This window comes from Parafrankia sp. BMG5.11, from assembly GCF_004337455.1.
The window spans coordinates 1-115,343 of the sequence record NZ_SJXI01000017.1 but is presented as its reverse complement, the minus strand read 5'-3'; the positions used below and the strand labels follow the sequence as shown (position 1 = coordinate 115,343).

Here is a 115,343-nt window from a genome sequence, read left to right as displayed (position 1 = left end):
ACGTGGCTCATGTCCGAACTCCTCGTCCCGGCGGGTCGGTCGCCGCCGTCGGGAGGAGATTTCGCCGATAACCTGTGCGCAGCCTGTGACGACGCTGAGCGCTGGTTATGTGCCCACCGCAGCGGGCCGGCCACCGCGTCGCCCGCGCGGGCGCACAGCCAACCCACAGGAGATGTTCAGGAAGCCCACAGGAATGCATTCCATGCTGACGGAATGCAGCCGTCGAGCCCCCGCATTCTGGTCGTCGACGACGAGAACACGCTGTCGGAGCTGCTGTCCATGGCCCTGCGTTACGAGGGCTGGGAAGTGCGCACCGCGCAGGACGGGCGCGGCGCGCTGCGCGTAGCCCGCGACTTCCGGCCGGACGCGGTGGTCCTCGACATCATGCTGCCCGACATGGACGGCCTCGAGGTGCTGCGCAAGCTGCGCGCGGACAGCCCCGAGGTACCGGTGCTGTTCCTCACCGCCCGCGACGCCGTCGAGGACCGGGTGGCCGGCCTCACCGCCGGCGGCGACGACTACGTCACCAAGCCGTTCAGCCTGGAGGAGCTCGTCGCGCGCCTGCGCGGGCTGCTGCGCCGGCTGCACCGCTCGACGATCTGGGACGGCGCCGTGCTGGTCGTCGGCGACCTCATCATGAACGAGGAGAGCCGCGAGGTCACCCGGGCCGGCCGCGAGATCCGCCTGACGGCGACCGAGTTCGAGCTGTTGCGCTTCTTCATGCGCAACCCGCGCCGGGTGCTGAGCAAGGCGCAGATCCTGGACCGGGTGTGGAACTACGACTTCGGCGGCCAGGCGAACGTCGTCGAACTGTACGTCTCCTACCTGCGCAAGAAGATCGACGCCGGCCGCCCCGCCATGATCCACACAATGCGCGGCGCGGGCTACGTACTCCGGCCGGCGACCTGACCGGGCCCGTGACGATGACCGGCCCCACGGGCCCCACGGGCACCGCCGGCCCCACGGGCCCCACGGGCACCACCGGCACCCACCGGCGGCGCGGCCCGGCCGGCTGGTCGCTGCGTACCAGGCTGCTCGCGCTGCTCCTCGCGCTGCTCGCCGTGATGTCCACGGTGATCGTCTTCGTGACGGCGGTCGCGTTGCGCGGGGTGCTCGTCCAGCAGCTCGACGACCGGTTGGAGGACGCGAGCCGCCGCTGGGGGCTGACCAGCCAGGCCGGACCGATCATGCTGCCCGGCTATGGAAACGCCGGCCCCGGGGGTGCCGGAACTCCCAGCCTGGCCCAGCCGCCCACGCCGGACCTGACCGCCGACGAGCGGGTGGACTGGTTCCTGGGCTTCCGCGGTCAGCCGTCGGGGACCCTCGGCGCGGTCTTCAAGCTGCGGGATCCCGACACCACCACCCAGAGCTCGGCGCGCGAGGCGCTGCGGGGCGCGCCACCGCCGGGATCGGCGGCCCCGGACCTGACCTCCCTGATCGAGAGCGCCGCCGTCGCCGTCATCGACGACAACGGCGACGTGCAGCCGCTCACCGGCGTGGACGCCGCCGTGGTGGCCCAGATCCCGCTCGACGGCCAGGAACACACCCGCGCGATCGCCGACCAGGGCGACTACCGCCTCATCGCCCACTTCGACCCCAACGGGCAGACGGTGCTCGTCACCGGCGTGCCGATGAACGAGGTCAGCACGACCCTGACCGAGGTCGGGATCGCCGGCGCGATCGTGGCGGCGCTGGGGGTGCTGGCCGCGGGCATCGCGGGCGCGGCGATCATCCGGGTCACGCTGCGGCCACTGAACCGGGTCGCGGCGACCGCGAGCCGGGTGGCCGAGCTCCCGCTCGACCGGGGAGCCGTCGACCTCATGGCGGTGGCGCCGGACGTCGACACCGACCCCCGGACCGAGGTCGGGCAGGTCGGCGCGGCGCTGAACCGGATGCTCGGCCACATCGGCGCGGCCTTCTCCGCCCGGCACGCGAGCGAGACGCGGATGCGCCAGTTCCTCGCCGACGCCAGCCACGAGCTGCGCACACCGCTGGCGGCGATCAGCGGCTACGCCGAGCTCACCAGGCGCACCCGCGACACCGTCCCGCCGGACGTCGCCTACGCGATGGGCCGGGTCGAGTCCGAGAGCGCACGGATGACCGCGCTCGTCTCCGACCTGCTGCTGCTGGCCCGCCTCGACTCCGGACGCCCGCTCGTGCAGGAGACCGTCGACCTCTCCCGGCTCGTGGTGGACGCGGTCAGCGACGCCCACGTGGCCGCGCCCGAGCACCGCTTCGAGCTGGACCTGCCCAGCAGGCCCGTCGCCGTGGCGGGCGACCCGGCCCGGCTGCACCAGGTCCTCGCCAACCTGCTCGCCAACGCCCGCACGCACACCCCGCCGGGCAGCCGCGTGACGGCCCGACTGACCGTCGAGCCGGAACCCTCCGCTCCGGGGCCTTCCGGTCCCGCGGCGAACGGGCCGGGCGCGGACCGGCCGTCCGCGGTGCTCTCGGTGATCGACGACGGGCCGGGCATCCCGGACGCGCTGCTCCCGAAGGTGTTCGAGCGCTTCGCGCGGGGGGACAGTTCGCGTTCCCGCGCGGCCGGCAGCACCGGGCTCGGACTGTCCATCGTGGCGGCGGTGGTCGAGGCACACCATGGACGGGTCGCGGCCGCGAGCCGCCCCGGCCGCACCGCCTTCACCGTGGTCCTACCCCTGGACACCCCCGACCCGGGCACCCCGGACCCGGGCGCCCTCGACCCACCGGGCACCATCGACGGCTGCGCGCCCGACGCCGCCGATCCCGCCGTGACGGCCGCGGGGACCCGTCCTCACAGGTGATGCACCGGTGGGGCACTGTCCCACCCGGAGGTCGGGCAGTCGCCCTCGTTCGGTGAGCAGTTCCTCGGCCTGACGGCGCTAGGCTGATGTGGCGGGTTCAGGCCTGCCGGGTCTCCTGAGGGGACGTGCGCCATCGCTGCGGAGATGATCGCTCCTGCCTGGATGCATCAGCAGATCACGGCGGAGCAGTACGACTCCTGGTCCGAGGAGCAGTGCGCGGGCATCGAGATCGTGGACGGAATGGTCGTCGTAAGTCCCAGCGCGGCCAAGCGTCACAACCGGCTGATCAAGATCCTCGCGGTCGCCCTGGAGTCGGCGGCCGGGCCGGACTGGAACGCGGACTTCGACTTCGACGAAGTGATCGCCAGCGAGGCGGGCGCGGCCTAGGTGCCGGTACCCACAGGTGATGCACAGGTAGGGCACAAGGTCGGGAAAGGTCGACGTCCGACCCTGATCCTTATGCCGACCTCACCGACGCCGTCACCGCCGACCGACCAGTTCGACCATGCGGCCTACGCGAGGGCTGACCGTGCGGCCTACCCGAGGGCTGACCACGCGACCTACGCGGGGGCTGACCACGCGACCGTTCCGGGCACGCACTGGCCCGCCGGTGCTCCCGGGCGGGCGGGCGGGGCGTCCGGGCGGCGACGGCTGGCCGGCGACGGACGGATCGGCCGGTTCGCGCGCGGACGTCCCGACGATCCGCGGTGGGTGCGGCCCGCGCTGCTCGGGCTGCTCGCGGCGACGGCCGTGCTCTACCTGTGGGGCCTGGGCGCCTCCGGCTGGGCGAACGCCTTCTACTCGGCGTCGGTCCAGGCCGGCTCGGTGAGCTGGAAGGCGATGTTCTACGCCTCCTCGGACGCCGGGAACTCCATCACCGTCGACAAGCCCCCGGCCTCGATCTGGGTGATGGCGCTCTCCGCGCGCGTCTTCGGGGTGAACGCCTGGAGCATCCTCGTCCCGCAGGCGCTGATGGGCGTCGCCACGGTCGGCCTGCTCTACGCCGCGGTGCGCCGGGCCTTCCCGGCCGGCGCGGCGCTGCTCGCCGGGGCCGTCCTCGCGATCACCCCGGTCGCGACGCTGATGTTCCGGTTCAACAACCCGGACGCCCTGCTCGTCCTGCTGCTGGTCGCCGCGGCGTACGCGACGCTGCGCGCCGTCGAGACCGCGGGCACCCGCTGGCTGGTCTGGGCCGGGGTGTTCGTCAGCTTCGGCTTTCTGACGAAGATGCTGCAGGCGCTGCTGATCGTCCCGGTGCTGGCCCTCGTCTACCTCGTCACCGCACCGACGCGGTTCACCCGGCGGCTGTGGCAGGTCGGAGCGGGCACGCTCGGACTGATCGTCCCGTCCGGGATCTTCATCGCGATCGTCGAGCTCGTCCCCGACTCGGCCCGCCCGTACATCGGCGGGTCGCAGCACAACAGCATCCTGGAGCTGACTCTCGGCTACAACGGCCTGGGCCGGCTGACCGGCAACGAGTCCGGCAGCGTCGGCGGCGGCGGCGGTGGCGGCGCCCGCACCATGTGGGGCACGACCGGCTGGGGCCGGATGTTCGGCTCCGAGGTCGGCGCGCAGATCTCCTGGCTGTTGCCGACCGCGCTCGCCCTGCTGGTGGCGGGCCTGTGGATCACCCGGCGCGCACCCCGCACCGATCCCGGACGGGCCGCGCTCGCGGTCTGGGGCGGCTGGCTGCTGGTCACCGGCATCGTGTTCAGCCAGATGCAGGGCATCTTCCACGCCTACTACACGGTCGCGCTCGCCCCCGCGGTCGGCGCCGTGGTCGGTATGGGAGCCGCGACCCTGTGGCGCCGCCGTGAGCACCCGATCGCCGCGGCCACCATGGCCGGGATCCTGGTGCTGACCGCGCTGTGGTCCTACGTCCTGCTCGACCGCACACCCGACTGGAACCCGTGGATGCGCTGGGTCGTGCTGATCGTCGGTTTCGCGGCGGCACTGCTGCTCATCGTGCTCTCGCGGCTGCCGCGGGCGGCCCGGCTGGTGGTCGTCGCGGCCGCGCTGGTCTCGGCGCTGCTCGGGCCGCTCGGCTACTCGATCGCGACCGCGGCCACCCCGCACACCGGTTCCATCCCGTCCGCGGGCCCGGCAGGCTCGGGCTTCGGCGGACCGGGCGGTGGCGGACGGCAGTTGTTCGGCGGACCGGGCGGCGGCAACGGCGGGGCCCAGCAGGGGACGACGCAGGTCCCCGGCGGCGGCACTGCTCCGGGAGGTACAGCTCCGGGCGGCACGGCCCCCGGAGGGACGGCCCCCGGAGGCACTACTCAGGGCGGCACTGCTCCCGGCGGCACGCAGGGCGGCCCCGGCGGTGGCATGGGCGGCCTGCTCAGCGCCGGTAACCCCAGCGAGGAGGTCCTCGCGCTGCTGGAGGCGGACGCCTCGTCCTACACCTGGGTGGCGGCGTCCGTCGGGTCGAACAACGCCGCCGGCTACCAGCTCGCCAGTGGCGATCCGGTGATGGCGATCGGTGGCTTCAACGGCAGCGACCCCTCCCCCACCCTCGAGCAGTTCAAGCAGTACGTGGCGGACGGCCGCATCCACTACTTCATCGGCGGCGGCGGCTTCGGCGGGCAGAACGGCGGAAGCCAGGCGTCCAGTGACATCGCGGCCTGGGTCGCGGCGAACTTCACCGCCACCACCGTCGACGGCACAACCCTCTACAACCTGACCACCCCAACCACCACCACAACCACCACCCCAAGCGGCACCACCACAGCCTGACCCCGACTCGACACAACCGTGGCGGGTGGGTGAGTCCATGGACTCACCCACCCGCCACACATCGTTGCGCCCGGTCCAGGGAGACGGGGGGCGGGGAGCGGGGCCCACTCCAGCCAGCGTGTCGGGGCGGTCCCGCCCTCACGAACAGCAAGCCAGGTGTCGGGGCGGTCCCGCGCTCACGAGCAGCGGAGCCACAGCCCGCACCACCACGACGAGGTCAGACCGTCACCTATCGGACAAAAACCCCGCACATCGGGGTGGCCTGCTCGCCGTTTCGCATCTCGCTCGCCCTTTCAGAGCGAATTTCGCCGGGAATGCCCCCTGAAACGGCGAGTAGCCGAGCACCAAAACGGACCCGGGGCCTCCACCGCCAAACCGAGGCCCGCCGACGGCCGGCGCACCGAGACGCCCAGCCCAACCCGGCCCGGCCCAACCCGGCCCAGCCCGGGGGGCTGGTCTCACAGCGGGGGCACAGGGATGGCACACGCCGGGCACAGGCCCTGGGCGGACCGTGAACAACATGACGACGGATGCCAGGACCAGCGGCGGCAGGGTGACCAGCTCCCACGCGGTGACGGCGGAACGGACCGACCTGGTGCCCAGGCCGCGGGCCGGACTGCTCCCGGCCGGCCAGCCCGTGCTCGACGTGGTCGTCCCGGTCTACAACGAGGAGAACGACCTGGCTCCCTGCGTGCGCCGGCTGCACGCCCACCTGCGGGGGGCCTTTCCGTATCCGTTCCGGATCACGGTCGCCGACAACGCCAGCACCGACACGACACTGGTGATCGCCCGCACGCTGGCGGGCGAGCTGCCCGAGGTCTCGGTGATCCACCTCGAGGCGAAGGGACGCGGCCGGGCGCTGCGTACCGCCTGGGGCGCCTCCGCCGCACCCGTCCTGGCCTACATGGACGTCGATCTATCGACGGACCTGGCCGCGCTGCTCCCCCTGGTCGCCCCGCTGATCTCGGGGCATTCCGACCTCGCGATCGGGACCCGGCTCTCACGGTCGTCCCGGGTCGTGCGCGGCCCGAAGCGGGAGGTGATCTCGCGCTGCTACAACCTGCTGCTGCGCGGCACCCTCGCCGCCCGGTTCACCGACGCCCAGTGCGGTTTCAAGGCCATCCGCGCAGACGTCGCCACGAGCCTGCTGCCGCTGGTCCAGGACACCGGATGGTTCTTCGACACGGAGATGCTGGTCATCGCCGAGCGGTGCGGCCTGCGCATCCACGAGGTCCCGGTGGACTGGGTCGACGATCCCGACAGCCGGGTGGACGTCCTCGCGACCGCGATGGCGGATCTGAAGGGCGTCGCCCGGCTCGCCCGGGCCCTCGGGACGGGTGCGCTGCCCGTCGCGCAGCTGCGGCACGAGTTCGGGCGCGCTCCCTTGACCTGGACGCCCAGCACGGGCACGGACACGGACACGGACACGGACCAGCCGGCCCGGTTCGAAACGACCGGGCCCGGAACGACCACGAGCGGAGGCGGAGTGGCCGCAGGCGGAGCCCCCGAAGCAGCTCCCGGAGCCGGAGCTCCCGGAACAGCGGCTCCCGGAACAGCGGCGACCGGAGCGGCAGCGTCCGGAGCGGCCGGCAACCGGGCGACGGTGATCGGAGTGCCCGCCGGGCTGACCGGGCAGCTGCTGCGGTTCGCCGGGGTGGGGATCGCCAGCACACTGGCCTACCTGGTGCTGTTCGTGCTGCTGCGCACCGCGACCGGGGCCCAGGCCGCGAACCTGATCGCGCTGCTGGTGACGGCGGTCGCGAACACGGCCGCCAACCGCCGGCTCACCTTCGGGGTCACCGGCCGCGGCGACGCCGGCCGCCATCACCTGCAGGGGCTGTTCGTCTTCGCCATCGGGCTGCTCCTGACCAGCGGCTCGCTGGCCGCGCTGCACGCGGCGAGCGACTCCCCGGGGCGGTTCCCGGAGGTCAGCGTGCTCGTGCTGGCGAACCTGGCGTCGACGGTGGTCCGGTTCCTGCTGATGCGCGCCTGGGTGTTCCACCCGTCCCGGCTGCGCCGCCCGGCCGGTGGGGCGACCCGGTCAGCGGACGACGGCCCGAGCCGCTCGGGCCGCTCCGGGCACGGCGCGCACCAGCTCTGAGGCGCGGGTGTCCCACCGGATGCTGGCCAACCCCCGCTCGGCGGTGATCAGGAGCTCGAAATCAGCGGGTCGGGGTGGTAGGCGTGGAAGGTTCCGGTGCGACGCCCGTCTCGGGCCGGCGCACCGAGGTTCGGCGGCCAGGGCCTGGCCTCGGTGCGCGTCGCAGGAAAACTCCTAAGCTTTCAAGATCACAGCCTCGGCCTGAGGATAAGCCCCTAGCCTATGAAGATCGACTAGCTACGGGGTAGTGCGGCGGGCAACGTGCCGTCAGGGGCGCAGGATCAGGAGAAGGTCGCCGACCTCGACCGATTCGCCGCTGGAGCGGACGAGTTCGGCGATCTTCCCGGCGGCCGGGCTGGTGACCGCGGCCTCCATCTTCATGGCCTCGACCACGGCGAGTTTCTGGCCCTTCTCGATCTCGTCGCCGGCCGCGACGGCGAAGGTGACGATCCCGGGCAGGCCGGCGCCGACGTGGGTCGGGTCGGACGGGTCGGCGCGCCGGGCCGCGGTGGCCGTCGCCTTGATCGAGTTGTCGCGGACCCGAACCGGGCGGGGCTGGCCGTTGACCCGCAGGTAGAGGGTGCGCATGCCGGCGCTGTCCGGCTCGCCCACCGTCTCCAGCGTCACGATGATCTCGACTCCGGGTTCGAGCATGACGCTCGCCGGGCGGCCGGGGACCAGGCCGAACAGGAACGCCTCGGTGGGGATCACCGAGGAGTCGCCGTAGGTGGCGACGGCCTTGCGGTAGTCCTTCCACGGGCCGGGGAACAGCAGCCGGGACAGCGCCGCCCGCCGGCCGGCGCCGGGCTCGGCCAGCGCGGCGGCGTCCTCGGCGGCGAGGGTGGCCGCGGGCGGCTCGGGACGGCGGCCGGCCAGCGCCCGCTCCCGGAACGGCTCGGCGAAGCCGGCCGGGGGTGTGCCGAGTTCGCCGGCCAGGTAGCCCAGGACGCTGGCGGGCAGGTCGTACTCCTCGGGATGCTCACGCAGCCGGTCGACGTCCACCGAGCCGCCGGCGATGAACAGCGCCAGGTCACCGACGACCTTGCTGGTCGGGGTGACCTTGATCGGCTTGCCGAGCAGGTCGTTCGCGATCGCGTAGCACTCGGTGACCTGGGCCCAGCGGTCGCCGAGGCCGAGGCTGATGGCCTGCTGGCGCAGGTTGGTGAGCTGCCCGCCGGGGATCTCGTGCCGGTACACCGCCCCGGTCGGCGCGCGCAGCCCGGCCTCGAACGGCGAGTAGAGATCGCGCACGGCCTCCCAGTACGACTCCATCGCCGACAGCGCGCCGAGCCGGATGCCGGTGGCCCGCGGGGTGTGGTCGGTGGCGGCGACCAGGGCGGAGAGGTTCGGCTGGCTGGTGCCGCCGGACATCGGCGCGGCCGCCGCGTCGACGGCGTCCACCCCGGCCTCGTTGGCCGCGATCAGGGTGGCGAGCTGACCACCGGCGGTGTCGTGGGTGTGCAGGTGGACGGGTACGTCGAAGCGCTCCCGCAGCGCGGCGACCAGCGCGTGGGCGGCGGCCGGGCGCAGCAGCCCGGCCATGTCCTTGATCGCCAACACGTGCACGCCGGCCTGGACGAGCTGGTCGGCCAGGCGCAGGTAGTAGTCGAGGGTGTAGATCCGCTCGCCGGGGTCGGTCAGGTCGCCGGTGTAGCACAGGGTGCCCTCGGCGACGGCGTTCGTCTCCAGCACGGCGGCGATCGCCGGGCGCATCTGCTCGATGTCGTTGAGCGCGTCGAAGATCCGGAAGATGTCGAGCCCGGCGGCCGCCGCCTCGGCGACGAACGCGCGCACGACGTCGTCCGGGTAGGGGGTGTAGCCGACGGCGTTGCGCCCGCGCAGCAGCATCTGCAGGCAGATGTTCGGCACCGCCGCCCGCACCGCCGTCAGGCGCTCCCACGGGTCCTCGGCGAGGAAGCGCAACGCGACGTCGTAGGTGGCCCCACCCCAGCACTCCAGGCTCAGCAGGTTCGGGGTGAGCTCGGCGAGCGCGGGCGCGGCGGCCAGGATGTCGAAGCTGCGCAGCCGGGTCGCCAGCAGCGACTGGTGCGCGTCACGCAGCGTGGTGTCGGTGACCGCCAGCGCGGTCCGCCCCCGCAGGTCCGCCGCCCACCCGGCCGGCCCCAGCTCGGTCAGGAGCTGACGCGACCCGGCCGCCGGGGTGTCGGTCGGGTGCAGCGGCGGGAGCAGCGTGCGCGGCTCCGTCAGGGCGACCCCCGCCGGACGGGCGTGCCCGTTCACCGTGCTCTCCGCCAGCCGGGCCAGCATGCGGCTCGTCGCGTCCCCGTCGTCGAGGGCGTTCACCAGGCCGGGGCGCTCGTCGATGAACGAGGTCGTGACCCCGCCGGCCAGGAAGTCGGGGTCTTCGAGCAGCCGGCCGAGGAACTCGATGTTGGTGCGCACGCCGCGGACCCGGAACTCGCCCAGCGCCCGCCGGGCGCGCCGGGACGCCTTCTCCAGCGTCGAACCACGCGCGGTCAGCTTCACCAGCAGCGAGTCGAAGTACGGGCTGACCTCCGCCCCCGGGTAGGTGGCGCCGTCGAGGCGGACCCCGGGCCCGCCCGGCGACTGGTAGAAGGTGATCGTCCCGGTGTCGGGGCGGAAGCCGTCCGAGGGATCCTCGGTCGTCACCCGGCACTGGATCGCGGTGCCCCGCAGCGCGATCGCGTCCTGGGTGAGGTTCAGGTCGGTCAGGCTCTCCCCGGCGGCGACCCGCAGCTGCGCGGCGACGATGTCGACACCGGTGACCTCCTCGGTCACCGTGTGCTCGACCTGGATGCGCGGGTTCATCTCCATGAACGTGAACGCGCCGTCGGCCCCGACGAGGAACTCCACCGTCCCGGCGTTCACATAGCCGACGTGACGGGCGAAGCGCACCGCGGCATCACACAGTGCGTCCCGGGTCGACTCGTCCAGCGCCGGCGCCGGGGCGATCTCGACGACCTTCTGGTGCCGGCGCTGCACCGAGCAGTCCCGCTCGAACAGGTGGATCACGTTCCCGTAGTTGTCGGCGAAGACCTGCACCTCGACATGACGCGGCCGCTCCACCGCCTGCTCCAGGAAGACCGTGCCGTCCCCGAACGCGGCCGCCGCCTCGCGCGACGCACTCGCCACCGCCTCCGCGAGGTCCTCCGGACGCAGCACCCGGCGCAGCCCGCGCCCGCCACCACCCGCCGACGCCTTCACGAACAGCGGGAACCCGACCTCGGCCGCGGCCTCCTGCGCACCGACGCCGTCCGGCAGCGGCTCCGAGGCCCGCAGCACCGGCAGCCCCGCGGCGATCGCCGCGTTACGGGCCGCCACCTTGTCACCCGTCAGCCGCAGCACAGCCGGCGGCGGGCCGACGAACGTCACGCCAGCCGCCGCGCATGCCTCCGCCAGCACCGCCGACTCCGACAGGAACCCGTAACCCGGGTGCAGCGTGTCGGCGTCCGCCTGCTTGGCGACCCGCAACAGCGCGTCGATGTCGAGGTAGCCACGCACCGGATGACCCGGCTCGCACAGCTCGTAGGCCTCGGACGCCTTCGTGCGGTGCAGCGCGGAGACATCCTCGGGGGTGTAGACGGCCACCGTCCGCAACCCGAGCTCGTGCGCGGCCCGGAACACCCGAACCGCGATCTCACTGCGGTTTGCCACCAGTACCTTGCGCACGCGCGGCTCCTCACGAACGTCGGCGGTACGTCTCACACAGACCGAGGTCCGCCAATTCTGGGCGGATTCCCCGCCGGGCGCCAAAGGTCGTGACATGTGACGCCACCCGAGGGCATGGGTTTGCCTACCTGTGACTCGGTGGTACCCAACCACGCCGTCAGGCACGGAACCGTCCACACGCGCTGCGTCACCGGCCGGGCGCGGTCGCCGCGCCCGGCCCGACGCCGACCGATCGGCCCGGAAACACCGGAGGGTCGGCTCAGTAACGCCAGCGGAGCCGGTCGGCGATCTCGGCCGGATCCGCTCCGGCGAACAGCTCGATCTCGCCGCGGCGGACCGCGACGAGCGTCGCGTGCAGCTCGGTGCCCAGGGCGTCGCGCAGCACCTCGTCCGCCTCGAAGGCGGCGACCGCCTCGCCGAGCCCGGTCGGCAGCCGGCGGATCCCGCGTCGGGCGAGCTCCGAGCCGTCCAGGCTGGCCGGATCGCACCCGACCGGCTCCGGCAGGACAGCGGCGCCCGCCCGGCGCGGATCATCGAGGCACTCCAGGCCGGCGAGCCCGGCGGCCAGCACTCCACCGACGGCCAGGTACGGGTTCGCGGCCAGGTCGAAGCACTTGACCTCGACGTTCGCCGTCCCCGGCTCCCCCTCGGCCCCGACGATCAGCCGGATCGCGGCCTCCCGGTTCTCCAGGCCCCAGCACGCGAACGCCCCGGCCCAGTGCGACGGCACGAGGCGCAGGTAGGAGGCCACACTCGGGGCACCGAGAGCCATCAGGGCGGGCAGCCGTCCGAGGATGCCCGCGACGAACGCCTCGCCCGGCGCGGTGAGGCCGTACGGTCCCGTCCCGCCGGACATCAGACTCGTCCCGCCGGTGCCGGAGCGACGGACCTCACCGGCGCGGCCGCCGTCCCCGTCGCGGTCGCGGTCGCGGTCGCGGTCGCGGTGCAGGCTGAGGTGGAGGTGACCGCCGTTACCCACGCTGCCGGCGAGGACCTTGGGCGAGAACGAGACCCGCAGCCCGTGCCGCAGGGACACCGCCCGCACCGTCTCCCGGGTCAGCACGGCGGTGTCGGCGGCCCCGAGCGGGTCCTCCGCCGCGACCGACACCTCGAACTGCCCGGCGGCGTACTCCGGATGGATCTGCAGGACGGCGATCTCCTGGCTGGTCAGGGCGACGACCAGATCCCGCAGGTAGTCGGAGAGCTCGACCACCCGGGTCATCCCGTACGCGGGCCCGGAGCAGGCGGGGGCGAAGTCGTCCCGGCCGGCCGGGGAGACCGTCCACTCGATCTCGAACCCGGCGCGGCAGCGCAGCCCGCGCCGGGCCAGCCGCGCGGTCTGCGCACGGACGAAGGCCCGGCAGTCCTGCGCGTGCGGCCGGCCGGCGAGGTCGAAGCGGTCGGCCGGCGCCCAGGCCCAGCCGGGCTGTGCGTGCAGGCGGGTGAGCCGGCCGAGGTCCGGGCGCAGGCGCAGGTCACCGACCGGTCCGCCGGCGTACCGGGTGACGAGCGTGGAGTCGTCGACAAGGAACGCGTCGAAGGTCGGTGACGCGCCCACGCCGTGCGTCACCGCGTGGGCCAGGCGGCTCACCGGCACGCCCTTCATCCGGGCGATGCCGGCGTTGTCCACCCACGTGAGCGCGACCGCCACGACGTCCCGGGATGCCAGTTCGGCCGCCACCGACTCAGCCGCGTGGTGGTTCATGACCAGCATGATCCTCGAGAACAGGCCCGGTCGCACACCGGCACCGTCCACAGGCGGGTACACCCGAAATCCCCGGTAGACAGCGGACATGCTGGCTTTGCGGTTCGGTTGTCCCCAGACCGAGGGCATTAATCCACAAGTTATCCACAGGCTGTGACTGACGGTGGACGCCGGTGGCCGACTAACCTCCGTCAGCAGGCATGCGCGGGCAGTGAAACGGGCACGATCATGTGGTGCTGCCGTGCGTGGAGAGCCTCTCCCTGGTCGATCATCACTGTCACGGGCTGCTTCTGCGCGACCTCGACCGCCCCGACTTCGAGCGGATGCTCACCGAGGCCGACGAGCCGGGCCCGGCCGGGACGACCCTCTTCGACAGCCACATCGGGTTCGCCGTACGCCGCTGGTGCGCCCCCGTCCTCGACCTGCCCCGGCACGCCGCGCCGGACGTCTACCTCGCGCGGCGCCGGGAGCTCGGCGTCGAGGAGGTCAACCGGCGCTTCCTGCGCGCCGCCGGCATCGGCGCGTTCTGCGTCGACGCCGGCTACCTGCCCGAGCCGCTGACGTCGGCGACCGAGCTCGCCACCGCCGGCGGCGGGACGGGCCACGACATCCTGCGGCTGGAGCGCCTCGCCGAGGCGCTGGCGGTCGACATCCTCACCGGCCAGCTCGGGGTGACCCACTTCGCCGACACCGTCCGCGAGCGGGTGACCGGCGCGAGCCCGACGACCGTGGGCCTCAAGTCGGTCGCCGCCTACCGGGTCGGCCTCGACCTGCCGGCGACCCGCCCCACCGACCGGGAGGTCGCGGCCGCCGTCCGCGACTGGCTCGGCCTGATCCGCCGCGGCGTCCCCATCCGGCTCGCCGACCCGGTGCTGCACGCGTTCCTGATCTGGACGGGCGTGGACGCCGGCCTGCCGGTGCAGATCCACGTCGGGTACGGCGACGCCGAGCTCGACCTGCACCGGTGCAACCCGCTGCTGCTCACCGGCCTGCTGCGGGCCCTCGCGCCGACCGGGGTGCCGGTGATGCTGCTGCACTGCTACCCCTACCACCGGGAGGCGGGGTACCTGGCCCAGGTCTTCCCGACCGTCCACCTGGACGTCGGGCTCGCCGTGCACAACGTCGGGCGCCGCGCCCCGGCGCTGCTGGCCGAGGCGCTCGAGCTCGCCCCGTTCAGCAGGTTCCTGTTCTCCACCGACGCGTTCGGGCTCGCCGAGCTCTACCTGCTCGGCGCGCGGCTGTTCCGGCAGGCCCTGTCCACCGTGCTCGGCGACGGCATCGCGGACGGCGACTGGACCGACGACGACGCCCGGCGCGTCGCCGAGCTCATCGGAGCGGGCAACGCCCGGCGCATCTACCGCCTCTCGGAGCCGGGGCGCGAGACGACCGCCGTCACGTCGTCGCGTTCCTCCGGCCGGTCGAGCGGTCCCCGGGTCACCGCGCCGGCTCCCGCTACGCTTGAGGATTGTTGACGTCCTCCCCCGCTGAACGCGGGGGATTCCAACTCCTACACACCCACCAGAGGAGGTGTGGAGTGTTGAGGTTCGCGGTTAGCGGGCGCGGCCGACGTCGCCCCTCCCCGCGCGGTCACGGCCCGTCCAGCCGCGATGTTGCATGCCGCGTTCACGTCCGCGTTGGCCGTATGCCCGCAGGCGACGCACCGGAACACCGCTTGGCTCTCGCGGTTCCCGGGCGCCACATGCCCGCAGGACGAGCAACACAGGCTGGTGTAAGCGGCCGGGATCTTCTCCACCCGGCCGGGTGCTTTCTGTTCCAACCGCCGGGCAAGCAGACCCCAGCCGTTGGCGAGGATGCCCCGGTTCAGTCCGGCTTTCTGGCGAACATTGCGGCCCGGCTGGTCGACAGTGCCTCGGGCCGACCGGGTCATGTTCGTGATGCGGAGATCTTCCACCCGGATGACGTCGAACCGGCGGGCAAGATCGGTGGAGGTTCTCTCCACCCAGTCTTTCCGCCGGTCGACCTCCCGGGCCTTCACCCGGGCGATCCGGGTCTTCAGCCGGCCGCGCCGGTTCGACCCGCGTGTGGCTTTCGCCAGCCGGCGCTGGAGCCGGCGGAGCCGTTCGGCTTCCTTTGGCCTCAGCGTCGGGCAGGACAGCAGCTCCCCGGTGGACAGCGCCGCGGACACGGCGACACCCCGGTCCACACCGACGACCTCGCCGACCTGGCCGGTTCCCGGCGCGGGGATCGGGTCGGGTGCTACGGCGAACGCCACATGCCAGCGGCCCGCCCGATCCTGTGTCACCCGGTACGACCTGAAGTCCGGGATCGTCCGCGACACGCGGAACCTCACCCAGCCGACCTTCGGGATCCAGCATCGGGACCACTTCCGGTTCAGCGTCTCGACCCGCGCGTTCTTCCCCACGATCTGGAAACCCTCGGACCGGCCACGTTTCCGGAAGGTCGGGCGGCGGTGCGAGCCGTTGAAGAAGTTCCGCATAGCCTGGTCGAAGTCTCGAAGCGCCTGCTGCTGAACGGTCTGCGAACCGACCCGCAGCCACTCGAACTCCGCCCGCGCGTCGGTCAACTGCCGGCAACGCTCCGCATGGTTCGGCGCCTTTCCCCGGGAAGGCGTCCACCACGACTGCTGTTCGACCGCGAGATTCCAGACAAAACGCGCGTGCCCGCAGTGCTCTTCCATTCCGGCGACCTGTTCGGCTGCCGGGTCGAGCCGGTAGCGGGACATGCCCTCATTCTACCGAAAGGATTCGATCATGCGGCCCAGCAAGGGACGCCGTTTCCTCGCCGGGCCTGAAGGCCGGGGTATCCACGGCGAGATCCCGATGACCAGCACCCGGACCGACCAGCCTGACTGGCACCTCGGATGATCGTGGCGATCGAGGGGGTCGACGGCGCGGGCAAGAACACGCTGACGTCCCGGCTGGTCGAGGCGGTGACCGCGACCGGGCGCACCGCCGGCACCTTCGCCTTCCCGCGCTATGCCGCGGGCCCGCTGGGCACGGCGGTGCGGGCGATGCTCGACGGCGACGAACGGCTTGCCGGCCTGGCCGGTTCGGCCCGCGCGACCGCGCTGCTGTTCGCGCTCGACCGGGCGAACGCCCTGCCCGAGCTGGCGAGGTGCGTGGCCGCGTACGACGTGCTGATCGTGGACCGCTACCTCGGCTCGAACGCGGCCTACGGAGCAGCCCGGCTGCCCGCCCCCGAGCGCGCCGAGTTCCTCGACTGGATCGCCGAACTCGAGCTGACGCGGCTGGGCCTGCCCCGGCCCGACCTGCAGGTGCTGCTGGACGTCCCGGTGGAGACGGCGCGGGCCGGGGCGCGGGCCCGCGCGGCGGAGGACACCGCCCGGGCGTTGGACACCTTCGAGAGCGACGCGGGCCTGCAGGCGCGCTGCGCCGAGATCTACCTGTCGCTGGCCGCCGACGGCTGGGTCGCGCCCTGGCTGGTCGTCGACCGCGAGTCGGGCGCTCCGAAGATCCTCAGCGCACTGTTCGACTGACGCCGGACCCGACTGACGCCGGGCGCACCGTTCCGCGTTCCGCGGGACCCCGTTTCGTCCCCGAGTTGTCCCGGGATGGCGAGATGGTCCCTGACCGGTCGGACGGTAGCCAGCCGGAACTGTTTCCAGGGAACAGATCCGTCCCTGGATTCCACACCCTGCGGCCATGGCGGCGAATCAAGGCGCGATGGAAGAGTTCACCTATGGGATCACCTACGGACATCGATTTGTTGCGTGAGCTGGAACCGGTCGCCGAGACCAACGTCAACCGGCATCTCGGGCTCGCCGCCGAGTGGATGCCGCACGAGTACGTGCCGTGGAGCCTGGGCCGCGACTTCGACACGACCCCGTGGGAGCCCGGCCAGTCCTCGCTGTCCGAGGCCGCCCAGATGGCCTTCGAGGTCAACCTGCTCACCGAGGACAACCTGCCCAGCTATCACCGCGAGATAGCCGTCGCGTTCGGCCGCGACGGCGCGTGGGGGACGTGGGTGGGGCGGTGGACCGCCGAGGAGGGCCGGCACGCGATGGCCATGCGTGACTACCTCCTGGTGACCCGGGCGGTCGATCCTGTGACGCTCGAGCGTGACCGGATGCTGCAGATGCAGCGCGGCTACGACTCCGGCGGCAAGACCCCGCTGGAGGCCATGGCCTACGTGTCGTTCCAGGAGCTGGCCACCCGGGTCAGCCACCGCAACACCGGACGAGTCACCGGCGAGCCGATCGCCGAGAAGCTGCTCACCCGGGTGGCGGCGGACGAGAACCTGCACATGATCTTCTACCGGAACCTGGTGGCCGCGGCGCTGGGCCTGGCGCCCGACCGCATGGTCCCGGTCATCCGCGACGAGATCGTGAACTTCCAGATGCCCGGCACCGGCATCCGCGACTTCGGCCGCAAGGCCCGCTACATCGCCCAGGCGGGCATCTACGACCTGCGGATCCATCACGACGACGTCGTCTCGCCCATCCTTCGGCACTGGAAGCTCCTCGAGCTGGAGGGGCTGTCCGGCGAGGCCACGAAGGCCCGCGACGAGATCGGCGCGTTCATGGCCGGCCTCGACGCACTGGCCACCCGGCAGGAGGAGAAGAAGGCCGCCGCCCAGGCCCGCCGCGCGGCGCGCGAGGGCCGCGAGCAGCAGACCGCGGCGGTACCGGTCGGCTGAGCCGCTGCCGACCATCGGGTGAGCATCGGCTGAGCCGGGGGAACAGCCGATCCGGGGGAACAAGGGGGCGCTGTTCGTAACTGCTGCCCGACATCCGTAGTGTCCGTGGCGTGTCGGCCGGATCATCCGGTCGCATCAGCCCGACAACGGACGGAACGGACGGAGCGCAGTGAGCGAGCATCGCGGATCCGCGCGCCGGATCTCCCCGATCCAGGCGGCGTTCGGAGTGCTGGCGGGAATCGTCCTGCTGGTCGCAATTCTGCTCAGCCAGAAGGGCGGCAGCCCGGAATCCACCGCCGCGGCGCGGTCCTGCCAGGCCGGTGACGGCGGTTCCGGCACGCCGTGCCCCTCCCCGGCCCCGACAACGACACCCACCGGCGGCACCGCCTCCGGCACTCCGAGCCCGCCCGGCTCGGGCTCCGGGATCAAGCAGCAGGGGACCGCGCCGCCCGGCTCGGGTGCCGGCGACGAGACCGTCGCGGCGGGCGGCTCGGGCACCCGGCCGGCCGGCTCGACGTCCACGGCGGGCACCCGCCCGGCCGGGGCGTCGGGATCCGCGCGCTCCCCGCGGCCGCGCCCGGGCGGCGGCCACCGCCAGGAGCCGGTCCTCGACCTCCGGCTCCCCCCGGTCCCCGTGCCCACCTGCGTCGTCGACTGCCGCTGACACCGCGGCGCCCGTCCACCGCCGCTGACGCCCCGGCACCGCACCGCAGCCGCGCCGCACCGCAGCTGCGCCGCACCGGCGTCGGCGTCGGCGTCGGCGTCGGCGTCGGCGTCGGCGCGGTCTCACACGTTCCTCTCACGTCGTGCGGGTTTCCTCGGTGCACGCCGTGCCCCCGCCGGCCCGCCACACCGGGGCGCGTGCCCGGACGCCGGTTGTTCGAGGATGGGTGAGATGAGGGACGCATCGCGGCCGCCGCGGTTCGGCGAGGACGCCGCCAACCCGCCACGGCCTCCTCGGGTCCTGGTCGTCGACGACGAGCCCAACATCGTCGACCTCGTCCGGATGGCGTTGCGCTTCCACGGCTTCGACGTCGTCACGGCGGCCACCGGCCAGGAGGCGCTCACCCGAGCCGCCGCCGACCAGCCCGACCTGCTGATCCTGGACGTCATGCTGCCCGACGCCGACGGGTTCGAGGTGTGCCGGCGGCTACGCGCGGACGGGGCGGAGGTCGCCGTCGTCTACCTCACGGCCCGCGACGCGCACCGGGACAAGATCACCGGCCTCACCTACGGCGGTGACGACTACATCACCAAGCCGTTCGCCGTCGAGGAGCTGATCGCGCGGGTGCGGGCGGTGCTGCGCCGGACCCGCCGTCCCGCACCGGAGCCGTCGCCCGCGTCGGGCCTGCTCACCTACGCCGACGTCGAGCTCGACCCGGACGCCCACCTGGTACGCCGGGCGGACCAGCCGGTCGAGCTCTCCCCCACCGAGTTCTCCCTGCTGCGCTACTTCCTGCACAACCCGAACCGGGTGCTCTCCCGCGCCCAGATCCTGGCCGCGGTGTGGGACCGCGACTTTGACGGCGAACCGACCGTCGTCGACCAGTACGTCAGCTACCTGCGGCGCAAGCTCGGCCAGCACGGGCCGCCGCTCATCCACACCCAGCGCGGCTTCGGCTACGCCCTGCGCGCCCCCGCGCCCGCCGCCGGCCCCGGCGCCGCGCCCGAGCACTCCCGATGACGCTTCGCCTGAAGCTCATGCTCGGCCTGGTGGCGCTGACCGCCACCGGCCTCATCCTGACAATCGTCGCGACGGTCGTCGCCCTGCGCGGCTACCTCGTCGACCGCGTCGACGTCCGGCTGCGGGCCGTCGAGCAGGTCGCCCGGCTGCCGCTGGCCGCGGTGCTGGCCGGGGCGCCCACGGGCAGCCGGCCCGTGCTGGAGCGGGCGATCGCGCCCACCGACTACGTGGTGGAGGCCCGCCGGACCGACGGCGAGATCCTACGGGTGGCGGGTCCGGCGGACCGTTCCCCACCACTGCTCGCCGAGATCGCCACGGGGAAGGCCACCGGGGAGATCACTGGAGAGACCACTGGGACGACCGCGCCGCCGGCCGACGGCACCCCGTTCACCGTGACCCACAGTGGCGAACGGTACCGCGCGGTGCTCGACCACGTCCCCGGCGGCGAGGTGCTGATCGCCCAGCCGCTGGCGACCGTCCGGGACACCCTGCGCCGGCTGGTCGTCGCGGCGGCGGTCGCGGCGCTGGTCGTGCTCGCCGCCATCGCCACACTGGCCTGGCTGCTGCTCACCCGCGGTCTGCGCCCGCTGCGCGTCGTCGCGAGCACCGCGTCCGCGATCGCCGCCGGCGACCTGTCCCGCCGGGTGCCGGAGGGCCCGCCGCGTTCGGAGACCGGGCAGCTCAGCCGGGCGCTGAACATCATGCTCGGCCAGATCCAGGCCGCCTTCACCGCCCGGGTCGCCTCCCAGAACAACCTGCGCCGCTTCGCCGCCGACGCCTCGCACGAGCTGCGCACGCCGCTGACCTCGATCCGCGGCTACGTCGACCTGCTGCGCGCCGGGATGGTCCCGCCGGCCGAGACCGACGACACCCTGCGGCGGGTGGCCGAGGAGACCGCCCGCATGCAGACCCTCGTCGACGACCTCCTCTACCTCGCGCACCTCGACGAGCTGCGCCCCCGCGACCGGGTGGACGTCGACCTGGTCACGATCGCCGAGGACGCGGCGGCGAACCTGCGGGCCGTCGACCCCGCCCGCCCGGTCACCGTCGAGGTCGAGGCCGGTCCCGAGGCCGGCCGGCACGTCCTCGGCGATCCGGACGCGCTGCGCCAGCTGCTGGGCAACCTGCTGACGAACGCCCGCGTGCACACCCCCGCGGGCACCACGGTGACCGTTCGGGTCACCGGATGGGACGCGGCCACCCCGGCCCAGGACCGCGCGGCCGTCCTGGCGGTCGAGGACGGCGGGCCCGGCATGCCGCCGGAGGTCGCGCGGCACGTCTTCGACCGGTTCTACCGGGCGGCCGGCAGCAGGGCCCGGGGCCGCTCCGGCAGCGGCCTCGGGCTGTCGATCGTCGCGGCCACGGCGGCCGCGCACGGCGGCCGCGCCGAGGTGAGCAGCACCCCCGAGGGGGGCACGACCTTCCGGGTGTACCTGCCCGGGGGCGTTTCCGACCAGACCCCCGCTGACCAGGCCTGACCTGCCGCGGACGGCCCGTCCCGGCCCGTCCGAAAGGGGCGGAAAGGGCGGTCCGGACGAAGTCGCCTGCTGGCCCTGGGCGGCGCACCCGGGCCGACGTGAGGTCTGACACGGCATCCTGACGTACCAGTGGGTGCACAGGTAATTCTGTTTCTTCTCGCATCCGGCTCACAGGCGGACGGTGTGCGCTCGGCTCAGGACCCAGCCGAGCCCGGCCGACGTGAGCGTGATCAGACGAACACGAGCACCTGGCCTCCAGCACGGATCTTCGAGGAGCCGCCATGCCGCCCGCCACGCCGCCCGCCACCAGCCCGCGCCCATCCACGACCGCCCGGGGCCCGGTCGACCGGCGTCCAGCCGTCGGGGGCCGGGCCGCGCGGCGCGGTGTCCGCCGCTCCCGCACCGAGGCGGCCGTGCTGGCGGTGATCTGCGGCGCGGTGGTGGGCACCCTCGCCGACCGGCTGGCGGCACGGATCGCCGTGTCGCGGGCGAGCCGCCGCCTCGGCGGACGTCTCGGCGAGTTCGGCGCGACGGTCCGCGTGCGCCCGCCGAGCTTCCCGTACCTGCTCAACGCCGCCACCGGACGGCCGTCCACCCTGGAGCTCTCCGCGACCGCCACCTACGGTGAGCTGCGCCGCCTGCGCAGCGGCTGCGACGCCCACGGCAACACCTGGGACGACCCGTCCTTCGCGCTGATGTCGCTGTTCGGCGGCTACGCCGGGGTGTTCGGCGACTCCTGCGGCCCGATCGTCCGACCTGACCGGGCCGGGGGCGGTGCCGGTGGCCGGGCGCGGGGCGGAGTCAGAGGCGGCGACGGGGGCGCGCTCCCGACCGGCCGCACCGACGCGCTCGACGGCCTCGGCGACTCTGAGGGCCTCGGTGACCTCGGTGACCTCGGCGGCTTCGGCGGTCCGGACGGCTTCGGCGGCCTGGACGGCTTCAGCGGCATCGAGGGCCTCGGTGAGCTCGGGGGCCGTGGCGGCGTCGGGGACAGTTGCCGCGCGCGGCGGCCATCCCCCACCCGGTGGACCGAGATCACCTACGGCGGAGACGAACGACTGTCCATCGGCACCGAGATCGAGCTGCCGGACCGCTCACTGCCGGTACGGATCATCGGCACCCCCCTCGTCCGGGACGGCCGGCTCGCTCTGCTTCCCGAGGAGATCGTCCTGGGAAACCAGCGACTGCCCGGCGAGCTGATGACACCGGCGCACACCGCGGTCTTCGCCGAGCCGGTCGTGCTCCTGCCCTCCTTCCCCCGGGGCACCCGCCTCGCCGAGGTCGTCGCGACCCCCGAAGGCCTCCGTCTGCGCCTGGAGCAACGCGACCCCGCCCGCCGCTGACCACGGCGGCCGGGTGAGTCCCGGCTGTCACTCAACCGCCGCAGTGACTCGGCACCGTGCGTAAGGACCTGGCCGCCACGAACCGCGGTCGATCATGCTGTTCCGTGGAACACCAGAACGCCTGCGCCAACCGGCGCCGTACGTCGGCTCGGGTACGAGCGGATACGTCCGCGGACGGATGACCGCCCTGTCTGAGGTCGCTACCGTCGGAGCGGTGGAGGGAACCCGGCGAGCCGAGGGAGCCCCGCGGGCGGAGCGCCCGTCTCGGACCGGAGTCCGTGACCGGGCGACCCGGCTGATCGCGGCACGCGGCCTGTGGAACCGCCTGGAGGCCATCGCGGGACTCGAGGGCTTCCCCCGTTACCCGGGCAGCACGCTGATCGCGCGGATTCCCGCCGGACGGGCCCGCCGAGCCGGGACCGCGGTGGCCGGTGACGTCCTGCCCACCGCCGTCATCGGCCTGATCCTGCTGGTCGGGTCGACGAACGCGTCGAAGGACCGGATCCCGCCCGGGCACGCCCTGGACGGGGTCGCCTACCTGCTCCTGGCGCTGGCGGTGGCAGTCTTCCCGTTGCGCAGGTACGCCCCGCGGGTCCTGCTCGCCGCCGAGACCCTGATCATCGGCAGCTACACCGCCATCGGCTATCCGCACGGGCCGGCGACGCTCGCGGTCGCCGCGGCCGCCTTCACCGTGGGCGTGCGGGCGCCCGCGCGGGTGACCGGCCGCGCGGCGAAGACGTGCGCGGCGGTGCTGCTGCTCGCCGGCCTGGCGTCGTTCTCCCGCGGCTACCTCGACAGCGGGTGGGACCTCGCCTACACCTGCCTCGCTGTCCTCTGCGTGGCCTTCGTTCCGGCTTTGCTGGGCGCGCTGCTGCGGCTGAGCCGGCTGTCCTCGGCGCGGGCGGAGGAGGAGGCCACCCGGCGGCGGATCGAGCAGGAGCGGCTGCGGATGGCCCGCGAGGTCCACGACGTCGTCGGCCACGGACTCTCGATCATCTCGCTCCAGGCCGCGGTGGCTCTGCACGTGCTCGACCGGCGGCCGGAGCAGGCGCAGGTCGCGCTGGAGGCGATCCGCCGCACCAGCGTCGACGCGCTGGACGAGCTGCGGGCGACCCTCGCCCTCACCCGCGCCCGCGACGCCCGGTCCGGCGCCGGGAACGCCCGGGAAGCGGAGAGCACCGTGCTCGCCGGGAACACCGTGCTCTGCGGGAACACCGCGCTCGCCGGGAACACCGCGCGTCCAGCGCACCCCGGAGGCGACAGAAGCGCCGAGCGCTTCGGAAGCCGGGCCGGAGGCACGGAGCACGCCGGGCGCGGCGAGGGCGCCGGGCGCGGCGAGGGCGCGGCGGGCGCCGGTCCCGGCGAGGCGCTCCGGACCCCGTTGACCGGGCTGAGCCGGCTGCCGGGGCTGGTCTCCGAGGTCCGGCTGTGCGGCATCGCCGTGGAGCTGGTGACCGATGGTGATCTTGCCGGCCTGCCCGCCGAGGTCGATCTCGCCGCCTACCGGATCGTCCAGGAGTCGCTGACGAACGTGCTGCGGCACGCCGGACCGGCCCGGGCCCGGGTCACCCTCCGCTCCACCGCGGACCACCTGGAGGTCGAGATCGTCGACGAGCCCACCGAGCGCAGCGCCGACCTGCCCGCCGACGGTGACCCGCTCGTCCGCTCGACCGGGCACGGGCTGCGCGGCCTGCGTGAACGCGTGGACGAGCTCGGCGGTTCCCTGACGGCGGGCCCACGTCCGCAGGGAGGATGGAGCGTGCGCACCGACCTGCCCACGCCGGCCGCGCCCGCCGACCCGGCCTCGAACTCGGCCTCAGCCCCGGCCTCGAACTCGAACCCGAACCCGGCCGTGTCCCGCCGCTCCGGAGGGGCCCGGTGATCCGGGTCGTGGTCGCCGACGATCAGCCTCTCGTCCGTCTCGGGCTGAAGGTCCTGATCGAGACCGAGGACGACCTCGAGCTCACCGGCGAGGCCGAGGACGGCCAGGCCGCGCTGGCCCTGGTCCGCCGCACCCGCCCGGACGTCGTCCTCCTCGACATCAGGATGCCCGTCCTGGACGGCCTCGCCGCCCTGCGCGCGATCACCGCCGACCCCGCGCTGACCGACACCCGCGTCGTCATGGTCACCACGTTCGAGCTGGACGAGTACGTCTTCGAGGCTCTGCGCAACGGCGCGTCCGGGTTCGTCCTGAAGGACACCGAGCCCGCGGACCTGCTCCGCGCGATCCGGGTCGTCGCCGCCGGCGAGTCGCTGCTCTCCCCCACGATCACCCGCCGCGTGATCGAGACGTTCGCCCGGCGCCCGGCGGCGCCCGCCGCCGTGGACCTGACCAGTCTCACCGTCCGGGAACGCGAGGTGATGGGCCTGGTGGGGCTGGGCCTGTCCAACGACGAGATCGCCGCCCGGCTCGTCATCAGCCCGGCGACGGCACGAACCCACGTGAGCCGGGTGATGGTCAAGCTCTCCGCCCGGGACCGCGCCCAGCTCGCCGTCCTCGCCAACCAGGCAGGTCTGGCCGGCTGATCGCCAGGGACGACACTCGCACCCGCGGCGTACCGTCCCGGCGGTGCGTCAGTTCGGCGGCGCGCCGTCCTCGAGGTAGATCGTCGCGCCGCCGGCGCGCGCTGTCAGGCAGGCGGCCACCCGCCGCGCCAGCAGCGGTGTCATGAGGCCGGGCAGCTCGTCCGCCGTCACGAACGACCAGGCGGCGAGCTCGTCGGCCGGCAGTCGGATGCCGGCCGCCTCGTCCGGTGTCAGCACGCCGCCGTCGAACACCACGATCAGACCCTCGGTGCGCTCCGGCCCGGGCGGTACCCAGTCGACGGCCAGTAACCGCCCGAGGGCGCGGTCCAGCCCCAGCTCCTCGGCGAGCTCGCGGCGGGCCGCCGCCAGGGGTGCCTCGTCCGCCTCGACCACACCGCCCGGCAGATCCCATCCGGGCCGGTATGTCGGGCACACCAGCAGGACGCGGCCGGCGCCGTCGACGAACAGCACCCCGGCCGCCATCCGCTTACGGGGCAGGCTGTTCCGCCAGGCCCGGGCAGATGAGGCGCCGGGAGTCTCCACGCCCGCCACCGTAACGCCGGCCGAGACCGGCGACGACCGGCGACGACCGGCGAGCAGCGAGCAGCGTCGAGGACAGACGACGACCAGGCGCGGCCTCGGCACCGCGAAGTGCGTACGGCCGCGTACGCGGGAATGCGTCCGGTTGCGCAGACAGATGACGATCGTCGCCGGACGACGCGAGATCGCGCTACGGCCACTCTGATCGGCATGACGACAACGACGAGCACCCCCGGCCTGGACGCCCGGACACGGGCCCCGGTGGCCGACCCCCCGCTCACCGAGATCCCGGACGGCCTCCGGGGCACCGGGCTCCCGGGTGGCCCCCCGGCCGCGATCGACGTCCGCGGGCTGACCAAGCGTTACGGGCGGCGGACGGTCGTCCGGAATCTCGACGTCACCGTGCCGACCGGCGTGGTCGCCGGGTTCGTCGGCCCGAACGGGGCGGGCAAGACCACGACGCTGCGGATGCTGCTCGGCCTCGTCCGGCCGAGCGAGGGCAGCGGGACGATCCTCGGCGAGCCGCTGGGCGAGCCGGCCCGGTACCTGCCCCGGGTGGGCGCGCTGATCGAGAGTCCGGCGCTGTACCCGACGCTGTCCGGACGCCGCAACCTCGCGTCGCTGGCGGTGCTCGCCGGGCAGGACCCGGCCGGCGTCGACGCGATCCTGGACGAGGTCGGGCTGGCCGGCCGCGGCGACGACGCCTTCCGCACCTATTCGCTCGGGATGAAGCAGCGGCTCGCCATCGGCGCGGCGCTGCTCTCCGACCCGGACCTGCTCATCCTGGACGAGCCGACGAACGGCCTCGACCCCAGCGGCATCCGGCAGATGCGGGCGCTGGTCCGCTCGCTGGCCGACGGCGAGCGGGAGGCGGGCGCGAACGGCCGGCCGCGCACCGTCCTGGTCTCCTCCCACCTCCTCTCGGAGGTCGAGCAGATCTGCGACTGGATCATCGTGGTGGAACAGGGCCGGCTCGCCTACCAGGGCCCGACGGACGGCCTGATGGCCTCCACGACCAGCCGGGTCGAGCTGCGCCCCGAGCACGCCGACTCCCTCGGGATGCTGGCGGACCTGGTGGCCGGCTTCGGGCTGCCCGTGGACCGGGCGGGCGACCGGCTGCTCGTCGAGCTCGACCACACCGCGCCGGCCGCCGTCCCCGGGCCGGACGGGCCGGACGCCGTCCTGGCCGGGCTCAACCGGGCCGCGCTCGCCCGCGGCATCACCCTCGTCGAGATCACCCGGCAGCGGACCAGCCTCGAGGACCGCTACCAGGGCCTGGTCGAAAGCACCCGAGAGACCGCCCGGAGCACCGGCACCAGCGGCATGAGCACCAGCACCAGCACCAGAGGGGAAGCCCGATGACCGGCGTCTACACCGTGGCGCGCAGCTACCGCGCCGAGCTGATCAAACTGCGCCGGCCGAGCACGGCGCTGGCCATGGCCGTCCTCGGGTTCCTCACCGTCCTGTCGACGGTGCTGGTCATGGCCCTCGCCGACGAGAAGCCGACCCCACCGGACCCCGGCGCCGGGCCGGGCTTCGATCTCTCCCTCACCCAGCTCGCCTCGTCCCAGGGCCTGATTCTGGGCTTCCGCGGCGGCACGACCTTCATCGGACTGCTCATCTTCGTGGTCTTCGCGATCAGCATGACCACCGAGTACGGCCAGGGGACGCTGCGCACCCTGTTCCTGAAGGAGCCCCGCCGGCTGGGCTGGCTGGCCGGACGGCTCGGCGTCATGCTCTCCGCCGTCGCGGTGTCGCTGGTCGCCGCCCTCGGCCTGAGCGTCGCCGCCGCGACGGTCATGGCCGCCGTCCGGGACGTCGACACAAGCGCGTGGTGGACGTCGGCCGCCCTCGGTGAGGTGGCGGGCGCCTACGCGAACGCGCTGCTCGCGGCCGTCTTCTTCGCCCTCGTCGGCACGATGCTGGGAATCCTGCTGCGCTCGACGAGCGCCGCGCTGCTCATCGGCATCGCGTGGATGTTCCCGATCGAGCACATCGTCCAGGAGTCGTGGAGCGGTGCCACCAGGGTCCTGCCCGGGCTCGTCTTCGACGCGGTCGGCCGGGGCGGCCTGCCCGACGCCTCCTACGGGCCGGCGCTACTCACCGCCGTCGCGTACGCGCTGGTGGCGGCCGCGATCGGCGCGGTGAGCCTGCGCCGCCGGGACGTCACGGCCTGACGGGACCCGCCGTGCGCTCCCGTCCGACAGGGGGATTCGTCCATCTCGCCCAGGCGGGTGGCCGGATCTCCCCGTCGCGGCGTTGACTGTGTGCATGGCCGAAGGGACACCGGTGGGACGACGGGTCGTCTTCGTCATGCTCGGCCTCGGGGCGCTGGGCGTCGCCGTCGGCGCGGACGTGCAGCGCGGCACCGACCGGTTCGTCGCCCCACTGCGCGAGAACGACCCGACGGGGCTCACCGACCTGCTCCCCTCCGGCGGGTTCCGCTACTACTCCGTCGTCGCCTCCGTGCCGGAGCGGACATCCGCGGACTACGAACTGCGGGTCCACGGCCTGGTCGACCGGCCCCTCACCCTCACCCTGGACGATCTCTCCCGGATGCCACAGACCGAGCTCGTGCGCGACTTCCAGTGTGTGACGGGCTGGCGGGTCACCAGCGTCCGCTGGACGGGCGTGCGCCTCGCGGACCTGCTGGACGCGGCCGGCACCCGCCCCGGGGCGACCGCGCTGACCTTCCGTTCTTTCGACGGCGCCTACACCGAGAGCCTGACGATCGACCAGGCCCGCAGGCCCGACGTCCTGGTCGCCCTCACCATGCTGGACGGCCCGATCACCCACGATCATGGTGGCCCCGTCCGGCTGTACGTGGCGCCGATGTACGGCTACAAGTCCATCAAGTGGCTCGCCGAGATCGAGGTGGTCGACACCGTCACTCCCGGGTTCTGGGAGCAGCGGGGCTACGACGTCGACGGCTGGATCGGAAAGTCGAACGGCCGCGACGATGAGCCCGTCTGAGGATCCGGCCGGGAACCCTGAGGACCCGGCCGAGGCGACGGCCGCAGACTCCGATGGCCCGGTCGGGGACGGGGCGGCGGCGTTCGTCCGCCGGTTCGGCCCGGCGACCCGCTGGGCGCACTGGAGCACCGCGGCGCTGACGGCGGTGTGCCTGGCGACGGCGGCCGTCCTGTACCTCGGACCGCTGGCGACGCTGGTGGGCCGGCGCCAGCTGGTCTCGGCGGTGCATCTCTACGCCGGGCTCGCCCTGCCGGCACCGATGCTGGCCGCGGCCCTCTCCGCCGCATACCGGCGTGACCTCGCAGAGCTCGACCGCTTCACCCCCGCCGACTGGAAGTGGCTACGGACGAGACCACGCCGCCGGCACACCGACGCGGTCGGCAAGTTCAACGCGGGCCAGAAGCTGTACGCCGCGTTCGTCGCAGGTGCCGTGCTCGTCATGCTCGGCACCGGTGTGATCATGGAGTTCGGCGGCGCCTTCGCCGTCACCCACCGCACCGGTGCCACCTTCGTGCACGATCTGCTGGCCCTCGGCCTGTTCGCCGGGATCTGCGGCCACCTGTGGATGGCCTCCCGCGACCCGGCCGCCCGGCTCGGGATGCGCACCGGCGTGGTCCCCCGCCCCTGGGCCCTGCGCGAACACCCCGCCTGGCACACCGAACCCGACGCACCGCCGACCGAGTGACCCGACTTGGCGGTCCGCGGCCAGGTCTCAGACCGACCAGGCCACGGACCGGCACAGCGCGGGCCGGGAGAGTCCTAGCCCAAGTAGGTACCCGAGGCGTTGGAGTCGAGTGCGCCGGAGGCGCCCAGGACGAAGCCCAGGACGACGACGGCCAGGCCGACCCCGAACGAGACGATGCACCAGGTCTTGGCCTTGGCGGACGCCTCCAGGGCCCCGGCGTAGTCACCGATCTGCTGACGACTCTGGACCTTCGTCGCGAAGACGATCGCGGCGATCCCCGCGGGCAGGCAGCACAGCAGGGTGCAGGCGATCGACTGCCACAGGTAGGTCGGGATCGGCTGGCCGTAGGGGGGCGGCGGGCCGAAACCGCCGGGCCCCTTCACCGGCGGCGGATAGCCACCTGGCTGGGGATACCCGCCGAAGTCCTGTGGGGCCCCGTAGCCGCCGGGGGGCGGCCCGTACCCGCCGGGCGGGGGAGGCTGCGCCCCCCAGCCGCCCTGGGGTGGGTTCTGTCCGCCCGCGTTGGGGTCGTACCCGCCGGGCGGGGGAGGCTGCGCCCCCCAGCCGCCCTGGGGTGGGTTCTGTCCGCCGGCGTTGGGGTCGTAGCCGCCGGGGCCGTAGCCGCCGGGCGGCGGGTACTCGGGTGGCTGGGACACGTCGTCTCCAGAGGGTGGTTCCGACCCCGACGGGCCCGGCCATGACCGGATCCCGCACCGGCGGCCCCGCCGGCACCCACCGGATCCGGAACTGGTGCCGGCGGACGTGCCTGGCAGCACCGTTGCCGATGCGCCTCACAGGCACCGTTACACACGAGGACGCGGACGCTCCGCGCGGCGGACATTGTGCCACACGCGACACCCGCGCCCCCGAAAGAGACACCATCCTCAACACGAACTACATAAGAGCGACAGCATCACTTTTGTTTGTCGCCTAGGCGACAGGAGCGGCCCGAAACAACCATCCGCTACGCAGGGCGACAGTCCGTGCAGGATCCCTCCCCCCGTCTACCTGGCCATGTGAACCCGTGTACTCTGCCGTCATAACTGTCTAGTCACGTCACAGTGACCGGAGGAATTCGCCAGCCAAGGCATGTGGAGGTCGTCCGCTTCGTCACGAAGCAGCGGGTGGGGATCGGGGGGTCCACAACGACACCGCCCGGCACGCCAGATGCCAGGCACGGAGGGATATCCGCGGTGAGACATCGTGCGGAGGGTGAGCCCAACCCCCCGAACACACGGACCGGCGCGCACAAGCGGCGCCGTCCCACCCGCAACCCCGCGTGGATCGCGTCGCTCGGCGTCATGGCCCTCGTCGCCATGGCCGTCGGCTGGACGCTCGCCCCAGACCACGACGGCACCGGCTCGGCCGTGGTCGAGGCCTCGGCCATCGACACCAAGGGCCTGCGCGGTACCCGGACGGGCGCCCCGCCCGGCCACAGACCGACCAGCACGGCAACGCCCTCGGCGGCGGCGAGCCTGAGCCCGTCGCCGGTTCCGGCCGCCACCACCCAGGCACCGCCGACGTCACCGCCCGCACGCGCGCCGCAGGCCGCCGCCGTCCCGCCGGCCGCGCCGGCGGCCCCGGCCGGCGGTGGCGGCGGCCGGGTCCCCGGCGGGATGAGCGGCGTCTACGCGAACTCGATGACCACGGTCCGCAACTGGGAGGGCCTGCGCGGCTCACCGGTGAACGTCGTCCTGACCTTCACCGACCGCGGCAGCTGGGAGACGATCACGCATCCGTGGGTCGGCGGCAGCCCGGAGAAGTTCTCGACCTTCCCCGGCACCTGGGTCATCTCGCAGCCGTTCTTCCCGACCGGCCAGGGCAGCATCGCGGCCTGTGGTTCCGGCGCCTACAACAGCCAGTGGGCCGAGTTCGGCCGGTGGCTGGTCGCCAAGGGCCGGCCGGCGTCCATCGTCCGGCTCGCCTGGGAGTTCAACGGCAACTGGTTCGAGTGGTCGGTGCGCGGCAATCCCACCGCCTACGTGAACTGCTTCCGCCAGGTCGTCAGTGCGATCCGGTCGACCGACCCGCAGGCCCGCATCGACTGGGCGATGAACGCCCACAGCACCAGCCCGTGGGCCGCCTACCCGGGTGACGAGTACGTCGACATCATCGGGATCGACTCCTACGACCAGTGGCCCGCCAGCACCACCCCGGCGAAGTTCGACGAGCAGTGCAACCAGGCGGTGGGCCTGTGCTCGGCGATCCGCTTCGCCCGCCAGCACGGCAAGCAGTTCTCCGTGCCCGAGTGGGGCCTCGTCGCGAAGTCCGACACCGAGGCGGGCCGGGCCGGGCAGGCCGGCGGTGACAACCCCGTGTACATCCAGAAGATGTACGACACCTTCCGGGCCAACGCCGACATCCTGGCCTACGAGACGTACTTCAACGACTCGAGGGCCGGGAACGTCCACTCCTCGCTGGTCTCCCCCAACGAGAACCCGAACAGCGCGGGCACCTACGCGTCCCTCTGGTAGCCATCCCGCAGGTGTGGCGGTTCAGGAAGTCCATGGACTTCCTGAACCGCCACACCTGTTTCGGCCGGCGCTCAGGTGAGGGAGTAGGGGGTCTCGGGAGGGCCGGCGGTGAGCCAGGAGGTGAGGAAGGGGGCCAGGGCGGGCGGGTAGACCGTGTCGGGGGTGGATCCCAGCTCCGGGAGGGTCCACCAACGCCAGCCGAGAGTGGCCCGGCGCTCCACGTCGCTCCACGCCGCGTCGTCCACGTCGACCCGGTTCGGCAGGCGCGCCACGAAGAAGGACTCCTCCTGCCGGTAGTCCACGCCGAGGAAGGTGAAATAGGCCGTCCGGGTGGCGACGCAGGGCCCGAGGTCGGCGACGGTCACCCCGACCTCCTCCCGGATCTCCCGCACCCCGGCCTGCGCCGGCTCCTCCCCCGGATCGAGGCCACCGCCTGGCACATGCCACCAGGTGGGCCCGTCGGGAAGATCCGGATCGTGCGACCGGATGAGCAGGAAGGCGTCGGCGGGATCGAACAGGATGACCCGGGCGGCACGGCGGAGTACGGGCATTCTCTTAGCCTGCCAGTCCGGCCGGCACCCGAGGTGCGAATGTGGACGTCGTCGCCAGGCCTCGGCCCGTCGCCAGACCGGCCGACCCCGGCGATCACCGCCACCCGGGGAACGGGACCGGCGTCAGAGGCCGGCGGGCGCCCCGGCCAGCGCCGTGATCGCCTCCGGGTCGCCGCGCAGCTCGACCCGGGCCGCGGCGCGCCGCCCGAAAGCGAACAGTAGGAGCTCCTCGGGGGGTCCGACGATCTCGACCACCGGTTCGCGGCGCCGCAGGGTCAGCCGCCCGGGGGTGTCGGTGCGCTCGGCCACCACCCCGACCTCGCTGTGCCGGAACCCGGCGAGGCCGACCAGCCGGAGCGCGCCCCAGAGCGCCTCCCGGTCGGCGATCACGTCGTCACCCGGCTTCAGCCCGAGCCCGACGCCACCCACCGCACCACCGGAACCGCCCACAGCACCGGCGAGACCACCGGAATCGCCTACGGCGGCGAACCCGGGCGCGGCCCGGAGCAGATCCTCGGTGTGGACGTAGAACTCGATCGCGTTGGCGGCGTCGTCGACGACGGCGAACCGGGTCGGATGCCACCACGGCGGGCCCGCCCGGAACATCTCCACCAGCTCGGGGAAGGTGTGCGAGCGCATCGTCGCGCGCTCGGCGCGTTCGGTGACACCGTGCAGCGCGCCGACGACCAGGCCGGGTGCCGCCCACGGCACGCGCTCCCGGGTGACCAGGTGCGCGGCGAGGTCGTGCGCCGTCCAGCCCTCGCACAGTGTGGGGCTCGCCGGCCCGAGTTCGCGGAGGAGATCGGCAAGTTTCTCCCGTCGGGCCCTTGCCCGCCCAGCAGCCATGGCGTGACTCTAGGCCATGGATACGGGGGTAACGGCGCTTCAGAGCCGCCGCCGCGTGGACGAGCCGCCCACCCGGCTAACCCGGCTACTGCGCGGGCAGCCGGGCGACGGTGATGAAGAAGTCGTCGATCTGGCGCACAACCGCCACGAACCGCTCGAAGTCCACGGGCTTGGTGATGTAGGCGTTGGCGTGCAGGTCGTAGCTGCGCAGCACGTCCTCCTCCGCCTCCGAGGTGGTCAGCACGACGATGGGGATGCGCCGCAGCCGCTCGTCCGCCTTGACCTCGGCCAGCACCTGCCGCCCGTCCCGGCGGGGCAGGTTCAGGTCGAGCAGGATCAGGTCGGGCCGCGGCGCGCCGGCGTACGGGCCCTCCCCACGCAGGTAGGCCAATGCCTCGACACCGTCGCTGACCACGTTGAGGTTGTTCTTGAGCTTGTGGTCCTCGAACGCCTCGCGGGTCATCAGGACGTCGCCGGGGTCGTCCTCGACCAGCAGGACCTCGACCGGGACAACGGGCTCGGTCACGAACGATCTCCTGACTTCGGCGGGACGGCGGCCACGACGGGACCAGTAACCGGACCGGGACCGGAGGACGGGACAGGACCGGTGACCGAGGCCGGCGGCGCCCCGTCCGCCTCAAGGTCGGCGGGCAGGACCACAGCCGGGCGTTTCGGGAGCGTCCAGCGGAAGGTGGTCCCGGACTCCACCGTACCGTCGAGCCAGATCCGGCCGCCGTGGAACTCGACGATCTTGCGGCACAGTGCCAGACCGATGCCGGTGCCTTCGTAGACGTCCCGCGCGTGCAGACGCTGGAAGATCACGAAGATCTTCTCGGCGTACTCCGGCTCGATGCCGATGCCGTTGTCCGCGCAGAACAGCTCCCACTCGACGTCGCGGTCGATCGCCCCGATCCGCACCCGCGGGGCCTCGTCGCCGCGGAACTTCAGCGCGTTGCCGATCAGGTTCTGCAGGAGCTGGGCCAGCAGAACGGGGTCGCCGGGCACCGTCGGGAGATCACTGGCGGTCACCTCGCCACCGGAGCTCTCCAGGGCGAGCGACAGCGTCCCGCGCACCCCCTCGAAGACCTCGTTCAGGCGGACGTTGACGAAGCTGTCGGTGGTGCGGCCGACCCTGGAGAAGGCGAGCAGGTCGTTGATGAGCTGCTGCATGCGCTTCGCGCCGTCGACGGCGAAGTGGATGTACTGGGTCCCGCGCTCGTCGAGCTGGTCGCCGTAGCGCCGGGACAGAAGCTGGCAGAAGCTCGCCACCTTGCGCAACGGCTCCTGCAGGTCGTGGGAGGCGACGTAGGCGAACTGCTCCAGGTCGCGGTTGGACCGGCGCAGGATCTCCGCCTGCGCCTCGGTGGACAGCCGCGCCCTGCGCGCGGCCTCGAGCTCACCGATGAGCTGCAGACGCATCGATTCGACGTCCCGCGCCAGGGTGACGATGTCGGGCGGCCCCACCGACTCCACCTCGTGCTCCAGGTGCCCGGCGGCGACCTCGCGGACGTCCGTGCCGACGGCCTCCAGCGGCCGCGTCACCCACACCCGCAGCGCTCGGAAGATGAGTGCCAGCAGCACGATGAGCGCCAGCGCGGCCACGACGAGCGAGATGACGAGCGTCCGCAGTGCGCTGGTGACGTCGTCCTGGGCCGCCAGCGCGGCGATCCGGACGGCGTCGTCGAAGTCCGCGGCCGCGGCGCGCACCGCGTCGAACCGGGTCTTGCCGAGAACGGGATCGAGGATTCCCGGCGAGTCGGTGCCCCCCCGGCGGACCGCCGCGATGGACGGGTCGGCGTAGTCGCGGTGCCAGTCCGTGATCCGCGCCTGGAGGACCCCGAGCAGCCGCTCGAGCTCCGGGCGGCCGGCCACCCGGCCGACGAGGACGGAGCTCAGCCTCACCTCGGACTGCCGCCCGGTCTCGTACGGGGTCAGGAACGCGGGGTCGCCCTGCAGGAGATACCCGCGCATGCCGGTCTCCTGGTCGACCAGGCTGGACGTCAACCGAACCGTGACTGTCTGCGCGGGCGCCAGGACGTCGCTGCGCACATGGATGGCGTCGTCGAGCCGGACCAGCGACCAGGCGACGATCCCGGCGGCCAGCAGCAGCACCATGGACAACGCGATGTACACCGCGGCGAGCCGTCGGCGCAGCCGCCAGCCGCGCATCCTGCGCAGCACCGCCGGTGCGGGCTGGTCACTCACGGGACCTGCCCACGGATGAGCAGCAGCAGCGCCACGTCGTCGGTCAGCGGGCCGCCGTTACGTTCCTCCACGCGGTCGATCAGGTCGTCGAGCAGGCCGTCCGGCCCGCGCTCGGGCCACAGTCGGGCCACCTCGGGCAGCACGCCCTCCCAGCCCAGCGGCTCCCCGCCCACGCTGTCGCGGCCCTCCAGCAGGCCGTCCGTCGCGAGCAGCAGCGCCCAGCGCTCACCGAGCTCGATGGTCACCTCGTCACTCACCGCCTCGTCGAGGATGCCCAGTGCCGGCACGACCACGTCACCGCGCAGCGCGGCGATCCGCGGGAACAGCAGCGCGGGCGGCGGATGCCCCGCGAGGGTCATCCGCAGGCTGCGCCGGTCCGGCGCGATCGCCAGCGCGCAGACCGTCGCGAAGATCTCGTCCCGTTCCCGCTCGCTGACCAGGACCTGTTGCAGGAAGCCCAGGCGGTCGGCGTCCGGAACACCGGCCAGTACCAGGGTGCGCCAGGCGATGCGCAGGCTCACCCCGAGCGCGGCCTCGTCCGGCCCGTGGCCGCAGACGTCGCCGAGCAGGACGTGCACCGTGCCGTCCGACGTCGACACCATGTCGTAGAAGTCGCCGCCGAGCAGGGCCTGCCGATGGCCGGGGCGGTACCGGGCCCGGTGGTCCAGCGTCGGGTCGTCCACCAGCGGCCTGGGGAGCAGGCCCCGCTCCAGGCGCGCCTTCTCCTCAGCCTGCAGCTCCGACTCGCGCAGCGCGAGCGCCGCGGTGTCCGCCCGCTCCCGCTCGATGGCGTACCGCACCGCGCGCAGCAGATCGCGCCCGTCCACCTGGCCCTTGACCAGATAGTCCTGCGCGCCCGCGGCGACGGCCTCGGCTCCGCGGTACTCGTCCACCAGGCCGGTGAGGACGACGACCGGCGCGCCCCGCTCGACGGCGAGCAGCCGGCGCAGGGCCGACAGGCCCTCGCTGTCCGGCAGCCCCAGGTCCAGCAGGACGCACGCGGCCTTCTGGGTGTGGAGGATCGCCTCGGCGACCGTCCGCACCCGGGTGAGCCTGAGCGGGGCGGCCACCTCGTCAAGGAGCTCGGACACCAGGAACGCATCGGTGTCGTCGTCCTCGACCAGCAGGACCGCCCAGCTCACACCTTCGGCGCTCTCCGTGCCGGCTACCGGCGGCCGCACGACAAGGCTCTCGCTTCCGGACACATCTCCTCGGCAGGGACGACAGGTCAACGACAGGTCACGTGCAGATGTCGGATCAGGCAGAACCGACCCATGTCGGGCCGCGCCCGGACTTCGCAGCATGGCATGACGAAAGGGCCGTGCGAACGATGGAACGCCGAATCACACAACGCGAGCGCGCTCGAACGCTCGCGGGTCAGGTAGTTCTCACCATCTGGTGACACCGGGACGGCCCGATCCGGGCGGGCGGCGCGGATCGGTCAGGGAACGCGCCCGGCCAGAAGGCGCCCGGTCGGGACGCACCCGGCCAGAACGCGAACAGAGCCGGGAGGCGAACAGTCAGGGGGCGAACAGTCAGGGGGCGGTCGTGCGGGCGTGGCGGCTCGGCTCCCGCTGCGGCTGGTCCGCGGTCGGGCGGCCCAGCAGGTACCAGCCCCACAGCCCGGCGGGTGCCGGCGCGCGGATCGGCCGGCCCGCCACCGCCCGGGCGTCCATGGTGTCGAGCAGGTGATCCCAGCGCCCGGCGACGCGGGCCGCGAGCCGGCTCGAGCGGCTCGGCCCGTGCCCGAGGTGCGGATGGGGCCGGGTGGGCGCCCGCCGCATGGCCCGCTCGAAGTCGATGCGCAGCCGGCGCCGCCGGGTGTCGGAGAGGACCGACTCCAGCTCGTCGAGCAGCTGGTCCTCGGCACGGGCATGGGCCGCGGCGAGGTCGGTCAGGTCGTCGCGGAGCTCGGCGAGGCCGCGGCCCGGGCGGTTCAGATCCCCCTGGACGTACTGCTCCATCCCACGCATCACCGACGCCGCCTCGCGCGCCAGCACGCGCAGGGCCGCCGTCCGTGCCCGCCCGTGCGGAACCAGCCGGGCCGCCCGCGGGTACACGACACTTTCCATCACGCTCAGGTGGGCACTGAAGGCCGCGACCGCCACGTCACTGGCGTGCAGGGTCTGTCGAGGGTCCGCGGGGAGCACCTGGGCCCGGCCGGCGAGTTCGAGCAGGTCGCTGGCATCCTGGTGTGCCGCGTGGACCAGACCGGCCAGGGAGCGAGCCTGACTGTCGTGATCCTGGTTGTTGTGGTCCTGGCTGTCGTGATCGCTGTGGTCGCTGTGGTCCGTCTTGTTGGTGTCGGCCATGGCAGACCTCCTGTACCACCAAGCTACGCCGACGCGTATCCGACCGCATCACTCCGCTTACACATCCAGCGGCTGTCGTCCACCCGAATCACACATTTTTCCCAGTCCTTACAGGACCATGCCTACGGTACGGAGGGTTTCGGCTACTGTTCAGCACATGCTCGGCAGCGTCGCCCCCACCCCACTGAGCGAGGCGATCATCGCCGCCCGTTCGCGGCTCGGCCACGCTCGCAGTCTTCTGATCCGCCAGGAGCTACCACCCCTGGGCCACCTGATCATGCGTCATCAGATGCCCGTCCCCGGCGGCGCGGAGGCGCTGTGGGCCATCGTGTCGTCCTGGCCGGATCTCCACTCGATCCGCGGCCGGAGCCTCAACGACGGCGCCCACCCCGCGCTGCTCCACGTCCGGATGGGCAGCCCCGTCGTCATCCCGGCCGCCGCGGTGATCGACTGGGCCGTGATCGGCGACAACGGCCAGATCAAGGAGGGCGGCTGGACGCGCGGGCTCGACGCCTCCACCACCGCTCTCCCCCGGTGACCGCCCGTCGCGCGTGGTGGCCTCGTCCCTGGTGACAGCTCCCCTGGTCACAGCTCCCTGGTGACCGCTCCCCTGGTGACCGCCCGCGGGCGGCGCCGGGTCAGTCGCCCCAGCCGGTGATCTCCACGCCGCGAGGGTGCTCGAGCCGGTAGGACAGCGTGATCTCGCGGCTCGAGCCCGGCTCGAGCTCCAGCTCCCAGGTAAGCAGCCCCAGATCGGTGTGCTCGGTGGCGGCGGGAGCGGTCACGACCTCCCTGACCTGGATGTTCTCGTGCCGGGAGACCGGCACCTGGTCCCGTACGGTCACCCGGGCCCGCATCGGCGCGTGGTTGGTGACGGTGGTGCGGTGGACGACGTCCGTCCGCCGGGTGTTGCCGACCACCCGCCGGCCGGTGACCCGGCTGACCAGCTCGCGTTCCACCCTGATGCGGTCGTCCACCCCGAGCCGAAGCTCCATCTCCCCGCCGGGCGGGACGAGCTCGAGGCGCGTGGTGCCGACGAACTCCGGGCCGTGGAAGACCGACGCCTTACCTGGCGGCAACGTGTGCGACGAGGTGTTCACGACCGCGGCGCGCAACAGCGCCTCGGCGGCGAGCTTGGGCACGGTGACGTGGTCGAGAACGGCGTCGAGCTCGATCACTGCCACGGTGGTGCGGTGCGGGTCCCCGTCCGCGGGTACCGCCACCGGCCGCGGCGGGCGGTAGGTCGACGCGGGGCCGGCCGACTCCAGCGTGGCCTCGGCGGCAGCCATCGGCGGCGGGGCCGATGCCGGTGCCGCCATCGCCGCCGGCATGAAGGTCGTCACGCCGTCGCCGCCACCGCCCCTGCCTTCGCCGGGCGCCTTGGCCCGCCCGCGGGGAAGGACCCGCGGGCGGGCGATGTCCACATACTGCGGGCTCAGCTCGGGCAGGTCGACGCCGCTGGACGGGCGGGCCGTGGACAGCCGCAGGTCCGTCACGGGCCAGTCCTCGCCGGTGCGCTGGCTGATCATCGCGAACCAGGTCAGGGTGACCCGCTCGCCGTCCAGCCGGGCGTCGTAGCCGGATCTCCAGGAGGCGGAACGGACCAGGTAGGAGACCTCCAGGTCCACCAGCGAGGCTGTCCCGTCGACCAGCGCGCCCTCCGCCGGGCCGCCGGCCGGCGCCTCAGCCGAGCTCCCCGCCGGGCCTTCGGTGGCCGTCGGCGGCTCGAGGTCGACGACGATCGCGCGGGTGTCCGGCTCGGGCCGCGCGTGGCGGGCCTCGATGACCCGGCCGAGCACGGTCAGCTCCCGCTCCGTCTCCTCCCGCCGTTCGGCGAGCGCCCGCCGGCGCGCGTGGACGGCCGACATCTGCGCCGCGAACGCGTCGCCGACAGTGACCAGCCGGGCTGCCGCGTCCCCGGGCCCGTCGCCCTCGCGGTCGGTGCCTTCGCGCGCCCAGCCGCGCGCGAGGGCGCCGGCTCCCACCCGGGCGGCCACGTCGAGGAAGGAGCGGCGGGCCCGCTCGGTCTCGTCCTCGTCGCCGATCTCGGCCAGGTGCGCGCGCAGCTCGGCCTGGCGGGCGCGCAGGTCGGCGAGGGCACCGGCGTCGGGGGTAGCCCGGGCCTGGGAGACGACCCGCACCCCGAGCACCCGCGCGGAGCCGGTGCCGCTGACCCGCACCGAGTCCTCGTCGAGCTCGAGCGGCAACCCGCTGAGAGTCACCTCGACCCGCTCGGACGGCGAGCCGGGCGTCGCGACATCGAACCGGCCACGGCGGGTCACGCGCGCGGCGGTGGGATAGACGACCACGGCGCTGATCGGCGCGTCGAGGAGCACCGACGGCGGCGCGCCCGTCGGTGCGCCCGTCGGTGCGTCAGGAAGGTCAGGTGTGCCGTCCGCCGTGGACATCATCCGGACACCATACGGTCGGCGACCGTGCTATCCCCGTGGGGCACCGCTGATCCCGATGCCGCCCGATGCCGCCCGGGCCGGGCGGCCGCGGGGCCCGTTACGGTCCGCCCGTCCAGGGAGACCCGAAAGGTGCGTCACCGGCCCCGTCCACCAGGACCGCGGCGCCACGGCAGGCTCGCGGCGGCGGGCGCCGGGCGGCTGGCCCGCGTGCGACCGTGGCCCCGGTGGCCGACGCCGCCCGCTCGACCGGGGTGGAACGCCACACTGAAGATCGTTTTTTGGTGGGCGCGCCGAGCTCCAGGCGACGGCCGAGCCCTCCGCGGCCATGACCTTGCGTCACCGTCAGACCGGAGGCAGGCACCGCGCCGGCTCGACCGCTCGCAGGCGAAGGCCTTCAGGCCCGCGAGCCCGGAGGCCATTCGGCCCATACCCGGCCGAGGAAGCAGCGGCCCGACCGAAGGTCATATCCCACAGCCGCGGAAATGCCCGGTGGACGTCGATCCGATCACCGGAGGGGACCGGCCGTTCGACGCCCCCACCGGGCCTGGAACAACATCGAGTGCACCACCAGGATTGCTGAACGGACCTCGCCCTCCGTATGACTCCGCGGCCGCTTCCTGACTTCGCGTCGACCCGCTCACGACCGCGGAACCGCGCCGGCGACCGGTCATTGCGACGCCGCACAGCTCTGGTCTCTGGCCGTCCGACGCAGGTCGTCGGATCGGTCTCCCGGCGCGGCGGTACGGCTCACCAGGAACGGGTGGGAGACCACGCCGAATCAGCCCAGCAGGGAGGACCCGCCAAGCGGCCATCAGCCGATCGGATAGGCATCGATCCGATCAGCGCTGCGCGTAGCCGTTCCGGCTGGAGATCGGGAAGGCGCCAGATTCGCGCCGCCCGATTCGATTGTCCGACGATCTCACCGATGGTGGCCGCAGTGCCCGACAGCCCGTTCCATCCGATCAACGGAAACCGCGCTCCGTATACCGCGTATGCCGCGCCCGGCCGGGGTGCCGGAGCCCGCGACCTAGCCGACACCGAAGCCAGAGATATTACTCACAGTAACCATCATCGTCAGCGAGACCCGCGGCCGGGAGCGGCCGAATCCGCTTCCGACGCCTCTGGCCGCATCCCGTGGTGGTACGGGGTGTTGTGGGTATCGAGTCCGAGCGTCGTCTGCCCGCGCGGCAAGTCGGGTTGATCCCGCGCAGACAGGGGTATCCGTTGGTCGACACCCGATACGCGACACCCGTCTCCGTCGCCGTCTGTTGGCCGACGGCCGGATCCGGCCGACCGCATGCCGGAAACCCGATGCGTCGACTAACGTAACCAACCGTGTCGGAACTTCGGCGACGGTCGCGAGTGGCGTGGTGGCGCACATCCCACGCATTGCCGGACCGCGCCGCGACGCCCATGGGCCGGCCCGGTGCCGCTGCCAGCCGCCGGAGCCGGGCATGACACACCCACGCCCGCAGCACCACGAGATCTCCGTACTGCCCGACCGCGAGGACCTGATGGCCGAGCTGGCGAGCCGGCTCGAGGCCCTGGACGCCCTGCTGAGCCGGCTCGAGGATGCCGAGCGCCAGGCCGCGGACGCCGGTGAGCACCTCATCCGGACACGGCAGTGGCAGGAGGACACGGTCCGGACCATCCAGGAGGAACGGGCGCGGATGCGCCAGCGCCAGCAGGCCCTGGACGACCTGGCCGAGCACGCCCGCGCGGCCGTCGAGGCCCTGCACGGCAGCCACCGCTCGCTGCCGCCCGAGGTGAAGCAGCTCGAGATCGAGCTCCAGGTCCTCAACAGCTCCGGCTTCCTGACCCGGCGCAACGGCCGGGCTCGCTGAGCGGCGGTCCCCGCCGGGCGTCGAACGCTCCTCCTCCTCCTCCTCCTCTCAGCCCCTGGTCCTCCTCTCAGCCCCTGATCAGCCCCTGACCCCTGGCCCCTGGCCCGGCCTGGTGGCGGGTGGCTCGCGTGTCCGCCCATGGGCCGTCCACCTCGCCGTTTGGTGTCCGCCTCGCCCTTTCGGGGCGCGATCAGACCGGGTTCGGCCCCCAAAGGGCGAGCGGGATACCAAAGGGCGAGCGGGACGCTCACGACGACTGGCCCGATCCGGTAGTTGACGAACTTCCGCGGGCCTGGCCGGCCAGGCCCGCGGGACTCGGGGCCCGGTGCCAGGTCGGTGCGCGGTGGCAGCGAGGCCCGGTGGAGCTTCCGGGGGGTGCCTGCCCGCGGGCGGCGCGTCGATCCGTTCACGTCCCAGGAGCACCGCGAAGGGGTCCTGGGGATCGGGCCGCGCGGTCGTCCGCGGCCGCCGGATCGAGGCGGGAAGAGACGGGCCGGGGACGGAGCGAACCGGGCCCGTGAGGGGCTCCGCGGGTAGTCCCAGCCCGGTCGGCCGGTACGGGAAACCCCCGCGCAAGCCAGGAAGTTCTGGTCACCTAACGTGTTGGGACGTGATCCTCGTGTGGGCGTCCGAAAACGTGACCGAAGGCTCAGCACCCCTCCTGACCTGGGCAGATGCGGCGCAGCAAGGGGCACTTCTTTGCACACTCGACGTAGTTGAGGAGGACTAGTGTTTACCCACACCATCCGTGTGGACTAGTCTCGCTTCCGACGTCACGACAACACCGGACCGAACGCCGAATCCTGCCCGCGGTCCTGGTGTCCCCTCCGAGTCGTCACCACGGGCAGGAGCGGGGGACCCACCTCCACCGGCTGGCGCCACGACACGGCGCTGGCCTAGGGGTGAAGTCCATCGCGTGAAGGTCGCGCTATGGACCGGGCAGCCCAGCCCGAACCCGACAGCTCACCTCGCAGGCGTACGGGAAGGAACGCAACGTTGTCTGCGCAAAGTGTGCAGCTTGATGCTGAGAGACGCCGGCAGGAAGGGCGCGGCCGCCACCGTGCGCCGTCCGCCCCCACGGCGTCCAGCCGAGCCAGAGCCAGGGCCCGTACCGTCGCGGCCATCACCACCGGAACCGTCGCGGTCTCCGGGGTGGCGCTCGCCGGGTGCGCCCAGGATGTCAACTCGGACGTCGCGCTGGACGACGGCACGAACACCGCCCCGATGACGCTCGCGACCCAGATCGGGTCCCGGCTGGCGGTCGACGGAGCCATCCAGGCCGCCACCGCTACCGGCGGCGGTTCGGGCACCGTTCTCGACGCCACCACGGACATCTCCGCGCCGACTCTCTCGTCGAAGATCGACGTCGGCCTGCGCGTGACGAACCCCGAGGTCACGGTCAACGCGGACGAGCCCGTCAACATCGGCTTCTCGCTCTACAACGAGGAGACCCAGGCCCCGATCCCGGACCAGCTCATCAAGGTCCAGGTCAAGCTGCCGACCGGGTGGGCGACCTTCCTGCACCTGACGACGGACGACCGCGGCTTCGCGTCGTACACCGCGAAGGTGCTCACCACCACGAACGTCACGGCGATCTTCGACGGCACCGACGCCCTCCAGTCGGCGCACTCGGAGAACGACGCCACGCTGCGCGTCCGCCCGGCTCCGCCGCCCGCACAGGCCTCCCGCAGCGCGGACCGCACGGGCGTGAACGTCAACACCCCGGTGGTCAGCGTCAACCTGCCGACCAACACCCTCGGCGAGAAGGCCGTCTACCTGGCCTCGCTGCAGGCCGGCAAGCCGTACGTCTACGGCGCCGAGGGCCCCAACTCCTTCGACTGCTCCGGGCTCGTGCAGTACGTGTACCGGCAGCTCGGCAAGAGCCTGCCGCGTACCACCGACCAGCAGTACGCGGCCACCACCCATATCTCCCAGTACAACAAGGCGCCCGGCGACCTGATCTTCTTCGGGAGCCCCGGCAACATCTACCACATGGGCATCTACGCCGGCGACGGCAAGATGTGGGTCGCGCCCCGCACTGGTGATGTCGTCAAGCTTCAGACGATCTACACGACCTCGTACTTGGTCGGCCGCGTCACCTGAGAACGGCGGGCCCACGGCCCAGCCAGGAGACTGGCTGTTCTCGACGTCGATCGTTCCACAAGCCCACGCACCGCTCGGACGGGGCTGCCCGAACGCAGACGCCCCGTCCCCCGGAACGAGCCGCAGCGCGATCTCCCCCTCCGGTCGCGCGCGGCTCCGCCGCCGGGTCGGGGTTGTCGGGATCAACCTCGGCCCGGCGGGTCTTCCGGAGTTCACCAGGTCCCCTGTACCGGACCGCCGGTGTCACGTCTGCTCAGAACGTCTGTGCTGCGGAATGTCCGGAGTAGCTCTGCCGCGGGCAGATTTCGACACCTTCCGCGATGCTTCCGCCACGTGGCGCCATCGATGAGCTGGCCGGCAGCCATGAACGGTAGGCCGTTGCGGCATCATTCTACTTCGTCATAAGTAGCGTAGATGTAGCTTTAGCCGGCCAGACTGCCACTATCAGGCAGCAACACCCCCATTCGAACCAACCCAGCACCAGCACCAGCCCACGCGAAAGTCAACCGCACCCCACCGATCCGAGATCCTTCCGGTGGGACGGACGTCAGATCCCCCCCCATCTGACGTCCGTCCGGCCGGAAGGCCCTGGACTCCGCTGGCCGTCTGTCCGATCCCCCCCCCATCGGGCCGGCGGCCAGCGGACCCCCTCAAGCCTTCCGGCCGCCCACTGGTCCGTCGGGGCCGTTACCCCCCTCCCGGCGACGTCGACGGACCGCTCGAGCCCCGGCCGTCCCACCCCGCGCGGGGTGGGACGGCCGGGGCTCCGGGAAAACTCGAAGGACCCCTCCGCGCGGCGAACGCGCACCTCCGCGCCGGACCCTCGGCCCACACGGCCGCGGCAGGCGCAAGCCCCGAAATGGCCAGCAAGCCGTCCCCGGCGGGGCCGGCGGCCGGCCAATCTGTTAAATGACTAGTTCTTTGCTACTAGCGCGAACTGTCTGGTCAGCGCACCGAACCAAGCTGGGTCAGACCTTCCGGCGAAGGTCGCGGGAGAAGTCCCACAACGTGCTGCTGACCTTTTTGTCCCAGTCCGTCTCGGCAACCCGCCCGTGCTGGGTGACGTTGTCGCAGGTGGGGCCGGGCTCCGCTTCGAACTGTCCCACGACGCCCACCGCCGCGTAGACGGGGGGGCCGGGCGAGCAGGCGGCGAGCAGGGCGAGCCGCGCACCCTCCCCGATACCCCAGACGTATATCCGGTTCAGGTCGATGTCGGTGCGTTCCTCGTCCATGTAGCGGACGACGTCGCGCAGGTACTGCTGGTCCGCTCCATTCGGGTCGTCGAGTCGCCAGGTACCGGCGACCGCCTCCGGGAAGGCGAGCGCGAAGTCACGGCGGTTCGCCAGCGACGACGCGTCACTGTCATGTTCCAGTGAACTCGCATCCGTATTGTCATCGTGCAGGATGATTACCAGGGGCAACGGGTCATTCGGTTTGGAGGGTGCCTGAACGAGCAGTTCCCGGTCGGCTGACGGATAGCCATCCGGGATTGTGACCCGTTCGACCTTGGGACGGCCATTGGCCGCGACGAGCCACCAGATGGCCACAAGTGCCACCCCGGCGATGATCACGTTTCTCTTGTTCTTGCCCCACCAGCCGGCAAGGGGATTCGACGCCACGATCCAACCGAACCACACCCGGCCCCCGGAAATCGCCGGATTCAGCCCAGCGCGTCAACGCGGACCCGGGCGGGACGACGTCGGGTGGCACTTACCAGCCGTCCGCGGGCGCCCACTCAGCCGCCGGCGAGCGCCCGCGCCCGCGCCCGGCGCAGCATGTCCGCCTCGACCGGCGCATCCAGCGGCGCCAGCCGGCCGTGCACCCAGGTCAGCAGCAGATCGGCCAGGGCCGGGTTCTGGGCCAGCACCGGCCCGTGCAGGTAGGTGCCGATGACCTTCCCGTCCACGATGCCGTCTGTGCGCGCGGGGGTGCCGTCGCCGACGCCGAGGCGCACCGTGCCGAGCGGGATGCCCCGGGACCCGGGAAGCGGGCGGGTGCGCCCGCCGTGGTTCTCGTACCCGTACAGCGTCGGCAGGCCGAGCCGCTGGTCGGGCTCCACCACGATGTCGCCCACGGCGCGCGGTGGCGGCGGGACGTCCGGCGGGTCGAACGAGCGGCGGGTCTCCATGTCCACCAGGTGGACGCCCTCGTGGACCCGGCCGTTGCCGGCCGGGAAGCTCGCCCCGATCACCTGGTAGCCGGCGCAGACCGCGAGCACCGCCGCGCCGCCCGACACCGCGCGGGTCAGGGAACGGTTGCGGCGCATGCCGTCCGCGGCCAGCACCTGCGGCTCGTCCTCGCCGCCGCCGAGCAGGTAGATGTCGCAGTCGGCCGGGACCACCTCGCCGGCCGGCACCTCGACGATCTCCGCCCGCAGCCCCCGCCAGCGCAGCCGCTGGGCGAGCACGATCGCGTTGCCGCCGTCACCGTACGTGCCGAGCAGCTCCGGGTAGATCAGGGCGATCCGGGTCGCCGACTCGCGGCTCACCGGGTCGTCCGCACGAGCAGATCACGGAAGGCGGTGTAGTTCGCGACGACGTCCAGCGCCTTGTCGTTCGCCGCGGTCGCGGCGTCCTCGGCGTCGGCGTGCACGGTGTGGGGCACCTCGGCGTAGGCGAGCCGCACGCTCATGTCCTCCTTGCGGCCTCCGGTGACGAGCACCTGGCGGCCGGCGAGCCGCTCGAACGGGACGTCCCAGATCCAGGACGGGTCGCGCCCGTCCGCCGTCTGCGAGTTGAAGTCGATCAGCACCGGACGTGGCGGGGCGGAGTTGAGCAGCTCCATCATCTCCACCCAGCCGGCCGGGTTCTTCGCGAGCAGGAGGCGGGCCAGCTTCCCGTCGGGGCCCAGCGGCACCTCCTGGTAGCGGCCCTGCACGTCACCGATGCCACGCATCGCGGCGAGCGCGTCCTCGACGTCGACGCCGAACTCGCGCGCCGCGGCCGCGGCCATCGCCGCGTTCGCGAGGTTCACCCGCCCCGGCAGGTCGATGTGCGCCGGAATGCGCCGCCCGAACCACATCAGCTCGCCCAGCCCGGCGACGGAGACGATCGGCTCCGGTCGGGCCAGGCCGCACTCGCACCACCAGCCGGTGGCGTTGCGGTGCAGCAGCCGGGCGCACTGCGGGCACACCATCGCGTCGGCGGTCCAGTTCTGCCCCGCCGACACCCAGATCTGGCGGGACCAGGTCATCGCGGACCAGGCCACAAGAGGGTCGTCCACGTTCGCCACGACGACGGTGTCGCGCAGGTCAGCGCCCAGCTCGCGCCAGAGCGCCGCGATGCGTCGCGTCTCGTTGGACCGGTCGAGCTGGTCGCGCGAGATGTTGAGCAGCAGCACCACCCGCGGCTCGATCGCCCGCGCCACCTTGGGGAGCCAGATCTCGTCGACCTCGAGGGCGGCGGCCGCGTCGTAGGGCGGCTTGGACAGCGCCGCCAGCACGCCGGGCGCCATGTTCGCGCCCCCGCTGTTCGACTTGACCGGGCCGAGCGTCCCCAGCGCGCGGGCCAGCAGCCGGGTGGTGGTCGTCTTGCCGTTCGTGGCCGAGACGCACGCCGTGAGCCGGTTGGAGCCGACCTCGGCCAGTGCGTCCGGCGCGATCCGAAGGGCGAGCTTGCCGCCGATCATCTCGCCCGAGCCCCGGCCGAGGCGGCGGGACGCCTCAGCGGCCAGTCGCTCGACGGCGAGCGCGGCCTGGGTACGGGCGGAGAACCGGCGGCGTGGAAGGGGGGTCATCATCGCTCCTCCAGACTGCCATGCCCGCACCCGCCGCCGGTGCCCACCCCGCGCTGTGCGCCGTTCGCGCGGTTCGCGGTATGCACGCCGCCTCGCGGCCGTCCCGCGCCCGCGGCGGTGGGCCGCCAAGTGGGTAGACCCAGCCCTGACCCGAGCCCCCGGCCGAGTGTCCGGGAGCACTCATGAGCGGGCAACCACCGCCCCAGGTGGATGAGTAGGACACCCAGAGGTGAGAATCACAGAAGTGATGGGGCATCACCCCGGGTCGGCGGACGCACAGATCACGTGAGGACACGTGAGGACCCGGCGGGAAGGGACGTGAGGACAGACAGTGACCACCAAGGGGATAGCGATCGCCCGTGACGGCGAGCGATGGACGGCTCACGACCTCGACATCGCCGACATGGAGGATCTCGACGCGCTCGTCGACGCCATGCACGACCTCTCCTCGGGCACGGTCATCGCGTTCGTCGAGGAGGACGACGAGTACCTGGCCATCGTGCGCATCGGCGCGCAGGACCCCGATCCGAAGGTCTTCCTCTCGGACCGCCGGGTCCTGCTGAGCTCCGACCTCGCCGAGCGGCTCTTCGCCGACGCGCTCCCGTCCATGGTGGCGCTCGAGGACGACTCGGAGGACGACGCCCCGGTGGGCCAGGCGTCCCCCGTCGGCGACCTCGACCTGCTGGCGGATCTCGGGACGACCGCTGATGCGCTGCTGGAGCTGATCGCCGAGGAGGGCATGCTGCCCGCCGACGTGATCAGCGCGGTCAGCGAGCGGGCCGGCGCCGGGGAGATCTTCGACGAGGTCCGTGGCTGACACCCGCTCACCGGTGGCGGACACCCGCGCACCGGTGACGGACGGCTACCGCGAGGCGATGGGCCTCGCCCTGGCCGAGGCCGATCTCGCCCGGGCCGCCGGGGACGTCCCGGTCGGCGCGGTCGTCGTGGCGGCGGACGGGGCGGTGCTCGGCCGCGGCCACAACGCGCGCGAGGCCGCCGGCGACCCGACCGCCCACGCCGAGGTCGTCGCGCTGCGCCAGGCCGCGGCCCGGCTCGGTTCCTGGCGCCTGACCGGGGCGACCCTCGTGGTCACCCTGGAGCCGTGCACCATGTGCGCCGGGGCCCTCGTCCTCGCCCGGGTGGACCGGCTCGTCTACGGCGCCGTGGACGACAAGGCCGGCGCCGTGGGCTCCCTGTGGGACGTCGTCCGCGACCGGCGGTTGAACCACCGCCCCGAGGTCGTCGCGGGCGTCCGCGGGCAGGAGTGCTCGGAGCAGCTCGCCGCCTTCTTCGCCGACCGGCGGACGCAACGCCGCGACACACGCCGTCCGCGCACCCCCGACTAACCGGACCAGGACGACGTCGCGTAAGCTAGCCCGCGGTGGAGTCGCCTAGTGGCCGAGGGCGCACGCCTCGAAAGCGTGTGAGGGGGCAACCCCTCCGTGGGTTCAAATCCCACCTCCACCGCCCAGAAAGCCCGGCCCGGAACACCGGCGGCGACACCGCCGTCTGACGGCACGACCACCGGCCATGGCCGTCACCTGCCCGTTCCACCAGGGCCGGTGACGGCCATCCGCCGTGAGTTCACGGCCATCGACCTTCACTTCTCGACCGCGATGTCGGCACTTCTCGACCGCGGTGTGCGGCCTTCTGTTCCGGTTCGCTGTTCCCGATCGCTGTTCCCGATCGCAAACGAAGCCGAGTTGCATTGACTCCGGAGCGTGTCATAGTCGATACGCAAGGTAACGATCCGTGACCATGCCACCGTCGTTCCGCCAGCGGATCGATATCTCCACGGTCACTGCGTCACCCGAATCCGGAGGTCAGGAATGGCAAGGATCGTTGTTCTCGGTGCCGGTGGTCAGGTAGGGCGGTCCATCGTTGCCGAAGCCGTCAGGCGCGGCCACGAGGTCACGGCGGTCGACCAGGACCAGAACGCGCTGAAAGGGGTTCCCCGCCAGGCCACCGCCGTCACCGGGGACGTCACCGGGCGCGACATGGTCCAGCAGCAGGCGCAGAACGCGGACGTGGTCGTGGTCGCCCTCGCCGGGTGCACCCGGCCCGAACACGCGAACACCGCGCGCGCGGTCGTCGAGGTGGCGAACAAGCTGGGTGCCAAGGCGCCCGCGGTCATCCACATCGGCAACGGCGGGCTGCTGGAGAACGCCGACGGCGAGCGCATCGTCGACACCCAGGAGTTCCCCGCCGCCGAGCGCAAGGAGGCCCTCGACCAGGCCGACGCGCTCGACGTCCTCCGGGCCGCCAAGCACAACCTCAAGTGGACCTGCGTCGTCCCGCCGCCGCGCAACTTCGGCCCGGGCCGCCGGCGTGAGGCCTACCGCACGGCCGGCGACCGCCCGGTGACCGACGCCCAGGGCAACATCGGGATCTCGTACGAGGATTTCGCGTTCGCCGTCCTGGACGAGGTGGAGAAGCCGCGGTTCCGCAACAAGCGGTACACGGTGGGGTACTGACCTCCCGCTGGCGACACCATTCGCCGCGGGATGACAGTCTGACAGCCTGAAAGCCGGGCCTCCGGCGGAACGCCGGCCGGAGGCCCGGCCGCATCGCTTGTGAAGCCCATGCTTGCGAAGAGCCCATGGGCGATCGCTTGTAAAGGCCATGCGCGCGTTCAGGCGTTCAGGCCATGGTGGCGAGAATCAGGTCGATGTCCTCCGGTGTGGTCGCCGGATTGACGATCGCGAACCGGGTCACCGTCTCCTGCCGGTGCACGGTCGGGGTCACGAACGCGAGCCCTTCGGCAAGCAGGCGTTCCGTCCACCGGTGATAGCTCTCGGCCGGCCAGCCCAGCCGGCGGAACACGACGACCGAGAGCTCCGGCTCGCGCACGAGCTCCACGAACGGCAGGGCCCGGATGTGGTCGGCCGCCGTCCGCGCCGTCGCCAGGCAGCGCTCGACCGCGGAACCGTACGCATGTGTCCCGTAGGTGGCGAGCGAGAACCAGAACGGCAGGCCGCGGGCCCGCCGGGAGAGCCCGACCTCGTAGTCCGAGGGGTTCCAGGCCCCCGGCGTGTCGAGTACCTCCAGATAGCCTGCCTGCTGCGCGTGGGCGGCGCGGGCCGCGGCCGGGTCGCGGTACACCAGCGCGCAGGCGTCGAACGGCGCGAACAGCCACTTGTGCGGGTCGACGATGAAGGAGTCGGTCTCCTCGATGCCGTCGAACAGGTGCCGCACGGACGCGGCGGCGGCGCCCGCGAGGCCGTAGGCGCCGTCGACGTGGACCCACACGTCGTGCCGGCGGCAGGCGTCGACGACACCGCGGATGTCGTCGACGATCCCGAACTGGGTGCTGCCGGCCGTGGCCACCACGGCGAACACCCCGCCGTCGCCGGCGAGCTCGTCGAGCGCGGTGGCCACCGCCCCGCCGGTCAGCCGCCCGTCGTCGCCGGTCGGGACGACCACCAGGTCGACGTCCATGACCTCGGCCGCCTGGCGCAGCGAGGAGTGCGCCTCGGAGCCGCACAGGAACCGCCAGCGCGGTGGCTGAGGGAGCCCTCGGGCCGCCCGGCGCGCCCGGGCGGCGTGCCGCGCGGCGACGAGCGCCGAGACGTTGCCGACCGTCCCGCCCTGGACGAACACCCCGCCGGCTCCCGGCGGGAAGCCGACGAGGTCGGACAGCCAGCGCAGCGCCTCGTTCTCCGCGTGGACGGCACCGCCGCCCTCCAGCCAGCTCCCGCCGTAGATCGACGAGGCGCCGACCACCAGGTCGAACAGGATCGCCGCCCGGGTCGGCGCCGCCGGGATGAAGGCGAGGTTGCGCGGGTGGTCCGCCGATATACAGGCACGCGACAGCACCTCGTCGAACACCCGCAGCGCGGCGAGACCACCGATGCCCTCCGGGGTGATCGTGCGCCCGGCCCGCGCGGACAGCTCGGCCGGTGGGCTCGGACCGTCCAGCGGGACGGGATCCAGACTCATCCGAGTGCGGGCGTAATCCACCACCGCCTGGACGAGCTCCGGGCGCTGCGCGCCGAAGATCGGCACATCGAATGGGTGCACCCGGCGCAGTCTAGGTCCCCGCCGGAGCGCTGCCGAAAGGATCACGCCGGCGCGCGCACCGGGGTAATCCACCGATCACCGGCGAATACCGGGAGACACCCGGCGGGTGAATGCCGGAAAACAATCAGAAAACAACCGGGCCCTGCGTGACAGCGACAGGGAGCCGTACCCGTCATGCCGTCGGCCCGCTCCCGTCAGCCCGGGCCACGCGGACAGACAGGGTCGCCTAGCTGCTGCGCTGGCGCCGCACGAGGAAACCGCCACCGACGAGAGCAACCAGCATGACGATCATTCCGATGCGCTTCATGAGACACCTCCACGATGAGGACCGGCGACCACCGGGGGTACCGGCGATCACCGCGTTCAAGGGCACAACATACCGGCTGACCGAGGCTCGGTCGCACCGCCGTGCGGAAATGAAGGATCGTTGTCCGGATCCGGTCTTTACCGGGCCCGCGCCCACCTGTTACACACCGCAGGAAGGCCACGGCATCGGGACGCGACGGTGCCCGGCCGCGGCGGTGGAGACCCGGGCGACGCCACCTCGCGCCGGGCATTCTTCTCATTCGCGTTTCGCTGTCGCCATATACGTCATGAAGCCCACGCCCAACCCATGCCGATCACTTGGCGCTAAACGTTGACGCGTCGACCCCGGCGCCGACCGGCCGTCCGCTGTTAGCTTTCAGGACATACGAGCCCCGCGGGAGGCGGCCCGCGGGGCGACGTCGAGGAGGCGGCAACGTGAAGGTCGACAGCACCCTTGGCGCGCTGGACATCGCTGCCGGCCAGGCCCGCGCCGCGCAGGCCGCCGGCTACGACGCCATCTGGACCGGGGAGGTGAACCAGGACCCGTTCCTCCCGCTGACCCTCGCCGCCGACGCGACGTCCACGATCGAGCTGGGCACCTCGATCACTGTCGCGCTGTCCCGCTCGCCGATGTCGCTGGCGTACACCGCGCACGACCTGCACGGGTTCTCCGGCGGCCGGCTCCGGCTCGGCCTCGGCTCGCAGGTGAAGGCGCACATCACCCGCCGTTTCTCGATGCCGTGGGGCCGGCCCGCGCCACAGCTGCGCGAGTTCGTCCTGGCGCTGCGCGCGATCTGGTCGTCCTGGGCGGAGGGCACCCCGCTCGCCTTCGAGGGCGAGTACTACCGGCACACGTTGATGCCGCCGGCGTTCGTCCCGAAGCCGCACCCTTTCGGGCCACCCCAGGTGCTCCTCGCCGGCGTCGGGGACGTCATGACCCGGGTCGCGGGCGAGGTCGCCGACGGATTCCTGTGCCACTGGTTCACCAGCCCGCGCTGGATCCGCGAGCACACCGTTCCCGCGCTGCTGGCGGGCCGGCAGCGCGCGGGCCGCACGCTGGACGGCTTCGACATCGTCGCCGGCGGGTTCGTCGCCACCGGCACCGACCAGGAGATCACCGAAGGGCTGGCAAGGATGCGCGCCCAGATCTCCTTCTACGGGTCGACCCCGGCCTACCGCCCCGTGCTGGAACTGCATGGATGGGGCGATCTCGGCAGCGAGCTGACCGCGCTGTCCAAGCAGAACCGGTGGACCGAGATGGCCGCCCTGATCGACGACGACGTCGTCGAGACCTTCGGCATCGTCGCGGCGCCCGCGGACGTCCCCGCCCGCATCGCCGAGCGCCTCGGCGGCCTGGCGACCCGCACGACGTTCACGCCGCCGCCGTCGTTCGGCCCCGAGCAGACCCGGGAGATTCTGGCCGCCATCCAGGCGATCCCGACCGCGGCCCCGACCACCGGCGCGGCGGGCCGGCACGGGACCGGACCCGCGTAACCAGACCCGGTCCCGGACTCCCCGCGCGGCGCGCCGCGCGCCGCGCGGGGAGATGCTCACTCAGACCTTGATGGGCAGCTTCTCGTAGCCGCGCACGGTGCTGGTGTGCAGGCGCACCGCGTTGTCGCGGTCGACCTCGTAGTTCGGGAAGCGGCGCAGGGTCTCCTCCAGCGCGATCCGGCCCTCCATGCGGGCGAGCGCCGCGCCGAGGCAGAAGTGCGGGCCGCGGCCGAACGCCAGGTGGCTGTCGAAGTTGCGCTTGATGTCGTAGCGGTCCGCGTCCGGGTACTTGCGCTCGTCGCGGTTGGCGGACGAGGTGAGCAGCAGGATCCTGGACTTTGCCGGGATCGTGGTGCCGTGCAGCTCGACCTCACGGGTGTTCACCCGGCCCTGCACGGGGGACGGCGACTCGTAGCGCAGCGTCTCCTCGACGGCGTTGCCCAGCAGCGACGGGTCGGCGGCCAGCTCGGCACGCTGGTCCGGGTGGGCCTCGAGCAGGTCACCGGCCCAGCCGAGCAGGCGGGCGACGGTCTCGGTACCGGCAGCGACGAGCAGGTTGGTGAAGTCGGCGGCCTCGGAGGTGGTGAGCCGGCGGGCGCCCTCGTCGGTGGTGATCTCGGCCTCGGCGAGGCCGGTCATCATGTCGTCGCGCGGGGCCGTGCGCCGCGCGTCGATCTGCTCGGAGAAGTAGGTGTGCAGCTTGATCTGCGCGGCGAAGGAGACGTCGTTGATCATCCCCTTGCCCTCCTCGATGTGGAAGGTCTGGTCGATCGTCTGCCGGATCTCCTCCCGGTCGGCCTCGTCGACGCCGATGAGCTTGGAGATGACCAGAGAGGGGAGCTGGGCGGCGAAGTCCTGGATGTAGTCGAACCCGCCGCCGCCGATCTGGGGATCCAGCAGCTCCGCGCAGATCTCGCGGATGCTCCCCTCGAGCCCGCCGACCCGTCGCGGCGTGAACGCCCGCGAGACCAGGACGCGCAGCAGCGTGTGCGTGGGCGGGTCCATGAAGATGATCTGACCGGTGTTGAACGGCTCCGGCCCCATGAGCTCGAGGACCGTGCCGTGCGCGGAGCTGTACGTCTCGGGCTCGACGTGGGCCGCGTCGACGTCCGCGTGCCGGGAGAGCGCGTAGAAGTCGTGCTTCTCGTTGCGGTAGACCGGCGCCTCGTCCCGCAGCCGGCGCCACAGTGGATGCGGATTGACGTCGATGATCTTGTCGAACGGGTCCCAGTACAGGTCTTCCGTCACGGTTGAGCCCTTCTCTGTGCCAGGCCCGCGCTGCGAGCCACCGAGGACAGCCAGTTCACGTCGCCATGCCCGCGCCCGGCCGGTCACCGGAGGCATCACGGCCGCAACTCCCTGACCAGGCCGATGTCTGCACCGGGCAAGACACGTCACCGCCAGTTCGTCAACGCTTATGAGCAGATTGGCGTGGGACGCACTCCACGAGCAAGGGACTTACCCCGACAGTCCGGGTCGAGCCGGGCCCCGTGCCGCGGGTGGAACCGCCGCAGATCGCCCTCGCCTCGAAGAAGCGGCCAGCCAGGATGAACTCGGAGCCCTCCGCTGGTCGATCCGGCCGGGTCGGTTGCGGGCCGTCGACCCGTGCCCGGCGGCCGTCGGGGCGATCTCCGCCGGTGAGTCACCCCGCCGACCGCAAGCCGCATACCCCTAGGGGGTACCTGTCAAGCCACCCGCGGAGCGCGGTTCAGAGATCGGGCAGCCAGCAGCTCAGGTATTCCAGGATGGGCAGCCCGCCTCGCTGTGCCCCCGCGTCCTCGTCGCACAGCGCCGACGGCCTGTCCTGCTCGCACGCGGTCCCGTCCCCGTCGTCGTCCAGCGCGGACCGGTACCCCGGCTGGCCCCTGTGCAGCGGCGCGGCGCCGGCGGCGCGGGCGTCCGCGCAGGACTGGTAGGACGTGGTCGCCGGGCGGGTGGGCCGCGCCTGGTCCGGAGTGGCCGACGGCGTGGGCGTGGGCGCCGCCGTCTGCTCGGCGGTCGGCGTCGTCTCCGCGGGGGACGGGGGCGCGGGCGGCGGCGCGGCGGCCACCCGGGCCGGCGCCGCCGACGGGCGGGGCACCGCTGACGGAGCCGGCGGCGCCACCGGGGGCGCGGGCGACGGCCCCGGGGTGGTCGGTATCGCGACCGGCGCAGGCTCGCCGAGCGCGCCGACCGCGCCGGAGCGGGCCGCACCCGATCCCGGCGCCGGTGCGAGGGCGGCCGCTACCAGCAGTAGCAGAAGGACCCCGCCTACGCCGCCGCTGACCCGCCGGTGCCCGCGAACCCAGGCGTGTATCCCATGGCCCCACTCCACCGGCCGCTGGCGCAACATCCGCATGCTCCTCCTCCGCTGGTCCGATCCTCATCGGACGAGCGGGGCGAAAGCCACTGCGCGAAGCAAAGTCGCTACTTTTCGGCACCACCGCACGGGTGGCCCTCCCGACACTTCACTTTCGGGGCGCAACGGGCGGGTCGCCGGCCTGTTCGCCGCGACGGCCGTGGCGGACGCCGGCGCCGCGCGACTGGATGCCGGCGCCGGATCAGTTCCGGTTGAGAGTTGGCCGCACTGGCCGCCAGCACCGCCGGTGCGGTGGCCGCCTCCGGCTGAAACACGGCGTCACAGGCCGGCGAGCATGCCGCCGTCGACGATAACCGAGGTGCCCGTCAGGAAACTCATGTCCGGCGAGGCCAGGGCGAGGGCGGCGGCGGCCATCTCCTCCGGGCGGGCCATCCGGCGCAGCGCGTCGACGTTGTCCGCGCCGTACTGGGCCTTGCCGGCTGCCCACTGCTCGTCGGTGATGTTCGGGGGGCGGCGGCGGTCGACCAGCCCCGTGTCGGTGGTGCCCGGGGAGAGCGCGGCAACCCGGATGTTGTCCTGTCCGTAGTCCAGGGCCGCGGTGCGTACCAGGCCGGTGACGCCTCCCTTGCTCGCGCTGTAGGCGCCCAGTCCGGGCCTGCTGGCGAACTCGTTCGCGGAGCCGGTGACGAGGATGACGCCGCCGCCGGACTCCCGCATCGGTGGCACCTCGTACTTGATGGCGAGGAAGACCCCGCGGGTGTTGGTGTGGGCGGTGTCGTCCCACTCCTCGACGGTCATCTCGTGCAGCGGCTTCACGATCTGGGTTCCGGCGTTGTTGAGCGCGACGTCCAGCCGGCCGTACCGGTCGGCGACACCGGCCACGAACGACTCGACCTGGGCGGGATCGCGGACGTCGGCCCGCGTGTAGGCGGCCTCTCCGCCGGCGGCGCGGATCTCCGCCTCCACACGGCGGCCGAGCTCCTCCCGCCTGCCGCAGAAGCCGACTTTCGCTCCCTCCCGGGCGAAGGCGATGGCCGCCGCCCGTCCGATGCCCGAGGTCGCTCCCGTGACGAGGACGACCTTCCCCGCGAACCGACGCGCCGGCGCCGGATTGGGCGTCGGCGCGGGGGTCGGGGCGGGGGCGGGGGCGGGCGCCGCGGCGGCCACACCGACGGGTACGGCCGTCGCCGCGGCCACCGTGGTGACGAGTCCCGCCGCCCCGGCAAGCAGGCTCCGGCGGCCCGGGGGTCTGGCCCCGCGGTGGTCCTTGGTCATCGTCGCTCCTCCACGGCAGGGGTGACATCCACGGCCAGGGACGACCGCGGACAACCGCAGTACACCTGCCATGGCGCGGCGTGGCATCGGACCACAGTCCCTCCGCCGGCGGACGACGGTACGACCACCGTCCCCACCCGGGTCCCATCCGCCGCGGAACCGGACGGGTGACGAGCAGCGCGGGCGGGCGAGCGGGGAAACAGTTCCTCGACGGCTGGCCGCCGGTTCCGCCAGTTCCGTCGGCACCGCGGGCGCCTCCGGCTGACAATGCGTCTGCCTGAACCCGCGACCGTCGGAGACTCTCGGCGGAACTGCCGATGGCAGCGCTATGTCGGCTGGATCCGTTCGAGCTTGGTCCAGCCGCGCCAGCCGCGCTCCTCGAGCCGTTCCAGGAGCCGACGGGCGGTCGGCACCGAGTCGAGGAAGACCGAGTCGAGGAGCTGCGCGAGTTCGTCGGGCATCACCTCGTCGTGGTTCTCCCATCCTTCGGCATCGGCCTCGATGAGGGCGACGAGCCGGTCGCCTACGGCCGCCACCCGCGGGTCGTCCGCCTCCCAGCCGATCATCGCGGCGAGATCGCGGTAGAGTTCGACCGTTGCCGGGTCGTCGAGTTGCTGCTGCTTCACCTTCATGTAGAGCGGCATGTGCTCGGGGAGTTGGGCGGCCACCAGGATCCAGGCGTCCCGCTCGCCCCCGATCATCAGGTCCGGCAATCCGAGCTCACGCAGCCGGTCGAGGTACGCCACCGCCTCCGGCGGCAGGGCCAGGCTGTCTCCGGCTGCCAGTTGCGCGATCCGCTCGCGGTGCCGCTGCCGCTCCCTGATCTCCGCGCGCAGGCGCCGGTCGATGTCGGCGACGGCAGCGTTGAACTCCTCCTCGCCCGCGGCCAACAGCTCGCGGACGCGCGCGAGCGGCACGCCGGCGCCGGCGAGCGTACGGATCCTGATGAGCTCGACGACGGCGTGGGCGTCGTAGCGCCGGTAGCCGGAGTGGTCGCGCTCCGGTTCCGGCAGGAGACCCTTGGCGTGGTAATGCCGCACCGCGCGCACGGTGACGCCGGCGTACGACGCCAGCTGGCTGATCGTGAGCACCGCGCCAGTCTCTTATCTCGCGGGCACGCGGAGGAAAAGCCGGCGCGACCAGAGGTAGCCGAGCAGCGCGATCAGGGCGCACCAGCCGATCGCGAGCCACGGGTCGGAGTCCGTCGCCGCGCCCGTGACGAGTGCGCGCAGGGTGTCGATCATCGGGGTGAACGGCTGGTGCTCCGCGAACTGGCGCAGCCCGGCCGGCATCGCGTCGGTCGGTACGAAGGCGCTGCTGATGAACGGCAGGATCACCAGGAACAGCGGGGTGTTGCTGGCCGTCTCGACGCTGTCCGCCGCCAGGCCCATGCCGACGGTCAGCCAGGTGAGTGAGAACGCGATGAGGATCAGCAGCCCGATCGCGCCGAGCCAGCCGAGCGGACCGGCGTCGGAGCGGAACCCGAGCAGGAACGCGAACGCCGTCACGATCACCACGGCGAATCCGGTCCTGATGACAGCCCCCAGCACGTGGCCGGTGAGCACCGACACCCGGGCGATGTCCATGGTGCGGAACCGGGCGATGATCCCGGTGGTCATGTCGGTCGCGGTCGAGATCGCGGTGCCGAGCGCGACGCTGGCGACGGTCATGATCAGGATGCCTGGCGTGATGAACACGAGGTAGTCGCCGCGGTCTCCACCGCCCTCCTGGCCTGGCAGGCCGGCGCCCAGGGTCCCGCCGAACACGTACACGAACACCAGCAGGAACACGATCGGCTGTGCTACCAGCATGATCGACAATGAGGGATAGCGGCGGATGTGCAGCAGGTTGCGCCGCAGCATCGTCGCCGAGTCACGGACGGTGTAGGTGGTGCTCATGCGGGGATCTCCTCGGCCGCGGGCGCCTCGGTCGCGTGGCCGGTGAGCGCGAGGAACACGTCGTCGAGGTCGGGGGACTCGACCGTCAGGCCGGCGACGCCGTCGTCGTCGAGGCCGTCGAGCACGCGGCGCAGCCCGGCGATGCTGCCGTCGCCCGGCACCCGAAGGGTGAGCGCCTCGGCGTCGGTGGTGGCCTCCGGATGCGCCGCCGCGGCCGCGGCCAGCCCCGCGGCGTCGGTGAACTGCACCGACACATGCCCGCCGGGCACCCGCCGCTTCAGCTCCGCCGCCGTGCCCTCGGCGACCAGGCGGCCGCCGTCGAGGACCCCGATCCGGTCGGCCAGATGGTCGGCCTCGTCGAGGTACTGCGTCGTCAGCAGCACCGTCACGCCGTCGGCGACCTGCTCGCGCACGATCGCCCACAGGTCGCGACGGCTGCGCGGGTCGAGACCGGCCGTCGGCTCGTCGAGGAAGATCAGTCGGGGCTGGGCGATGAGCGTCATCGCCAGATCCAGCCGCCGCTTCATGCCGCCCGAGTAGGTCTGCGCCCGCCGGTCGGCCGCGTCGACGAGATCGAAGCGCTCCAGCATCACGGTCACGGCGGCGGTCGCGGTCACCCGGTCCAGGTGCGCCAGGTCGGCCATCAGTCGCAGGTTCTCGCGGCCGGTGAGCAGCTCGTCGATCGCGGAGAACTGCCCGGTGACACCGATCGCCGCGCGCACCCCGGCAGGCTCGCGTCGTACGTCGAAGCCGGCGACGCGGATCTCGCCGTCACCGGGGGTCAGCAGGGCGGAGAGGATGTTGACGATGGTCGTCTTGCCGGCGCCGTTGGGTCCGAGGAGCGCGTAGACGGTGCCCTCCGGGACGGTCAGGTCGACTCCGTCCAGCACGGTGTGGTCTCCGTAGGACTTGGTGAGTCCGGAAACCTCGATCGCGGGGTTGGTGGCGGTCACACCGCCATGCTGGAGCCCTGACGCAGGGTCAAGGTCAAGCCAGTGCCCGCAGGAGACCTTTCTGGGCGCTCCTTCCGCCCACCAGATGACAGTTGTCGGCCGCCTGCGCGACGCTTGCTGCCGACGTCCGAATCTCGGGAAACCGTGTTGTGGCTTCGCTTGCGACAGCCGACGTCACGAACACGTTCACGACGTGTACGCCCAGCTCGTCGAACACGCCTGGCGTCGTCAGCCAGTCTCATTCGCACGCGACGCCGTCGTGGTCACGGTCGAGCTTGCTGCTGTAGCCCGGCTGGCCCTGGTACAGCGGGGCAGCGCCAGCCGCGCGCGCCTCGGCGCAGGACCCGAAGGAGACGGCCGCCGGCGCGGGTGCCGCTGGCGGCGGAGCCTGCGCGGGCTGCGGTGCGGGCTGCCTGTGGTGCGGGCTGCGCAGCCGCCGGAGGCGGAGGCGGGGCCTGCTGCTGCACCGTCTGCGTCGGCGCGGGAGCGGGAGGCGGCGCCGGCCGGCGCACTCAAGCTGGTCGTCGGAGTGTGTCACCGGGACCCGGTCGGCACCTGCGAAGCCAGGCAGGGAGTGGATCTCTGAGAGAGCATCTCCACTGGTGCTGAAGTGCTCTTACCCACACTCGTATGGCGGAGGATGAGAGATTCGAACTCTCGAGGGGTTGCCCCCAACACGCTTTCCAAGCGTGCGCCCTAGGCCACTAGGCGAATCCTCCGTGGGGGAGCCTATCCGACGGCGGGCCCGAGTGGGGTCACCGGGGGCGCGAACGGGGTCACAGGCGGGCACCGGACCCTCCCGTCCCCGATCGCCGGCGGACCGCTAGACTGCCCAGCAGACCCCTCGTGCGGCGCTACCCTCGTGAACTCCCCCAGGGCCGGAAGGCAGCAAGGGTAAGCGGGCTCTGGCGGGTGTGCGGGGGGTCCTCCTCGTTCGGACGATCATCTCGAGCATCCGGAGCAGGCGAGTGAGCACAGCGCTGTACAACAGGTACCGCCCCGCGACGTTCGCCCAGGTTGTCGGCCAGGAGCACGTCACGGAGGCACTGGGGCACGCGCTGCGCTCCGGGCGGCTGCACCACGCCTACCTGTTCAGCGGCCCGCGCGGCTGCGGGAAGACCTCGTCCGCCCGGATCCTGGCGGCCTCCCTGAACTGCGAGAAGGGGCCGACCCCGGAGCCGTGCGGGGTGTGCGATCAGTGCGTCTCCATCCGCACCGGCTCCTCGATGGACGTCACCGAGATCGACGCCGCTTCGCACGGGCTCGTCGACGATGCCCGTGACCTGCGGGAACGCGCCTTCTTCGCGCCGGCGTCCGCCCGGTTCAAGGTGTTCGTGGTCGACGAGGCGCACATGGTCACGGCGGCGGCGTTCAACGCGCTGCTGAAGGTCGTCGAGGAGCCGCCGTCCTACCTGAAGTTCGTCTTCGCCACCACCGAGCCGGACAAGGTCATCGCGACGATCCGGTCCCGGACGCACCACTACGCCTTCCGTCTGGTGCCTCCTGGTGTGCTCCGCAAGCACCTGGAGTCGATCTGCGTGCAGGAAGGCGTGGTCGTCGAGCCGTCGGTGCTCCCGCTGGTGGTGCGGGCGGGCGCGGGCTCCGTCCGGGATTCGCTCTCCGTTCTCGACCAGCTTCTGGCCGGCGCCGGCGACGGCGGGCTCAGCTACGAGCGCGCGGTGGCGCTGTTGGGCATGACGGACGGCATCCTGCTCGACGAGACTGTGGACGCCCTCGCCGAACGCGACGGCGCCGCGCTGTTCACCGTGGTCGACAGTGTGGTCTCCTCCGGTCACGATCCACGCCGGTTCGCGACCGACCTGCTCGATCGGCTCCGTGATCTCATCGTGGTCGCCGCGGTACCGGACGCGGTGGAACGCGGCCTGCTCGAGGCGTTCTCCACCGACCAGGTGGACCGGATGCGCGCCCAGGCCGGCCGGATCGGGCCGGTCGAGCTCTCCCGGACGGCCGACGTCCTGCACGCGGGTCTGGTCGAGATGCGCGGGACGGCGAGCCCACGGCTGTTGCTGGAGCTGATCCTCGCCCGCGCCCTCCTCCCGGGCGCCGCCGGGGATCCGGCCGCGCTCGCCGTCCGGCTCGAGCGGCTGGAGCGCCGAGCGGTGGTCGGCGGCGGAGCCGGTGCCGGCACGGCCCCGGCCGGCGGCGCCGAGGTCGGTGGTGCGACGCCCGCCGACGCGAGGTTCGGTGGCGCCCGGCCCGCTGACGGGGGGCCCGGCGGCACGGGGTTCGGTGGCGCCGCTGACGGCGCTCACGGGCAGGCCGCGGGCCGCGAGGTTCCTCGCGGCGCGAATGGTTCCGGGGCCGGTGTCACCGCCGCCCCGACGGCCGGGGATACCGGCCCGCGGATGCCCGCGCCGGCCGTGGCCGCGGCACACGCCCCGGCGCCGGCGGCGCACACCCAGGCGGCCCGGCCGGCTTCGGCCGCACGGCCCACGATGCCGGCTGCCGCGGCCACCGGCGGGGGCAGGCTCGACGCGGCGGCCCTGAACGCCCGCTGGGACGAGGTGCTCGCGCTCGCCGTCCAGCGCAGCCGGCGCACCCACGCGATCCTCAAGGACTACGCCTCGGTCGCCGAGGTCCGCGGGGACGAGGTCGTCCTCGCCTTCTCCGCACCGGCCATGGCGAAGATGTTCGGCCAGGGGAACAACGTCGAGATCCTCGCAACCCTGCTGGCTGAGAAGTTCGGTGGGACATGGCGGGTCACGATCGGCGGTGGCCCCGGGTCCTCGGGAGACCGTCCCCAGGCACCGCGCGGGGGGCCCGGCAGCGGCCGGCCCGACAACGGCGGCGGCAGCGGCGGGCCGGGCGGCTATGGCGGTCCCAGTGGCCCGGGCGGGTCGGGTGGTCAGAGCGGTCCGGGTGGCGGCCAGCGGGGGCCGGCCGAGCAGGCCGGTGGCGGCTGGTCCGCGGAGGCGGTGGCCCCGCAGCGGCCCAGCGGTTATCCGGTGAACGCGGGCGCTCCCGGCGGCTGGTCCGCGGCGGGAGCCGTCGAGAGCCACGGCTCGGCTGCCCCAGGGGCCGCCCTCCCGGCTTCCTCCATTCCCTCAGGTGTCCCCGCTCCCTCCGGTGTTTCCGCCGCGCCGGCGTCCATGGCGTACGCCGGGTCCTCCGGCCCAGCGGCGCAGGACGGCCTCCCCCGCCCGCCGGCCGGCCTCCACTCGGCGACGGCCACAGCCAGCCTGGGAAACGCGAGCGTGAGCAGCGCGGCCGCAGGGTCCGGTGTGGGCTCCACCACCGTCGCCGCCCCCCGCCCGGGCACCGCGGAGGCCGGGCTCGCCGCGGCGCGGGCGGCGGTGAGCGCAAGAACCGGCCTCAACGGCTCCACTCGGACGTCGACCGGTCCCGGTGGGGGACCGAGAGCGGCGGGTGCGGCAGGCGCGGCGCGGGCGGGGGGTGCCCCCGTGGCGGCGGCGTCGATGTCCGCCACGGACACCGCGCCGGACGAGGTCTCGCTCGACGACGAGGACGCGCCGACCCAGCTCGACGGGGCCCGGGGCGGCGAGGACGCGGCCGTGGCCCTGCTCCGCACGAGTCTGGGCGCGACGGTGATCGAGCAGTCCGGCTGACGGACGAACGCCGGTGGGTGACCGAGTGGGCCGGGTGGGCGGTTCGGGTGGGCAGTACGGGTGGCTGACGCCGGTTCGGGGCCCGGCGGCACGTAGGCTCATGGTCATGTCGAACCCGCAGATCCCCGCTGGTGGCGGGGCCAACCTGGGGCAGATCCTCGAGCAGGCGCAGCGGATGCAGTCCGCCCTGTTCACCGCCCAGCAGGAGCTGGCCGAGGCCCGGGTCGAAGGCTCGGCCGGTGGCGAGCTCGTCGTTGCGACGGTGAACGGCGGCGGTGAGCTGGTCGACCTCGTGATCAAGCCCGAGGCCGTGGACCCCGAGGACACCGAGACCCTCGCCGATCTCATCCTCGCGGCGGTGCGTGACGCCACCACCAACGCGCACCGGCTCGCGGCCGAGAAGATGAACGCGGCGACCGGCGGTCTCGGTGGCGCGCTCGGCGGTCTCGGTGGCGCCGTCGGAGGGCTCGGCGGGCCGGGCGGTGGCGCGGTCGGCGGTGGTCCCGGCGCGGCCCGGGCGCTGCCGGGTGGCGGGGCGCTGGGCGGCCTGGGTATTCCCGGGCTCGGCTGAGTCAGCCGGCGCCGTGTACGAGGGCATCGTCCAGGATGTGATCGACGAGCTGGGGCAGCTCCCGGGGATCGGTCCCAAGAGCGCGCAGCGCATCGCGTTCCATCTGCTCGCCGCGGACCCGGCCGATGTCCGCCGGCTGGCCAGCGCGTTGACCGAGCTGAAGGAAAAGGTTCGGTTCTGCCGGATCTGCTTCAACGTGGCCCAGTCAGAGCTGTGCCGGATCTGTTCCGACCCGCGGCGTGATCCGACGTCCATCTGCGTGGTCGAGGAGTCGAAGGACGTCGTCGCGATCGAGCGGACCCGTGAGTTCCGCGGCAAGTACCACGTCCTCGGCGGGGCCATCAATCCGATCGGCGGTGTGGGGCCGGACGACCTGCACATCCGCGAACTGGTGGCCCGCCTCGCCGACGGGACCGTCACCGAGATCATCCTGGCGACGGATCCGAACACCGAGGGCGAGGTGACGGCGTCCTACCTGGCCCGCCAGATCGGCCCGATGGGCCTGACCGTCACCCGCCTGGCGAGCGGGCTGCCGATGGGCGGCGATCTGGAGTGGGCCGACGAGGTCACGCTCGGCCGCGCCTTCGAGGGCCGGCGGATCGTCAGCGCCTGACCGAGGGGCCGGGCGGGCCGGGCCCGGCCCGCCCGGCCCCGGCTCGGCCCGCCGCTGTGTCAGAACCCCAGGATCGGGGCGTAGGCGGAACTGGGGATGGACGCGAGCGTCAGCAGCACGACGCTCATGTCCAGCGAGTCCGCCACCGGCTCGAACTCCGCGTGTAGCCCTCTGGTGGCGTAGACGAGGACACCGGAGTCGCGCATCACGCGCACGCCGAACAAATGAGTGGCGCGTACCCACCACACCCGTCCGCCGGCGCGGATCCGCACCTGCCGCGCGTCGCGGCTCAGGCCCGTCGTGAGCCGCTGGAGGCGCCCGGAGGGAAGCCCGGGCTGGTCCAGGTAGCCGACGATGTCGCCGGACGGGCCGTGCACGATGATCCGGGCCGGGCTGCCGGGCGGCCCGGGCTCAACCAGGCTCATCTCCGCGGAGATCTCCTGCTCCCAGGGGAGCATCTCGGCGGCCCAGATGCGTTCTCCGCGCAGAATCCGCTTGCCCAGCGTGCCGCCGTCGGGATGGCCGCGCGGCAGCAGCCCACCGACGACACGGCCGGCGCCCTCTATCCGCCAGGCAACCGAGACGATCGCCCCCGCGGGGGTGTCCGGGTATTCGACTGCCGTCGCGAGGGAGTCGGTCACACGCATATGCGAGATCCGCCTAGACATCCCGGCCGGGGGCGGCCGGGACGCCGGTGGCACGGACGGCGGCGTGCGGATCGGGAGGCCCCGGCAGCGGGGTGGCGACACCAGCGCCCACCGCTGCCCGGCTCGGGCGGGGTCGCGGATGGGGCCGGGACGGCACCGGAAGCGCCCGACCATAGGATGGTGTGCAGATGCCAGTGCACGCACGCCTGCGGCTGCACGTGCTGGTGCCGGTGAGCACACGTCTGCGAGGGATGGCCGTCACGCCTCACCTTCCGACCCCCGGCCCTGTCACTGGCCCGGTCAACCCGCCATCTTCGATTTGTCCAGTCACACCGTGTCGACCATGCCGGCCCGGTACAAGCTGGAGTTCCAGCCACAGATACCACACCACTGCGCTATGCATGCAGATGCTACGTGCCGTGCGGACTGTCCGGAGTCCAACGGGCACAACTTTCCCGGCAGTCTCAGGCCACGGCGCCGCGGCTCGGCGGGCGCGGGCGTGTGGACGCACCCCGGAGCAGCGCCCGCCGGACCCCGGCATGGCACCCGGCGGACCCCGGTGCGGCGCCCGCCGGGGCCGGGGACAAGGTGGAACCATGCCTGGGAACCAGGCCAGTACCCGTCTCGACCAGGTGAGCAGGAGCGGCCAATGATCATCAGTTCGCATGTCGGTGCCGGCGCGTTCGTCGGTATGGCCGTGCCCAGGCTGGGGCCGGCGCTGGCCGCGGGCTTCCTCTCCCACCTCGTGATGGACGCGCTGCCGCACTGGGGCACCGGGCCCGGCACCGAGTCCGAATGGCTGCCGATCGCCCGCAAGGACGGCGTGGCCGGCCTCGCCGCGATGGCGCTGCTGACGGCCGCGGCGCCGGCGGACCGCCGGATCGGGGTGCTCGCCGGCATGGTCGGCGCCTGCCTGCCCGACACCGACAAGGTGGGCCGTTACTTCGTCGGTTCGAGCCCCTGGCCCGCCCGTTTCGACCGGTTCCACGAGGCGATCCAGAACGAGGCCCGGCACCGGCTGCCCCGGGAGGTCGCGACCGCCGCCGCCCTCACCGCCGCCGGCACCCTCGCCCTGCGCCTGCTCGCAGCCCGCCCCCGCTGACCCGACGCACCCACGACACGCCTACCGGCTCTGTGAAGCCAAGCCAGGCCCCTGCCAGGGCAGGCGGAACGATGTGTGGCGGGTGAGGGGGTCCATGGACGTCTGTGGACCCGCTCAGCCGCCGCGGATCTCCGCGGTGATGTCAGCCAGGTCGTCGAGGGCTGTCTCGGTGGCGGCGATGACGGTGCGGGTGGCTCCGGCGGCGCGTTCGGCGGTGGCGGCGGCGAAGCCGAGGGCGTCGTCCACCCAGCTGTCGGCTCCCGCGAGCATCGCGGCCTCCGCGCCGTAGCTCGGCTTGACCGCCTGCGAGGTGACGGCGCCGAGCAGCCGCGCCGCCGGCCGCGGCCGGCCGAGGCGTTGGAAGAGCACGACGAGGTTACGCAACGTGGTCAGCAGGTGGGTCAGCGCATACTGGTCGCGCCAGTGTCGCAGCACCTGCGCGAAAGCCTCGACGGCCTGCTGCGGGTCACCGCAGCGGGCCCGGACGGACACCGCGGACACCCGTGCCACCCCGCCCAGGTAGGGGTTGTCGACCGAATCCGCCAGGGCGACCGCGCGGTCGAGCAGCCGCAGGCAGCGGTCCGGGTCGCGGTCAAGGATCAGCTCGGCCTCGCCGTAGGCCAGCCAGCCGAGCTCGGACGGCGCGAGCGGCCCCGCGGGGGCCTGGCTGAGGGCGGCCCGGCCGTCCTCGGCGTGCCCCGCGTAGGCGTGCGCGATCGCCACGTTGAGCAGCCCGGCCACCTCGGCGTGCGGGTCGGCGCAGGACCGCGCCGCGGCGACGAGCTCCCAGCCGTGGTCGACGGCCTCGCCGATCCGGCCCTGGTAGGAGGCGGTGTCGCTGAGCAGTTCGAGCGGGAACCGGCGTTCGGGCGCGTCACCGGCGATCAGCCGTCCGCGCTGTGCACAGGCCACGGCGAGCTCGAGTTCACCGGCGCTGACGTACCAGCATGCCGCCGTGGCCAGGGTGGTCGCCGCGGCCCCCGCCGTCACGCCGGGTGGCAGGCCCGCGGCGAGATCCGACACCAGGTCCGCCAGCCGGTGGGGCTCGCCGCCCGGCGGCGGGTGCAGCCCGAGCGAGCGGACGAGTTCCACCGCGGCGTGCAACGGCTCGACCCGCAGCCGCGTCATCGCGAACACGTGCATGCCGGCCGCGATCTCCACGGCCAGCGGGGGATCTTCGCGCAGCGCCCATGTCTGGGCAGCGCGGGCCTCGACCATCAGGTCGGTGATCCGGCTGTGCCCCGCCGCTTCCCGCGGGGTGCGCAGGACCGCGTCCGCGGCCCGCACCTCGGCGAGGATGTACCGGGCGTGTTCCTGACGCAGCACGGCGTCGGACGCGCCGAGCTGCCGTCGCGCGTACTCGCGGATGATCTCCAGGAGCGAGTAGCGGGCCGGTACCCGGGACGGATCGACGACCACCAGCGACCGGGCCACCAGGGCGTCGAGCAGATCCAGCGCCTCCGGTTCGGGCAGGCCCGCCAGCGCGGCGACGTCCACGGGACTCACCGGGCCCGCGAACGCGCCCATGGTCCGCAGCATCGCGCGGTGCGGCGCGTCCAGCAGCGAGACCGACCAGCCGACCACGTCGGCGAGCGTGCGGTGGCGCGGCGTTCCCACCCGGCGGACGTCCCGGAGCAGGCCGAGGTGGTCCTCGAGCCGGTCGGCGAGCTCGGGCAGGGACATCGTGCCGCTGCGCGCGGCCGCCATCTCGATGCCGAGCGGCAGGCCGTCCAGCCTCCGGACGATGCGGTCGGCCGCCTCGAGGTCTCCGTCCGAGGCCGGTCCGGCCCCCGGAACCGGCGCCGGGCAGGCGGCTCGGACGCGGTCCCAGAACAGGGCGTGCGCGGGTGCGTCCGGGCCGTCGACGCGCAGCGGGCGTACCGGCCAGCAGTGCTCGCCGTCCACGCCGAGCAGCTCGCGGCTCGTCGCCAGCACGCGCACACCGCGACCGTTCTCGACCAGAGCCGATGCGACGGCGGCGGCCGCGGCCACCACGTGCTCGCAGTTGTCCAGGATCACGAGCGCGTCAAGCTCGGCGGCGGCTTCGAGGGCGGCACCGGCGTCGCCGTCGGCGCCGCGCATGCCCAGCGCGTCCGCGACGAACGCGGGGACGGCGGTCGGGTCGGCGACGGTCGCCAGCTCCACCATCAGGACGCCGTGCGGGAACCTGTCCGCGAGGCGGTCGGCGAGGTACAGCGCCAGCCGCGTCTTGCCGACCCCGCCCGGCCCGAACATGGTGACCAGCCGGGCCGACGCGAGCAGGTCGCAGACCGCGGCCGTGTCAGCCTCCCGGCCCAGCAGGGACGTGACGGGCCGGCGAGGCCGACGGCGCCGTCCCGAGCCCGCCACCCCAGCCACCCCAGACGCCCCAGCCGGGCCGGCTGGGGCGGAACCTGTCGGCTCAGCCCTTTCAGGGGCGGGGGCCGCCACGGGGGCCGCTGTGGGGACGACGGTGGGGGCGGCGGTGGGGGCTGCCGTGGACAGCGCCACGGCCTGGGCCGCGCGCAGCGCCGGGCCCGGTTCGAGGCCCACCTCCGCCAGGGCCGCGTGCGCCCGGCGGTAGGCGTCCGCGGCCTCGACGGCCCGCCCGGAACCGCTCAGCGCCCCGAGGAGGGTCCCCCAGGCGCCCTCCCGCCACGGGTACTCGGCGAGCAGTTCCTCCGCGGCACCGACCGCCTCGGCCGGGCGCCCGACCGCCAGCAGCAGCGCGGCCCGGGATTCGCGCGCCGCGCCGCGAGCCTCGCCGAGGCGCACCGCCACCGGTCGCAGCGCCGGGTCGTCGGTCAGCTCGCCGAAGGCCGGGCCCCGCCAGAGGGCGAGCGCGTCGTCCAACGCGGCGAGCCGCGCGGACGCGTCCTGGACCTGCCCGGACAGCCGCAGCAGACGCTCGAAGACGGCGATGTCGACCTGTTCCGGGGCGAGCCGCAGCGACCACCCGCCGGGATGGGTCGGCAGCGCGTCCCCGAGGACCCGGCGCAGCCTCGAGATGTAGGAGCGCAGCGTCGCCTCGGCCGACGGCGGCGGGGACTCCCCCCACACGGCATCGACCAGACGCGCGGGAGGCACCACGTCCCCCACGCGCGATCCGAGGATGGCCAGCAGCAGCCGCTGTGTGGGGCTGCCGATGGCGATCGGCAGCCCGGCGGCGTCCACCACGTCCACCGGGCCCAGCAGGCGCACGCGCACGAACCGATCATAGGAGTCCCATGGGTCCACAACCCGTCACACGCCGGACACGCCACCCCCGCGCTATCCCGCTGCAAGCCGGCCGCATCACTCCCGCAGTCCATACCCGGATGCTGAAGTCATCACCCGGCGTCACGAGGGAGCGGATAAATCATGACAATCATCACCGACTCGGCCACGGGCACGCCCGACGGCACGTCCGCCGCGGTCGAGGCGTTCACCCAACGGGTCTTCGACGCGGTGCTGGGCGCCCAGGAGGTTCAGGCGATCTATCTCGGCGACCGGCTCGGGTACTACGCCGCCCTCGCCGAGCGCGGGCCCCTCACCTCCTCCGAACTGGCGGACGCGACCGGCAGCACGGAGCGGTACGCCCGTGAGTGGCTCGAGCACCAGGCGGTCTGCGGTTACCTCACCGTCGCGGCGGACGTCGACCAGGACGAGAACGCGGACCGTGGCGCGGGCGGAAGCCGGGACGAGCATGGCGACCGGGGCGCGGGCGCGGAGCCCGCAGGAGACGGGCAGGCCGCGGGCACGGCCGAGGCGCTCTCCCGCCGTTACCTGCTGCCCGCGGGGCACGCGGAGGTCCTCGCCGACGTCGACAGCCTGAACTACCTGGCTCCGCTCGCCCGGTTCGTGGCCGGAGCGGGCCGGCAGCTCGGCGAGATCGCCGAGGCGTTCCGGACCGGCGGAGGGGTGAGCTGGGAACGGTTCGGCGCCGACGCGCGCGAGGCCCAGGCCGCCGCGAACCGCCCGATGTTCCTCTCCCTGCTGTGCCAGGAGCTGCTGCCGGCCGCTCCCGAGGTGCACGCCACGCTGGTCGCCGGCGCGCGCGTCGCCGACATCGGCTGTGGGGCGGGATGGTCATCGGTCGCGCTGGCCCGCGCGTACCCCGGAGTGACCGTCGACGGCTTCGACCCGGACACCGAGTCCGTGCGGCTCGCCGAGCGCAACGCCGCCGCCCTCGAGGTGACCGACCGGGTCACCTTCACCGACGCCGACGCCGCGCAGGCCGCGGACGGCGAGGCGGTGGGCGGCTACGACCTGGTGTTCGCCTTCGAGTGCGTCCACGACATGGCGGACCCGGTTGCCGTGCTCGACGCGGCACGCCGCCTGCTGACCGCCGGCGGCAGCATGATCGTCATGGACGAGCGGTGCGCGGAGTCGTTCCACGCCCCCGCGGGCGAGATCGAGCGGCTGCTCTACGGGTACTCGCTGGTCGGCTGCCTGCCGGACGGGATGTCACGGCAGCCCTCGGTGGGCACGGGAACCGTGATGCGCCCGGCGACGCTCGCCGGCTACGCCGAACTCGCGGGTTTCACCTCGACGGAGACGCTGCCCATCGAGCACGACTTCTTCCGGTTCTACCGCCTCGTCCCGTAAGCCGGCCGTCAGACGCCGTCCGGGAACAGCACGGCGGCGCCGTCCACCCGGTCGCGTGCGAGGTCCTCGAGCGCCTGGTCGACGGCCGTCAGCGGGTACGGGGTGGTTGTCACCGCGAGCCGGTGGCGCCCGGCGATCTCCAGGAACTCGCGGCCGTCGGCGCGGGTGTTCGCGGTCGTGCTGCGCACCGAGCGCTCCTGGAACAGGTGCCGCTGGTAGTTCAGGACCGGGACGTCGGTGAGGTGGATCCCGGCGATCGAGAGGGTGCCGCCCCTGTCCAGCGCGGCGAGCGCGACCGGGACCAGATCGCCGACCGGCGCGAACAGGACCGCCCCGTCGAGCGGCTCGGGTGGGGAGTCGTAGGCGCCGGTCGCGGACGCCGCGCCGAGCTCGAGGGCGAGGCGGCGGGCCCGGGCGGACCTGGTCATGACGTGCACCGTCGCACCCTGGGCGATCGCCACCTGCGCGGCGAGGTGCGCGGACGCGCCGAACCCGTAGACGCCCAGCCGGCCGCCGGGCGGAAGCTCGGCGCGCAGCAGCGCCCGGTAGCCGACGATCCCGGCGCACAGCAACGGGGCCAGCTCGCCGTCGCTGTAGCCGGCGGGCAGGCGGTAGGCGTAGTCCGCGTCGACGACGGCGTACTGGGCGTACCCGCCGTCGACGTCCCAGCCTGTGTAGAGCGACGCGGGGCAGAGGTTCTCGGCGCCGCGCCGGCAGTAGGCGCACGTCTGGTCCGTTCCGGCGAGCCAGGCGATGCCGAGCCGGTCACCCAGCCGGATCGGGGCCGCCGGGGCCGGATCCGGTGGCCGGGAGCCGGCCGCGCCGGCCGGCCCGGAAACCCCATGGCCCCCGGGACCGAGCGCGTCGACGTACCCGACGATCTCGTGACCGGGCACGGTGAGCGGCCGGTGCGGGGGGAGGTCGCCCTCGGCCAGGTGCAGGTCCGTCCGGCAGACGCCGCAGGCGGCGACCTTCAGACGGACCTGACCGGGACCGGGCTCGGGGATGGGCAGCTCGACCGCGCGCAGTGGCGCCGTGGCCACCGGCGCGGGGCGGGTGACCTGCCAGGCCAACACGCGACGCACCCCCCGTCAGCGGCCGGTCAGCCCGCGGGAACTGACCCGCAGGCACTCGGCTCGCGGGCGGTCAGACGTTGACGCCGTGGTCGCGGGCGAGGCCGCTGAGGTCGTTGTGCCCCTGGCCGACCGCGCGGAACTTCCAGTCGGCTCCGTTGCGGTACACCTCGCCGAAGATGACGACCGTCTCGGTCGAGTAGTCCTCGGAGAGGTCGTAACGGACGAGCTCGGTGCCGGTCTGGTCCACCACGCGGATGTAGGCGTTGCGGACCTGGCCGAAGTTCTGGGCCCGGTTCGCCGCGTCGTAGATGGAGACCGGCACGACGATCTTGTCGATCTCCGCCGGAACCAGGCCCAGGTTGATGTTGACGGACTCGTCGTCGCCCTCGCCGGCGCCGGTCACGTTGTCGCCGGAGAGCGTGATGGCGCCCTCCGGGGACTTCATGTTGTTGAAGAAGACGAAGTGCCCGTCGGACAGTGCCTTGCCGTCGTTCTTCACGCCGATGGCGGAGGCGTCGAGATCGAAGTCGGTGCCGGTCGTCGTGCGGGCATCCCACCCGAGCCCGACGGTGAGCGCGGTCAGCGCTCCGGTTCCTGCCTCGGCGGCCTGCTTCGTGAGGCTGACGTTGCCGCCCTTGGCAAGGCTGATCGCCATGACGAATGTCCTTCCTGAAGGATCCCTTTAACGCCGACGATCCTCCACGTCGAGGACCATCGGACCAACACGGTCGCTTCCCGGGTCACCCTTGCACACAAGGCCGAACTCTCCGGGTAAGCCGTCGGTCGGATGACACACGTGCCACCGGATGACCGCCACGCGTGATCGCTCTCCGGTCACACAGGCGATCCGCCGTCCCTCGCAAGGCCAACGAAGCGGGGGCGGGCAGGGTTTCCGGCACGAGCAGCCGCCGGTCGGGATCCGCGGATCCCGACGGACGGCGGCCGACCACACATCCGCGGATCTCGGCGGAGGTGCCCCTGGTCTCGGTAATCTGGCAGCCATGGCGCTCCTGGTCGCGAAGTTCGGCGGGTCCTCGGTCGCGGACGCGGATCGCATCAAGCGGGTGGCCGACCGGATCGTCCAGACCCGCCGGGCCGGGAACGACGTGGTTGTCGTGGTGAGCGCGATGGGCGACACCACCGACGATCTGCTCGATCTGGCCGAGCAGGTGAGCCCGCTGCCGCCCGCGCGGGAGTTGGACATGCTGCTCACCGCCGGCGAGCGGATCTCCATGGCGCTGCTCGCGATGGCGATCACCAAGCTGGGCGCGGAGGCGCGTTCCTTCACCGGCTCGCAGGCCGGCGTGATCACCGACTCGGTGCACGGCCGGGCCCGGATCATCGACGTCACCCCGGGCCGCATCCGCACCGCGCTGGACGAGGGCGCGATCGCGATCGTCGCCGGCTTCCAGGGTGTCAGTCAGGACACGAAGGACATCACCACGCTGGGGCGCGGCGGTTCCGACACGACCGCCGTGGCGCTCGCCGCCGCGCTGGGCGCCGACGCCTGCGAGATCTACACCGACGTGGACGGCGTCTTCACCGCCGATCCGCGCATCGTCCCCGACGCACGCCGCATCGAGAAGATCTCCTACGAGGAGATGATGGAGATGGCGGCCTGCGGGGCGAAGGTGCTCATGCTGCGGTGCGTCGAGTACGCCCGCCGTTACTCCGTCCCCGTGCATGTCCGCTCCTCGTTCTCGTCGAAGCCGGGCACATGGGTCACCGAGACTCCGGAGGCACAGCTCGTGGAACAGGCCATCATCCGCGGCGTCGCGCACGACTCGAGCGAGGCGAAGGTGACAGTCAAGGGCTGCCCGGACAAGCCCGGGGTGGCGGCGGCGGTGTTCCGCGCGGTCGCTGACGCGGACGTCAACCTCGACATGATCGTCCAGGTCGGCTCGGTCGCCGGCTCCGGGCGGACGGACATCTCGTTCACCCTGCCGATGACGGACGGCCGGACGGCGCTCGGCGCGCTGGAGAAGGTCCGCGACCAGATCGGCTTCGAGCGGACCCTCTACGACGACCACATCGGCAAGCTGTCCCTGATCGGCGCCGGGATGAAGTCCCACCCCGGGGTGTCCGCCCGGTTCTTCGGCGCCCTCGCCGACTCCGGCGTCAACGTCGAGATCATCTCGACGTCCGAGATCAGGATCTCGGTGGTCGTGCGGGACACCGACCTCCCGGTGGCCGTACGCGCCGTGCACGCCGCCTTCGAGCTGGGCAACCCGGACGAGTCCGCCGTGGTGTACGCGGGAACCGGTCGATGAGCGAGCGGAGTCAGGGCATGGGTGGGACGTCCCGGCGGCCGACGCTGGCCGTGGTCGGCGCGACCGGCGCGGTGGGCACGGTGATGCTCGCGCTGCTGACCGAGCGCCCCGACGTCTGGGGTGAGATCAGACTGGTGGCCTCCGCCCGCTCGGCCGGGCGCACGCTGCGGGTCCGCGACGAGGACGTCACCGTGCGGGCCCTGTCGCCGGAGGTGTTCGACGGCGTCGACATCGCGGTCTTCGACGTGCCGGACGAGATCTCGGCCGAGTGGGCGCCGGTCGCCGCCGCCCGGGGCGCGATCGCGGTGGACAACTCCGGCGCCTTCCGGATGGATCCGGATGTTCCCCTGGTCGTGCCCGAGGTGAACGCCGCGGCGGTGGCGGACCGCCCGCGCGGCATCATCGCGAACCCGAACTGCACCACCCTGTCGATGATCGTCGCAGTCGGCGCGCTGCACCGGGCCTTCGGCCTCGAGTCGCTCTTCGCGACGTCCTACCAGGCCGCGAGCGGGGCCGGCCAGTTCGGCATCGACACCCTCTACGCGCAGCTCGCCCTGGTCGGGGGCACCAGCGAGCTGGGGCAGAACGCCGGCGACGTGCGCAAGGCCGTCGGCGAGGAGGGCCTCGGCCCGTTCCCCGCGCCGCTGGCGCTGAACGTGGTGCCCTGGGCCGGCTCGCTCAGGGACGGCGGCTGGTCGTCGGAGGAACTCAAGATCCGCAACGAGTCACGGAAGATCCTCGGCATGCCCGGGCTGCGCGTCTCGGCGACCTGTGTGCGCGTGCCCGTGGTCACGACGCACGCGGTGGCGGTGCACGCCCGGTTCGTGCGGCCGGTCACGGCCGAGCAGGCGCGGGACGTCCTGGCGTCAGCGCCGGGCGTGGCCGTGCTCGACGATCCCGCCGCGGGCGAGTTCCCGACGCCGGCGGATGTGGTGGGCACCGACCCGACCTGGGTCGGGCGGATCCGTCAGTCGCCCGACGATCCGCACGAGGTCGCGTTGTTCGTGTGCGGGGACAACCTGCGCAAGGGCGCCGCGCTCAACACGCTGCAGATCGCGGAGCTGCTCGCGGCCGACTGACGCCGAGGGAGATCGATTCGAGACCTGCGTGGACGCGGGTGATTCGCGACCTGCGTGGACGCGGGTATCGACGCGGGGCGTGAACCTCTCGCAACACTGAGCATCGCGCGACTCTCGCCGCGGCGCGATATTTGCGCCCTCACGCATTCCACGCGGAAGCTTTTACGGATACGAGTAATCCAACAGACGCTTCCCGAAACATCGGCAAGCTGTCCTCGGACATTGGAACGATCGGCGTCGGTCATTCGTTAAGACCCCGCACGGTTCAGCCGCTGCATGCGACCAGTTCAGAAGCGAACCGGTTCAGAAGCGAAGCATGTTCGTTCCGTGGTCTGTCCGGGTCCAGACGAGGGCGCAGATAAGACGCCCCCGAACAGATCGGAACAGATCCGCAAGACCCGTGGATCCCGCCGAAAAACGGTCAGCCCGCCCGTCGGAGACGTCCGACAGGCGGGCTGACCAAACCTGGTTCTACTGCTACTCGTGGCTCAGACGACGCGGACGGCGTCGGCCTGCGGGCCCTTCTGGCCCTGGGTCACCTGGAACTCGACCCGCTGGCCCTCCTCGAGTGCCTTGTAGCCGTCCATCTGGATTGCGCTGTAGTGGACGAAGACGTCAGACCCGCCGCCGTCCACGGAGATGAAGCCGAAGCCCTTCTCCGAGTTGAACCACTTCACCGTGCCCTGAGCCACGTGCCGTTCTCCCTGCTGGTGCAGTCAGGACCCGCACCGCGCGGGCCCCGGGCCGAACGTGACAGCGATACGATTCGCCGCCGCGTTGTTCCGCCGTGTCTCGGTTGAGGCACGAACTGGCGAACTCTGGCCACGCCTGACGCTACACGCACGCAGCCTCTGACGGGAGACCTCCGGCAGAAGAAGTCCACTTCACGGCTCGACATTACGAACATCGACTTCGTCACGCCGGTGCGCCACGGACCACTCCACCGAAGCCACCGCGCACCCCGAACACCCTCTCCAGATGACCGGAGGAACGCTGTGAGTCCTCACACGAGGGCGCTGCCAGGCAGCGCGGGGCCCTGCCGAGACGGCCCCGCACCCACATCGAGACGTTCGACCGCGACGCCGATCTCGTCCAGGTCGAGGTCGGTCAGGACCACCGCTCCGCCCGCGGGCAGCCAGGCGTCGATCTGGTCCGGGCGCCGGGCCCCGACGATCGCGGCGGTCACCCCGTCGAAGGCCAGCGTCCAGGCGACGGCCACCGCGGCCACCGTCGTGCCGTGCCGGGCCGCTATCGGACGCAGCACATCGACCAGGGCCAGGTTGCGCTCGAGGGCCGGCGGGTTGAACTCCGCCGCCGTCCGCCGCCAGTCGTCCTCGGCGAGCGCGCGGGTGCGCTGCACCGACCACCCGCCCGTCAGCAGCCCGGACTGCATCGGGCTGTAGACGATCACACCGATGTCACGCATGGCGCAGTACGGCAGCAGGTCGGCGGCCGCCAGCCGGTTGACCAGAGAGAACGGCGGCTGCAGGACATCGACACCGCCCGCCGTCGCCGCCGCCTCCAACTGGGCGACCGAGAAGTTCGACGCCCCGACCGCGCGGATCTTGCCCGCGGCGCGGAGCTCGTGCAGGGCGCCGACGACCTCGGCGATCGGGGTCCCGTCCTGCGGCGGCCAGTGGAGCTGGTAGAGGTCGATGCGCTCCACCCCGAGCCGGCGCAGCGACGCGTCCACCTCGGCGCGGATCGAGGCGGGCGCCCCGACCCGCAGGGGGGGCCGCGTCGGGTCGCTCTCGTCCCAGACCAGGCCGCACTTGGTGAACACGTAGGGACGTTGCTCGGCGGGGATGCCGGCCAGCGCCCGGCCGACGAGCTCCTCGGAGTGCCCGAGGCCGTAGACCGCGGCGGTGTCGACCCAGTTCACCCCGGACCGCACCGCGGCCCGGATGGCCTCGACCGCCTCGTCGTCGTCCTGGCGCCCCCAGCCGAACGCCCAGTCCGCCCCGCCGATGGCCCAGGCTCCGAACCCGACCCGAGTGATCGACATGTCGGTCAGGCCCAGTCGGGTGGTGCGCAGGGTCGCTGGCGCGGTCATCGGCGTCTCCTCACGGTGCGGGGATCTGCTTGGCACGGGGCCCTGCTGGCGCCGGCTGTGCTGGCGCAGGGCTGTGCTGGCGCGGAGCCGGGGCTACCGGGACCGACCAGTGCCGTACCGCCCCGATGCTGCCCGATCCGGGCCCCCGCCGCCCACTCGGACGGCACCATACCGCCACTCTGCGCAACATGTGCGACCAACATCACACGCGCCCGGCCGGCACGGACGGGGCCGGGCCGGCCCCGGACGGGTCAGCGGCGGACGAACCAGCGCCGGTGCCGGCGCGCCGACGCGTCCGGCCACAGGTCGAAGAAGTCCCGTTCGGCGGTGCGGGCGCGGCACTCCTCCAACCCGAGCAGTACGCCCAGGGTGTAGGCGGTCGGCTCGCCGGCTGTCTGCGCCTCGACCCCCCAGTCTCGCAGCAGGCCGCGGGCGATCGTCGCGTCCTGGTGGGTGCCGAGCAGCTCCTGCATCGACTCGGCGAGCCGGGCGAACGCGGCCGCGGGCGGGCCGTACACCGGACCGACCACCTCGGCCGCGTACCGCAGCCGCTTCGCCTGCTTGCGCGCGGAGTGCAGGAGCTCGTCGCGTTCGGCACCCACCGGCAGGGGGGCGGCGCGGCCGACCTTGCGGCTCAGCCGCCGGTCGGCGTCGTGCAGGAGACCGGGCAGCACCTTCTCCGCGGGCTTGCCCGAACGCCCGACGAACGGGCCGTTGACGAGCGCGAGCAGATCCTCCACGAGGGTCAGATAACGCTCGCTGCGCAGCATCTCCAGTGCCTGGGCCCGGGCGGCCGTCTGGTCGGCCGCGAGCCGGGCCGAGATCGCGCCCACGACGTCCCCGCGCAGCAGGTCGGCGGGCAGGTCCTCGAGCCGGCCCGTGAAGTAGTCGATCTGTACCTCGGCGTCGCGCGCGGCGGACAGCGCCCCGGCCAGGTCGCGCAGCTCGACGTCGAGGTGCGCGACCAGCTCCGCGGGGAAGAAGGGTGCGAAGGTCCGCAGGGTGCTGCGGGTCCGCCGGCAGGCCACCCGCATCCGGTGCACCGCGTCGGGCGCGTCCAGGCGCACCCGCGGGTCGGTGGCGAGCAGCGCCTCGACCTGCGCGATCAGGTAGGCGCGGACGACCTCGCCGGCCGGGGTCCGCCGGCGCAGCTTCGCCGCGGCGCGCGGCACGTCCGGGCCGGGCGCGCCGCTCAGCGCCGGGCCGAGCACCTGGGCCAGCTTCGACGCCGAGGCCGACAGCTCGGCGCCGGCGGCGGTCAGCACGGCCTCGACGGCGTCGAGCACGCCCGGGTCACCGGAGCCCAGCTCGACCTCGATCTCCCGCCACTTCTGCACGACCGTGGTCGCGCCGAGCGTCTGGGCCGTCACCTGGTCGTCGACGACCTCCGCCAGGTCGCAGCCCGCCTTGTCGCGCAGGCGGCGGGCGGTGCGCAGCGTCACCAGGCGGGCGACCGGGCGCAGCTCCGCCCCGCGCAGGTGCACGGTGGCGAGGTCGACAAGATCGGCGGGAACCGGATCGTGGGAGCCGAGCGGGCGGTGGATCTCGTCACGCACCCCTGGGGCCACGGGGAGCTTCAGGTGCCAGCCGGCGTCGTCCCCGCCCGTCCGGCGGCGCAGGGTGATGCGGTTGCGGGCCAGCCGCAGGTCATCGGAGTCGTAGTAGACGGCCTCCAGGGTGACGGTGCGGCGGGTGCGGGCGGTCGCGACCCCGTCCACCTGCGTCAGCCGGGGAAGTACAAAGCTCTGGTCGACGGAGTACTTCCGCTCGATCTCCCGCGAAGAGCCCACGCCCGCTCCTTTCCGCGCCCTCAGTGCCCGCAAGCGCCCGCGACCCCGGCGGATCCGTACCGCCACCCGCGGCCGCTGGCCCTCGCGACCGGTCGGCGCTACCCGACCGCCCCGGCCCGTGGCGTGGCATGGTGTTGGTCCGCCGTTCGGGCGTCGACCAAGCGGCCCGGGGTACCGGGGGCCGTTACGGTGCGTGCCCAGCTCGCACCCAAAAGGACGATCGTTGTTTGCCTTTTGTTAACCTTAGCGCGGAACGTTAGCGCGGAACGGGTATCCACGACACCCTTCCGGCCAGCGTCACATACCCCACGAACGCGACCGTGTCGATGAGTGTGTGTGCTACGACGAGCGGTAGCACCCGGCCGGTCCGCTGGAAGATCCGGCCGAACAGCAGCCCCATCGCGACATTGCCGGCGAATCCCCCCAGCCCCTGGTAGAGGTGGTAGGAGCCGCGCAGCAACGCGCTGGCGGCGAGCGCGCGGTTGTCGCCCCACCCGAGCTCACGCAGACGCACCAGCAGGTACCCGGCGACCACCACCTCCTCGGCCAGACCGTTCTGGGCCGCCGAGGCGACGAGGACCGGGATCCGCCACCAGACGTCCGGCAGGTTGGACGGCGCGACAGTCAGATTGGCGCCGCTGTGCCAGGCGACCAGGTAGAAGGCGAGACCGGTGCCCCCGACCGCCGCCGCCAGCGCCGCGCCACGGAGGGCGTCCGAGCGGGGACGGCGCCGGTCCAGGCCGATCACCGCGGGCCCGCCGCCGTGGCGGCCCAGCAGGTGGACGACGAGAAACACCGGTACCAGCGCGGTCGTGAGCGAGGCGGCCTGCAGCGCGAGATCGAGCCAGGGGCGCCCCGGCGCTGCGGACGAGTTGAGCCGCGCGACCTGCGAGCGGACCGGCTGCTGCGCGGTCAGCACCCCGAGGTAGCGGATGAGCGCGAACAGGCCGGAGGCACCGAAGGACACCCCGAGGACGAGCAGGACCTCGGTGCGCAGCGACCGCCGACCCAGCGGCTCGCCGCCGGCGGTGCCGGTGGTGGTGCCGGTGGTGGGGCCCGCTGGCCCGTCGGAATCGCTGGCCCGGCCGCTGCCGATGCTGGCCCTCGTCACCCGTCGACGGTAGTCGCGGGCGGCGGGACGCCTGGTGCCGGCCGGCCGGCGCACACCTCCGCGCGCCGGCCGGCCGCGCCGGTCAGGACTTGACTTCGGGGTTCGCGAACAGGCGGAACAGCATCCACAGCGATGGGATGAGGACCACCAGCCCGCAGGCGACCGCGATCAGCATCGCCACGATGTTGGCCTCGGGCGCGGCGGCGGAGTCGACCGTCGCGCGGCCGACGACCAGATCCGGGTACTGGGCGGCCGCCCACCCCCAGAGCACGCCGGCCACCGCTGCCCCCGCCGTGATGCGGGCCGCGGTGAAGCGGTGCTGCCACAGCGCGACCAGCGACGCGATCCCACCGAGGGCCGAGATCACGACAAAGGGCACGGACCGCTCGGCGAACCGCTCCGCCACGACAGGTGCCTCCGACCACAGCAGCGGCAGCAGCGCCGCGGCGAGCAGCCCCGAGACGACGGCCCCGCCGAGCGCGCGGCGGCGGAACCCGGGCACCAGGTGCTCGGTCTCCGGGCTCGACGCCGCGTCCCGGCACAGGTACACCGCGGCCAGGAAGGCCGTCACGGCGAGGGTGAAGACGCCGCAGACGATCCCGAAGGCGCTGGTCACCGGGGCGAGCGCGTCGCCCTCGGTGACATCACCGGTGGCCAGCGCGGCGCCGCACACCCCGAGCGCGACCGGGGTGATCGCGGACGAGATCGCGAACACGTGGCCCCACCAGTGGTCCGGCCCGGCCGCGCCGGCGCCGTAGGCGCGGTACACGTACGCGGCCCCGCGCAGGACGATCCCGGCCAGCGCGCAGATGAGCGGTATCTCCAGCGTCGACCCGACGATGCCGAACGCGGCCGGGAAGCCGCTGAACATCATGACGATCACGAAGATCAGCCAGACGTGGTTGGCCTCCCAGACCGGGCCGAGCGCGGCGGAGACGAGCCGGCGCTGGTCGGCCGCGTCCCGGCCGCGGGCGAGCAGGTCCCAGACCCCGCCGCCGAAGTCGGCGCCCCCGGTGAGGGCGTAGGCGGTCAGCCCGATCACCATCACGACGGCGAGCAGGTCGGCGGCGGTCATCGGGCGTCCCCTTCGCTGCTGGACGGATCGGTTCGCGGCGTGGTGGGCGCGGACGTCCCGGGCCCGTCGCCACCGTCGCCGTCACCGCGGACCCTCGCGGGAGTGTCGGGAGAGGCGGGAGCGGGACGCGCGTCCGGGATGTCCGGAGTCGTGGAGGTCTCCCCCACGGTGGCGGCCAGCTCAGGGCCACCCGTCGCCATCCGGCGCAGGATGAGGATGAGCGCCGTCGCGAGGCCGAGGTAGAGCAGGATCGTGCCGGTGAAGATCGCCGGCATGCCCGAACTGCTGGTCACGGCCTCGTCCACCCGCATCCGGCCGTAGACGATCCAGGGCTGGCGGCCGCCCTCGGTGACCTCCCAGCCGGCGAGCATCGCCAGCATGGACGCCGGTCCCGAGGCCGCGGCCGCCCAGAGCCACGGTCTTCCGGTGGGCAGCAGCGGGCGCTCGCCGCGCCGCCGCCGGCGCAGGACGACGACCCCGGTGACCAGCGACAACGCGATCAGGGCCATCCCGAGGCCGACCATCACGTTGAAGGCCGAGTGCACCAGCACGGCGTTCGGCCGCTCCTCGGGCGGGACGGCGGTCAGGCCGGTGATCTCGTGATCGGCGCTGAGCCCCTGCATGAGCGACAGCAGGTCGGGGACCTCGATGCCGTGCCGGACCTCGCCGGTCTGCTCGTCGTAGATCCCGCCGATGGTCAGCGGGGCGTGCGTGCGGGTGTGCCCGAGCCCCTCCATCGCGGCGAGCTTGATCGGCTGCTCGTTGCCGACCACCCGGGCGGCCCAGTCACCGACGATCAGCTGCAGGGGGGCACAGACGAGCAGGACGGCCAGACCGACGCGCAGTCCCCGCTGGTGATACGCGTCGCGCCGGCCGCGCAGCATGCCGACGGCGTACACGCCGGCGACGATGCCGCCGGTGCACATCAGCGCGGCCAGCAGCATGTGGATGAGCTGATGCGGCGCGGTGGCGGCCAGGAACGGGGCGAACGGCTCTGCCGATACGACCTTGCCGTCGACCTCTGTGACGTGGCCGGGGGTGTTCATCCAGGCGTTCGCCGTGATGATGAAGAGAGTCGAGAACGTGCCGGCGATGGCGATCGGCCACAGCGTGAGCCAGTGCGCCCGGGCCGACAGGCGCTTCCAGCCGTACAGGTACATGCCGATGAAGATCGCCTCGGCGAAGAACGCGAAGCCCTCCAGCGTGAACGACAGTCCCAGCACCCCGCCGTACCGGGCCATGAAGGCCGGCCACAGCAGGCCGAACTCGAAGGACAGCGCCGTCCCGGAGACGGCGCCGACGGCGAACATGACCGCGAAGGCCCTGGACCACTTGCGGGTCAGCGCGAGCCAGACGGGGTCGCGGGTGCGGACCCAGCGCCCCTCGACGAACAGCAGGAGCCATGGCATGCCGACGCCGAACACCGCGAAGCAGATGTGGAACGCCAGCGAGAACGCGGTCTGTGCCCGGGCCAGGTTGGTGGACACGGAGCTCGCCTGGGGCGGGTCCGCGGCCTGGGCGAGAGCCGCGACGTGGGAGAGAACTTCGGCGGCATGGACCATCTGGACCTCCTCCACCGTGGGCGGCAGCACGCCCGTCGCATTCTTCTACATTACGTAGAAGATTCTACGTTCGGTAGAAGATTTTTTCGTTGTGAGATCGACCGGGCTCGACGAAGTTCCGGGCAAGAACTTCTACGCGGCGTAGGATCGGTCCCATGGCACGCCTGGGTGACCTGGAACGGTCTGTCATGGACGTCCTGTGGTCGGCCGACGACTGGCTGACAGCACGCGACGTGGCGGCCCGCCTGCACCACGAGCGCGACCTCGCCTACACCACCGTGCTGACGGTGCTGGAGCGGCTGGAGCGCAAGGGCTTCGTCCGGCGCCAGCGGGCCGCCCGTGCCCACCGCTACGCGGCGACCGACAGCCGCGAGACCGTCGTCGCCGAGGCGATGCTGGAGGCCCTGGGCACCGCCGACGACCGGGGTTCCGCACTCGTCCGCTTCGTCGGCTCGGTCTCCGCGGAGGAGGCCGAGATCCTGCGCCGCGCGCTCGAGCCGGCCGGCGACGCGGCGACCGACGGGACCGCCACCGCGTCCGGGCCGGGCGGCGCCGTGAGTGACAGCGGCGCAGGCAGCGGCTCCGAGGGCATCAGCGCCGAGGGCGTCGGCACCGAGGGCGCGGGCCGTGGGCCGGGCGCTCCCGGCGAGGCGGGCGGTCCGGCCACGACCACCGTCGGGGGGCCGGCGGACGTCGCCGACGTCACGGACAGCACCGCGGCGGCCACCGTGGCCAGCATGTCCGAAGAATCGTCAGTCACGGCCGAGCCGCGACCGGTGCACCTCCCGGTGGACGAGCGGTAGCGTCTGCCGGGACATGACGACCGCGGCCCTTCTCGCCCTGTTCGCGGGCGCGCTGGCCTGGCCGGTTCCGCGCCTGCTGGCCGCCGCGCGGTGGCCGCACCGCTGCCCGCGGGCGGCGATCGTGCTGTGGCAGGCGATAGGCCTCGCGGGTGGGGTGTCGGCCCTGCTGGCCGCCGCGGCCTTCACTGTGGCCCCGCTGTCGCAGGGCATCCCGTCGGCACTCGCCGACCACGCCTCCAACCTTCTCGCCGGTGAGCCGCTGGTCGGGCTCGGGCGGACGAACCTCGTCGGGCTGGCCATCGCGGCGGCGCTGGCGGCACGCCTGTTCGGCGTGCTGGCCATGTCGACGGCGGCGACTCTGCGCGAGCGCCACCGGCACCGGCACCTCGTCGACCTCGCCGGCCACCGGCACCGGCACCGCGGGCACGACCCCGGTGGCCCCGGCGACCCCGGCAGCTCCGGTGAGCACGGGGAGCACGGCACCGGGTGCCGCCTGTGCGAGCACCGGGACAGGGCCGGCACCCGGCTGCGGATCCTGGACCATCCCGTCGCCGTCGCCTACTGCGTCCCCGGAGTGCGCCATGCACGGGTCGTCGTCTCCGCCGGCCTGCTGCGGACGCTGACCCCCGAGGAACTGGACGCCGTCCTCGCGCACGAAGAAGCACACGTCAGCGGCCGGCACGACCTGGTCATCCAACCGTTCGTCGCCTGGGAGCGCACCTTCCCCTTCCTGCGCCCGGCCCGTGAGGCGACGGCCGCCGTCTCGCTGCTGGTCGAGATGCTCGCGGACGACGCCGCCGCCCGGCGCACCTGCGGGCGGACCCTGGCCCGGGCACTCGCCCGCCTCGGCGTCACCCGCGCACCGGTGCCCGCCGGGACGCTGAGCGCGACGGGCCCGGTCGGACCGGCGGACTCCGGACCGGCCGACTCCGGACCGGCGGACCTCGGGCCGGCGGACCTCGGGCCGGTGAGCCCGCCGGAGTCACCCGCCGTGCTCGGAGTCGCCGGCGTGGGTCGGCTGGCGGCCGTCGCCGCCGCGGTGGCCACGGACCGCACCGACCCGGCGCGCAACGCGGGCGTGCGGACGCCGGTCGTCGCCCGGATCGCCCGGCTGCTCGACCCGCCGGCCGTCCCGATCTGGCTGCCCGGGACCGCCTACCTCACCGCCGCCGTGGTGTTCCTCACCCCGGTGATCCTGCTCCTCACCTGAACCTGAGCTTTCCGTTCACCTGAGCTTTCCGGCAACCCGGGTACCACAGAAGCGCACACAGTCGGCAGACTGGACATGTGCGTCGGCAGGGCAACAGCCCGCTCGCCGGCGCGGCGACACCGCCGTCGCCGGATCCGGACAGCGAGCCCGCACCCGCACCTGCAGAGCCCGCACCCGCACCTGCCCCGCAGACACGTCCTCACCTGATCGCTGTCGCGGAGAGCTCTTCCGCGACATCAACCCATCGGAGACGGCGGCGTGACCACCACACCTGGCATCCCCGGGACGGCGAGCACCGAGAGCCCGGAGAGCAGCAACAACCCGGCGAGCACCGGCAACCCGGCGGACGGGCGTCCGGACCAGCAGGCCCAGGACCCGGGCGGCTTCTCCGGCGGCGTGTCCTCCGACGCGCGCCACGCGGCCGTCCGCGCCGGCGTGCGCCGCCTCGGCGCGCTGCTCGGCGAGGCCCTCACCCGCCACGAGGGCCCGGAACTGCTCGCGCTGGTCGAACGGGTCCGCATGCTCGCCCGCGGCGAGGACGGCGGCACCGAGCTCGCCGCCGTCCTCGACGGCGTCGACGCGCGGCAGGCGATCCTGCTCGCCCGCGCGTTCACCGCCTACTTCCAGCTCGCGAACATCACCGAGCAGCTGCACCGGGCGCGGGAGATCTCCGACCGCCCGCGCAGCCGGCTGCGCGACCTCGCCGACCGCATCGCCGAAGCGGTGGACGAGGGGGCCGTCGACCCGGACCTTCCGGCCGAGGTCATGCGGCGCCTGCAGCTGCGCCCGGTCTTCACCGCGCACCCCACCGAGGCCAGCCGCCGTTCCGTCCTGGAGACGCTGCGCGGCATCGCCGACCTGCTCGACGCCACCGACGACCCGCGCCGCCCCGGCGCCGACGACGAGCGGCTGGCCCGTCGTCTCGCCGAGCTGGTGGACGTCCTCTGGCAGACCGACGAGCTGCGGGTGGAGCGGCCGAAGCCGGCGGACGAGGCACGCTCGGCCGCGTACTACCTCACCTCGATCGCCACCGAGGTCCTGCCCGATCTGCTGGAGGAGCTCGACACCGCGTTCGCCCGGATCGGGGTCGAGCTGCCGGTGGCCGCCCGTCCGCTGGCCTTCGGCTCCTGGGCCGGCGGCGACCGGGACGGGAATCCGAACGTCACGCCGGAGGTCACGCTGGAGGTCCTCAACCTCCAGTACGAGTTCGGCATCCGGGCGCTCACCGCCCTCGTCGACCGGCTGGTCCGTGAACTGACGGCGTCCACCCGGGTGGTCGGGGAGGTCAGCGGCGGCCTGCTCGCCGCGCTGGCCGCGGACCGCGCCGCGCTGCCCGAGGTGTACGACCGCTTCATCCGGCTCAACGCCGAGGAGCCGTACCGGCTCAAGTGCAGCTACATCCTGGCGCGGCTGGCCGGCACCCGCGCCCGGCTGGCCGCCGGCGCACCGCACGTCCCGGGCAAGGACTACCTGCGGCCCACCGACCTGGTGGACGAGCTGGAGCTCATGCGGGTCTCTCTCGCCGCGAGCCACGGCGAGCTCGTCGCGAACGGGCCGCTGCGGCGCGCGATCCGGACGGCGAGCGCCGTCGGCCTCTCCCTGGCCACCCTCGACATCCGCGAGCACGCCGACGCCCACCACGCCGCCCTCGGCGCGATCTACGACCAGCTTGCCGAGCTGGACGTCCCCTACCGCGACCTGGACCGGCCGGCCCGGCTCGCACTGCTGTCGGCCGAGCTGGCGGGGCGCCGGCCGCTGCTCGGTGCCGTCCCGCCGCGGCTGCCCGAGCGGGTGGCGCGCACCCTCGAACTGCTCACCACGGTGCGCCACGCGCTGGACCAGTACGGCGACGGCGTCATCGAGAGCTACATCGTCTCGATGACCCGCGACGCCGACGACATCCTGGCCGTCGCCGTGCTCGCCCGCGAGGCCGGCCTGGTCGGCCTCGGCCGGCCACCGGGGACGTCCAGCGGCACGGAACGTCACGGGCCCGCGGTGCCGGCGGTCGCGTGGGCGCGGATCGGGTTCGTGCCGCTGTTCGAGACCGTCGCCGAGCTGCGCGCCGCGGGGACGCTGCTCGACCGGCTGCTCGCCGACCCGTCCTACCGGGCGCTGGTCGCGGCACGCGGTGACGTCCAGGAGGTCATGCTCGGCTACTCGGACTCGTCCAAGGACGCCGGCATCACCGCGTCCCAGTGGGAGATCCACAAGGCGCAGCGTGAGCTGCGGGACACCGCCCGCGCCCACGGGGTCGTGCTGCGGCTCTTCCACGGCCGCGGCGGATCGGTCGGCCGCGGCGGCGGCCCCTCCGGCGAGGCGATCCTCGCCCAGCCGTTCGGCACCCTGGACGGGCCGATCAAGGTCACCGAACAGGGCGAGGTGATCTCGGACAAGTACACCCTGCCGCAGCTGGCCCGGCAGAACCTGGAGATCACCCTGTCGGCGGTGGTGGAGGCGTCCGTCCTGCACCGCACCTCCCGGTTCACCGAACAGGCGCTCGCCGGCTGGAACGGGACCATGACGGCGGTCGCGGACGCGGCGAAGGACGCCTACCGCTCCCTCGTCGCCGACCCGGCCCTGGTTCCGTTCTTCCTGGCGGCGACGCCGGTGGAGGAGCTCGGCAACCTCAACATCGGCTCCCGCCCCTCGCGGCGGCCCGGCGGCTCCGGAGGGCTGGCGGACCTGCGGGCCATCCCCTGGGTGTTCGGCTGGACGCAGGCCCGGATCATCCTGCCCGGCTGGTTCGGGGTCGGCTCCGGGCTGGCGGCGGCGCGCGAGGCCGGCGCGGGCGGGGAGCTGGCCGAGATGTACCGCTCGTGGCATTTCTTCCGGACGTTCCTCGGCAACGTCCAGATGACCCTGGCGAAGTCGGACCTCGCGATCGCCCAGCGCTACGTCTCGGCGCTGGTCGACCCGGCCACGGCCGCGCTGTTCGACGTCATCCGGGACGAGCACGCGCGGACGGTGCGGGAGGTGCTGGCCGTCACCGGGCAGGCCGGCCTGCTCGAGACCGCGCCGGTGCTGCGCCACACGCTGCTGGTCCGGGACGCCTACCTGGCCCCGCTGCACGCGTTGCAGGTCTCCCTGCTGGCCCGCACCAGGGCGGCCGGTGACACCGCCGACCCTCAGCTTCGCCGCGGCCTGCTGCTGACCATCAACGGAATAGCCGCCGGCCTCCGCAACACGGGCTGATCGTCAGAGCGCGGGCGCAGGGCCGGGCGGGTGGTGGGTCAGGGGCTGGGCTCCGGTTCGGCGGTCACCGGGTGGGCGGCCTGCTGGTTCCCAGCCTGTGGGGTCGCGGCCGGTGGGGTGGCAACCTGCTGGGTCCCTTCCTGCGGGGTGGCGGCCTGCCCGGGAGCGGGGGTGGTCAGGAGACGGGACCGGGTCTGGTCCGCGGTGCGCCGGGCCCAGGTGCCCGTCGTCGCGAACCCCAGGGCGAGGACGGCGGCGCAGGCCGCGACCACCGCCCACCAGGCGGCCGTGCTGGTGGGGTCGATCCCGACTCCCGGGCCGTCGCCGACGGCCCCGACCGTCGCGGTCGCTGCCGCGACGGAGCCGATCACGGCCACGCCCAGCGACTGGCCGACCTGGCGGCTCGTCGAGGCGACCGCCGCCGCGACCCCGGCCTGCGCGAGCGGCATCCCGGAGACCGCAGTGTTGGTGATCGGCGCGTTCACCAGGCCGAAGCCCGTCCCGAAGAGGACGTAGGCGACCATCAGGGTGGTGACGGAGGTCTGTGGGGACAGGCCCGTCATCGCCGCGCTGCCGGCGGTCAGGGTGACACCCGCGGCGAGCAGCGACGGACGCGGGCCGAAGCGGCCCACCGCCCGGCCGGACAGGGGCGCGACCACCAGGGTGGCCAGCGCCATCGGCAGGGTCAGCAGGCCGGCGTGCAGCGCCGAGTAGCCACGGACGTCCTGCAGATAGATCGTGTTGAGAAAGAGGAAGCCGGCGAGGGCGCCGAACGCGCACACCGCGATCGCCGTCGCGCCGGAGAAGGGCGCGCTGCGGAAGAAGCGGACGTCCAGCAACGGCTCGGTGCGCCGCGACTCGTAGCCGACCAGCAGCGCCGCCGCGGCGACCGCCGCCGCGAACAGGACGAGCGTTTCGGTGGACGTCCAGCCGGCCGCGGGCGCCTCGATGATCGAGTAGGTGAGGGTCGAGAGGACGGCGATCACAAGGAGCTGTCCGACGGGGTCCAGGCGGCGTGGGCTCGGCGCGCGGGACTCGGGGACGAAGCGGTGCGTGAGCACCAGCGCGGCGAGCCCGATCGGGATGTTGATCCAGAAGATCGCCCGCCAGCTCACCGTCTCGACGAGGATGCCGCCGAGCACCGGGCCGAGTGCCATGCTGATCCCGATCACCGCGCCCCAGAGACCGATGGCGCGGGCCCGTTCCCGCGGGTCGGTGAACGTGTTGGTGATGATGGACATCGCAACCGGGTTCAGCATCGAGCCGCCGACGGCCTGCACCATTCGGAAGGCCACCAGCCAGCCGAGCCCGGGCGCGAGGCTGCACAGCAGCGAGCCTGCGGTGAACAGGGCCAGTCCGGTCTGGAAGATCCGGCGGCGGCCGAGCCGGTCGCCGGTGGAACCACCGAGCATGAGCAGGCTGGCCAGGACGAGGGTGTAGCTGTCGATCGTCCATTGCAGGCCCGCGGGCGACGCACCCAGATCCCGGCGCAGTGCGGGCAGGGCCACGTTCACGATGGTGCCGTCCAGCCCCACGATCAGCAGACTCATGCAGCAGATCGCGAGAACGGCGAACCTGCGGCGGCTGGTCGGCTCGGCCATCGACAACCCACCTCTCCGGCCGCCGCCAACTCGGCCGCAGGTGCGCGGGCGGACGACTGTTCAGCGTACGGCAGGTCTCTTTTCCTCGCGCTCGCGCTCGTGCTTCCTCGCGCTCGTGCGACGCGGCCGGTGGTACCGAAACGCCGGTGGCCCGGGTGTCGACACTGACACCCGGGCCACCGATCGCGTTCCACGGACCATCTGTCACGCTCAGCCAGGGCTCAGCCAGGCTGGTCCGTCACCTGTCTGCTCCATTCGACGGCCGCGTCAGATTCATTCGACGGGCCGCGTCAGAGCCTGGGGGCTGGGGGCTGGGTCAGAGCTTGGGGCCCCAGCAGCTCTTCGAGGCGTACCACGGGCTGGTTCCCTGCTGCGCGTACAGGATGTGCGCGCGCTTCCACTGCTCGGCGGCGCTTGCGTTCTGCGGGAGACCCTGACCACCGACGCCGCGCCAGGTGCTCGGCAGGAACTGGAACAGGCCGCCCGCGCCGATCTCGTTGACCACGCGGGGGTTACCGCCGGACTCGCAGGGCACAACCGCGCTCAGGAAGCGGTGTGCGTCCGGCCGACCCGCGGCGCTGGCGGGCTGTGACATCGCGATTCCGCCGCCGATCGTGGCGGCGAGGAGCGGTGCGACAAGCAGCGCACGGCCGCGGCGGATGGAACGACTGGTCTTACGAGCACGCGAAGCCATAACGGACAAAGTGATGCCCCTCCCCACGCCTGCGAAGTTAGCTGTCGGGTTCGGGCTGGGATTTACCCGGTCGCGCTACGCGACTTCACCCCGAGGACGTCTGTGATCGACGCCCGAAGGTTGGTTCCCCCGCTCCCGCCCTGAGGTTTGTTGTTCACCGGGCGGGGCAGGATTCGGCGTGTCGCCCGGTGCGCGCTTTCCTGAACGAAAGCACGGCGCAGACGTTACACACAACGGACCAACAATTGCCAAGGCTCTGTGGCGAGCACCACATGGCCCATCGAAACCTTGAAGATTCTCCGTAGACGGCGTATCACGCGCGCAGGCGCGTTCCTCTTTAACGGACCGTCCCATCACCGTGACCGCCCCGCCACGATGGCCGAGAGCGGTGACACGGAGAGTGGGTGACGTGCTCACCTCGGCGCAGGAATTCGACCCGTGAACCGGGAAGAAGTTGCGCGAGCATCAAGTTGGAAATGGTCCCGGCGTTCGTCCGGGCACCACCCAGACCTGTTGACAGGCCCCTGATGCGGACGAGTCGTAATTTCGTCCGTTCCGGGTCAGATTTCCGGAGTCGGCAGCGCAACCTCCGGAGCCGGCAGAGGCACGACCCCGTGGTGCGCGGTCAGGCCCCCGTCGGCGACCAGCGTCGTTCCGGTGATGTAGGACGACTCGGCGGAGGCCAGGAACCAGACGGCCGAGGCCAGCTCGCCCGGCTGCCCCCAGCGCCCCATCGGAATGCGGCGGCTCACCGCCGCGGTGGACGCCGGGTCGGTGCGGTGGCGCGCGGTCAGCGCCGTCTCGGTCAGGCCGGGGGCGACGGCGTTGATCCGGATGTTCTGGGCGGCGTGGTCGAGCGCCGCGGCCCGCACCATGTTGATCACAGCCGCCTTGGACGCGTTGTACGCCCAGTTCCCCGGTTCGCTCTGCAACCCGCCGCTGGAGGCGGTCACGACGATTGAGCCGCCACCGCCCGCCCGGAGCGCGGGGACCACCGAACGGATCCCGATCGCGACGCCCCGCACGTTGACGGCGAGGATCCGGTCCAGCCGGTCGATCGCGCCCGGGGCCTCCCACGGCAGCGTCGTGCCGATCCCGGCGTTGAGCACCGCGACGTCCAGCCGCCCGAAGCTCGCGAGCGCCAGCTCCGCCATGGCGGCCCCGGTCTCCTCGACCGAGACGTCCCCGACCATCGGGACGATCCGCGGCTCCGGCCCGCCCGCCGGCCGGGAGTCCGCCCCCGTCACGGCACCGGCATCCGCCGCGGTCCGGGGATCCGCCGGGGCCACGGCGGGCCGCGGGGCGCGCGACTGTGCTCGGGTCAGCGCCGCCAGGCCGACCTCGTCGACGTCCACGGCGACCACGCCGAACCCCCGCGCGGCGAACAGCTCCGCGCACGCCCGCCCGATCCCGGATGCCGCTCCCGTGATGACGACCGCCGAGGTGACCACACGTCCTCCACGAGCTCCGAGAGACCTCACCAGCACGGCAAGTCCCGCCCGCCGGACGGATCCCGGCCGACCGCGCCGAGATCAGCCTGGCGGGTCGCGGTGAACGGAGCCGATCCAGCTCATGACGAAGAGGGATCGGGGCGGGGCAGGACGAGCCGGAACGTGGCGCCGCCGCCCGGTGTCGGCCGGTGCTCGGCCCGTCCGCCGTGCGCGGCGGCGACGGCCTCGACAATGGACAGGCCCAGCCCCGTCCCGCCGGCGTCGCGGGAGCGGCCGGAGTCGGCGCGGTAGAACCGCTCGAAGACGTGGTCGACGGCGTCAGCGGGGACTCCGGGTCCATGGTCGATCACCGAGATGACGACCTCCCGGTCGTCATCCACCGCACCGGCCACCGCACCGGCCGCCGCACCGCCGTCGGAGTCGCCGTCCGCGTCCGTGTCGGCGTCGCGGACGGTGAGGGAGACCGTCGCCTCGGGCGGGGTGTGGACGAGCGCGTTGCGGACGAGGTTCCCGACGGCCTGGCGCAGGCGTCCCCCGTCCCCCGTCACCTCGAGGATCGGCGGGGCGTCGACCTCGATCGTCCGTCCCGGGCTGACGGCGCGGGCGTCGGCGGCGATGTCACGGAGCATGGCCGCCAGGTCGACGGGTTCACGCTCGAGGTCGGGCTGGTGGTCGAGGCGGGCGAGCAGCAGCAGGTCGTCGACCAGCTCGCTCATCCGGGCCGACTCCTCCTCGATGCGCCGCATGACCATCGCCAGGTCCTCGGGTCGGCTTGCCGCTCCCCTGCGGAACATCTCGGCGTAGCCGCGGATCGACGTCAGCGGGGTGCGCAGTTCGTGGCTGGCGTCCCCGACGAAGCGTCGCAGGCGCCGCTCGGAGGCCTCGCGGGCGCGGAAAGACGCCTCGATCTCGGTGAGCATCGTGTTGAAGGCCAGCCCGAGACGCCCCACCTCGGTACCGCGGTCCGTGTCGGTGACCCGTTGAGTCAGGTCGCCGTCCGCGATCATGCCCGCGGTGTGTTCGATACGGGTCAGCGGGCGCAGCCCGAGGCGGATGATGACGTAGGCCAGCGCGGCGAGCACCACCAGCATCGCCGCGCTCACGATGATCTCGATCCTGGTGACGTTGTCGAGAGTGGTCTCCATCTCGGCGAAGGGCACCGCGACGACCAGCACGTCTCCGTTGCCGAAGCGCTCGGCGAGCAACCTGAACCTGTCCCCGCCGCCTTCGGCGGGGACCGTCCACAGGGAGGCGGTCGCCAGGTCGGGCCGCACCGGGGCGGCGGCGAGCATGCTCTGGGTGACGGCCGGGCGCCGGGTCGGTGCCGCGGGGCCGTTCGGGCCGGGGCTGGTCTCGGCCACTCGCCGGCCGGCGCTGTCGTACAGCGCCCCGTAGGTGCCGACGAGGAACGCGGTGCCGAACCGTGGCGCCCGGTCGTCGGCGTCGTGGTGGTACGGCATGTGGTCCGTGTCGCCGCCGAGCAAGGTCTGTTCCATCACCGGGTGGGCGTCGCGCACCTGCCGGTCCAGCCGGCCGAGCAGGTACGACTCGACGGCGTTCTGGGTGCCGAACGCGCCGAGCATCAGGCCGAGCGCCAGCAGGCCGACCAGGGCCAACAGCAACCGTGCCCGCAAAGAGACCATCCGCGAGGACACGAGATGCCGCCGCAGGACGCGCCGGTGCAGGACGCGGTGCAGGACGCGCCGGGGCGGGGCCGGATGTCTCACCGCGGCAGGCGCAGCACGTAGCCAACCCCGCGCACCGTGTGGATCAGCGCCGGCGGAGCGTCGTCGATCTTGCGGCGCAGATAGCTGACGTAGGTCTCCAGGACCCGGGCGTCACCGCCGAAGTCGTGCCCCCAGACGTGGTCGAGGAGTTGGGCCCGGGTCAGCACCTTGCGGGCGTTGACCAGCAGGTAGTGCAGCAGCCGGTACTCGGTGACGGTCAGCTCGACGAGGCGCCCGGCCCGGCGCACCTCGCGGGTCCCCGGGTCCAGCTCGAGATCGGCGAAGCGCAGCGGCTCCGGCGCGCCGTCGACCATTCCGGCCCGGCGCAGGATCGCCCGGACCCGGGCGACCAGTTCACTGACCACGAACGGCTTCGTGACGTAGTCGTCGCCGCCGAGCATCAGCCCGTGCACCTTGTCCTCGGTGGTGTCGCGGGCGGTCAGGAACAGCGTCGGCACGTCCCGCCCGGCGTTGCGCAGCCGCTGGCAGACGGCGAAGCCGTCGATGTCGGGCAGCATGACGTCCAGCACGAGCAGGTCGGGCGGCTCCCGCGAGACCTGCGTGAGCGCCGCCTGCCCCGAATGCGCGGCGCTCACGTCGAAGCCCTCGTAGCGCAGCGCCATGGCGACGAGATCGGTGATCGCCTCCTCGTCGTCAACGACGAGGACCCGGACGGGACGCTCCATCCGCTCAGTGTCACCTCCCGTCAGTGTCACCTCCCGTCGGGACGTCCGGCGGCCGGCCTCGGGGCGGTCGCTCGCGCGCCCGGCCTCGGGGCGGTCGCTCGGACGGCCGGCCGCGGGGCTGTCTCGGCAGCCGGCCCCGCGGCGGTCGTGGTGACCTGGCCCGGGAAGCCCGCGGAGTGCGTGAGCCGCCCGGTGGTGTCGACCGTCAGCCACTCCCATCCCCGGCGGGCGAGGTGGGTGAGCAGGGCCGGCGCCTCCGGCCCGGCGGCGAGGGCGGCGGTGGCGAACCCGTCCGCGAGCGTGGCGTCGGCACTCACGAGGTCGGCGCCCACGAGGGTGACCGAGGCGAGGCCCGTCGCCGGGGCGCCGGTACGCGGGTCGACGACGTGCGCGCCCCGCTCGGCGACCCCCGAGGTCGCGACGGCCAGCTCGGTGCCCTCCACCACGGCGACCAGCCTGGCCCGGTCGAACGGATCGGCGATCCCGATCCGCCATGGACGTCCCGGCGCCCACCCCGAGGTGCCCCGCACCCGCAGGTCACCGGCGGCGCTGACGCAGTGGCTCGGGGCACCCGCGGCGGTCAGGGCCGTCGACGCGGCGTCGGCCGCCCAGCCCTTGACCAGCCCGGTCGGGTCCAGCGTGCCGTCCCCGCGCCAGGCGGGGTCGAACCATCCCCCGGTCTGCTCCCGGCATTCGGCGGCCGCCCGGTACACCTCGCGGACGTGATCCGGACAGTCTCCGAGCTCGATCTCGCCGCGGCGCAGCCGCGACACCCAGGACGTCGCCCGGAACGTGCTGAAATCCTCGTCGACCCGATGCAGCACACGGACCGCGGCACCGATCGCCGCGTCCAGGCCGACCGCGTCGAGCGGCGAGCGGACGTCGATGCTGACAACCGTGCCCATCACCGGTTCGGGGTGGCTGCGCCCCGGTCGCGACGGGCGCCCCGGTCGCGACGGGCGCGACGGGCGCGACGGGCGCGCGTCCTGGCCGGCGCCGGCCCTAGACACCGGCGGCGTCCAGGGCCGACTGGACGGACTGGGCGTACCCCTGGCTGGTGTAGGACGCGCCGGAGACGACGTCGATCTGGGCGCTCTGGACGTCGAGCACCTCCTGGCGCAGCAGGGGCACGGCCTGGTCGTTGATCTCCCGGTCGCGCCGCTCCCGGTCCGGCAGCTGCACCGCCACCACATCGGTGATCCTGCTGCCGGTGAGGACGACCTGGACCTGCACGAGGCCGTACCGGGTGTGGACGGCGTCGCCGGTCACCGTCCGCGTGGTGGTCCCGCTCGTCGAACCCGTGCCAGTACCCGAACCCGTTCCCGTGCTGGTGCTGGTGCTGGTCGTCGCCGGTGTCACGGCGAGGGTGGAGGGATGCGCGCCGATGCCCGTCGCCGACTTCGCCCCGACGACGAGGACAACCGTCCCCAGCAGTGCGGCGAAGCCGAGACGCGCCCGGTAGGGCCTGCCCGCGTTCTCGTTCATCTCAGCGTGAACTCCTCGGTGTGGATCTGCCCGTCGGACAGGCCGAGCTCGCGCAGGGCCCGGACGACCGCGAGCGTCATGCCGGCGGGCCCGCAGACGAAGACGTCCCGATCGGCGACGTCCGGCACGGCGGCGGCGAGATAGCGGGCGGCCAGCGGATCGTGGCCGAGCTCGCGCCGGGATCCGACCACACGGTGGACCACCACCCGACCGACGGCCGGCCCATCGGCAGTCGGCCAACCGGCGGCCAGCCGGTGATCGGCCAGCTCGTCGAACTCGCTCCGCAGTGCGAGGTCGGTCGCCCTGCTCGCGCGGTGCACCACCACGACGTCGTCGCCGCGGCCGGCGAGATCCTCGGCGAGCGCGCGGATCGGGGCGATGCCGCTGCCGCCACCGACGAGCAGCGCCCGGCCCCGGGTGGCGCGCTCCGCGGTGAAGTGCCCGAACGGACCCTCCGCGACGACCGGCGTCCCCGGGCGCAGGTGGGCGATCGCGCGGGAGTGGTCGCCCGCGTCCTTGACGGTGATGCGCAGGCGGTGCGGCTGCGCCGGCGCGGACAGCGAGTACGGGTGGGCGGTGACGGCATGCCCCCGGGCGGCGAACCGCCAGAGCAGGAACTGCCCCGGCCGGGCGCCGAGACGATCCAGGTCACGGCCACGAATCCACACGGAGACCACACCGGGCGCCTCGGTGACCACCCGCTCCACGGTCATCCGATGCCGGACGACCGCCGCGATCGGCAGGACCAGACGCCAGATCACCAGGCAGGCCGCCACCGCGACGTACATCCCCTGCCACAGCAGCGTGTTGACGGGATGCCCGACGAAGTCCGCGCCGGTAGCCGTCTGATGGGAGTACACGAGGAGCACAGCCACGTAGGCGCTCAGATGCAGCAGGTACCAGATCTCATAGGAGACGTGCCGTCGCAGCGCGCGGGCGCTGGCCACTCCGACGGTGACGAACAGCAGCGCGCCCGCGGTCGCCTTCCACATCTCCGGGTAGGTCATGATCACCGTGACCAGTTCGGACAGCGGCTGATGATGCGCGGTCAGGCCATACCCCCACACCACCATCAGGACGTGGACGGCCATCAGCAGCACGACGTTCGTCCCCAGGCCGCGGTGCCAGGCCGCCAGCCGATCGAACCCGACCGCGCGTTCGAGCCCCGGCACCCGCGCCATGAGCAGGAGCTGCACCAGCATCAGGTAGGCGGCCAGCAGCCCGGCGACCCGTCCGAGCGCCGTCAGGAGCAGGCCGCCGCCGTGAAGGCTCGACGCCGAGGTGCCGAACCACCACATGGCCACGACCACGACGCCCCAGGTCACCAGCCCGACGCGCACCCCGAGCGCCGGCAGCCGGGCCGGCGCGGACCACCGCCCACGAACCGCCCCCGGTTCCGGTTTCAGTCCCGGCTCCGGTTCCCGTTCCAGTGTGAGGCTCATAGCCTCGGACGATGTGCCCGGACCCTGAGAATCGGCTGTGCGAATCCTCAGAGCTTCCCGGGAAGTCGCACCGCCCCCGCGGACGGCTCGAACCGCCTCCTCCGCACCTGGTCAGCGCGTCGGGGCCTGCCGGCGGCAGGCGTTCAGCACCGCCTCGATCTCGCCTGCCGAGGTGCCGTGAAACTCCCACAGCCGGCAGATCTCCACAGGCCGGCCGGGGCCCCCTCGACGTTCGATCTCCAGCACGTTGTTGTGAACACGCGCGTCGGCGATCTCACTCCACGGCAGACGTAGATCGTCGGGAAACCGCCGGCGCCTGATCCCGTCCGGGCCGACGGTCAACAGGCCGGGCCGGACGATCGGAGGAATCAGGGCAGCCGTCCAGACCGCGAACACGACCGACCAGAGCGCGGCCGGTACGAGCGCCCAGGCCGGCAGGTCGACGAAACCCTGGACCATCCAGGGGACAGCCGCCCCGACCGCGGAGCCCACGGCCAGGCCGACGCCGATGGCCCACCCGAGACGCGACTCCCCGTACTCGACCGTGCCGCCCTCCCCCGTCGGCCCCGTCGGCCCCGCCAGCCCCGTCGGCGCGTCGACAGACTCGGCGGGTCGGGCGGGGTGCGCACGTTCGACGGGCAGGACGACGGCAGAGCGGCTCGCCGTCCCGCGTGCGGGAGAAGGAACAGCACCGGCGGGGGCCGCGAGCACTGCGACCAGCGCCTCGTGTGCGTCCTCCGCGCCCAGCCGGACGCCGGGGTCCTTGTCGAGCAGGGAGAGGATCGTCGCGCCGAGTGGCCCTGCCCGTCGGGGCGGTTCCGGTTCGTGGGAGAGCACGGCGGCCACCGTCGCGGCCTCGGTCTCCCGGGCGAACGGCGAGACTCCCTCCGCCGCCGTGTAGAGGGTGGCGCCGAGGGAGAACAGGTCGCTGGCCGCCATTGCGCGGGCTCCGGAGAAACGCTCGGGCGCCATGTAGGCGAGCGTTCCGAGCGGGCTCTGAGTGACCGTGGAATGTGATTCCAGGACGGCAACGCCGAAGTCGACGAGAACGATCCGGCCGTCGTCGCCCAGGAGAATGTTCGCGGGCTTGACATCCCGGTGCACGATTCCGGCCGCGTGCGCCGCGACGAGAGCGTTCAGAACCGCCAGGCCGACCCGGGCGACGTCCCCGGGGGCAAGCGGCCCCTGCTGCCCGACGACTTCCGCGAGCGAGCGCGACGGGACCCACTCCATCACGATCCACGGCAGGTCACCCTCGTGGACGACGTCGAGGACGGTCACCACGTTGGGGTGGTCGCGCAGCAGGGCGACGACCTTCGCCTCGTGAACCACCCGCGCGAGCAGGCCACTCGACTCCGGGTCGGTCACCGCGGCGTGGAGCCGTATCTCCTTGACCGCGACATTGACGTCGAGCAGCTCGTCCACCGCACGCCACACCGTCCCGTACGCGCCGGCGCCGAGTCGCTCCGCGAGTCGGTAACGGCCGGCGACCAGACGATCCATCGTCCCGTGCGGGTCGGAAACCACAACATCCCCAGTCAGCTCACACCCCGCAGCTCGCTCAGGCTCCGCGGCCCGTGGGCGGTGCTTCGGTGCCGCCGTGGGCCGATTCCATCATGTCCCAGCTACGCGGCCGGGCGCGGCGGATATCCGGATACCAAGGATGAGGATCGCGCCGTCGGCGGATGATTGTCCGCGTGAACGGTCGTAGGATCATCGCTGGTGGCTCGCCCGCACGGTGCCCTGCTTTCGGACCTCGGGCCGACAGCGCTGGTGGGGACCATCGCCCGGATCTCCGATGACCGCGTTTCGTCACGAGGCCTGACTGGTGTCGGAAAGGCGTCCATGGAACCGAACCCCCCGCGGCGAAACGACAACCTGCGGTTTCGGTTGGCCGTCCTCACCGGCGACCGGATACGACGAGCCGGTTCTCTTCTCTTCGGTGACGCGGGCCGCGGGTTCCGCCGCTGGTGCGCTCTGCCGGTGGCGGTGCTGGCCGTCGCGGCGACGGGCGCGCTGTTCGCCGTCGACGCCGGGAACACCAACGCGGCGCAGGCTCACCCGGCGGGCGGCCCACCCGGCGCGGCGACCGCGGCCGCGGACCTCTCGGACAGCCCCGCCACGCCGGAGCGTGCTCCCACCGGGAGAGGTGATGCGTCCGCGCCGGGTTCTCCCGGGACGTCGCGGCCCGGCTCGGCGTCGCCATCTCCCCCACTCACCTCGACTCAGCCGCCGGCGCAGCCTCCGCCCTCGTCGGCGTCGCGTCCCGGCCCGGCCGGCCCCGAGGCCGGTTCCGCCGAACGGGTGATTCCGCCGCCGGCCACCGGGCTCACCGCGGCCCCCGGGAACGGCTCCGCCCGGATCTGCTGGAATCCAGCGCCGAACGCCACCGGCTACGTCATGTACCACCGGGACGTCACCACCGGCGAAGGCTGGTACCGGGTCCCCTACCCCGTCACCGACACCTGCAGCACCGTCACCCAGCTCACCAACGGCCACACCTACGAGTTCAAGATCCGATCGAGCAACGCCAACGGCGAGGCCGACTACTCAGGGACGGTGCAGGCACGGCCGGCCGGCACGATCCCGCCGCCGGCCACCGGGCTCACCGCGGCCCCCGGGAACGGCTCCGCCCGGATCTGCTGGAATCCAGCGCCGAACGCCACCGGCTACGTCATGTACCACCGGGACGTCACCACCGGCGAAGGCTGGTACCGGGTCCCCTACCCCGTCACCGACACCTGCAGCACCGTCACCCAGCTCACCAACGGCCACACCTACGAGTTCAAGATCCGATCGAGCAACGCCAACGGCGAGGCCGACTACTCAGGGACCGCCGCCGCCACGCCCGGCTGACATCCGTCCCGAAGGCCTGTCCGGCCGGCCGGCGCTACCCGAGCTCGACGATCCGCGTGGGATTGAGCGTGATCACGACCCGGTCCTCCCTGGGCCCCTCGAAGGTCTCCAGATCACTGCCGTAGAGGCCGAGAAGGCGGCTTAGGAACTCCAGGCCGGGATCATCGGTGATCTCCGCGGTGGCGCGGATCTCCAAGGTCCGGAAGGGATTCTGTGGATCAATGACGAACAGCGTCACCTTCGGATGCGCCAGCAGGTTCCGGTACTTCTGCCTGCTCTTGGTCAGCGAGGTGCGCACGACGTCGCCGTCGAGCATCGCCCAGATGGCGGTGACCTGGGGCTGCCCGTCGGCACCGACCGTGGCGAAGGTGACCGTACGGGGCTTCGCCAGCAGATCGCGGTGGCTGGGCGAGATGGTCAGCATTCGTGGGCTCCTCCGCTCGCTCGCGAGACGCCCGCCAGATCGGGCCAAGGCGTCGTCGCATCGACCATAGTCGCCGCTCTGGAGGACCCTGGAGACCGCTCAGGATTATCCCCCGCAGGACTTCTTTCCCAACTCGTTACAGCTAAGCAGGCGCATGCGGCACACTGCGTGCGTGGCCGGAGACAGAGAGGTGGGACGCCAGGTGGACGACAGCGAATGCGTGTTCTGCGCGATTGTCCACCGTGGAGCCGCCGCGAGCATCATCCATGAGGACGACACGGCCCTGGCCTTCATGGATCATCGGCCGGTAACGCCAGGGCATCTTCTGGTCATACCAAAGGCACACGCCGTGGGGCTGGAAGATCTCGACGAGCGGGCAGGCGCACAGGTCTGGCTGGTCGCCCACCGGCTCGGCCGCGCATTGCGTCGATCAGGCCTGCGATGCGAAGGCGTCAACCTGTTCCTCGCCGACGGCGAGGCCGCCTTCCAGGAGGTCTTCCACGTCCACCTGCACGTTTTCCCGCGGTTCACCGGCGACAGCTTCCGCCTGGACGCGGACTGGCGCCTGCGCGATCGCGGCGAGCTCGACAGGTCCGCCGAGGCGTTGCGCCTCGGCATGTCCCGGCTCGACTGTTGACTCGAAGGCAGGGTATTGGAATTCGAAGCCCATCACCACGAGGAGGGAACCCGCATTGAGCGACGACGCAAGCCCTGACGAAGAAGCCCTCGTCTTCGAAGTCGCCGACTACGGTGATGCCCATCACGCAATCACAGCTTACCGTGAGAACGGCGTCGTGATTGTGGACTACCGGGCAGCGGACGAGGCCACCCAGCGCCGGGTAGCCGACATCTGTACCGGTGCGAGCCTCGCACGCGGGTTCTCCCCGTTCAGGCTCGCCACGGGGGTTTACTTTCTGACAACCGGAAGATTCCCGACAAGGACTGAACGGCAGAAGTTCAGGGACTGATGGTTCAGGAGGCGTCGTCGTAGCCCTCCCGGACGGCGAAGCGGGTCAGCTCGACGCGGTTGCGGAGTTGGAGCTTCCCGAGCACGTTGTGAACGTGGTTCTGGACCGTCCGGTGCGACACACCCAGCTGGCGGGCGGCATCCCGGGCGGACAGGCCCTTCGCGACCAGTCTGAGCACCTCGACCTCCCGTGCGGTCAGCCGTGGAGCCGTGGACGAGCCGGGATCCGAACGTGAGCCGGAGTTCCGCGCCGCCCGGGAGTTCTCGCCGAGGACGAGCGCCGCCAGCCCGGCGGTGAAGACCGCGACCCCCCGTGCCGTGCGACGGACCGCGTCGACAAGCTCCTCAGGACGGGCCGACTTGAGCAGGTACCCGGAAGCTCCGGCCTTGACCGCTTCCAGCACATCGGCCTGCTCCCCGGAAGCGGACACCACGAGCACCGAAGCCGGAGCACCGGTGAGTGGATATGGAGACTCGGCCGAGCCGACCAGGGCACGTATCACCTCGACGCCCGAGCCATCGGGCAGCCCCAGATCCAGGACGACGATCTCAGGCCGGGTCGCCGCGAGCACGCGCAGCGCCTGCGCGACGGAGCCCGCGGTACCGACGACCACGAAGCCCGCTTCGGCGATGTCCCGGCTCAGCGCCTCGCGCCACAGCGGATGGTCATCGACGACGACCACGCGGCCGCCGCGGCGCGCTCCGCCGGAATCGTCAACCCCGGTAACCGCGTCGTCATCGTCAGCGCGGGACACGCAGCTCGACCTCCGTCCCCTGCCCGGGACGGCCGGTGACGACGACGTCGCCACCGAGATCCCGGATCCGTCCACAGACGGAGACCGCGAGACCGAGCCGGCCCTCCGCGGCAGCCTGCTCGGCCCGTCCAGGTTCGATGCCGATCCCGTCGTCGCGGACGGTCACGGTCACCGAATCGCCGTCGTCCTCGAGCAGCAGCCACGCCGAGGCTCCGGGTCCGGCGTGCGTGGCCACGTTGTTCAACGCAGCTCGGACGGCGGCGACAACCTCGTCGGCGTGATCTGCCGGTAGCGGTACCGGCGCGCCCGGGGTGGAGACCGTCACGACCGCCGGCATGTCCTCGGCCGACGGGCCGGAGATCATCCCGGACAAGGCAGGGCCGGGCGGGATCACCCGTCTCACCGCGGTCGTCGAACGTGACATCCGCGCCAGACCCGTCAGCAGTGGCTCAAGATCTGCTTCGGGGCGGGCGGGCCGCGACGATCCACCCCCACGGCCTGCCCCCCTGCGGCCTGCTGCGTCCCTGCGGCCTGGTCCCGTCTCGCGTCCGGTCGGACGTCCCAGCTCGACGGGCTGAGAGGTTCCGGGGGTACGTAGGAGATCACGCAGCGCCGACTCCTGGGCGGCGGCGAGCCTGGCGACGTCGGCCGCCGCCATACCGCGCTCCGCCTCGCGCGCGATCAACGACAGAACCTGGAGCACGCTGTCGTGGACGCCTCGGGCGAGACGCTCCCGCTCGGCGTCCCCGGCCCGCGCCGCCAGCACGTCGGCCAGCGCGGACTCGGCGCGAATGGCAGTCCGGCTCAGATAGCCGACGACGATTCCCGACACGACGAACAGGACCGCCGGCCTGACTGAGGAGTCGCTCACCGAACCGCTGGCGACGAAGGAGGCCACGGCCAGTGCCGAACCGCCGGCGGCCCCGCCCGCGGTTCCGCCGGCCAGCGCGGCGCTGAACACGCCGCTCGCCGTCCACAGCGCGGGCAGGACGTCCGTGGACCCGGCCGGGCTCACCACACCGCACGTCAGCATCACGGCAACACAGACCACGACATCGGCCACAACCAGGCCATACCGCCGCCACGGCCGCCAGCCGCCGGCCGCCGGCGCGAGCCACGACATGACAACCGACCAGACCGCCAGCACACCGAACCAGGTGAGGCCACGCCCCGGGTGCGGCGTCTGGCCCAGATCGAGCCCGACCGTCGCGACGGCGTAGGCCGCCGCCACCAGGCGGAAGACGGCGAGCGATCGCCACAGCGCGCCACGCACACCTTCCGCTGCGCGAAACCGGTCCGGTCCTCGCGACATCCGCACCCGGCAAGTGTGGCAGAAAGTCCAGGTTCGAGATGAGTACGGTTACTCAGGCCAACCGGCTCCAATGAGCCGAGACTAGGCCCATGACCCATTCCAAGCCCCTCGTCCCCAGGACCACGACCGCGTTCATGGTGCAGGCCGCGCTTTCCTTCGGCATCTCGGTGGTCGCGGTCACCTACGCGATCGCCCATCTCCCGGGGGATGCGTGGATACGCGGCTTTCTCCTGCTCGGCATGCTGTACATCATCACGTCCACGTTCACGCTCGCCAAATGCGTCCGTGACCAACAGGAGGCGTCCGCGGTCATCAGCCGGGTTGACCAGGCCCGCCTGGAGCGGTTTCTCGCCGAACACGACCCCTTCAAACAAACGGTCGGGCACTGACGGACGGGTTGGGGCCGAACCGTTCATCAGCTTCTGCAGCCCGGCGCAATGACCATGCTGGCCCGCGAAGCCGGCGTCCGCCGAACACCGGAGCGTGGCCCTGCCGCTACCAGCCTCGGCGCGGTCTTGGCGGGCGTCGCGCCGGTTGCCACGGTGCTCGGGGAGGCGCGCCACAGTCGCTGCGGCGCCCGGCTGCCGGCGATCGTCACTCGGCACGCCGGTGCGGGCGGCACCCGCGCTCCGCGACCGGCGTAGGCAGAACGTAGGAAGGGAGAACGCCGTGCAGGACCGCGACGTGCTGTTCGGGTTCGGGCTCGAGACCGGGGTCGGCGAGGTGGACGCTTTGCTCGCGCACGCGACGCAGGCCGACCGGGATGGGCTCGACCTGGTCACGCTTTCCGACCATCCGTACCTGGCCGACAGGCTGGACGCGTACGCCGCGCTCGGCGTCGTCCTCGGCCGGACGACGTCCATCACCGGCGCGGTGAACGTCACCAACACTCCGAGCCGTCCCGCGCCGATGCTGGCGCGCACGATCAGCGCGTTGTCCGCGCTCTCGGGCGGCCGGGTCGTCCTGGGGGTCGGAGCTGGCGGACTCTGGTCGGAGATCGTGAAACTGGGCGTCGAACCGCTGGCACCGGCGCGGGCCGTGCGTGCCATGGCGGAAACCATCATCCTGGTGCGGGCATTGACCGGCGGCGGCGATCCAGTGACCTTCGAGGGCGAATTCCACCGGGTGACCGACCTGGTTCCTTCACTCTCCCCGACACCCGCGATCTGGACGGGCTCGGTAGGTTCACAGTCATTGGCCGTCACCGGAAGGCTGGCCGACGGGTGGATTCCCGGCCATGCCGCCGACTGGCTCAGCTCACGGTTCGCCGAGTCGCGCCCGCTCATCGACGGGGCGGCCGCAGCGGCCGGCCGGAACCCGGCGGACGTCGCGACCATCTACAACGTGCAGGGCCGCATCACAGCCTCGCCGTTGCCCGCTTTCCGTGACGATTCCGGCCGCTGGTTCGGCGGATCGGTGGATCAGTGGGTGGACGAGCTGACATCGGCCGTCCTGGAGCACGGAGCCGCCGGTTTCATCTGCTTCCCGGTCGACGACGGGACCGGGACGGATGTTGCCCTGGGCAGGTGGGCACGAGAGATCGTCCCGGCGGTGCGCGAGGCGATCGACAGGCCCTGACGGGAGCTGAGTTGCCACTGGCGTGGGCCGTTTTCCGCCCTCCTGCGGACTGTTTGCGGATTGCAGGTCACGCTGATTCGCGGAGGACCCTGCGCACAATCTCTTCGACCTGCTCCACGCTCACGACAGGAGCCTCGGGGCTCTGCACCGCCCGGGCGAGGATGCGCCGGACCAGAGCCGAGGTCGGCAGGTGCTCGGCGGCCGCACGGGCCTTGAGAGCCTCCGCCAACGACGCGGGAACCCGCACGGACACGACGGCCTGCTCGGCTTCCACGGCCTCCGCTTCGGCAGCCTCGGCCTCCTCGGCCGCGTACTCGGCTCGGATCGCGTCACGCCGGGCACGCCTGGACGAATCAGTCACCGCCGCTCTCCCCCTCCAGGTAGTCCCGAAGATCGCTTCCACGGGTCTTCCACGCGGTGATCCCAGCCTCGTCGATCGGATCAACGATCACGGTCAGCACGAACCCGGCACTGCGCGAGTACCCGATCAGGCGGGCCGCGCCCATCCTGCTCCTCGGATCCGGGTCACGAACGACCCTCCGCGGATCCTTCACCGCCTCCAAGGTCCACTCAGGTTCGATGTCGGTCGCGCCGGGATAACGATCAGACCGATGTCGGATGTATTCCGCGTCCTCCTGGTCCCACCAAAGGCCGTCCACCACAACTTACAGTGTCACACATCTACTCACACGGGTGAACGAGGGTCAGACACCGACTACAGCGAGGCAACACGGCACCCGACGCAGACGTGCGACCCTGGCCATCCAGCGGGCGCCCTGCGGACTGCCTGAAGGGTTCCCGCGAAACCCGCAGGTCAGGCCGTTGTAGCCCTCGCTGCCACCTTCATCTGCTTCTTGTAGTCGCGGACCTTGTCGCGACTCTGCTGGTCAACGATGTCGGCCACCGAGAGGTAGCTGCCGGCCTCACCGAACGGAGCGGTGGCCTCCCGCCAACCCTCGGCCTCGACGCCGAGCTGCTTGCCGAGCAACGCCACGAAGATCTTCGCCTTCTGGATCCCGAAGCCGGGTAGCGCCGCGACCCGCTTCAGTAGATCCTTCCCGTCCGCGGCAGCCGTCCACACCCGCGCGGCATCACCGTCGTAGCTGTCGATGACGATCTGACAGAGCTTCTGGGTCCGCTGCGCCATCGCCGCCGGGAAACGGTGCAACGCAGGCTGGATCGAGAAAACCGCAGCCAGCTCGTCCGGATCCATCCCCGCCAGGTCCACCGCGTCCAACGAACGGCCGAGCCGCCGCGTCAGCTCCAGCGGGGCCGCGAACGCCCGCTCCAACGGGATCTGCTGGTCCAGCACCATCCCGATCAGCAGCGCCAACGGGTCGTTCGTCAGCAGCTCGTCCGCTTCGTCGATCTGGCTCAGATGCAGTCCCACGACATCACCGTAACCGTGTCGGGGTCCGGACGGTCGATGGGCGCACGGGACACCATGGTCGACCCCGCGCCAGCGCCGATGTCCTGATTCGCTTGGTCAGGGTACGGACGGCCCTGGGGAAACGGCCATCTCCTTGAGCACGATGTCCAGCGGCGTGGCCTCGACACCCAGCGCCGCACGGGTGACCGCGGTGTCGAGCAGCATCGGCCGATCGAACAGGTAGAACATCTCCAGGATCTCCGCCACCACCGAGTCAGCCCGTCCCAACCGCTCCAGCTCCGCCACGGTCAGCGGTGACAACGCGGGCCTCGGCACGCCCGCCGCCACGGCCAGGCAGCCGGACCGACAGCTCCGAGGTCGACGGCACATGCCAGGCCCGGCGCCAGGACCACTCATGCAGGGCCGCGGCCACCAGCACCCGCGCCACATCACCCACATAGCTCCAGGAATGCGGGACATCGAGATCCCCCGGATAGGCGACCGGCGTACCGGCCAACACTTCCGGCGCCACGAACAGCGTGAACAGCGAGACCGCGTCGAAACCCAGGAAGTCGCTGGCGCGTACCTCGGTCACCCGAACCCGTCCCGCCTCGTACGCCGCCCGCGCGTCCTCCCACATCCGCACCCGCACCCGGCCCTTCACCGAGCTGGGCGCCATCGGACGATCCTCGGTCACCGGACCACCGGCGAGCCCATAGCCATACATGTTGCCAAGCAGGACGTAGTCGGCGCCCACCCGCTCCGCGGCGGCCAGCACCGCGGCCGCCAGCGGCGGGAACTCCGCCGGCCACCGGTCGTACGACGGCATCGCACCACCCCGATCAGCAGCGCCAACGCATCGTTCGTCAGCAGTTCCTCCGCCTCGGCGAGCTGACTCACGTGCGTGCTCGTCCTGCTGTCACTCAGCGATGGCCCGAAACACGGCTATGCGATCACCATGGACGTGCCGGAGCAGAACGGGATTCGGCTCGGCCGGCGCATGAAACGCTTCTCGAGTCCCTCCAGGCCTTCCCACATCCGCGTCCCTCGGCCGAGGACGGTCGGAACGACGGCGACATGCAGGTGGTCTATCAGGTCCGCGGCCAGAAACTTGCGGATCATGGTCGGCCCACCCTGCACACCGACAGGTCGCCGCGGATCTCCGGGATCGAGATCGCCTTCGAGGACGGCGAGGTGATCTTCGGCTCGATGTCGAGGGGTGGACGCCCACGCTCGGGTGCCGTACAGCACGAACGGCGGCAGTATCTCTCGATGCCCGGGTAGTAGAGGATGCCGTGCCGATCGAGAACAGTAGATCGTCGATGGGGCCGTTGATCCCGCGCGGTGTAGTGCGATTCCGGGCCGCCGGCGGTCACAGACAGCAGCGCCTTCCTGCGGGCCAACGCGAGCGGGCCCCGGTGGCCGTCTACGAGCGGACGGGTGACGACCCCGGCGCGGTGGAGAGCACCGACCTCAGGCCGCAAGCATGCGGGAGAGCAGGGCGCGGGCACGATCAAGCTGATCGGTCTGTCGATCCAGGCGAGCGAGTTCGCCACGAAGTCTTGCGACCAGCTCCGCACATGGAACGACCCTCGGCGTCGCATCCAGGGTGCAGGGCAGCACTTCTCGGATCGTCGCCACCGACAGTCCCGCCGCCAGCAGCACGCGGATTCTCGCCACCGTCTCCACCGCCGAGTCCGGGAACTGACGGTAGCCGTTCGCGCCCCGCTCGGCGACGAGCAGGCCGTGCCGCTCGTAGTGCCGCAGCGACCGCACGCTCGCACCCGTAGCTCCTGCCAGCTCACCGATCAGCACCTGGCACCACCTCCGGTCCGCGCACTTGACCCTTACACCAGTGTCAGACTTTACGCTTCCCGCATGGATTTCGGGATCTTCACTGCGGTCACGGACGACCAGCTCAGGCCGGCGTTGCTCGCAAATGCGATCGAGGAACGGGGATTCGAGTCGCTGTTCGTCCCCGAACACACCCACATTCCGGTACACCGGGAGACCCAGCATTCCGATGAGAACGGTATTCCACGCGAGTACTACCGCAATCTCGATCCGTTCGTCAGTCTGACGGCCGCGGCGACCGTGACGACCCGGCTGCGGCTGGGTACCGCGATCGCGCTGGTGGTACAGCGTGACCCGATCACGTTGGCGAAGGAGACCGCCAGCGTCGACCTCATCAGTGACGGTCGCTTCGAGTTGGGAGCCGGCGCTGGCTGGCTGCGCGAGGAGATACGCAATCACGGCACCGATCCGACGACCCGGGTGACACTTCTGCGAGAGCGGCTCGGCGCGGTCAAGGTGCTGTGGACCCAGGAGCGAGCGGAGTTTCATGGGCGGTTCGTCGATTTCAATCCGGTGTTCCAGTGGCCGAAGCCGGTGCAGCGACCACATCCACCGGTGTGGATCGGCGGCTGGGGCCCCACCACATTCGACCGGATGGTGGCCGACGGTGACGGCTGGCTTGCCCCGGCTGTCCCGATCGATGAGCTGGCCGTGGGCGTCAAACGCCTGGCAGAGGTCGCGGCGGAAGCGGGGAAAGCCACCCCACCGGTCATCGCGACCCTGCAGTATCCCGACGAGGCCGCAATCGAAAGCGCGGTCGCCCTCGGAGTGCATCGGATTCTGTTCAGCCTGCTCACCGTCACTGACGCGACCACGACCCTGCACGACCTCGACCGCCTGGCCGCCTTGGTTCAGCGCGTAGCTCCCGGAAAACGCCGGTAATGGTCGGCGATCTGGCCGCTGGCGGTCCGCCAGGCATCGCTGGCCACGCTGTACGCCCTGGCCACAGCGGGTCGACGAACGCCCCACGCTGGTCGTCGACCTGCGCGCGTCCAAGACGGCACCTACTGAGCCAGCAGACCCTGACTGGATCACGCTAACGGCGCCGCCGCGAGGTCAGATCCGTTCGCGACGTTCCGCGCGGTCATCAACAGGCTCGCGCACCCGGAGACCGCCGGCGGCGACCCGGCCGATGGGCTGACCGTGGTTGCCCGTCGCTGCACCAGGCGGGACTACGGCTGATACGGGGTTCGCGGTCCGGCGCGTTATCAGTCCGCGGATGCCGGCTCGGCGGGCCGAGCCGTGAAAAAGCGGATGATTTCGTCCTCGGCGTACTGGAGCTGGCGTAGCTCGGTGGTTGGGGCGAGCTCAAGGTGGCGCTCGTAGGTGATCCGGGCTTGGGCGAGGGCCGCTTGCAGCCGCAGTGAGTTCGCCCAGGCGTACTCGGGTCCGCGGACGCCGCGGCGCTGCCGTACGTCGAGAAGGAGGCGGACGTTCGCCTCCCGCAGTCGTTGCAGGAAGGAGCCGACGTCGAAGCCATAGACGCCGATTGTCACCATCCTGAGCACTGGATATCACCCATCTGCCTGCTACTCGCGCCGGTCGAACTGGCACGAGACCGAATCTGGCGAGAACGCTGCGCGCAGTTCCTGTCCGACGGCCATATCACCGTGCTGGTACGGGTGAACCCGGCCCGGCGGGAAGAACTGCTGAACAGCACGCTGGCCGTCCGCGCCGAGGAACCCGACGCAGACGGCTGGCTGCGGCTGGAGGTGACCTTCCAGGATTCACGGCACGCCGAGTGGGCGCTGTGGCAGCTCAGCACGAACGCGGAAGCCCTCGCCCCGCAGTCGTTGCGCACTTCCCTGCGCAACCGCGCCGCCGCTATTGCCACCCGCTACGAAGACCCATCCTGAGAGTTCGTCGCCCGGTACCGCTGGCCAGCCTGGTAACCGTCGCGGGACAGCGCTGGGCGGTGGATCACGAGCCCAGCGGTCGGCCTGCCGGTCACTGACCCTCGCGGCCTCCGGCTGATGATCGGGGCTGGGACGGCCGCGATAGACGCGGATGGCGGCGAGCTCACCGCGAGTGCCACTCGTTCTTTCCACGCTCGCCGAAGGTGCTCGGCGGCACTCCCCGGCCCGCCTGCCTGCGCATCCCCACGGCTGCCGCGTCGTTCAGATGGGGCGCGGTGACGGACCGGCCAGGCCGTGGAGGAGTAGATCGGTCAGCGTGTCGATGACAGCGTCGTCCGTGACGGGCGGCGCGTGGGTTCCCGCCGAACGCCTGAATTACCAATGTCGTGTACGGGGTCAACGAGCGAGCCTCGTCGGCGTTGGTGGCGTCGCAGCCGTGCTGCTGGCCAAGGGAAGCCGGCTGGTGAAGTTGCTAGCAGGGCACCACCACGGCTGGTACGCCGCCCGCCTGAACAAGCCGGGTGATGTCCTTGGGGTCGCTGGTCAGGATGCGGTCGCCCGGACGGGCGAGCAGGGCGACCGTCGCGTCAACCACATCAGATGTGCCGGCGCGGCCAAGGAGCACACCGGCATCGCGACCGGTCCGCTCATCAACGGTGCACACCTCCACCGCGCGTAGCAGGCGGGCCAGTGCGGCCTGCCGCCCGGCCTGATTCCGCCAGACCTGGGCAACGACGACGGCGTTGCTCCGTAGCCCGATGTCCCGCTGCTGCGCGATCCGGAGTCGGGCGACCATCTCCCGATCGCCGCGCTCGACAGCCAGGAACGCGCCCGCGTCGAGAACGAGCGCGCTCACGCCGCCGACTGATCCGCGCGCAGGCCCAGCTCGCGCTCAGCCCGCGCCAGTTCCTCCGGCGTCAACGCCGGATTTGCCGTCTCCCACGAGTCGAGGAACTCGGCGAGGGCATCGGCTCGAAGCTTCGCGGCAGCGGCGACCGCCAGCCAGGCCGACAGCCCGACGCCAGCGCGCCGGGCGGCGTCCCGAACCGCGTCGCCCAGTTCGCCGTCGAACGAGACGCTCATCTTGTCAACCTTCACCGCTCCAGAATACCGGAGTAGCAACTACCGCGGTATGTCAGCTCGTGAATACCGTAGCCGGGTCCGGGGCGCGGAACTGTTCTGGCTTGATCAGCTGGGGCCGAAGCGGTGACCCGGGCGGATGGTAGGACGGAAACGTCCTGGTAGATGGCTTCCTGCGCGGGGCTGAGGGTGATGGTCGGGGCAACCGCGCCGGCGGGGCTGGTCAGGGTCACCTGCGTAATCCGGCCGGTCTGGCGGTGGATGGTCCGCCAGGTTCGCCCGGGATCGGCGTTCGGCGACGCGGATGAGGAGCACGGCGAGCGAGCAGAGCAGGACGGTGCCGCGGATCCTGTGCTTGCTGGTCCCCCTGACAAGCAGGATCGGTGACAGGGCGGTGGGCTCGAAGTCACGATGGGACGAGCCGGCCTCCTCGCGCGGCGCACCCGTTGCGCGAACCGCTCGTGTGCCAGATGGCACGATCCCGGGCGGTCGCAGGGCGATGGCAGGAGGCGAGAATGACCGACACGGCGAAGCCGGACGTTCCGGACGCGGTGCAGGTCTTCGAGGAGCATCGGGGCCGGTTGCGGGCGGTGGCCTACCGGGTGCTGGGGAGTTTCAGCGACGCCGAGGACGTCGTCCAGAACGCGTGGCTGCGCTGGTACGGCGTGGAGATCGCCACGATCGACGACCCCGAGGCCTACCTGGTGCGGATCACCACCAGGCTGGCGATCGACCGGCTGCGCAGCGCCCAGTCACGCCGCGAGTCCTACGTGGGCCCGTGGCTGCCCGAACCCGTACTCACCAGTCCGGATGTCGCCGAGAACGTCGTCCTGTCGGATTCCGTGTCGACCGCGATGCTGCTGGTGCTCGAGACCCTGTCACCGATCGAACGCGCCGTGTTCGTGCTACGGGAGGCGTTCGGCTATCCGTACGGCACGATCGGGGAGATCGTCGGGCGCAGCGAGGCGACGGCTCGCCAGACCGCCCGCCATGCCCGCGAGCACGTCGAGGCGCGGCGCACCCGCTACGACACCGACCTGGCGACCCGGTCGGCGGTGACCGAACGCTTCCGCCGGGGGTGACCTCGCGAGGCTCATCGAGGTCCTGGCTCCTGACGTCAGCCTCGTCAGTGACGGCGGCGGCCTCGCCCCGGCGCCGCGCAAGGCCATCCATGGCGTGGACCTGGTGGCACGAGCCCTGGTCACCTTCGCGGGGCGGATGCCTGAGGAGGCGAACATCCACCTGGTCATGCTCAACGGCGGGCCCGGCATCGTCGTCCGCTCCGGCCTGACACCACTGGCGGCGATCAGCCTGCACCTGGTGGATGGTGCCGTGCGCACCATCCACCTGGTCAGCAACCCCGAGAAGCTGGCGGGGCTGCGCGACCTATGATCGCCGCCGTCCGGAGCTCACGCGGCGGCCGGACGGCGCGCCGCTCGGCCGCCGCGGCTCGACAGCGCCGCCGCGGGCAGCGGCACCCGCCGCGCGAGACGGTAGGTCGAGCGCGGGCTGCTGGTGACCGTCTCCTTGTAGCGGACGGCGGCCCGGCCGCGCAGGTACCAGCGGCGAGGGGTGTCGTCCGCGTGGGTGAACTGAATGACCGCATCGCGTCGGCCGAGACTCACCGGCTGATGGATGTAGCCAAAGCGGAACGGCTTGGCCTCGCGACCCCGCATCCGCCGCGCAATCGAGGCGGCGGCGTGCGCCCCGGTGGGAATCCCGCTCTGGCAGGTGCCGTGGATGACACCCCAGGCCTGATGGATCGCGGCCGCGTCACCGATGGCGTAGATCGCCGGATCGCTGACCGCGCGCAGCGTCTCGTCCACCACGATCCGGCCCGTCGCGTCGACGGTCAGGCCCGCCTCGGCGGCCAGCGGCGAGGCCCGGAAGCCCGTCGTCCACAGCACGGCGTCCGCCGGGACGATCTCGTCGCCCAGCTCGACACCGTCGGGAAGCACCTTGGTGATCTCCACCCCGGTTCGGACCTCGACGCCGAGGCGGTCGAGCGCCCGCCGAACGTGGGCGCGGGCACGCGGGCCCATCGCGGTGGCGGGCTCGTTCCGGCTGAGCAGGATGACGTGGATGCCCGGATAGGACTCGGCGATCTCGGTGGCCGCCTCGAGCCCGGTGAGGCCGGCCCCGCCCACCGCCACGGTGCCGGTGCCGATCTGGGCCAGCCAGCCCGCGAGCCGCGCCGCCTCCGTCGGGCTGTTCAACGTGTGCGCGTGCAGGCCGGCGCCGGGGACCGGATCGGTGTCGGCCGCGCTACCGGTCGCATACACCAGCGTGTCGTAGGGCACCGGCAGGGGCCCTTCAGCGGTGTCGACGTGCAGCACCCGGCCGGCCCGGTCGATCCGCGTCGCCCATCCCTGGACGAACTCGATGCCGGCGGGCTCGACGAGGCTCGGAATGTCGATCTCGGCCATCCGCTGGGCGGTCGCGATCTGGTGCATCCGCAGCCGCTCGGTGAACCGCGCCGACGGGTTGACCAGCACCACCTTCCCGCCGAGCCGGCGGGTGCGGCGGGCGACTCCCAGCGCGCCCATCATGCCGGTGTAGCCGGCGCCGAGAACCACGATCCGGTGCTGCTGCCGCGTCATCCTGCCTCTGCCTGCCATGATCGGCTCCTCCGTCGCGCGCCGCCCGCTGTCGGGCGGCTTCGACTCACGGACGAGACAGCCGGGCAGGACGCGAAAAAGAAGCGTGTGACCTGCGTCACGGTGGAGAGGTGACCTTGCGTCATGGTCGTGCGATCATCCGCCCCTGGGAGGAGGACTGGTCGCCAGGAGTCGATCGCGTTCGTGTACGCGGACGGCGACGACGCATGGCTCGACGGGGATGCGCCGGTCGCCGGGGGCGGCGTGACGACCTGTGGGGTACGTGGGTCGCCCGCCAGACTCCGGGCGGAGCCGGGCTCCGCGTGAGGCAGGCTCGGCGCTGCTTCGCGCTGCCGCGCACCCGCCGAATGCCATGACGATCCTGTCGAGAGAGCTGGAGACGGAACACCAGCGCGCCGTGCTAGTGGGAGCGTGGCCGCAGCGCTCGGAGGGCCAGTTCCACATGGTGCTCGATATCCGGGACGGCCGGGCGTGGGAGGAGTTGGACTATCCGTACGACGCCCAGGAACTGGTAGGCGATGTCGGTAGCGGTGATGTCGTCGGCCAGCGTGCTGTCGGTCCGGGAGCGTTCGACCGCGTCGTGTCCGATGCCCGTCAGATGGGCGACGCAGAGTTGCAGCTCGGCCCCTGAGGGGTCGGCATTCGCGAGCAGGTCGACCGCCGCCCGGTTGTGGACCAGGGGCGTCAGCGCCGCGGTGAAGAACGCACGGAGCGCGTCGATCGCGGATGGGCCCGGGGGGAGGCCAGACGTGGCGAGGCCCGCCAGGTCGGTGTTGGTGATCTCCTTCACCAGATGCTGGCGTGTCGGGAAGTGCCGGTAGAGCGTGCCGACGCCCACACCCGCCTCTCTGGCGATGGCGCGCATGTCGACGTCGAGGCCGCGCTCCCGCAACATCGTTGTGGCCGCCGCCACGATGCGGGCCCGATTGGCGACCACGTCGCGGCGCGGGCCGTCCGCGCGCTCCACGAACACGATCCTAGCGGCACGCCCAGGCACATCGGAACATGTGTTCCGATGTGCTACCTTCACCAAAACGGAACATGGGTTCCGATGCGGCGGGAGTGGCGATGAAGACGGTTGTGATCACGGGGGGAACTGACGGGATGGGAGCAGCACTCGCCTCGCACTACCTGCGGGAGAGCGAGCGGGTCGTCGTGGTGGGCCGCAGCCGGGTCAAGTTCGAGGCTCTGCTCGCCGCGTTGGCCGCCGACGATCCGGCCACGACTGACCGGGCCTCGTTCATCGCCGCCGACCTCTCGCTGACCGCCGAAAGCAGGCGGGTGGTCGAACAGATAAAGGCACGCCATGAGCGCGTCGACGTACTCGTGCTGGCCGCCTCGTTCATCCGCCAGAAGCGGCATGAAACCGTGGAAGGGCACGAGGCGTCATGGGTATTGTTCTTCGTCTCCAAGTACATTCTGACCACCAGTTTGACATCGCTCCTCGCCGACAGTGACCATCCGACTGTCGTGAACATTTCGGTACCGGGCGCAAGGGTCGAGGCAATCGATTTCGACGATCTCGAGTCAGTGCGATGCTTCAGCTTCATCCGCTCCAACGCCCAACAGCGGCGGGCCAACGAGCTACTCGGCATCCTCGCGACCGTGGAGAACCCGACACTCGCCTACCTCACATGGGGACCCAGAAGGCTGGTCAAGACCAGCTTCGCCGGCGACGTCGGATGGGTGATGTAGGGTAGGCGACTGGCGCG

The 115,343-nt window shown here is 72.4% G+C and carries 98 protein-coding genes, 2 tRNA genes, 1 other RNA gene, 6 pseudogenes and 2 riboswitches; of the genes and pseudogenes, 47 read left to right on the top strand and 60 right to left on the bottom strand.

The genetic code is table 11. The annotated features are described in order from the left end of the window. Window positions 1-213: 213 nt before the first annotated feature. From E0504_RS13700 to E0504_RS13680, 5 genes and pseudogenes are all read left to right on the top strand, one after another. Window positions 214-909, top strand: coding sequence for a response regulator transcription factor (locus tag E0504_RS13700; protein ID WP_071064827.1), 696 nt, complete (start codon window positions 214-216; stop codon window positions 907-909). Between the two features lie 14 nt (window positions 910-923). Then, a complete protein-coding gene (locus E0504_RS13695) occupies window positions 924-2,783 on the top strand; it encodes a cell wall metabolism sensor histidine kinase WalK (protein WP_112106989.1) in 1,860 nt (619 codons plus the stop codon). A gap of 132 nt (window positions 2,784-2,915) precedes the next feature. Next, a pseudogene (locus tag E0504_RS13690) lies at window positions 2,916-3,137 on the top strand (Uma2 family endonuclease); the annotation flags it as partial. Between the two features lie 105 nt (window positions 3,138-3,242). Further along, on the top strand, window positions 3,243-5,519 hold the full coding sequence (locus tag E0504_RS13685) for a glycosyltransferase family 39 protein (RefSeq protein ID WP_131624687.1): 2,277 nt from the start codon (window positions 3,243-3,245) through the stop codon (window positions 5,517-5,519). A gap of 520 nt (window positions 5,520-6,039) precedes the next feature. Next, window positions 6,040-7,620, top strand: a complete 1,581-nt coding sequence (locus E0504_RS13680) for a bifunctional glycosyltransferase family 2/GtrA family protein (protein WP_235013804.1) — start codon at window positions 6,040-6,042, stop codon at window positions 7,618-7,620. Between the two features lie 267 nt (window positions 7,621-7,887). Here the strand turns inward: E0504_RS13680 and E0504_RS13675 are convergent, their stop codons facing one another. Together E0504_RS13675 and E0504_RS13670 are read right to left on the bottom strand one after the other, a co-directional pair. After that, the gene (locus E0504_RS13675; RefSeq protein ID WP_112105506.1) at window positions 7,888-11,271 is read right to left on the bottom strand and encodes a pyruvate carboxylase; all 3,384 of its coding nucleotides are present in this window, start codon (window positions 11,269-11,271) and stop codon (window positions 7,888-7,890) included. 259 nt (window positions 11,272-11,530) lie between these two features. After that, window positions 11,531-12,976 carry a glutamine synthetase family protein gene (locus tag E0504_RS13670; RefSeq protein WP_243657509.1) on the bottom strand — a complete coding sequence of 482 codons (1,446 nt, stop codon included), beginning with the start codon at window positions 12,974-12,976 and terminating at the stop codon, window positions 11,531-11,533. A gap of 245 nt (window positions 12,977-13,221) precedes the next feature. On the opposite strand from E0504_RS13670, the gene E0504_RS13665 reads away from it, so the two are divergent. Next, window positions 13,222-14,448, top strand: coding sequence for an amidohydrolase family protein (locus E0504_RS13665; protein ID WP_243657506.1), 1,227 nt, complete (start codon window positions 13,222-13,224; stop codon window positions 14,446-14,448). A gap of 35 nt (window positions 14,449-14,483) precedes the next feature. On the opposite strand, the gene E0504_RS13660 is transcribed toward E0504_RS13665, so the two are convergent. Continuing rightward, complete coding sequence (locus E0504_RS13660; RefSeq protein ID WP_131624685.1) at window positions 14,484-15,680, bottom strand: RNA-guided endonuclease TnpB family protein; 1,197 nt, start codon at window positions 15,678-15,680, stop codon at window positions 14,484-14,486. Between the two features lie 138 nt (window positions 15,681-15,818). Between E0504_RS13660 and E0504_RS13655 the strand changes: the two genes are divergently transcribed. The 8 genes from E0504_RS13655 (at window position 15,819) to E0504_RS13620 (ending at window position 24,645) form a co-directional block, all read left to right on the top strand. Next, on the top strand, window positions 15,819-16,454 hold the full coding sequence (locus E0504_RS13655) for a dTMP kinase (protein WP_071064844.1): 636 nt from the start codon (window positions 15,819-15,821) through the stop codon (window positions 16,452-16,454). A 203-nt stretch (window positions 16,455-16,657) separates the two neighbouring features. Beyond that, the gene (locus E0504_RS13650; RefSeq protein ID WP_112108170.1) at window positions 16,658-17,614 is read left to right on the top strand and encodes an acyl-ACP desaturase; all 957 of its coding nucleotides are present in this window, start codon (window positions 16,658-16,660) and stop codon (window positions 17,612-17,614) included. Between the two features lie 169 nt (window positions 17,615-17,783). Then, window positions 17,784-18,278: a hypothetical protein gene (locus E0504_RS13645; protein WP_071064813.1), complete on the top strand. Its 495-nt coding sequence runs from the start codon at window positions 17,784-17,786 to the stop codon at window positions 18,276-18,278. A 231-nt stretch (window positions 18,279-18,509) separates the two neighbouring features. After that, window positions 18,510-19,298, top strand: a complete 789-nt coding sequence (locus E0504_RS13640; protein WP_071064811.1) for a response regulator transcription factor — start codon at window positions 18,510-18,512, stop codon at window positions 19,296-19,298. Next, a complete protein-coding gene (locus E0504_RS13635) occupies window positions 19,295-20,776 on the top strand; it encodes a HAMP domain-containing sensor histidine kinase (RefSeq protein WP_112108171.1) in 1,482 nt (493 codons plus the stop codon). Before E0504_RS13640 ends, E0504_RS13635 begins: the two co-directional genes overlap by 4 nt. Before the next feature lie 281 nt (window positions 20,777-21,057). Beyond that, window positions 21,058-22,119, top strand: a complete 1,062-nt coding sequence (locus tag E0504_RS13630) for a hypothetical protein (protein WP_112108172.1) — start codon at window positions 21,058-21,060, stop codon at window positions 22,117-22,119. A 178-nt stretch (window positions 22,120-22,297) separates the two neighbouring features. Further along, a complete protein-coding gene (locus E0504_RS13625; protein ID WP_235014510.1) occupies window positions 22,298-24,001 on the top strand; it encodes a histidine kinase in 1,704 nt (567 codons plus the stop codon). Then, window positions 23,998-24,645 (top strand): response regulator transcription factor, encoded by a 648-nt coding sequence (locus E0504_RS13620; protein ID WP_020463920.1) that lies wholly within the window; start codon window positions 23,998-24,000, stop codon window positions 24,643-24,645. Before E0504_RS13625 ends, E0504_RS13620 begins: the two co-directional genes overlap by 4 nt. A 48-nt stretch (window positions 24,646-24,693) precedes the next feature. Here E0504_RS13620 and E0504_RS13615 read toward each other — a convergent pair whose 3' ends face one another. After that, window positions 24,694-25,197: an NUDIX hydrolase gene (locus E0504_RS13615; RefSeq protein ID WP_071064805.1), complete on the bottom strand. Its 504-nt coding sequence runs from the start codon at window positions 25,195-25,197 to the stop codon at window positions 24,694-24,696. A gap of 198 nt (window positions 25,198-25,395) precedes the next feature. Between E0504_RS13615 and E0504_RS13610 the strand changes: the two genes are divergently transcribed. The 4 genes from E0504_RS13610 (at window position 25,396) to E0504_RS13595 (ending at window position 28,843) form a co-directional block, all read left to right on the top strand. Continuing rightward, window positions 25,396-26,547, top strand: coding sequence for an ABC transporter ATP-binding protein (locus E0504_RS13610; protein ID WP_235014512.1), 1,152 nt, complete (start codon window positions 25,396-25,398; stop codon window positions 26,545-26,547). Continuing rightward, window positions 26,544-27,362 carry an ABC transporter gene (locus E0504_RS13605; RefSeq protein ID WP_071064803.1) on the top strand — a complete coding sequence of 273 codons (819 nt, stop codon included), beginning with the start codon at window positions 26,544-26,546 and terminating at the stop codon, window positions 27,360-27,362. Before E0504_RS13610 ends, E0504_RS13605 begins: the two co-directional genes overlap by 4 nt. A gap of 94 nt (window positions 27,363-27,456) precedes the next feature. After that, window positions 27,457-28,158: a molybdopterin-dependent oxidoreductase gene (locus E0504_RS13600; RefSeq protein ID WP_373693899.1), complete on the top strand. Its 702-nt coding sequence runs from the start codon at window positions 27,457-27,459 to the stop codon at window positions 28,156-28,158. Beyond that, window positions 28,145-28,843, top strand: coding sequence for a cytochrome b/b6 domain-containing protein (locus E0504_RS13595; RefSeq protein ID WP_112108173.1), 699 nt, complete (start codon window positions 28,145-28,147; stop codon window positions 28,841-28,843). Before E0504_RS13600 ends, E0504_RS13595 begins: the two co-directional genes overlap by 14 nt. Before the next feature lie 74 nt (window positions 28,844-28,917). On the opposite strand, the gene E0504_RS13590 is transcribed toward E0504_RS13595, so the two are convergent. Further along, window positions 28,918-29,499 carry a CD225/dispanin family protein gene (locus E0504_RS13590; protein ID WP_131624683.1) on the bottom strand — a complete coding sequence of 194 codons (582 nt, stop codon included), beginning with the start codon at window positions 29,497-29,499 and terminating at the stop codon, window positions 28,918-28,920. A 537-nt stretch (window positions 29,500-30,036) separates the two neighbouring features. Here E0504_RS13590 and E0504_RS13585 point away from each other — a divergent pair. Next, complete coding sequence (locus E0504_RS13585) at window positions 30,037-31,317, top strand: glycoside hydrolase family 26 protein (protein WP_235014514.1); 1,281 nt, start codon at window positions 30,037-30,039, stop codon at window positions 31,315-31,317. Between the two features lie 71 nt (window positions 31,318-31,388). On the opposite strand, the gene E0504_RS13580 is transcribed toward E0504_RS13585, so the two are convergent. The 6 genes from E0504_RS13580 to E0504_RS13555 form a co-directional block, all read right to left on the bottom strand. Next, a complete protein-coding gene (locus tag E0504_RS13580; protein ID WP_020463928.1) occupies window positions 31,389-31,868 on the bottom strand; it encodes an NUDIX hydrolase in 480 nt (159 codons plus the stop codon). A 123-nt stretch (window positions 31,869-31,991) separates the two neighbouring features. Beyond that, window positions 31,992-32,714, bottom strand: a complete 723-nt coding sequence (locus E0504_RS13575; protein ID WP_071064795.1) for a TIGR03085 family metal-binding protein — start codon at window positions 32,712-32,714, stop codon at window positions 31,992-31,994. Between the two features lie 85 nt (window positions 32,715-32,799). Next, window positions 32,800-33,240, bottom strand: coding sequence for a response regulator (locus tag E0504_RS13570; RefSeq protein WP_020463930.1), 441 nt, complete (start codon window positions 33,238-33,240; stop codon window positions 32,800-32,802). Further along, window positions 33,237-34,883 (bottom strand): CHASE3 domain-containing protein, encoded by a 1,647-nt coding sequence (locus E0504_RS13565; protein WP_131624727.1) that lies wholly within the window; start codon window positions 34,881-34,883, stop codon window positions 33,237-33,239. Before E0504_RS13565 ends, E0504_RS13570 begins: the two co-directional genes overlap by 4 nt. A 32-nt stretch (window positions 34,884-34,915) precedes the next feature. After that, entirely contained in the window at window positions 34,916-36,124 is a 1,209-nt protein-coding gene (locus E0504_RS13560) for a PP2C family protein-serine/threonine phosphatase (protein ID WP_112108572.1), read from the bottom strand. Between the two features lie 330 nt (window positions 36,125-36,454). Further along, window positions 36,455-37,231, bottom strand: coding sequence for a hemerythrin domain-containing protein (locus E0504_RS13555; protein ID WP_112108573.1), 777 nt, complete (start codon window positions 37,229-37,231; stop codon window positions 36,455-36,457). A 157-nt stretch (window positions 37,232-37,388) separates the two neighbouring features. On the opposite strand from E0504_RS13555, the gene E0504_RS13550 reads away from it, so the two are divergent. Then, window positions 37,389-37,769, top strand: a complete 381-nt coding sequence (locus E0504_RS13550; protein ID WP_235014738.1) for a hypothetical protein — start codon at window positions 37,389-37,391, stop codon at window positions 37,767-37,769. Between the two features lie 100 nt (window positions 37,770-37,869). Here E0504_RS13550 and E0504_RS13545 read toward each other — a convergent pair whose 3' ends face one another. Continuing rightward, the gene (locus E0504_RS13545; protein WP_112108574.1) at window positions 37,870-39,642 is read right to left on the bottom strand and encodes a DUF4139 domain-containing protein; all 1,773 of its coding nucleotides are present in this window, start codon (window positions 39,640-39,642) and stop codon (window positions 37,870-37,872) included. A 1,454-nt stretch (window positions 39,643-41,096) separates the two neighbouring features. Between E0504_RS13545 and E0504_RS13540 the strand changes: the two genes are divergently transcribed. Next, window positions 41,097-41,486: a hypothetical protein gene (locus E0504_RS13540; RefSeq protein WP_071064785.1), complete on the top strand. Its 390-nt coding sequence runs from the start codon at window positions 41,097-41,099 to the stop codon at window positions 41,484-41,486. A gap of 784 nt (window positions 41,487-42,270) precedes the next feature. Further along, window positions 42,271-42,477: riboswitch (cyclic di-AMP (ydaO/yuaA leader) on the top strand. 5 nt (window positions 42,478-42,482) lie between these two features. Continuing rightward, window positions 42,483-43,589, top strand: a complete 1,107-nt coding sequence (locus E0504_RS13535) for a C40 family peptidase (RefSeq protein WP_207912527.1) — start codon at window positions 42,483-42,485, stop codon at window positions 43,587-43,589. Window positions 43,590-44,557: 968 nt separating this feature from the next. Here the strand turns inward: E0504_RS13535 and E0504_RS13530 are convergent. The 3 genes from E0504_RS13530 to E0504_RS13520 form a co-directional block, all read right to left on the bottom strand. Continuing rightward, window positions 44,558-45,226 carry a PHB depolymerase family esterase gene (locus tag E0504_RS13530; RefSeq protein ID WP_020463938.1) on the bottom strand — a complete coding sequence of 223 codons (669 nt, stop codon included), beginning with the start codon at window positions 45,224-45,226 and terminating at the stop codon, window positions 44,558-44,560. Between the two features lie 98 nt (window positions 45,227-45,324). Continuing rightward, a complete protein-coding gene (locus tag E0504_RS13525) occupies window positions 45,325-46,077 on the bottom strand; it encodes a type 1 glutamine amidotransferase (RefSeq protein ID WP_020463939.1) in 753 nt (250 codons plus the stop codon). Further along, a complete protein-coding gene (locus tag E0504_RS13520; protein WP_020463940.1) occupies window positions 46,074-47,327 on the bottom strand; it encodes a MurT ligase domain-containing protein in 1,254 nt (417 codons plus the stop codon). The genes E0504_RS13525 and E0504_RS13520 overlap by 4 nt, the downstream gene beginning before the upstream one ends. Before the next feature lie 328 nt (window positions 47,328-47,655). On the opposite strand from E0504_RS13520, the gene E0504_RS13515 reads away from it, so the two are divergent. From E0504_RS13515 to E0504_RS13500, 4 genes are all read left to right on the top strand, one after another. Continuing rightward, window positions 47,656-48,141, top strand: a complete 486-nt coding sequence (locus E0504_RS13515; protein WP_112104907.1) for a tRNA adenosine deaminase-associated protein — start codon at window positions 47,656-47,658, stop codon at window positions 48,139-48,141. A 58-nt stretch (window positions 48,142-48,199) separates the two neighbouring features. Continuing rightward, entirely contained in the window at window positions 48,200-48,670 is a 471-nt protein-coding gene (tadA, locus tag E0504_RS13510; RefSeq protein WP_071064836.1) for a tRNA adenosine(34) deaminase TadA, read from the top strand. A 34-nt stretch (window positions 48,671-48,704) separates the two neighbouring features. Further along, window positions 48,705-48,791, top strand: a tRNA-Ser gene (locus E0504_RS13505). A 362-nt stretch (window positions 48,792-49,153) separates the two neighbouring features. After that, window positions 49,154-49,798: an NAD(P)-dependent oxidoreductase gene (locus E0504_RS13500; protein ID WP_071064779.1), complete on the top strand. Its 645-nt coding sequence runs from the start codon at window positions 49,154-49,156 to the stop codon at window positions 49,796-49,798. A 166-nt stretch (window positions 49,799-49,964) separates the two neighbouring features. Here the strand turns inward: E0504_RS13500 and E0504_RS13495 are convergent, their stop codons facing one another. Beyond that, window positions 49,965-51,263 carry an aminotransferase class V-fold PLP-dependent enzyme gene (locus tag E0504_RS13495; protein WP_235013639.1) on the bottom strand — a complete coding sequence of 433 codons (1,299 nt, stop codon included), beginning with the start codon at window positions 51,261-51,263 and terminating at the stop codon, window positions 49,965-49,967. A gap of 822 nt (window positions 51,264-52,085) precedes the next feature. Here E0504_RS13495 and E0504_RS13490 point away from each other — a divergent pair. Beyond that, the gene (locus tag E0504_RS13490; RefSeq protein WP_112104909.1) at window positions 52,086-53,144 is read left to right on the top strand and encodes a TIGR03617 family F420-dependent LLM class oxidoreductase; all 1,059 of its coding nucleotides are present in this window, start codon (window positions 52,086-52,088) and stop codon (window positions 53,142-53,144) included. A gap of 60 nt (window positions 53,145-53,204) precedes the next feature. Here E0504_RS13490 and E0504_RS13485 read toward each other — a convergent pair whose 3' ends face one another. The 9 genes from E0504_RS13485 to E0504_RS13445 form a co-directional block, all read right to left on the bottom strand. Further along, window positions 53,205-54,392 (bottom strand): cytochrome P450, encoded by a 1,188-nt coding sequence (locus E0504_RS13485; protein WP_112104910.1) that lies wholly within the window; start codon window positions 54,390-54,392, stop codon window positions 53,205-53,207. A 460-nt stretch (window positions 54,393-54,852) separates the two neighbouring features. Then, window positions 54,853-55,482, bottom strand: coding sequence for an excalibur calcium-binding domain-containing protein (locus tag E0504_RS13480; protein ID WP_112104911.1), 630 nt, complete (start codon window positions 55,480-55,482; stop codon window positions 54,853-54,855). Between the two features lie 279 nt (window positions 55,483-55,761). After that, on the bottom strand, window positions 55,762-56,718 hold the full coding sequence (locus tag E0504_RS13475) for an SDR family NAD(P)-dependent oxidoreductase (RefSeq protein WP_131624681.1): 957 nt from the start codon (window positions 56,716-56,718) through the stop codon (window positions 55,762-55,764). Between the two features lie 326 nt (window positions 56,719-57,044). Continuing rightward, window positions 57,045-57,809, bottom strand: coding sequence for a MerR family transcriptional regulator (locus E0504_RS13470; protein ID WP_112108980.1), 765 nt, complete (start codon window positions 57,807-57,809; stop codon window positions 57,045-57,047). A 12-nt stretch (window positions 57,810-57,821) separates the two neighbouring features. After that, entirely contained in the window at window positions 57,822-58,616 is a 795-nt protein-coding gene (locus E0504_RS13465) for an ABC transporter permease (protein WP_112108979.1), read from the bottom strand. Next, on the bottom strand, window positions 58,613-59,569 hold the full coding sequence (locus E0504_RS13460; RefSeq protein WP_112108978.1) for an ABC transporter ATP-binding protein: 957 nt from the start codon (window positions 59,567-59,569) through the stop codon (window positions 58,613-58,615). Before E0504_RS13460 ends, E0504_RS13465 begins: the two co-directional genes overlap by 4 nt. A 34-nt stretch (window positions 59,570-59,603) precedes the next feature. Continuing rightward, on the bottom strand, window positions 59,604-59,786 hold the full coding sequence (locus E0504_RS13455) for a hypothetical protein (protein ID WP_131624679.1): 183 nt from the start codon (window positions 59,784-59,786) through the stop codon (window positions 59,604-59,606). 21 nt (window positions 59,787-59,807) lie between these two features. Next, complete coding sequence (locus tag E0504_RS54220; RefSeq protein ID WP_200835485.1) at window positions 59,808-60,107, bottom strand: excalibur calcium-binding domain-containing protein; 300 nt, start codon at window positions 60,105-60,107, stop codon at window positions 59,808-59,810. A 93-nt stretch (window positions 60,108-60,200) separates the two neighbouring features. Then, window positions 60,201-60,288 (bottom strand) — tRNA-Ser (locus tag E0504_RS13445). A gap of 116 nt (window positions 60,289-60,404) precedes the next feature. On the opposite strand from E0504_RS13445, the gene ffs reads away from it, so the two are divergent. The 4 genes from ffs (at window position 60,405) to recR (ending at window position 64,340) form a co-directional block, all read left to right on the top strand. Further along, window positions 60,405-60,501: signal recognition particle sRNA small type (gene ffs, locus E0504_RS13440), an RNA gene on the top strand. Between the two features lie 36 nt (window positions 60,502-60,537). After that, window positions 60,538-63,156, top strand: coding sequence for a DNA polymerase III subunit gamma and tau (locus tag E0504_RS13435; protein WP_112108977.1), 2,619 nt, complete (start codon window positions 60,538-60,540; stop codon window positions 63,154-63,156). A gap of 106 nt (window positions 63,157-63,262) precedes the next feature. After that, window positions 63,263-63,727 carry a YbaB/EbfC family nucleoid-associated protein gene (locus E0504_RS13430; RefSeq protein WP_165938508.1) on the top strand — a complete coding sequence of 155 codons (465 nt, stop codon included), beginning with the start codon at window positions 63,263-63,265 and terminating at the stop codon, window positions 63,725-63,727. A gap of 13 nt (window positions 63,728-63,740) precedes the next feature. After that, the gene (recR, locus tag E0504_RS13425) at window positions 63,741-64,340 is read left to right on the top strand and encodes a recombination mediator RecR (protein WP_020463975.1); all 600 of its coding nucleotides are present in this window, start codon (window positions 63,741-63,743) and stop codon (window positions 64,338-64,340) included. 59 nt (window positions 64,341-64,399) lie between these two features. Here recR and E0504_RS13420 read toward each other — a convergent pair whose 3' ends face one another. Continuing rightward, window positions 64,400-64,987, bottom strand: a complete 588-nt coding sequence (locus tag E0504_RS13420) for a hypothetical protein (protein ID WP_112109023.1) — start codon at window positions 64,985-64,987, stop codon at window positions 64,400-64,402. 649 nt (window positions 64,988-65,636) lie between these two features. Here E0504_RS13420 and E0504_RS13415 point away from each other — a divergent pair. Beyond that, window positions 65,637-66,089: a hypothetical protein gene (locus tag E0504_RS13415; protein ID WP_071059700.1), complete on the top strand. Its 453-nt coding sequence runs from the start codon at window positions 65,637-65,639 to the stop codon at window positions 66,087-66,089. 114 nt (window positions 66,090-66,203) lie between these two features. On the opposite strand, the gene E0504_RS13410 is transcribed toward E0504_RS13415, so the two are convergent. Continuing rightward, complete coding sequence (locus tag E0504_RS13410; protein ID WP_243657504.1) at window positions 66,204-69,275, bottom strand: BTAD domain-containing putative transcriptional regulator; 3,072 nt, start codon at window positions 69,273-69,275, stop codon at window positions 66,204-66,206. Window positions 69,276-69,428: 153 nt separating this feature from the next. Here E0504_RS13410 and E0504_RS13405 point away from each other — a divergent pair, with 153 nt between their 5' ends. Further along, complete coding sequence (locus E0504_RS13405; RefSeq protein WP_112106417.1) at window positions 69,429-70,655, top strand: class I SAM-dependent methyltransferase; 1,227 nt, start codon at window positions 69,429-69,431, stop codon at window positions 70,653-70,655. 8 nt (window positions 70,656-70,663) lie between these two features. Here the strand turns inward: E0504_RS13405 and E0504_RS13400 are convergent, their stop codons facing one another. Beyond that, window positions 70,664-71,731 (bottom strand): zinc-binding alcohol dehydrogenase family protein, encoded by a 1,068-nt coding sequence (locus tag E0504_RS13400; RefSeq protein WP_071059703.1) that lies wholly within the window; start codon window positions 71,729-71,731, stop codon window positions 70,664-70,666. A gap of 70 nt (window positions 71,732-71,801) precedes the next feature. After that, window positions 71,802-72,386, bottom strand: a complete 585-nt coding sequence (locus E0504_RS13395; protein ID WP_112106418.1) for a TerD family protein — start codon at window positions 72,384-72,386, stop codon at window positions 71,802-71,804. A gap of 346 nt (window positions 72,387-72,732) precedes the next feature. On the opposite strand from E0504_RS13395, the gene E0504_RS13390 reads away from it, so the two are divergent. Together E0504_RS13390 and E0504_RS13385 are read left to right on the top strand one after the other, a co-directional pair. Next, window positions 72,733-74,001 (top strand): aspartate kinase, encoded by a 1,269-nt coding sequence (locus E0504_RS13390; protein WP_112106419.1) that lies wholly within the window; start codon window positions 72,733-72,735, stop codon window positions 73,999-74,001. A 17-nt stretch (window positions 74,002-74,018) separates the two neighbouring features. After that, a complete protein-coding gene (locus E0504_RS13385; protein ID WP_112106420.1) occupies window positions 74,019-75,080 on the top strand; it encodes an aspartate-semialdehyde dehydrogenase in 1,062 nt (353 codons plus the stop codon). Window positions 75,081-75,568: 488 nt separating this feature from the next. Here the strand turns inward: E0504_RS13385 and E0504_RS13380 are convergent, their stop codons facing one another. The 6 genes from E0504_RS13380 to E0504_RS13355 form a co-directional block, all read right to left on the bottom strand. Then, window positions 75,569-75,772 carry a cold-shock protein gene (locus E0504_RS13380; RefSeq protein ID WP_009740954.1) on the bottom strand — a complete coding sequence of 68 codons (204 nt, stop codon included), beginning with the start codon at window positions 75,770-75,772 and terminating at the stop codon, window positions 75,569-75,571. 311 nt (window positions 75,773-76,083) lie between these two features. Then, window positions 76,084-77,133, bottom strand: coding sequence for an aldo/keto reductase (locus E0504_RS13375; RefSeq protein ID WP_020463984.1), 1,050 nt, complete (start codon window positions 77,131-77,133; stop codon window positions 76,084-76,086). 251 nt (window positions 77,134-77,384) lie between these two features. Next, the gene (locus E0504_RS13370; protein WP_071059708.1) at window positions 77,385-78,923 is read right to left on the bottom strand and encodes a CYTH and CHAD domain-containing protein; all 1,539 of its coding nucleotides are present in this window, start codon (window positions 78,921-78,923) and stop codon (window positions 77,385-77,387) included. A 256-nt stretch (window positions 78,924-79,179) separates the two neighbouring features. Next, window positions 79,180-80,034: a CPBP family intramembrane glutamic endopeptidase gene (locus E0504_RS13365; RefSeq protein WP_112106421.1), complete on the bottom strand. Its 855-nt coding sequence runs from the start codon at window positions 80,032-80,034 to the stop codon at window positions 79,180-79,182. 82 nt (window positions 80,035-80,116) lie between these two features. Continuing rightward, window positions 80,117-81,109: a cytochrome d ubiquinol oxidase subunit II gene (locus E0504_RS13360; protein ID WP_071059709.1), complete on the bottom strand. Its 993-nt coding sequence runs from the start codon at window positions 81,107-81,109 to the stop codon at window positions 80,117-80,119. Then, window positions 81,106-82,671 (bottom strand): cytochrome ubiquinol oxidase subunit I, encoded by a 1,566-nt coding sequence (locus E0504_RS13355; protein WP_071059810.1) that lies wholly within the window; start codon window positions 82,669-82,671, stop codon window positions 81,106-81,108. Before E0504_RS13355 ends, E0504_RS13360 begins: the two co-directional genes overlap by 4 nt. Before the next feature lie 155 nt (window positions 82,672-82,826). Here E0504_RS13355 and E0504_RS13350 point away from each other — a divergent pair, with 155 nt between their 5' ends. The 3 genes from E0504_RS13350 to ppc all read left to right on the top strand — a co-directional run bounded on the left by E0504_RS13350 (window position 82,827) and on the right by ppc (window position 87,876). Then, window positions 82,827-83,474 (top strand): BlaI/MecI/CopY family transcriptional regulator, encoded by a 648-nt coding sequence (locus E0504_RS13350; protein ID WP_112106422.1) that lies wholly within the window; start codon window positions 82,827-82,829, stop codon window positions 83,472-83,474. A gap of 13 nt (window positions 83,475-83,487) precedes the next feature. Next, a complete protein-coding gene (locus tag E0504_RS13345) occupies window positions 83,488-84,684 on the top strand; it encodes a M56 family metallopeptidase (protein WP_131624675.1) in 1,197 nt (398 codons plus the stop codon). Between the two features lie 258 nt (window positions 84,685-84,942). Beyond that, complete coding sequence (ppc, locus tag E0504_RS13340) at window positions 84,943-87,876, top strand: phosphoenolpyruvate carboxylase (RefSeq protein ID WP_112106424.1); 2,934 nt, start codon at window positions 84,943-84,945, stop codon at window positions 87,874-87,876. Between the two features lie 38 nt (window positions 87,877-87,914). Here the strand turns inward: ppc and E0504_RS13335 are convergent, their stop codons facing one another. From E0504_RS13335 to E0504_RS13295, 9 genes are all read right to left on the bottom strand, one after another. Further along, window positions 87,915-89,477 (bottom strand): MFS transporter, encoded by a 1,563-nt coding sequence (locus tag E0504_RS13335; RefSeq protein WP_112106425.1) that lies wholly within the window; start codon window positions 89,475-89,477, stop codon window positions 87,915-87,917. 316 nt (window positions 89,478-89,793) lie between these two features. Next, window positions 89,794-90,171 carry a transglycosylase family protein gene (locus tag E0504_RS13330; RefSeq protein WP_112106426.1) on the bottom strand — a complete coding sequence of 126 codons (378 nt, stop codon included), beginning with the start codon at window positions 90,169-90,171 and terminating at the stop codon, window positions 89,794-89,796. A 12-nt stretch (window positions 90,172-90,183) separates the two neighbouring features. Further along, a riboswitch (cyclic di-AMP (ydaO/yuaA leader) is annotated at window positions 90,184-90,360 on the bottom strand. A gap of 371 nt (window positions 90,361-90,731) precedes the next feature. After that, on the bottom strand, window positions 90,732-91,622 hold the full coding sequence (locus E0504_RS13325) for an SDR family NAD(P)-dependent oxidoreductase (protein ID WP_071059714.1): 891 nt from the start codon (window positions 91,620-91,622) through the stop codon (window positions 90,732-90,734). A gap of 119 nt (window positions 91,623-91,741) precedes the next feature. Beyond that, the gene (locus tag E0504_RS13320; RefSeq protein WP_131624725.1) at window positions 91,742-93,265 is read right to left on the bottom strand and encodes a cell wall metabolism sensor histidine kinase WalK; all 1,524 of its coding nucleotides are present in this window, start codon (window positions 93,263-93,265) and stop codon (window positions 91,742-91,744) included. Between the two features lie 80 nt (window positions 93,266-93,345). Then, window positions 93,346-94,035: a response regulator transcription factor gene (locus E0504_RS13315; protein WP_112106427.1), complete on the bottom strand. Its 690-nt coding sequence runs from the start codon at window positions 94,033-94,035 to the stop codon at window positions 93,346-93,348. Window positions 94,036-94,061: 26 nt separating this feature from the next. Continuing rightward, entirely contained in the window at window positions 94,062-94,940 is an 879-nt protein-coding gene (locus tag E0504_RS13310; RefSeq protein ID WP_235014001.1) for an FAD:protein FMN transferase, read from the bottom strand. A gap of 97 nt (window positions 94,941-95,037) precedes the next feature. Continuing rightward, window positions 95,038-95,520: an FMN-binding protein gene (locus E0504_RS13305; RefSeq protein ID WP_131624673.1), complete on the bottom strand. Its 483-nt coding sequence runs from the start codon at window positions 95,518-95,520 to the stop codon at window positions 95,038-95,040. Continuing rightward, a complete protein-coding gene (locus E0504_RS13300; RefSeq protein ID WP_235014002.1) occupies window positions 95,517-96,962 on the bottom strand; it encodes a ferric reductase-like transmembrane domain-containing protein in 1,446 nt (481 codons plus the stop codon). Before E0504_RS13300 ends, E0504_RS13305 begins: the two co-directional genes overlap by 4 nt. Before the next feature lie 111 nt (window positions 96,963-97,073). Next, a complete protein-coding gene (locus tag E0504_RS13295) occupies window positions 97,074-98,465 on the bottom strand; it encodes a serine/threonine-protein kinase (protein WP_131624671.1) in 1,392 nt (463 codons plus the stop codon). A 342-nt stretch (window positions 98,466-98,807) separates the two neighbouring features. On the opposite strand from E0504_RS13295, the gene E0504_RS13290 reads away from it, so the two are divergent. Further along, on the top strand, window positions 98,808-99,818 hold the full coding sequence (locus tag E0504_RS13290) for a fibronectin type III domain-containing protein (RefSeq protein WP_112106513.1): 1,011 nt from the start codon (window positions 98,808-98,810) through the stop codon (window positions 99,816-99,818). A gap of 34 nt (window positions 99,819-99,852) precedes the next feature. On the opposite strand, the gene E0504_RS13285 is transcribed toward E0504_RS13290, so the two are convergent. After that, on the bottom strand, window positions 99,853-100,242 hold the full coding sequence (locus E0504_RS13285; protein WP_112106431.1) for a PPOX class F420-dependent oxidoreductase: 390 nt from the start codon (window positions 100,240-100,242) through the stop codon (window positions 99,853-99,855). A gap of 202 nt (window positions 100,243-100,444) precedes the next feature. On the opposite strand from E0504_RS13285, the gene E0504_RS13280 reads away from it, so the two are divergent. After that, window positions 100,445-100,879, top strand: a complete 435-nt coding sequence (locus E0504_RS13280) for an HIT family protein (protein WP_112106432.1) — start codon at window positions 100,445-100,447, stop codon at window positions 100,877-100,879. A 55-nt stretch (window positions 100,880-100,934) separates the two neighbouring features. After that, window positions 100,935-101,210 (top strand): cell division protein SepF, encoded by a 276-nt coding sequence (locus E0504_RS13275; protein ID WP_071059722.1) that lies wholly within the window; start codon window positions 100,935-100,937, stop codon window positions 101,208-101,210. Between the two features lie 4 nt (window positions 101,211-101,214). Here the strand turns inward: E0504_RS13275 and E0504_RS13270 are convergent, their stop codons facing one another. Both E0504_RS13270 and macS read right to left on the bottom strand, forming a co-directional pair. After that, the gene (locus tag E0504_RS13270) at window positions 101,215-101,964 is read right to left on the bottom strand and encodes a response regulator transcription factor (protein ID WP_112106434.1); all 750 of its coding nucleotides are present in this window, start codon (window positions 101,962-101,964) and stop codon (window positions 101,215-101,217) included. Beyond that, entirely contained in the window at window positions 101,951-103,276 is a 1,326-nt protein-coding gene (gene macS, locus E0504_RS13265; protein WP_131624670.1) for a MacS family sensor histidine kinase, read from the bottom strand. The genes E0504_RS13270 and macS overlap by 14 nt, the downstream gene beginning before the upstream one ends. Before the next feature lie 89 nt (window positions 103,277-103,365). On the opposite strand from macS, the gene E0504_RS13260 reads away from it, so the two are divergent. Both E0504_RS13260 and E0504_RS13255 read left to right on the top strand, forming a co-directional pair. After that, complete coding sequence (locus E0504_RS13260) at window positions 103,366-103,665, top strand: YiaA/YiaB family inner membrane protein (protein WP_112106435.1); 300 nt, start codon at window positions 103,366-103,368, stop codon at window positions 103,663-103,665. Between the two features lie 280 nt (window positions 103,666-103,945). Continuing rightward, entirely contained in the window at window positions 103,946-104,854 is a 909-nt protein-coding gene (locus E0504_RS13255) for an LLM class flavin-dependent oxidoreductase (protein ID WP_112106436.1), read from the top strand. Window positions 104,855-104,921: 67 nt separating this feature from the next. Here E0504_RS13255 and E0504_RS13250 read toward each other — a convergent pair whose 3' ends face one another. From E0504_RS13250 to E0504_RS13215, 8 genes and pseudogenes are all read right to left on the bottom strand, one after another. Beyond that, window positions 104,922-105,215 (bottom strand): ribbon-helix-helix protein, CopG family, encoded by a 294-nt coding sequence (locus E0504_RS13250; RefSeq protein WP_112106437.1) that lies wholly within the window; start codon window positions 105,213-105,215, stop codon window positions 104,922-104,924. Next, window positions 105,208-105,360 (bottom strand): hypothetical protein, encoded by a 153-nt coding sequence (locus E0504_RS52055; protein WP_241831083.1) that lies wholly within the window; start codon window positions 105,358-105,360, stop codon window positions 105,208-105,210. The genes E0504_RS13250 and E0504_RS52055 overlap by 8 nt, the downstream gene beginning before the upstream one ends. Window positions 105,361-105,668: 308 nt before the next feature. Continuing rightward, window positions 105,669-106,244, bottom strand: a complete 576-nt coding sequence (locus tag E0504_RS13240) for an HhH-GPD-type base excision DNA repair protein (protein WP_131624666.1) — start codon at window positions 106,242-106,244, stop codon at window positions 105,669-105,671. 96 nt (window positions 106,245-106,340) lie between these two features. Then, window positions 106,341-106,511 (bottom strand): hypothetical protein, encoded by a 171-nt coding sequence (locus E0504_RS50360; protein WP_207912526.1) that lies wholly within the window; start codon window positions 106,509-106,511, stop codon window positions 106,341-106,343. Further along, on the bottom strand, window positions 106,498-107,052 hold the full coding sequence (locus tag E0504_RS13235; RefSeq protein WP_131624664.1) for an NAD-dependent epimerase/dehydratase family protein: 555 nt from the start codon (window positions 107,050-107,052) through the stop codon (window positions 106,498-106,500). Before E0504_RS13235 ends, E0504_RS50360 begins: the two co-directional genes overlap by 14 nt. 116 nt (window positions 107,053-107,168) lie before the next feature. Next, window positions 107,169-107,369 (bottom strand): annotated as a pseudogene (locus tag E0504_RS13225) (dihydrofolate reductase family protein); the annotation flags it as partial. Window positions 107,370-107,459: 90 nt separating this feature from the next. Continuing rightward, window positions 107,460-107,638: pseudogene (locus tag E0504_RS54215) on the bottom strand (NAD(P)H-dependent oxidoreductase); the annotation flags it as partial. Between the two features lie 58 nt (window positions 107,639-107,696). Further along, window positions 107,697-108,038 (bottom strand): MerR family transcriptional regulator, encoded by a 342-nt coding sequence (locus E0504_RS13215; protein ID WP_112106442.1) that lies wholly within the window; start codon window positions 108,036-108,038, stop codon window positions 107,697-107,699. A 63-nt stretch (window positions 108,039-108,101) separates the two neighbouring features. Here E0504_RS13215 and E0504_RS13210 point away from each other — a divergent pair, with 63 nt between their 5' ends. Beyond that, complete coding sequence (locus tag E0504_RS13210) at window positions 108,102-108,959, top strand: LLM class F420-dependent oxidoreductase (protein WP_112106443.1); 858 nt, start codon at window positions 108,102-108,104, stop codon at window positions 108,957-108,959. Window positions 108,960-109,336: 377 nt separating this feature from the next. On the opposite strand, the pseudogene E0504_RS13205 reads toward E0504_RS13210, so the two are convergent. After that, a pseudogene (locus E0504_RS13205) lies at window positions 109,337-109,585 on the bottom strand (DUF488 family protein); the annotation flags it as partial. A 45-nt stretch (window positions 109,586-109,630) separates the two neighbouring features. Here E0504_RS13205 and E0504_RS53445 point away from each other — a divergent pair. Beyond that, a pseudogene (locus tag E0504_RS53445) lies at window positions 109,631-109,933 on the top strand (WYL domain-containing protein); the annotation flags it as partial. Window positions 109,934-110,405: 472 nt separating this feature from the next. On the opposite strand, the gene E0504_RS13190 reads toward E0504_RS53445, so the two are convergent. After that, the gene (locus E0504_RS13190) at window positions 110,406-110,789 is read right to left on the bottom strand and encodes a twitching motility protein PilT (RefSeq protein WP_235014005.1); all 384 of its coding nucleotides are present in this window, start codon (window positions 110,787-110,789) and stop codon (window positions 110,406-110,408) included. Then, a complete protein-coding gene (locus E0504_RS13185) occupies window positions 110,786-111,016 on the bottom strand; it encodes a hypothetical protein (RefSeq protein WP_131624663.1) in 231 nt (76 codons plus the stop codon). Before E0504_RS13185 ends, E0504_RS13190 begins: the two co-directional genes overlap by 4 nt. A 512-nt stretch (window positions 111,017-111,528) precedes the next feature. Between E0504_RS13185 and sigJ the strand changes: the two are divergent. Further along, window positions 111,529-112,405: pseudogene (gene sigJ, locus E0504_RS54210) on the top strand (RNA polymerase sigma factor SigJ). Between the two features lie 17 nt (window positions 112,406-112,422). On the opposite strand, the gene E0504_RS13175 reads toward sigJ, so the two are convergent. Together E0504_RS13175 and E0504_RS13165 are read right to left on the bottom strand one after the other, a co-directional pair. Further along, window positions 112,423-113,631, bottom strand: coding sequence for an NAD(P)/FAD-dependent oxidoreductase (locus E0504_RS13175; RefSeq protein ID WP_200835288.1), 1,209 nt, complete (start codon window positions 113,629-113,631; stop codon window positions 112,423-112,425). Between the two features lie 400 nt (window positions 113,632-114,031). Next, window positions 114,032-114,598 carry a TetR/AcrR family transcriptional regulator gene (locus tag E0504_RS13165; protein ID WP_131624661.1) on the bottom strand — a complete coding sequence of 189 codons (567 nt, stop codon included), beginning with the start codon at window positions 114,596-114,598 and terminating at the stop codon, window positions 114,032-114,034. Between the two features lie 101 nt (window positions 114,599-114,699). On the opposite strand from E0504_RS13165, the gene E0504_RS13160 reads away from it, so the two are divergent. Continuing rightward, complete coding sequence (locus E0504_RS13160; RefSeq protein WP_207912525.1) at window positions 114,700-115,326, top strand: SDR family NAD(P)-dependent oxidoreductase; 627 nt, start codon at window positions 114,700-114,702, stop codon at window positions 115,324-115,326. Window positions 115,327-115,343 lie beyond the last annotated feature (17 nt).

What these genes read in the sequence shown, in the direction of transcription:
- E0504_RS13700 (WP_071064827.1), top strand. Translation starts at nt 214, where the DNA reads ATGCAGCCGTCGAGCCCCCGCATTCTGGTCGTCGACGACGAGAACACG.
- E0504_RS13695 (WP_112106989.1), top strand. Translation starts at nt 924, where the DNA reads ATGACCGGCCCCACGGGCCCCACGGGCACCGCCGGCCCCACGGGCCCC.
- E0504_RS13685 (WP_131624687.1), top strand. Translation starts at nt 3,243, where the DNA reads ATGCCGACCTCACCGACGCCGTCACCGCCGACCGACCAGTTCGACCAT.
- E0504_RS13680 (WP_235013804.1), top strand. Translation starts at nt 6,040, where the DNA reads ATGACGACGGATGCCAGGACCAGCGGCGGCAGGGTGACCAGCTCCCAC.
- E0504_RS13670 (WP_243657509.1), bottom strand. Translation starts at nt 12,976, where the DNA reads ATGAACCACCACGCGGCTGAGTCGGTGGCGGCCGAACTGGCATCCCGG.
- E0504_RS13660 (WP_131624685.1), bottom strand. Translation starts at nt 15,680, where the DNA reads ATGTCCCGCTACCGGCTCGACCCGGCAGCCGAACAGGTCGCCGGAATG.
- E0504_RS13655 (WP_071064844.1), top strand. Translation starts at nt 15,819, where the DNA reads ATGATCGTGGCGATCGAGGGGGTCGACGGCGCGGGCAAGAACACGCTG.
- E0504_RS13650 (WP_112108170.1), top strand. Translation starts at nt 16,658, where the DNA reads ATGGGATCACCTACGGACATCGATTTGTTGCGTGAGCTGGAACCGGTC.
- E0504_RS13640 (WP_071064811.1), top strand. Translation starts at nt 18,510, where the DNA reads ATGAGGGACGCATCGCGGCCGCCGCGGTTCGGCGAGGACGCCGCCAAC.
- E0504_RS13635 (WP_112108171.1), top strand. Translation starts at nt 19,295, where the DNA reads ATGACGCTTCGCCTGAAGCTCATGCTCGGCCTGGTGGCGCTGACCGCC.
- E0504_RS13630 (WP_112108172.1), top strand. Translation starts at nt 21,058, where the DNA reads ATGCCGCCCGCCACGCCGCCCGCCACCAGCCCGCGCCCATCCACGACC.
- E0504_RS13625 (WP_235014510.1), top strand. Translation starts at nt 22,298, where the DNA reads ATGACCGCCCTGTCTGAGGTCGCTACCGTCGGAGCGGTGGAGGGAACC.
- E0504_RS13610 (WP_235014512.1), top strand. Translation starts at nt 25,396, where the DNA reads ATGACGACAACGACGAGCACCCCCGGCCTGGACGCCCGGACACGGGCC.
- E0504_RS13605 (WP_071064803.1), top strand. Translation starts at nt 26,544, where the DNA reads ATGACCGGCGTCTACACCGTGGCGCGCAGCTACCGCGCCGAGCTGATC.
- E0504_RS13600 (WP_373693899.1), top strand. Translation starts at nt 27,457, where the DNA reads ATGGCCGAAGGGACACCGGTGGGACGACGGGTCGTCTTCGTCATGCTC.
- E0504_RS13595 (WP_112108173.1), top strand. Translation starts at nt 28,145, where the DNA reads ATGAGCCCGTCTGAGGATCCGGCCGGGAACCCTGAGGACCCGGCCGAG.
- E0504_RS13580 (WP_020463928.1), bottom strand. Translation starts at nt 31,868, where the DNA reads ATGCCCGTACTCCGCCGTGCCGCCCGGGTCATCCTGTTCGATCCCGCC.
- E0504_RS13575 (WP_071064795.1), bottom strand. Translation starts at nt 32,714, where the DNA reads ATGGCTGCTGGGCGGGCAAGGGCCCGACGGGAGAAACTTGCCGATCTC.
- E0504_RS13565 (WP_131624727.1), bottom strand. Translation starts at nt 34,883, where the DNA reads ATGCGCGGCTGGCGGCTGCGCCGACGGCTCGCCGCGGTGTACATCGCG.
- E0504_RS13555 (WP_112108573.1), bottom strand. Translation starts at nt 37,231, where the DNA reads ATGGCCGACACCAACAAGACGGACCACAGCGACCACAGCGATCACGAC.
- E0504_RS13550 (WP_235014738.1), top strand. Translation starts at nt 37,389, where the DNA reads ATGCTCGGCAGCGTCGCCCCCACCCCACTGAGCGAGGCGATCATCGCC.
- E0504_RS13545 (WP_112108574.1), bottom strand. Translation starts at nt 39,642, where the DNA reads ATGATGTCCACGGCGGACGGCACACCTGACCTTCCTGACGCACCGACG.
- E0504_RS13540 (WP_071064785.1), top strand. Translation starts at nt 41,097, where the DNA reads ATGACACACCCACGCCCGCAGCACCACGAGATCTCCGTACTGCCCGAC.
- E0504_RS13520 (WP_020463940.1), bottom strand. Translation starts at nt 47,327, where the DNA reads ATGATGACCCCCCTTCCACGCCGCCGGTTCTCCGCCCGTACCCAGGCC.
- tadA (WP_071064836.1), top strand. Translation starts at nt 48,200, where the DNA reads ATGGGCCTCGCCCTGGCCGAGGCCGATCTCGCCCGGGCCGCCGGGGAC.
- E0504_RS13500 (WP_071064779.1), top strand. Translation starts at nt 49,154, where the DNA reads ATGGCAAGGATCGTTGTTCTCGGTGCCGGTGGTCAGGTAGGGCGGTCC.
- E0504_RS13495 (WP_235013639.1), bottom strand. Translation starts at nt 51,263, where the DNA reads ATGAGTCTGGATCCCGTCCCGCTGGACGGTCCGAGCCCACCGGCCGAG.
- E0504_RS13480 (WP_112104911.1), bottom strand. Translation starts at nt 55,482, where the DNA reads ATGCGGATGTTGCGCCAGCGGCCGGTGGAGTGGGGCCATGGGATACAC.
- E0504_RS13475 (WP_131624681.1), bottom strand. Translation starts at nt 56,718, where the DNA reads ATGACCAAGGACCACCGCGGGGCCAGACCCCCGGGCCGCCGGAGCCTG.
- E0504_RS13465 (WP_112108979.1), bottom strand. Translation starts at nt 58,616, where the DNA reads ATGAGCACCACCTACACCGTCCGTGACTCGGCGACGATGCTGCGGCGC.
- E0504_RS13430 (WP_165938508.1), top strand. Translation starts at nt 63,263, where the DNA reads ATGTCGAACCCGCAGATCCCCGCTGGTGGCGGGGCCAACCTGGGGCAG.
- E0504_RS13420 (WP_112109023.1), bottom strand. Translation starts at nt 64,987, where the DNA reads ATGCGTGTGACCGACTCCCTCGCGACGGCAGTCGAATACCCGGACACC.
- E0504_RS13415 (WP_071059700.1), top strand. Translation starts at nt 65,637, where the DNA reads ATGATCATCAGTTCGCATGTCGGTGCCGGCGCGTTCGTCGGTATGGCC.
- E0504_RS13405 (WP_112106417.1), top strand. Translation starts at nt 69,429, where the DNA reads ATGACAATCATCACCGACTCGGCCACGGGCACGCCCGACGGCACGTCC.
- E0504_RS13395 (WP_112106418.1), bottom strand. Translation starts at nt 72,386, where the DNA reads ATGGCGATCAGCCTTGCCAAGGGCGGCAACGTCAGCCTCACGAAGCAG.
- E0504_RS13390 (WP_112106419.1), top strand. Translation starts at nt 72,733, where the DNA reads ATGGCGCTCCTGGTCGCGAAGTTCGGCGGGTCCTCGGTCGCGGACGCG.
- E0504_RS13385 (WP_112106420.1), top strand. Translation starts at nt 74,019, where the DNA reads ATGGGTGGGACGTCCCGGCGGCCGACGCTGGCCGTGGTCGGCGCGACC.
- E0504_RS13375 (WP_020463984.1), bottom strand. Translation starts at nt 77,133, where the DNA reads ATGACCGCGCCAGCGACCCTGCGCACCACCCGACTGGGCCTGACCGAC.
- E0504_RS13360 (WP_071059709.1), bottom strand. Translation starts at nt 81,109, where the DNA reads ATGACCGCCGCCGACCTGCTCGCCGTCGTGATGGTGATCGGGCTGACC.
- E0504_RS13355 (WP_071059810.1), bottom strand. Translation starts at nt 82,671, where the DNA reads ATGGTCCATGCCGCCGAAGTTCTCTCCCACGTCGCGGCTCTCGCCCAG.
- E0504_RS13350 (WP_112106422.1), top strand. Translation starts at nt 82,827, where the DNA reads ATGGCACGCCTGGGTGACCTGGAACGGTCTGTCATGGACGTCCTGTGG.
- E0504_RS13345 (WP_131624675.1), top strand. Translation starts at nt 83,488, where the DNA reads ATGACGACCGCGGCCCTTCTCGCCCTGTTCGCGGGCGCGCTGGCCTGG.
- E0504_RS13335 (WP_112106425.1), bottom strand. Translation starts at nt 89,477, where the DNA reads ATGGCCGAGCCGACCAGCCGCCGCAGGTTCGCCGTTCTCGCGATCTGC.
- E0504_RS13330 (WP_112106426.1), bottom strand. Translation starts at nt 90,171, where the DNA reads ATGGCTTCGCGTGCTCGTAAGACCAGTCGTTCCATCCGCCGCGGCCGT.
- E0504_RS13320 (WP_131624725.1), bottom strand. Translation starts at nt 93,265, where the DNA reads ATGGTCTCTTTGCGGGCACGGTTGCTGTTGGCCCTGGTCGGCCTGCTG.
- E0504_RS13315 (WP_112106427.1), bottom strand. Translation starts at nt 94,035, where the DNA reads ATGGAGCGTCCCGTCCGGGTCCTCGTCGTTGACGACGAGGAGGCGATC.
- E0504_RS13310 (WP_235014001.1), bottom strand. Translation starts at nt 94,940, where the DNA reads ATGGGCACGGTTGTCAGCATCGACGTCCGCTCGCCGCTCGACGCGGTC.
- E0504_RS13305 (WP_131624673.1), bottom strand. Translation starts at nt 95,520, where the DNA reads ATGAACGAGAACGCGGGCAGGCCCTACCGGGCGCGTCTCGGCTTCGCC.
- E0504_RS13300 (WP_235014002.1), bottom strand. Translation starts at nt 96,962, where the DNA reads ATGAGCCTCACACTGGAACGGGAACCGGAGCCGGGACTGAAACCGGAA.
- E0504_RS13295 (WP_131624671.1), bottom strand. Translation starts at nt 98,465, where the DNA reads ATGGATCGTCTGGTCGCCGGCCGTTACCGACTCGCGGAGCGACTCGGC.
- E0504_RS13290 (WP_112106513.1), top strand. Translation starts at nt 98,808, where the DNA reads ATGGAACCGAACCCCCCGCGGCGAAACGACAACCTGCGGTTTCGGTTG.
- E0504_RS13285 (WP_112106431.1), bottom strand. Translation starts at nt 100,242, where the DNA reads ATGCTGACCATCTCGCCCAGCCACCGCGATCTGCTGGCGAAGCCCCGT.
- macS (WP_131624670.1), bottom strand. Translation starts at nt 103,276, where the DNA reads ATGTCGCGAGGACCGGACCGGTTTCGCGCAGCGGAAGGTGTGCGTGGC.
- E0504_RS13260 (WP_112106435.1), top strand. Translation starts at nt 103,366, where the DNA reads ATGACCCATTCCAAGCCCCTCGTCCCCAGGACCACGACCGCGTTCATG.
- E0504_RS52055 (WP_241831083.1), bottom strand. Translation starts at nt 105,360, where the DNA reads ATGGGCGCGGCCCGCCTGATCGGGTACTCGCGCAGTGCCGGGTTCGTG.
- E0504_RS13235 (WP_131624664.1), bottom strand. Translation starts at nt 107,052, where the DNA reads ATGCCGTCGTACGACCGGTGGCCGGCGGAGTTCCCGCCGCTGGCGGCC.
- E0504_RS13210 (WP_112106443.1), top strand. Translation starts at nt 108,102, where the DNA reads ATGGATTTCGGGATCTTCACTGCGGTCACGGACGACCAGCTCAGGCCG.
- E0504_RS13185 (WP_131624663.1), bottom strand. Translation starts at nt 111,016, where the DNA reads ATGAGCGTCTCGTTCGACGGCGAACTGGGCGACGCGGTTCGGGACGCC.
- E0504_RS13175 (WP_200835288.1), bottom strand. Translation starts at nt 113,631, where the DNA reads ATGGCAGGCAGAGGCAGGATGACGCGGCAGCAGCACCGGATCGTGGTT.
- E0504_RS13160 (WP_207912525.1), top strand. Translation starts at nt 114,700, where the DNA reads ATGAAGACGGTTGTGATCACGGGGGGAACTGACGGGATGGGAGCAGCA.